Genomic DNA, 93,391 nt, shown 5'->3' with positions numbered 1-93,391 from the left:
TGCTACGGCACCCTGCAGGCGATGTGGAAGCACCGCGGCGCGCTGGTGCAGCGCGGTGCCGCCGGCAAGCTGGGCCGCCGCGGCCTGGTCTACCTGCTGCTCTTCCAGGTACTGCTGCCGCTGCTCGCACCCGTGATGGACATCTTCGCCGTGTACGGGCTCCTTTTCCTCGACCCGGTCCGGATCACCGGCCTGTGGCTGGCCTTCCTGCTGCTGCAACTCCTGATGGGTCTCTACGCGTTCCGCCTGGACGGGGAACCGCCCGGCCCGTTGTGGAGCCTGCCACTGCAGCAGTTCGTCTACCGGCAGTTGATGTACCTGGTGGTGATCCAGTCCGTCTTCACCGCCATCTCCGGCTCCCGGCTGCGCTGGCAGCGCATCGAGCGGTACGGCAGCCTCCACGCCCCGCCAAGCGCAGCGCCCCACCAACAGCCGGAACCGCACGACACCACGCAGCTGCACTGAGAGGACAGCTGTCCGAGCCCCGAGATCAGCGGGACCTGATCCAGGCCACTCGCCGGCAACTCGGTGGCCCCATCGTGCCGGCCTGGGACAATCTCAACACCCATCTGACCGTCGGAATGCCAAAGTTCATCGCCGAGCCACCTACGTCGCCTCACGGTCACCCGCTTTCCGCTGCCGCGAGATCCACCCGCGGAGCCGGGTTGACCCTCGACCTTGTGCAGGGCCCAGAGTGCCGGGTGTGGAGAACGACATGCGCAGCATTGGCGATATGGCCCGCGACAGCGGCCTGGGCGTGAGCGCCCTGCGGTTCTACGACCGTGCCGGTGTGCTGGTCCCGGCCTGGGTGGATCCGGTGAGCGGCTACCGCTGGTACGAACCCGAGCAGCTTCAAGAGGGCCGGTTGCTGGCCCGCTTGCGCCGGGCCGGGATGCCGCTGACGGACATCCGGCTGGTGCTGGCCAGCTGGTCCGGCGCGGACACCGATCTGGTCCGGAATCTGTTCAACGCGCACCTGCGCCGTCTCGAACAGGGGCTGTCCGATGCGCGCAGCGAGTTCTCCGCGCTCCGAGCACTACTCGATCACAGGGAGAACGTCATGACCTCGCTCCGCATCGCCACCGAACGGCTGTCCATCGCCGCGTCCGAGCTGGCGGCCGCGCTGGACACGGTCCGTTTCGCGGCGAGCACCGACCCGGAACTGCCGATGCTCGGCGGGGTCCTGTTCGACCTCGAGGGCGAGAGCCTCCACGTCGTGGCCACAGACCGGTACCGAATGGCTGTCGCGCACGCCGGTATCGCCGGGCACGAGGGGAGCCGAGTGCAGGTCATCGTGCCCACCCCGCTCGCCGACGCGATGCGAGCGCTGCTGGACAGCGAGGGACGCGTGTGGCTGTCTCTCGACGGTCACCGCGTGACACTGGAGGCCGGGGACAGGCAGGCGGCCGGTCAGTGCCTCGACCACGACTTCCCCGACTACCGTCGTCTCCTCCCCGGGACCGGCGGGCGCCGCACCCTCGTCGAGGTGCCGGCCTTCCGCAAGGCCCTGGAGACTGGTCCTGTCCGTTCCGGCGAGGCGGGTGCGCATGAGCTCAGCGTGCTCAGGGTGGACGACGACGGCACGGTGACCCTCTGCACGGACGGTGACGACGACCCGAACCGCGTCGCAGTCAACCGTGAGTTCCTGATGGACGCACTGGCCGCCGGGGCCCGGGACCGACTGATCCTGGAGCTGGGCGCCCCCACGGCGCCGATCGCGATCCGCCGGCCCGACGACGAGGGCACCTTCTCGATCCTGATGCCGGTCCGCCTGGAGGACTGACGGTGCGTTCGCCCTGATCCGGGCCGGCCCGCCCAGACCAACCGGACGGCCCGTCCGCCCCTGTCTCTGTGTGAGTGGAGCGTCTCTTGCGGAGAGGGCGGCAGCGCGACGTCCCCCCGGCCGTCCCCGCCCGAACCGAGGCAGGCGCAGGCGATCTCCATTGATCACTGCCGCACGGCCACGCCTGGCTGCTCGGCGACGAAGTCCACGGTGGGCCCGGCCCTTCGGCACCTGGAACGACGATGAGGACGCCCGGGAGGGGCCGGGCGCGCAGGACGCCGACTCCCGCCGCTGATCCCAGGGTCCGTGAGCCGGCCGGACTGGGAGCCACGTACAGGCGCCCGAGATGACCGTCCTCGCTCCGTGCCGTGGCGGCTGATGCGCGCAGGTAAGTCAAGCCTTACCTTCTCGGAATTCCGGCTGCATAGTGGGGACCCGTGTCGAGAGGAGGCCGGTTGTTGCCGCAGGTCGATGGTGGCGACGGGCGTCAGGTGGCGGTGGAACAGGCCCGGGTCCGTGCTGTGTACGAGTTGCTGGACGAGCGCCTCGAGCAGGCGCGTGCGCAGCTGGCGGCTGTGCTGAGGCTGCCGGTCGAGGGTTCGGGCGAGGCGTATGCGCGTGAGGTGGAAGCCGGGCGTCTGACGAGTTCGGTACGCCGGTTGGAGGGGGCTGAGCAGGGGCTGGTCTTCGGTCGCATCGACGGTGTGGACGGGACCGCGCTGTACGTCGGGCGCATCGGCCTGCGCCGGCAGGACGACGATGTTCCGTTGCTGGTGGACTGGCGGGCGCAGGCGGCGCGGCCGTTCTACGCGGCGACGCCGCTGCACCCGTTGGGGCTGCGGCGTCGCCGGCATCTGCGCTGTGAGGGCCGTGAGGTGTGTGCGGTCAGCGACGAGATCCTGGACGGCTCCGCCGTGACGGCCCAGGACGTGGTGGGGGACGGTCCGCTGGTGCGGGCGCTGGAGGCGGGGCGCACGGGGCGGATGGGTGCGGTGGTGGCCACCTTGCAGGCGGAGCAGGACGCGGTCGTCCGCAGCGAGGATCGGGGGGTGACGGTGGTGCAGGGTGGTCCCGGCACGGGCAAGACCGTGGTGGCGCTGCACAGGGCCGCGTACCTGCTGTACGCGGCCCCGCGGGTCGCCGAGCGCGGAGTGCTGGTCCTCGGACCGAACACGCGGCTCCTCGACCACATCTCTCAGGTCCTGCCCTCGCTCGGTGAGAGCGACGCGGTCCTGGCGACCTGCCAGGACCTCGCCGGGGTGCGGCAGGCACTCCAGGAACCATTCGAGACCGCGCGCCTCAAGGGCCGCCTCGTGATGGCGGACGCGCTGGCAGGGCTGGTGCGGTCCCGGCAGGCGCTGGGCGGGGACTTCACGGTACGCGTGGGCCAGGAGCAGGTCCGGCTGCCGGACGAGGAGATCGCACGGGCTCGGGACGCGGCCGCGGGGAGCGGCCTGCCGCACAACAGGGCGCGCGAGGTGTTCAAGCGACATCTGGTCGAGGCGACCACCAGGGCGCTGCAGGACGGGTTCACCACCACCCTGGCGCGCTTCGACGCCGAAGCGGCAGCGAGCACGGGGATCGATCTCGATCGGGCCGTCGAGGACGACTTGCGCACCCTCGGGCTCGACGACACGCCGACCGCCGATGCGGGCGGGGAATTCGACGCGGACGCCGTGCGTGCAGCCCTGCTGGACGATGCCCGCACCGAGCACGCCGTGCAGGCCCTGTGGCCCCATCTGAAGCCCGAGGCTCTCGTGCGGGAACTCCTGGCCGGCGCCGACGCCCTTGCGGCACACCTGCCGGACCTGGCCCGCGCGGACCGCTCCCGGCTGCTGCACGTCCCCGGCACCGGGTGGACGGATGCCGACGCGGCCCTGCTGGACGAGGCGGCGTACGTGCTGGACGGCCTACCCGAGCGCACATTCGGGCACGTCGTGGTCGACGAAGCCCAGGAACTCACCCCCATGCAATGGCGCATGGTCCTGCGCCGCTGCCCGTCCAGGTCGATGACCGTGGTGGGCGACTTCGCCCAGGCCGGCCCCGCGGTCACCGCCCGCGACTGGCAGCACACGCTGGCTCCGCATCTGGGCAAGCGGTTCATCCTGCACACCCTGACCGTCAACTACCGCACCACCAAAGAGATCCTGGCCCGGGCCAGCGGCCTGCTTGCACAGATCGCCCCTGACCAGACGCCGAGCCGCTCGATCCGCCACGGCGAGACCCCCCGCACCCTCACCGTCACCGCGCGCTCGCAGCTCGCCGCCGCACTCGCCGACGAGCTGCGGACCCAGGCCGACGCCTACCCGGGCGACCTGCGCGCCGTCCTGTGCCCGGACGCCACAACCGCCGAACTGACCGACACCCGGATCACCCGGTGGGCACGCCTGGTCCCCGCCTCCCAAGCCCGCGGCCTGGAGTTCGACTCCGTCATCGTCGCCCTCCCCGACGAGATAGCCGTTGCCCGGCCCAGCGGCGGGAGGGACCTGTACGTCGCCCTCACCCGCGCCACCAAGAGACTCTGCGTCATCACCACCGAGCCCGCCTGACGTCAGGCAGTAACCCCAGGGCCTACAGCAGCTCAGCCCGGATCCGCCGGGCCGCCCTCACCGTGAACGCACGCGGTCTCATACCTCTCGACATGGGTTGCATATCTCACTTTCCGACCCGCAGCGGCCGGTCCGCCGAGCACAAACGAGTGCGATCCGTATCGGATACAGGTTGTAGTCGGCGACTCGGTCGGACAACGACCTGCGCCAGAATTGCGGTACGTACCGGCCCCAGGAGGAGCCATGCCCGGCGTGCCCCGAAAGTATTCACCCGAAGGAACACCACTGGCACCTCTGTCGGACTGGCAGCACGTGCCGACCGCCGACTACACAGCGGACACGCCAGCGGTAGTACGGCGGTGGCGGCACCTGAGGGATGTCATGCCGTGGCCACGTCGGGCGCGCCGCCTGACGCACTGACAACCGAAGAGCCGGGGCCTTGAGCCGCATGGGGGACCATGTCGACGGGCGCCCTGTTACGGAACTGCCAGGCAGTCGGCCCAGAGGGCGGCCAGAGGTGCCGGGATCTTCGGTATGGCGGCACAGCCGCGCGGGTCGCGGGGGAGGCCGTCACTTGCGATGAGGACCCAGCTGCCGTTGCCGGAGCGGGAGAAGTACTTCATCGCCGCGCCGTCGTCCTGACTGGCCACCAGCTCGGGGTAGGTGGCGCCGGCGGTCGGTACGAACATTGCGGCCGCGTAAGTGGTGCCTTCGCAGTTGCCGTAGTAGAAGGTGCCGGTACGAGGCCGGATGTGCACGAGTTGAGGCCGGCGCTGATGGCCGTACGCGGCGGTCACTTCGGCCTTGACCGCGGGCGAAGCGGTGAGTGACCGGCAGCTGGCGGTGGGCGTCGGTGAGGCGGGCGACGAGGGGCCCTTGGTGGTCTGCGACGGTGCGCCGGCTGCGCGGGGAACCGCCGCACTGGTCGGGGAAGCCGTGGTGACGGACGGGGAGGCGGACCGGTCGGTGTGCGCCGAACCGGTGGACGAGCAGCCGGCGAGCAGGGCGATACCTGCGGTGGAGAGGGCCGCTATGGCGGTGGCGGTAGGACGGGTGGCTCTGTGATGTCTCAATGCGAACCTCACTTGTGTCTGCTGCGCGCGAGGGAGTGGGATCTGCGAGAGCGCTGTCCATGGCGGTGACGCTGGTGGTTTCCAGCAGGACGTCGGTCTCGGGGTCGATCGGCAAACGGTCACGGCTGGAGACGCCGTTGAAGACAAGTCCGGTTCCGGTGCAGTCGGCGCCGACCCTCAAGGTTGGCGCCTGCCTCCGTCGAGCGCAGGCGGACGAGCAGCGCATCCGCGGCGATCGCAAGAACATGACCGCGCTGCGTCCGATCGACGCCCGGCTGGTTCACCGGCGCGACGACGTCCGATAGTTCAGCTCATCCGAAGCTGGGCGCCTTTGTTCCCGGACCGAGACCGGGCTGGCGGCACGCCTTACTGCCTCCAATCGTTCAATGAACGCAGAACTCGTTGCCCTCGGGGTCGTGCATCACGGCGCAGAAGGAATTCGAGGCCTCCGAGTCCTCGATGCGCAACCGGGACGCGCCCTCGGTCTCCAGCCGGGCCACCTCGGCAAGCACTCGCTCCTTACGAGTGGCGAACGGGACGCCACGCCCTCCGCCCACGCCGAGATCAAGGTGGAGCCGGTTCTTGACGACCTTCGGCTCGGGCACCTGCTGGAACCAGATCCGCGGGCCGACGCCATTCGGATCGATGACGGAGTCACTGCAGTCACCTTCGCCCAACTCCTCGTCCGGCACGCCCTGGTCCAGCCAGTACGCGCGCCAGGTGGCGAACGGTGCAGGCGGCGGCTCGACTCGGTACCCCAGTGCAGCGGCCCAGAATGCCGCGAGCCGCTCGGGCTCAGCACAGTCCATGGTCAGCTGGAGTCTGGGATTAGCGATCACCGGCCAACTGTACTGCCATGTGCGTGCCGACACTTCGTCACCTCCGAACGCACGCCGTCCGTCAATCGAAACGGCCGATCCGGCTGAGCGAGGGAGATGCGCGGTGCCCACGGGAGTAGCCATCCGCGACGTGCGCGACCAACTCTTCGACGCGGCCGAGCGCGTCCTGCTCCGGGACGGACCGAGCGCGCTGACCAGCCGGGCGGTCACCGCGGACGCGGGCTGCGCCAAGGGTGTCCTCCACCGGCACTTCGCCGACTTCGACGCCTTCCTCGCCGAGCTCGTGCTGGACCGCATCGCCCGCATCGACGAGCAGGCCGCCGCGCTGCGCAAGACAGCCGGAACCGGCAACGTCGCCGACAACCTCACCCGGGCACTGATGGACCTGTTCGGGTCGGTTGCGGTTGCGATCGTCAGCCTCGTCACCTCCCGGGACGACCTGCGTGCCCGGCTGCGCGCGGCGAGGCCCACCGGCGTCCCGGTCCTGAGCGATGCCGCGACCGCGATCTCCTGCTATCTCACCGCCGAACGTGAACTCGGCCGCGTCACCACGGACGCCGACATCGACACAGTCGCTCCCACGTTGATCGGAGCTGTGCACATGCTGTTCGCCGACCGGCAAGGCACCCCACCGGACGCCGGGGCCGTCCGCAAGGTCGTGACCGCGGTCATCGCCGGCGTCGAGTAACGGCTCCGCCTACTGCTGATCCGGCCGGGATCACCCGGCAGGATGTGCATATGCCTGGTCAGAGGGCGTCGACGCCACTGACCTTCCAGCCGTCGGACGTGCGCGTGAGCGTCAATCGCACCCGGTTCAGGTCCAGCCGGGGCTCCGGGACCTGGGTGCTCTGGGTGACCTGGTCGACGAAGAGCAGGACGACGGCCTTGTCCGGTGTGGCCGACACGACGGACGCAGCAGGGGTGCCGCCGTCGGAGGGTGTGGCCACGGTCGCCTTCACCACGCCGTGGTACGTCGTCGCTGTCGGCGCGACCACCGTCTTCGTCGTCCTGCCGTACTGGTCGCGGAAGTGCCCGGTCAGCAGCGCGCGGGCCCGGGCGAAGTCCCGGTCCAGGTGCCGGTAGTCGTACGACAGCACGACCGGCGCCGCCTTCCGCGCGGCAGCGAGGGCCTCGCCCCGGGCCTGCTCCGCCTGCCGTCCCTGCCGGTACTGCCACCCGAGGACGGCCGCCATGACCAGGGCCGCCACGAGGACGAGGCCCAGCACCGTGGTGAGCACGTTCCGTCCGACCCTGCGCGAGGGCGTACTCTCCTCCGGCTCATCCTCGAAGGGCTCGGGCTCGGGCGGGTCCTCCCAGCCGTCCGCCGGGGGCTCGACGAGAAGGGTGCGCCCGGGGGTGACTTCCTCTTCCTGGCGGGCAGCGCGCTCGGCGAGCGTCGGCCGCCCGGCGCGCTTGGCCGCCGCGCGGGCGGCCGCGGTCATGGTGCGGCGGGCCGGTGAGCCGGTGCCGCGGGTGCGGGAGGTCGGGTTCGCCACGGTGTCTCTCCTCATCGATGGCCTCACGGCTGGGTCAGCCCACGAAAGCGACGTCGGAGGTCAGCCAGCGGCCGGCCACGCGCGCGAGGTCGAGCTGGAGCCGGTAGGTGCGCGCCTGGCCCTCGGGCGCCGCGGTGTTGGTCACCTTGCTGTCGGCCACTACCAGGACGCGGGCCGAGCGCGCGTCGGACCGCACGATGCCCGCTTCCAGAATCTGCCCCTCGGACACCGACTTGTTCTGCGCAACCAGCTTCGTCAGTTGTGCGGACTGTGCGGCGAACTCCTTCTTGAACTCGCCGGTGGCGCCCTTCAGCACATTGCCGCTGTCCCGGTCATAGTGCCGGTAGTCGAGCGAGATGAAGCTCAGCGCCGACTGGCGGGCGGCCGCCAGGATGTCCTGACGGCGCTGCTCCGCCGCGCGCTGGTCGGCCAGCTTCAGGCCCAGCCAGACAGACAGCACGGTCGTCAACACGGTCGCGGTGACGAGCCCCGCCGACAGCAGCCTCATGCGTCCGCCTCTCATGCCATCGGTCCCACGAGCAGCCATTGCCACGACTCCTTTCCGAACACGGTCTGTTCCCCGCCCGTCGAGCCGATCTCGAGGGGCGTTCCGTCCGGGCCGGTCACGGTGCCGGTCTCCGGGTCGTACGGGGCCACGAACGCGGCCTGGTCGGCGCTGTACCGACCGGTGGTCGGGCCGGGCGCGTTCTGCGCTCCACGCACCGAGGTCTTGCTGCCGCGCGGTGCCGTGCAGTGCGCGCCGGTGTTCGCCGGGCGCGAGCCGGTGTCGGCGGGGTCGCGCCGCTGGGTGCCGTAGCCCTGGGTGCACGCGGGCGGGTCGTCGGCGTTCACGGTCAGCCCGAAGTGGGTGGTGCCGTCGCCGGGGACGACCGTGTAGCTGCCCGCGACCGTGAGCGGGAGCGTGACCAGGGCCTGTTCGACGCCGGGCAGCCGGGCCACGGTGATCTGGCCGCCGCTGATGAGGTTGGCCAGCAGGACCGGTACGTGCGGCCGGGTGGACTTGAGCAGCGAGTCCAACTGCTGGTCGGCGGGCGCGGTGTCGCCGATCAGCCTGCGCAGATCGCCGTCGCTCGACTTCAGCTGCTCGGTGAGCGTGGCCAGGTCGCGGGAGAACGATTTGATGGCCGAGCCCTGGTCGGCCTGTGTCTTGAGCACCTTCCGCGAGTCCTCGATCAGCGAGACCGTCTGGGGGAGCGACTCGGATGCGGACTCCACCAGTGCGTTGCCGGAGTCCACCAGCCGGCTCAGGTTCGGTCCGGTGCCGGCGAACGCCTTGCCCAACTCGTCCACGGTGACCCGCAGATCGTCCTTGCCGACCGAGTTGACCAGCCGGTCGAGGCTGAGGACCAGGTCGGTGACCGGCAGCGGGGTCCGGGTGCGGCTGCGCGGGATCGGGCTGCCGTCCCTGAGGTACGGCCCGCCCGACCGCCGCGGCTGGAGGTCTACGTACTGCTCGCCCACCGCCGAACGGTCGGCGACCACCGCGAGCGTGTCGGCCGGGATCCTCGGGGCGCCGTCCTCGATCTTCAGCGCCACCGAGATCCCGGACCCTGTCAGCTGCAGATCGCCCACGCGGCCCACCGGCACCCCTCGGTAGGTGACCTCGGCGCCGGGGAAGACGCCTCCGGTCTCGGCGAAGTCGGCGCGCACCGTGTACCCGCGGTGCAGGACCTCGTCCACGAGGCCCGTGTACCGGGCGCCGACGTACGACACCCCGAGGGCGGTGACGGTCGCGAAGGCGAGCAGCTGGGCCCTGACCGTACGTGTGATCACGGAAGTATCCCCTTCAGCATCAGCTCGGCGAGGCCGAGATCGGTCCCGGGCGGGAGGCGACGCAAGCCGCTCCCGGTGCTGTAGGCCGTGGTGCACACAGGCGGGCACAGCAGGGTGCTGCCGCCGGAGGGCGTCGAGGGCACGGCGGGTGCGGAGGGCACGGGGGGCACGGACGGGGTGCCCGGCAGGGACGGGACGGACGGGAGAGGGGCGGGAGTGGGGAGGCCGGGAAGGCGCGGGGTCCCGGGGGCCGGGGACTTCCCGCCCTTGCCGGGCTTGCCGGTGACGTTGCCGTACAGGTCCGCCAGGTCGAGGTCGGCGGTGATCTTCAGGTTGACGTAGTCGCCCTTGACGGCGTCCGTCGCGTTGCGCGGGAACGGGTAAGTGGTGAGGATCTCCAGGGAGTTGGGCAGATCGTCGCCCGCCTTGTTCAGCTCCTGCAGGATGGGCTGGAGCTTCTTCAGGTCGGCGACGGTGTCGTCGTGGGAGGCGTTCACCACTCTGGTGCCGGTCTTGCCGAGTGTCGACAGTGCGGTGAGCATCTTCGTCAGGTCCCTGCGCTGGTCGGCGAGGGCCTTCAGGGCGGGCGGCATGGTGTCGACGGCCAGGGCGATCGTCTTCTTCTCCTTCTTCAGCCGCTGTGCGAGCCGGTCGACGCCCTGCAACGCGCGCACGATCTCCGCCCGCTGGTCGTCGAGGCCGCCGAGGAACGTGTCGAGCTGCTTCAGCAGGGACCTGACCCTGTCCTCACGGCCGCTGAGGGCCTTGTTCAGCTCGACGGTGATCGTCTTCAGCTGGGCCACCCCGCCGCCGTTGAGCAGCGCGGACAGGGCCGACAGCACCTCCTCGACCTCCGGGTTGCGGCCGCTGCGGGACAGCGGGATGAGGTCGCCGTCGTGGAGCCGTCCGACGGGCGCGGTGCCGGCCGGCGCGGACAGGGCGACGTACTTCTCGCCGAGCATGCTCGTCTGCCTCAGGTCGGCGACCGCGTTGCCCGGCAGCTTCACCGAGTCGGCCAGGCGTAGCCGTACCCGCGCGTGCCAGCCGTCCAGTTCCACCTTCTCGACCGTGCCCACGGTGACGTCGTTGACCTTGACCGCCGACTGCGGCACCAGGTCCAGGACGTCCCGGAACTCGACGGTGACGTGGTAGGCGTGGCCGTCCGAGGCGGCACCGCCGGGGAGCGGGACGTCGTACCAGCCGTTGAACTCGCAGCCGGTCAGCAGCAGCGAGCCGGTCACCGTCCAGGCGGCCACCCGACCCAGGCGTTTCACACTCATGCCGGTGCCCCCAGGATTCCGCCGAGGGTCTTGTCGACCGTGCCCGTCGGCACCGGGGCCGATGGCACCTTGGGCAGGGAGTCGAAGAGCTTCTTCAGCCCGGCGCAGCTGTCGTGGTCGTCGCCGGTCGTCTTCAGGATCGAGCAGAGCAGTGATGACGGATCCTGAGGGGCTTGCGCGTTGTTGCGGGTGTCGAGGGTTCCGGCGGCGGGGTTGTAGGCGTTCTGCAGGTTCGACAGGCCCGTAGGGGCGACTGTCAACAGCTCCTCCAATGCGGCCCGTTGGGTGACAAGGACCTTGGTGACCTTGGCCAGGCCCTGCACGTCCGAGGCCAGCGCCTTCTTGTTGCCCTTCACGAAGCCGGACACGTCGCCGAGTGCGGCGGCCAGGTACTTCAGCGCGGCCGCGAGATCCTTGCGCTCCCCGGCGAGCTGCCCGGCCACATCGGCGAGGTCGGTGTTGAACGACCGCACGCTGGTGTCGTCCGCGGCCAGCGCGGCGGTGAACACCTGAAGGTTGCGCACCGTCCCGAACAGGTCGCCGCGTCCGTCGGACAGCGTGGTGACCGCCTGGGACAGGTCCTCCACCGTCTGGTTGAGGTTCTCGCCCTGCCCCTGGAGGTTGTCCGCGCTCACCCCGAGCAGCCGGGACAGCGAGCCCTTCTTGTTGGCACCGTTCGGGCCGAGCGCCTCGGCGGTGGTGTGCAGGCTGTCGAAGATCCGGTCCAGCTCTACGGGGACGGCCGTACGGGACTCGGGGATGACGTCTCCGTCCCGCATTACCGCGCCCTTGCGGTACACCGGCAGCAACTGCACGTAACGGTCGCTGACCACCGAGGAGTTGACGATGGCGGCCTGTGCGTCGGCGGGGATCTCGCGGCCCCGGTCGTATTCCAGCTCCACCCGTACCCGGTCGCCCTCCGGCGTGATCTTCCTGACCTCGCCGATGCGGACGCCGAGCACGCGGACGTCGGAGCCGGGGTAGATGCCGACGGTGCGCGGGAAGTACGCCGTGACACGGACCGGGCGTGGGCCCGGCCAGAGGACCACGGCGAGGCCGACGACGATCGCGAGCGCGGTGAACAGGGCCAGGAGTCTGCGGGTCATCGGGTGCCTCCCGTCCGCGGAGTGACCGGGGCGGCGACCAGGTTCTGGATGTAGGAGTCGAACCAGCGGCCGTTTCCGAGGGTGTTGGTGAAGAGCCGTACGTAGGGGGCGAGCAGCCGGACACTGCGGTCGAGGCTCGCCTGGTTGCGTTCGAGCATCGTCACGAAGGTGTTGAGGTTGTTCAGCGCGGGCCCGATCTCCTTGCTGTTGTCGTCGACCAGGCCGGACAGCTCGATGCCCAGCAGCGCGGAACTCTTGAGCAGCGTGTGGATCGCCGCGCGCCTCATGTCGATCTCCTTGAACAGCGCGTCACCGTCCTTCACCAGCGCGGAGAAGTCCCTCGTGTGTCCGGCCAGCACCTCGGTGACTCCGTTCGCATGGTCGAGGAGCCCGCGCAGCGCCTGGTCACGGGAGGCGACGGTCCGGGAGATCCGTGCCAGCCCCTTGACCGACGCCCGTACCTCCGCGGGGGAGTCCTGGAAGGTGACGGAGATCGTGTCCAGTGCCTTCGCGAGCCGGTCCGTGTCGACCGCCTCGGTGGTGGTCGTCAGGTCGCTGAAGGCCTGGACCACGTCGTACGCCGACACGGTCCGTTGGAGCGGGATCTCGCTGCCCGGCTTCAGCTGGCCGGGGCCCTTCGGGTACAGGGCCAGGTACTTCGCGCCGAGGATCGTCTTGACACGGATCGCCGCACCCGTGCCGGTACCGAACGCCGGATCGCCCTTCACTTTGAAGGTCACCTTGACATGGTCGCCGTCCAGGTCGACGCCCTCGACCTTGCCGACCTTGACCCCGGCGATCCGTACCTCGTCACCCGGCTTGAGCCCGCCGGCCTCGGAGAAGGCCGCGCTGTAGGTGTTGCCGCCGCCGATCAGCGGCAGGCTGTCGGCGTTGAAGGCGGCAAACGTGAGCAGCGCGAGGACGGTGAGGCCGACGGCGCCTACGACGACCGGATTGCTCCCCCGCCGCCCGAAAGGCGTGGGAGGTGCCCCCACGCGGAAGGGCTTCGGGCGTGGGCGCTTGAGCCGGATCCTGGGCAGGCTGGGCGGCAGGACGCGTACTTTCACGAGGGGTTGGGGGCGGGGTTTGCGCTTCGGCAGCAGCCTGGGGAGTTTCGGCAGCTTGGGCGGCAGGACGCGTACTTTCACGAGGGGTTGGGGGCGGGGTTTGCGCTTCGGCAGCAGCCTGGGGAGTTTCGGCAGCTTGGGCGGCAGGACCCGTACCTTCACCAGCGGCTCGGGGCGGCGGACATCGCGCCGCCACATGCGCATGCTCATCCGCCACACCTCGCCCGCGCCACGTGCAGCTCCGGGGTGATCACCTGCTTGGTCTTCGGCAGCACGATCCGGCCGTCGAAGTCGCAGAGGTAGAAGTTGAACCACGAGCCGTACGAGGCGGTCCCCGTCAGCTTCTCGAGCTTGTCCGGCAGCCGCTTCAGGACGTCCTCCACGGTGTTCTCGTTCTTGTTCAGCGTTCCGGTGACCTCGCCGAGCCCGGCGATGTCGTCCTTCAGCGGTGGACGCGCGTCCTTCAGCAGCCCCGAGGTGACGTCCGTGAGGTCGCCGATGCTCACCAGCGACTCCCCGATGGGTTTGCGGTCGGCGGACAGCCCCGAGACCACCCGGCGCAGTTGCGTGAGCAGCTCGGAGAAGCGGGAGCCGCGCTTGTCGAGCGTCTCCAGGACGGTGTTGAGGTTGTCGATGACCGATCCGATCAGCTTGTCGCGGTCGGCGAGGGTGCTGGTGAGCGAGGCCGTGTGCGCGAGCAGGCTGTTCACCGTGCCGCCCTCGCCCTGGAGGGTCTGGACGATCTCGGTGGCGAGCTGGTTGACATCGCTCGGGCTGAGCGCGGCGAACAGCGGCTTGAAGCCGTTCAGCAGGGCGTTGAGGTCCAGCGCCGGCTGGGTCCGGGACAGCGGGATGGTGCCGCCCGGCCGCAGCCGGGCGGTGACGTCGCCTGTGCCCTCGGTGAGCGCGATGTACCGCTGCCCGACCAGGTTGCGGTAGCGGACGACCGCGTGGGTCCCGGCGAGCAGCGGTCGGTGCGCGCTGACGGTGAACGTGACCTCCGCCAGGGTCCGGTCCTTGATCCGGATGCCCTCGACCTCTCCCACCCGCACTCCGGCCACCCGGATGTCGTCGCCGGTCTCCAGCCCGGTGACATCGGTGAACACGGCGTGGTAGGTGTCCTTGGGTGTGAAGGAGACGTTGACGATGGTGGCGGCGAGCAGCGCCGTCGCCGCGATGGTGACCAGCGCGAAGAGACTGAACTTGATCAGCGGGGCCGCGGTCCCCCGGGTTCCTGACCTGCTCATGCGGCACTCACCGCCGTTCCGCGTGCGAGCGGCCCGAACAGCAGGGTTGCCACGGGCGGCACCTGGTCCGCGGGGACGCCCATGACGGGGGCCACGAGCGAGCCGACGGCCCGCTGCTCGGCACGGGTGGCGGACACGTCGGCACCTCCGGGGAGCGCGCCGCCGGAACCTCCGGCCGACGTACCGTCGTCGAGATGGGGTTTCGGGCCGGGCACCTGCGGATGCGGCAGGCCGCGGCAGTTCGGGCCGGACCGCTCGCCGTACACCGGCTCCTCACCGGGCCGGTACGCCCCCTGCGGCCGGACGACCTCAAGGGTGATCCGCATCTCGCCGCCCCGGAACGTGTCCTCCGACGCCTTCTCCTGCCGGACCAGGCCCTGGAACAGGCACGGGTACTCGGGGGAGTAGCGGGCGAACAGCTCCAGCGTGGGGCGGGAGACCCGGCCCAGGGTGATCAGCCGGTCGCCGTTCTCGGACAGGAAGTCGTTCGCCGTGCCCGCCACGGAGGCGGTCGCGCGCAGAGCCGAGGCCAACTGGACCCTCTTCTCGACGATCGTTCGGCTGGTGGTGACCGTGTTGCGCAGGATCCGCATCAGGTCGGGCGCGGCGTCGCCGTACACCTCGGCGACGTCCGCGAACCGCTTGATGTCCTCCTTGAGGGAGGGCATGTGCGGGTTGAGACGGCGCAGATAGCCCTCGACCCGGGAGAGGTTGTCGCCGATCCGGTCGCCGCGGCCCTCCAGCGCCGTGGCGAACGCCGAGAGTGTGGCGTCGAGTTCACCCGGCCGGACCGTGCGCAGCAGCGGCAACAGGTCGTTCATCAGCTGCTGTACCTCGATGCCGACCTTCGTGCGGTCCTGGGTGATGACGTCTCCGGCGCGGATGGGCCGAGCCGACGAGTGCGCAGAACGCGGGGGTGCGACCAGGTCGACGTACTTCTCGCCGAACAGCGTCTTGGGCAGCAGCCGCGCGTGCACGTCCGAGGGGATGTACGACACGTACTGCGGCTTGAGCGCGATGTCGAGGGTCGCCTTCGTGCCGTCGGCGTGCACCTCGCGCACCTCGCCGACCAGCAGCCCGCGCAGCTTGACGTCGGCACGTGGATCGAGCTGGTTGCCGAGAGTACCGGCCTCCAGGGTGATGGGCACGACGGAGGTGAACGCCTGCTGGTAGACGGCCACCGCGAGCGACAGCAGCAGCGCGAGCACGGCGAGGAACGCGATGCCGTACAGCCTGAGTCTCATTCTGTGCATGCGCACCGCCCTCACCCCGCGATCCGTACCGTCGTGTTGGCGCCCCAGATCGCGAGGCTCAGGAAGAAGTCCAGGACGTTGATGGCGACGATCGAGGTCCGCACCGCCCGGCCCACCGCGACGCCGACACCGGCCGGGCCGCCGCTCGCGTGGTAGCCGTAGTAGCAGTGCACGAGGATGATGAGCAGGGCGAAGACGATCACCTTGCCGAAGGACCAGAACACGTCTACGGGCGGCAGGTACTGGTGGAAGTAGTGGTCGTACGTGCCGGTCGACTGCCCGTAGTAGCCGGTGGTGATGGTGCGGGCGGCCAGGTACGAGGACAGCAGCCCGATCACGTACAGCGGAATCACCGCGACGAAGCCGGCGATCATCCGCGTCGTCACCAGGAACGGCAGCGACGGGACGCCCATCACCTCCAGCGCGTCGGTCTCCTCGCTGATCCGCATCGCACCGAGCTGTGCGGTGAACCCGGCGCCGACCGTCGCGGACAGGGCGAGTCCGGCCACCAGCGGGGCGATCTCCCGGGTGTTGAAGTACGCCGACAGGAACGCCACGAAGTTGGAGGTGCCGAGCTGGTTGAGAGCCGCGTAGCCCTGGAGGCCGACCTCGGTGCCAGTGAAGAAGGACAGGAACGCGATCACGCCGACCGTGCCACCGACGACGGCGAGCGCGCCGCGCCCGAAGCTCACCTCGGCGAGCAGCCTCAGGATCTCCTTCTTGTAGCGGCGCAGGGTGCGGCCTGTCCACGCCAAGGAGCGTCCGTAGAAGGACAGTTGGGCGCCCAGCTCTTCGAGTGAGCGCAGGGGGCGATCGAGGAGTTCTTGCGGTCTCATCGGCTAACCCCTCTGTGGGACGACCTGGAAGTACAGGGCGGTCATCACGAAGTTGGTCACGAACAGCAACATGAAGGTGATCACCACGGACTGGTTGACCGCGTCGCCCACGCCCTTCGGACCGCCCTGCGCCGTCAGCCCCTTGTACGAGGCGACGATCGCCGCGATGGCCCCGAACACCAGCGCCTTGATCTCCGCCGCCCACAGGTCGGACAGCTGGGCCAGGGTGGTGAAGGACGCCAGGTAGGCGCCGGGCGTGCCGTGTTGGAGGACGACGTTGAAGAAATAGCCGCCCGCGACACCGACGACCGAGACGAGGCCGTTGAGCAGCACGGCCACGACCATGGACGCCAGCACGCGCGGTACGACGAGCCGGTGGATCGGGTCGATGCCGAGTACCTGCATGGCGTCGATCTCGTCCCGGATCTTGCGTGCCCCGAGGTCCGCACAGATCGCCGTGCCGCCCGCGCCCGCGATCAGCAGGGCGGTGACGATCGGCGAGGCCTCGCGCAGCACCGCGAGCACGGACGCGGCACCGGAGAAGGACTGCGCGCCCAACTGCCGGGTCAGGCTGCCGATCTGCAGCGCGATGACCGCCCCGAAGGGGATCGAGACCAGTGCCGTCGGCAGAATGGTGACGCTCGCGACGAACCACGCCTGCTGGATGAACTCCCGTGCCTGGAAGGGACGTCGGGGCAGGTTCCGGACGACGTCCAGCGCCATCGCGAAGAGGTTGCCCGAGTGTCGGAGCGCACCTGTGGGGGAGAGCCTCATACGGTGCTCACCCCCGTCCCGTGCAGCTCTGCCTCGCTTCTGGCGATCGCCTCCCAGCGGGGCGGGCGGGTGATGCCGGGGCCGGGCAGCAGGCGGGGAGTCAGGTGCCGGACTCGTGGACCCTCGTCGATCTGGGCCAGCTCCTGCTCGACCTGGGCCGCGTCCTTCTCCTCCGCCATGCCGATCGGCCCCTGCATCCGGCCGTTCAGGAACTGTCGTACGACGGGCTCGTCACTGGTCAGCAGCTCCTCGCGGGGCCCGAACATCACCAGCTCGCGCCGGAACAGCAGCCCGATGTTGTCCGGGACCTGGCGGGCCGAGGCGATGTCGTGGGTGACGATCAGGAAGGTGGCGTCGATCTGTGCGTTGAGGTCGACGATGAGCTGGTTGAGGTAGGCCACGCGGACCGGGTCCAGGCCCGAGTCCGGCTCGTCGAACAGGATGATCTCCGGGTCGAGGACCAGGGCGCGGGCGAGCCCGGCACGCTTGCGCATACCGCCGGAGATCTCGCCGGGCAGCTTCCCCTCGGCGCCGATCAGCCCGACCATGTCCATCTTCTCCAGCACGATGCGCCGGATCTCGCTCTCGGACTTGCGGGTGTGTTCGCGCAGCGGGAAGGCGATGTTGTCGTACAGGTTCATCGAGCCGAACAGTGCGCCGTCCTGGAACAGCACGCCGAAGAGCTTCCGTACCTCGTACAGGTCGCGCTCACGGAGCTTGGTGATGTCCCGGCCCTGGATCGTGATCGAGCCGCACTCCGGCTTCAGCAGCCCCACGAGCGTCTTGAGGAACACCGACTTGCCCGTCCCCGAGGGGCCGAGCATCACCGAGACCTCCCCGGCGGGCAGCGTCAGCGAGACGTCCTGCCAGATGACCTGGTGGCCGAAGGACTTGGTCAGCCCTTCCACACAGATCTCGACACCCATCCGGTTCCACCCTTCGCCCGTGGAGCAGCTCCGACATCTGCTCTACGGGGAGGCGCGGTGCGTCCGTCGCGGCGACCGGGAATTTCTTTCGGACGCGTTTGCGGGGTGCTACGGCAGCTTCGGCGACGGCGTGCCCGAAGGCGTCCTCGGGGCAGGGACAGGGGAGGAGAACGGAGCGGCCGGTACCGCCGAGGCCGGGGGGAGCGACGGGACCGACGAGGCGGCCGACCTCGTCGGCAGGTCCGGCACCTTCGGCACGACGGGCACCTGCGGGACCTGCGGGACCTGCGGGACCTGCGGGACCCGCGGCGCCGAGAGCGGGAGCGGGGACGAGGAGACGTCCGGCAGGGACGGCACGGGCACCGGCAGCGGCAGGGACATACCCCCGGTCGGCGCGGGCGTCCGGCTCCGGGCCCCGGGCGCCGGGCGCGAGGAGGGGCGCGTCGTGGGGGTGCGCCCCCGGCCCGTGGCGTCGCTGCGCCGGACCTGCGCGTCGCCGGAGACGACCGGCCGCGGCGCCGGACCGTTCCCGTTTCCGCCCGCATCGACCGCGTACGGCAGTACGAACACCGCCACCGCCAGGGTCGCCGCCGTCGAGGTCACCGCGACCAGCTGGGCCTTGCCACCCCCGCGCAGCCGCCCGCGCCCGACCAGGAACAGCACCAGCCCGAGCGTCCCGGCCAGCGAGGCGCGCAGTGTCCGCCGGGCGCGGGCGAGCAGCGACTCGACGGTCCGGTAACTGAGGCCCATCCGTACCGCGACCTGGCTCACGTCCAGGTCCTCGGACTTCAGCCGGAGCGCCTCCGCCTGCCGGGCGGGCAGCTCACCGCTGCGCACGGCGAGCCACTTCGCCTCGGCCCGGTCGCACACCGCCTCCTCGACGGGTACCGGGCCCGGGGCGACGAGTGTGGGACGGCTGCCCACCTCGGCCTCGCGGTTGACCTGCCGGTACCGGTCGACGCACAGGCGCATCGTCACCGTCGTCAGCCAGGCACCGAGCCGATCGTCGTCGAGGTCCGGGCGTTCCGCGGCCCGCAGCATCGCCTCGTGCACGGCATCCTCGGCGTCCTCCTGGCTCATGGAGCGTCGCCGGGCCACCTTGAGCAGTTGCTCGCGATGGCTCCACATGCGCTGCCAACGCTCCTCGGCGGCCGCTGTGTCCGCAGGCATGTCCGTCGCCATGAGGGCCCCTTCGCGCTCACCCGCCGGTCCTGTGCTTCCGGCGGGGGGCGACATTACCGCCGGGTAGTCGTGATTGTGGAGGGGGCGACGCCCATCGTGTTCCAGCCGTTGCCGATGGTCAGCGGCCCCGCGTCGGGCGGAAGGCCGCCGCCGGGCAGCGTGAGAGCCGGCTCGGGGACGGGGACCAGCGGCGTCCCGGACGCCTGCGGGAGGCCGGCCGTGCGGGACGGGGCCGGGGGAGGGTGAGGCCGGCGGCGTCGACAGAGCGCGCGAGGGACCAGGGCCCGGCTTGCGGTCGTCCGAGGGTGATCACGAGGCCGTCGCGCCGTGGTCGCTGATCATGGCTGAGGGCGGTTGACCTGGGAAGATGCTGCCGGCGGCACGCGCATCGGCGTCCAGCGGGACCCACCGCTTCCAGCAGTGGCTGCCGAGCGAACAGGTATGGCCATGACGTGTTGAATATAACTATTCGGTCGCATGGTCTGTCGCATGCCAGCATTCCGCACCTAGCCTGTGGCGACTCTTAACGCAACGCTAACCGTGAGGCCGCAACATGGCATCTGTCGACCAGCTCGCCCCACCAAGCACGGGCCAGCACCAGAGCTCCCTCCGACGGAACGTCGGACTGATCGGACTGCTCTGGGCGTCCGCCGGCTCGATCATCGGATCCGGCTGGCTGTACGGCGCGAAGAACGCTGTCGTCGCAGCCGGCCCGGCTGCTCTGATTTCCTGGGGCATCGGCGCGGTCGCGATCGTGCTGCTGGCGTTCGTTCACGCCGAGCTCGGTGGAATGTTCCCCGTCGCGGGCGGTACCGCCCGTTACCCGCACTACGCCTTCGGCGGCCTGGCGGGCATGTCCTTCGGCTGGTTCGCCTGGCTGCAGGCGGCGACCGTGGCTCCGATCGAGGTCGAGGCCATGATCGGCTACGCAGGTCACTGGCACTTCGCCCAGGGCTTCCTCAACGCCAACGGCACCCTGACGACGAGCGGCTTCATCGTCGCGGTGCTCCTCATGGGCGTCTTCGTCTCCGTGAACTTCCTCGGTGTGACGGTGCTGGCCCGCACCAACAGCGCTGCCACCTGGCTGAAGATCTTCGTGCCGCTGCTCGCCATCTTCGCGCTCGCTGTGACCAGCTTCCACAGCAGCAACTTCACCTCGCACGGCTTCGCGCCGTTCGGCGCCAAGGGCGTGCTCGCCGCGATCAGCACCAGCGGCATCGTCTTCGCCCTCCTCGGCTTCGAGCAGGCGATCCAGCTCGCGGGCGAGAGCCGCAACCCCAAGCGCGACATCCCTCGCGCGGTGCTCGGCTCGGTGGCCATCGGCACGCTGATCTACGTCCTGCTGCAGGTCGTCTTCATCGGCGCGCTGCCCGGAAGCAGCTTCGCCAAGGGCTGGGACAAGCTCGACTTCGTCGGCATCAGCGGCCCCTTCGCGGGCCTGGCCACCCTTGTGGGTCTGGGCTGGCTGACCTGGGTGCTGTACATCGACGCCATCGTGTCCCCGGGCGGCACCGGCCTGATCTACACCACCTCCACCTCCCGCATCTCCTACGGTCTGAGCAAGAACGGCTACGCGCCGCGTGCCTTCGAGCGCACGGACAAGCGCGGGGTCCCGGTGTACGGCCTGATCATGTCCTTCGTCACCGGCGTGGTCTGCTTCCTGCCGTTCCCGAGCTGGCAGCAGCTGGTCGGCTTCATCACCTCCGCCAGCGTGCTGATGTACGCGGGCGCCCCGCTGGCCTTCGGCGCGCTGCGCCGTCGCCTGCCGAACCGTGAGCGCAGCTACCGGCTGCCGTTCGGTGGTGTGCTCTCCCCGCTGGCGTTCATCGTCGCGAGCCTGATCATCTACTGGAGCGGCTGGCAGACCCTGGAGAAGCTGGGCGAAGCGATCGTCCTGGGCTACATCCTGCTCGGCGGCTACGCCCTCTACGCGTCCAAGAAGGGCCTGCCGAACGCTCCGCAGATCAGCTGGAAGTCCGCCCAGTGGCTGCCGGTCTACCTGCTCGGTCTCGGTGTGATCTCCTGGCAGGGCGGCTTCGGCAACGGCCAGGGCAACCTGCCGTTGTGGACGGACATCGCCGTCGTGGCCGTGTTCGCCCTGGCGATCTATCACTGGGCGATCCGGGTGGCCCTGCCGACCGACGCGATCGAGCAGAACATCGAGGACGTCGAGGTCGTCGACGCGGGCGGTCACTGACCTTCCGCAGCCCCTGATGCCGGGGAGGTCCCGAAGCGGCCGCTTCCGTACCTAGGTGCGGAAGCGAGCCGACTCGGTGGGCCCGGCGTGTTACCGGCACCCTTGCGTTCAGCCCCGGCGTTCACGCCGGGGCTGAACGCGTCTCAGGACTGCTGACCTTGATCACCGGTCTCGGGCCGTGCCCGACATCCGCGCAGGGTCTTCACCAAGATCATCCCGCGAGTCGGTCACGTGACAGGCGCCCCAGGTCACCTGGTCGGGGGACCCTTCCGCACGCCCCGCGGCGGCTTCTTCCCGGAGCACTCCTGCGGAACCAGGCGGAAGCCGTCCGGTTCGCTGCGCACGAGGCCGGCCCCGTTCTCGGGAGTGAACCCCGCGGTCGCCAGCCGGTCCGGACAGGGGGTGTCGAGGTCGTTCCAGGCGGGGTCGGTGCGCGTCTTGCCGTTGCCGATGCCGGTGTCGACCAGAATGCGCATGCCGCCGATCTCCACGGCGAAGCTGTGCACCGCCAGGATCAGCTCTCCGGCGGGGGAGGCGTAGTCGGGCACCAGCCATGGGGTGCGCGAGACGAGCTTCGGTGTGGCGTCGGGGAGCAGCCACGGTCCCGTCTCCGACGGCAGGAGTACCTCGTCGATCCGACGGATGCGGGCATCGCCGACAGTCCAGTGGCGGGCGTGGGAGGAAGGTGCGGATGGGGCGCCATGAGCTCAGACCTCGCCACGCAGCACGGGACGCAGGGCGTCGAGCACGGCCGGGTCGTCGATGGTGGAGGGGAGTTCCGGATCTTTGCCGTCGGCGATCTCCCGCATGGTGCGCCGCAGGATCTTTCCCGAGCGGGTCTTGGGCAGCGCGGCGACGACGTCGACACGGCGCAGCGCCGCCACCGGTCCGACGGTCTCACGTACCAGCGCCACGAGGTCGGCCGAGACGTCCTCGGCGCTGCGTACGGTGCCGGCCTTGAGGACGACGAAGCCGCGCGGGACCTGGCCCTTGAGCGCGTCGGCGACCCCTACGACGGTGCACTCCGCGACGTCCGGGTGTCCGCTGAGGACTTCCTCCAGAGCGCCGGTGGACAGGCGGTGCCCCGCGACGTTGATCACGTCGTCGGTGCGGCCCATGATGAACACGTAGCCGTCCGCGTCCCTGTGCCCTCCGTCCCCCGACAGGTAGTAGCCCTCGTACGCGGAGAGATAGGAGCGCACATACCCCTCGTCATTGCCCCACAAGGTGGCCAGAGTGCCCGGCGGCAGGGGGAGACGGATCGCCACGGCCCCGTCGGTGCCGGGGGGCACCTCGCAGCCCTTCGCGTCGAGGACACGGACGTCGAAGCCGGGCATCGGCACGGTGGCGGAGCCCGGTTTGACCGGCTGCGGGTCAAGGCCGACGGGGTTGGCCACGATCGGCCAGCCCGTCTCCGTCTGCCACCAGTTGTCGATCACGGGGACGCCGAGCAGGTCACTCGCCCAGTGCTGCGTCCCGGGGTCCAGACGCTCGCCGGCCAGGAAGAGGTGGCGCAGCGAACTGGTGTCGTGCGCGCGCAGCAGGATCCCCTGCGGGTCCTCCCGCTTGACGGCACGGATGGCGGTCGGCGCCGTGAACAGCGTGTTCACCCGGTGCTGGGCGACGACCCGCCACAGCGCGCCGGCATCCGGGGTGCCGACCGGCTTGCCCTCGTAGAGCACCGTGGTGCAGCCGGTCAGCAGCGGGGCGTAGACGATGTATGAGTGGCCGACCACCCAACCGACGTCGGACGCGGCCCAGAACACATCGCCGGGACCCGCGCCGAAGATGTTCTCCATCGACCAGCGCAGCGCGACGGCGTGGCCGCCGTTGTCCCGCACCACGCCCTTGGGCCGGCCGGTGGTGCCGGAGGTGTAGAGGATGTAGAGCGGGTCCCGGGCATCGACCGTGACGCAGTCCGCGGGGCGGGCGCCGCTCATGGCCTCGTCCCAGTCGAGATCGCGTTCGGTCAGGTCGGCGACAAGCCGGTGGCGCTGTCGGATGATGCAGCGGTCCGGCCGGTGGCGTGCCTGGGCGAGGGCGGCGTCGAGCAGCGGCTGGTAGGGGACCAGCCGGGACGGCTCGATGCCGCACGAGGCGGAGACGATCACCTTCGGACGTGCGTCGTCGATGCGGGTCGCGAGCTCGTGCGCGGCGAACCCGCCGAAGACGACCGAGTGCACGGCCCCGATGCGGGCGCAGGCCAGCATGGCGATGACCGCCTCCGGGATCATCGGGAGGTAGATCGCGACACGGTCGCCCTTGACCACTCCGAGCTCGCTCAGCACACCCGCGAAGCGCGCGACCTGATCCCGCAGCTCCCGGTAGGTGGTGGTGGTGACGGTGTCCGTGACGGGGCTGTCGTACACCAGTGCGATGCGGTCGCCGTGACCGCGCTCGATGTGACGGTCGAGGGCGTTGTGGCAGGTGTTGAGCCGTCCGCCGGGGAACCAGCTGTACAGCGGCGCGCGGGAGGAGTCGAGCGCTCGGCCGGGCGGGGTCGCCCAGTCGAGGCTGCGGGCGGCCTCGAGCCAGAAGCCCTCCGGATCCTCCAGGCTGCGGCGGTGGACGGCACCGTAGTCGCCCACTGCGCGGGTGTTCGACATGGGAGATTCCTCTCTTCTACTTCCTTCGTCCGCAGGTCGTGGTGTTCCACCGCGACCTGCGGACGACGCCGTCAGCTCACGGAAGGTTCCCGGTCGGCCGCGGCATCGGCGGGTCGTCCCGGCAGGTCGAGCAGCCATTCGGCGATGCGTTCGGCCCCTGCGTCCAGCATGGTCCGTCCCCTGCGCGGCGTCGCTGCGCGGGCGTCCCCCGCGACGCCCGAAGCGGTGATCTCGTGAAAGGGACGCGGGAGATGGAACGGCTGGTCCGCGGACTGCGGCCTGATGTCCGGGCCTGTTGCGTCGGCGAGGCGGGAGGAGTCGACCAGCTCCGGGGCGATCGCCATCATCATCGAGGTCTCGCCCTCGCAGGCGTGCATGAGGTGGTCCTGCCGCTCCATGATGTCGGCGAATCGGTGGTGCGCGGCCAGGAAGTAGCTGGTGACGGCGATGGGGGTGCCGAGCTCACGCGAGAGCTCGTCGGTGATGACGTTGAGCGCCGTGACGTTCCCGCCGTGGCCGTTGACGATCAGGATCGTACGGAAGCCGGACGCCAGGACGGAGGAGCACACGTCCCGTAGGACCGCCTGGTAGGTGGAGAGCGTGAGGCTGAAGGTGCCGCCGAACGCCCTGTGATGGCCGGCCGGTCCGCACCACAGGGACGGGGCGACGACGACCGGCCGGTGCATGGCCGTCAGGATGGCGGCTGCCTGCCGGCACACCTCGGTGCTGAGGAAATCGTCGACGCCGGTGGGCAGGTGCGGGCCGTGGCGGCACGTCAGTTCCTAGGATTCGTCCAGGAGTTCGTCATCTGGCCGCAGGTAATGGCGATCGGACCGGATGTGATGAAGCTGCCCCCGGCCGATCTAGTCGTCGAGGAGGCCATCGCCATGTTCCTCAGTCGCTACGCCACATCGGGCGCACACGATTCCGCGGCTGCCTGAGGCCCGGTGCGGCTCGCCCGCCGCCCCTCGCGCCCCCAGGCACGCGGACGTGCAAGCGCACCCCTCCTCGATAGGCTGTATCAAACAGTCCAAGTATCGTCGGCGTGGAGGCCGGGCCCGGCCCGTGGCCATGCCGACACCGGACGGCGGCACAGCCGCCCCGCCGAGGTCCGCCCGGCGCGCCCGGGGCACGGACCGCCCCACACGCCGGCGGGCCCTCCGCGTGTCCCCCCGATTCTCCTTGCGGGAGTGAGCTGAGATGGCTCGTCCGAGGAAGTCTCCTCGTCGCCGTCTGCCGGGGCGATACCGGCGTGCTCTGATGAACGCGCTGCTCCACGAGGGTCCCGTCGCCATCAGTGCGTACGACACCCGCCAGCGCTTCGTCCTCCAGAAAGAGGCAGGCGCCTACTCCTTGGGGTAGATGTCGCCGCTTTGCATGGCGCTGTCTTGTTCGGACTGGGATTGCAGCCTGCGGGACTTCTCCTGGAGACGCTGCCGCTCTTTCGGGTCGGAGGTGCGCTCCGCAGCCTCCGCGAGTTCCTGGGCCTTGTCGCGCATGTGCTGGAGCCGTTCGCGTGTCTCTTCGGAAGTCATGATCGGTCCTCGCTTCGTGAGGGGGTACTCCATGGTCAAGCGAATCAAGCTTCGGCGGTTCCGGCACCTCGTCCGCCGGCCTCCTGGATGTATGCCAGAACACGGTCAAGCGCCGCCCAGCCCGCGGGTCCCCATGTCGGCTTGCCGCCGGGCAGGCCCCGCTCCCCGGCCCGGCCCATGAGGATGAGGAAAAGGCTCTTCGCGGCGGCCAACCCTCGTGCGCGCCGGATCATCGCTTCGTCCGCGCGTGCGTACGCCTCGAAGAACCGTGCAGCCGCGCCCTTGGGAAGGAGCACCCAGGCAGCCGCGAGATCGACCGCCGGATCGCCGGCGCACATGTCACCGAAGTCGATCACGCCCGAGAGTGCGCCGTCCGCGACGACGACATTCGCCGGATGAAGATCGCCGTGCAGCCATACCGGCGGGTCCTCCCAATCGGGAGCCGCAACGGCCTCTTCCCAGACGTCCCGGACCTTCCGCAGGTCAGCGGCAACGTCTCCGGAGGCGACTTCCTCGAGTGCCCTTTCGAAACCGTCCGTGAGCGTTTCAAGGGGAACGCCACGATCCGTACTGACCGGTGCCTTCACATGGAGCGTCTTGAGGAAGCCCGCCAAAGTGTCGGCCGCACGGTCGTGGCTGATCGGGGCGCGGTCGGCCGGATCGCCGGGAACCCATGCCGCGATGGTCCATGGCCGCGGGAAACGTGCGGACGGTTCACCGATCCGCATGGGGGTCGGGACCGGTAGCGGAAGGCGCGGTGCCAGGGCGGGCAGCCACCGGTGCTCTTTGCGCAGGAGGGACGGCGCACGCTCCGTGCGCGGCATGCGTACGGCCAACTCGTCTCCGAGACGCCACAGTTGGTTGTCCCAACCGCCGGCCACCTCACGCACGTCCAGGCCTGCAAGGTCCGGATGCTGCTCACGCACCAGTGAGCGCACCAAGTTCTCATCGATCTCGAAGCTGTCCATGATCTTACTCAACCACGGTGACGTGGCGCGGTTGACCCGTAGCGCTCCGTCGGCAGTGAAGGCGGTGGAGCAGGACGAGGCTGCTGTCGGACGTGGCGCGCTCGGCAATGGGCCTGGACGGATGTCCGGTCGTGCCGGCCCCTGGAGACGGGGGCAGTCGGACGGCCTGGGCTCGCACAGCGGTGTATGAAAGGTATATGAAGGAATCTTCCGGGCGTCCCGGGAGCCCGGTGCGTCCTCCGCCCGTCGGACGCTCGCGAAAAGGTCGCGCTTCCCTGCTGGACCCCCGCAGTGCGGCTGGGCAGGTGTTCCTTCTCCAGGTCCTGATCGTGGTGCTGCTGGTCGCGGCCGCGGTAGCGGCCACGGTCATCCAGGCGGCGCGTGACGCGCTCCAGCAAGGGCGTCGGGAGTCGGTCGTCGCCGCCCAATCGTTCGCGAATGCCCCTGGAGTGGCGAAGGCGCTGCAGAGCAAGGACCCCACGGCGGTGCTCCAGCCGCGAGCCGAGGCGGCGCGGAAGAGCGCGGGCGTGGATTTCGTCATCGCCATGAACACAAAGGGAATCCGTTATACGTACCCCTACCCGAGCGAGATCGGGAAGAAGTTCGTCGGCAACATCGAACCGGCGCTGAAGGGCCATATCGTCGTCGAGCAGGCCGGCGGGCCGCCTCTGCCCGCGGGCAGGGGGACGGACGTGCAGGCGGTCGTCCCGGTGACCGAAGTGCACGGAAAGGTCGTCGGCCTCGTCTCCGCGGGCATCACGGTCACGAACGTGACGAAACTGTGGATTCCGCAACTGCCGATCATCCTGGGCAGCGGCGTGGCCGCACTGGCGCTGGCCGTTACCGGGACGACGCTGGTGTCCCGACGGCTGCGTCGGCAGACGCACGGCCTGCCCCCGGCGGAGCTGGCCCGGCTGTACGAGCACCACGACGCGGTCCTGCACTCGGTACGGGAAGGAGTGCTGATCACCGGCGCCGACGGACGGCTGCTGCTGGTCAACGACGAGGCGACGCGGCTGCTCGGACTGCCGGCGGACGCGCAGGGGCGCCCGGTCCGGGAGCTGGGACTACCGGAGCAGATCACGCGCCTGCTGTCGTCACCGAAGGCGGTCACCGATGAGGTGCATCGTGCCGGGGACCGGTTGCTGGCGGTGAACAAGCGGCCCACGTACCCGGACGCAGACCTGGAAGGCAGCGTGGTGACCCTGCGTGACACCACGGAGCTGGCGGCGGTCTCGGGGCGGGCCGAGGTCGCGCGGGAGCGGCTGAAGCTGCTGTACGAGGCCGGGGTGGGGATCGGAACGACGCTGGAGGTGGGCCGTACGGCCCAGGAGCTGGCCGATGTGGCGGCGCCGCAGTTCGCCGACCTGGTGACGGTGGACCTGCTCGACGCGGTATTGCGGGGGTGGGAGCCGACGGCGGAGGGCTGGCGGCATCTGCGCCGGGTGGCGATCGGCGGCGAACAGCAAGCGATGCCCGTGTATCCGCCGGACGAAATGATCACGTTCTCGGCCGGGACTCCGCAGATGCGGACGCTGCGGGAGGGACGCGGCATTCTGGAGCCGGACCTGTCGCTGGCACACGGCTGGCGGGAACAGGATCCGGAGCGTGCCCGGAAGGCCCTGGAGTGCGGGTTGCACTCGCTGGTGACCGTGCCCCTCCAAGCGCGGAACGTACCGCTTGGCGTGGCGAACTTCTACCGGACGGTGGATTCCCCGGTGTTCGAGCCGGAGGATCTCGACTTCGCGGAGGAACTGGCCGCGCGGGCGGCGGTGGCCATCGACAACGCCCGAAGGTTCACCCGAGAACACGCGATGGCGGTGACACTGCAGCGCAGTCTGCTGCCACGCGGGCAGCCGGAGCAGGAGGCACTGGAGGTGGCCTGGCGGTATCTGCCCGCGGAGGCGGGGGTGGGCGGGGACTGGTTCGACGTCATCCCGCTTCCGGGCGCCCGGGTGGCACTGGTGATGGGTGACGTCGTCGGCCACGGGCTGCACGCCGCGGCGACGATGGGTCGGCTGCGCACCGCGGTGCACACCTTCTCCACGCTGGACCTGCCTGTTGACGAGGTGCTCGGGAACCTGGACGACCTGGTCGTCCGCATGGACGACGAGGAGAGCACGGGGGATGCCGCGATGGGCCACGAGGGCGAGGGGGTGACCGGAGCGACCTGCCTGTACGCGGTCTACGACCCAGTGGCGGGGTCCTTCACCATCGCGCGTGCCGGACACCCGGAACCGGCGGTGGTGTGCCCGGACGGGAAGGTCGTCTGCCCGGGCGTACCGGCCTCGGCGCCGCTCGGCCTGGAAGGCCACCCCTTCGAGACCGCCGAGCTGTCCCTGCCGGAAGGTTCACAACTGGTGCTGTACACCGACGGCCTGGTGGAGGACCGCACCGGGGACATCGACGTCGGGCTGGAGAGGCTGCGACGGGCGTTGGCCGGGTCCGGGAGTTGCACTCCTGAGGAGACGTGTCAGACCGTGATCGACGCTCTGAAGCCGTCGCACTCATCGGACGACGTCGCGCTGCTGGTGGCGCGTACCCGAATGTTCCCGCCTTCGCACGTGGCCGAGTGGGACGTGCCGCCGGACCCGGCGCGGGTTCCCTCGGTGCGGGCGCGCTGCAGGGAGACGTTGCTGGAGTGGGGGCTGGAGGAGATGGCATTCACCACGGAACTGATCGTCAGCGAGCTGGTCACCAACGCGATCCGGTACGGCTCACCGCCGGTCAACGTGCGGCTGCTGCGCGGACGCTGTCTGATCTGCGAAGTGTCGGACGGCAGCGGCACCTCGCCGCGCCTGCGGCGGGCCGCGACCATGGACGAAGGCGGACGGGGGCTGTTCCTGGTGGCACAGTTCGCCCAGCGGTGGGGAACGCGGTACACGACCCGCGGCAAGGTGATCTGGGCGGAACAGCCTCTCCACGACGGCGTGTCCGCGGCCCGGAGCCACACACCGGTCGACTTCCTCCTGGAACACTTCGAGGATCCCAGCCTATGAGATCGCACTGCATCGCCCCCTGGTGCCCGCCCTCGACGGCGTCTTCACCACGGTCCCCGTCGCCGGCCCCACTCAGCCCTTGCAGTCGTACAGGGAAAAGCTGCCGTCGAAGGTCCGGCCGTAGGCCTTGGGGCGGACGTGGGTGCAGTGGGCCTTGATCCAGGTGGTGGCGGGAGTGGTGGGGCGCTGGGAGGTGAGCAGGGCGTAGCGCAGTTGGTGGGTGGAGACGAGGGTGCTGAGCTGCTGCGCGCTGGGGAAGGGAGTGCTGCCGGTGAATCCGCCCATGACGAGCATGGGTTCGGACTCCGCCCGCAGGAGCGGTTCGGCGGTGTAGGCGGCCTGCGTGGCGAGCAGGTACTTCTCACCGTGGCGGTGCGAGGTGAGGTAGCTCAGCAGGGCGGTGTCGCGGGAGCTGGGCCGGCCGAGCCCGACCCTGGTGAGCGAGCTGCGGTGATGGGCGGCGTCGTCGTACCTGGTGCCGACCGGACCGGCCATCGGCGAGGTGGAGGCGCCCGCGTAGCGGGAGTCCAGGCAGGAGAGGGACCAGCCGGCCGGCATGACCAGGGTGGCCGCGATCCCGGCGGCGAGCGCGCCGTGGACCATCCGCTCGGAGGTGCGCGGCCCGCGCGTCCACAGGCCAAGCGCGCCGCATGCCGCGAGCATCAGGGCGACCGGCAGCAGCCAGGAGACGAACCGCGTCGGCCAGTCGAGCACCAGCGCCCACACCGCCGTCAGCATGATCGCCGCCGGCAGTGCCGCCCGCCGGGTGCCGCCCGCCTCGTACTCGTCCCGGAAGAGCGCGAGCCCCCCGCCGGTCAGCGCCGCGAGCGCCGGGGCGATGACGGCGGTGTAGTAGGCGTGGTTGCCGTTTGAGGCGCTGAACACCACGGCGTGCACGGCCAGCCAGCCGCCCCACAGTACGAAGCCCGTGCGCAGCAGGTCGGTTCGCGGCTGTCCGGCGCGCCAGACGATGCCCAGGACCGTGGCGAGCACGGCGAGCGGCAGGAACCAGGCGATCTGCGGGCCGACCGTGTGGTTGATCAGCATCGTCCAGCCGGTGTTGCCGGTGGTGCGGCTGGCCGCGGTTGCCGCGACGGAGCCGAACGCGGTGGAATCGCTGCTGAAGCGGCTCAGGCCGTTGTAGCCGAAGACCAGGCTGAACGGATTGTTGTTGGCCGTTCCGTCGAGGAACGGGCGGTCGGTGGCCGGAGTCTCCCAGGCGAGCAGTATCCAGAAGCAGGAGACCGCCAGCGCGACCGCGCCGGCCAGCAGGACGCGCAGGGCCCGGTTCAGCCGGGTGCCGGGTGCGGCGCACTGGTAGACCACGGCGAAGACCGGCAGCACCAGCCACGCCTGCAGCATCTTTGCCTGAAAGGCGAGCCCGACCCAGACCGCGCAGGTGATCAATGGCAGCAGTCGCCCGGTCCGCACCGCCTTCTGCAGCGCTCCGGCGGCGGCCACGAGGAGCAGGGTGAGCGCGGTGTCCGGGATGGTGGCCCGGTTGAGGACCACGGTGACGGGAGTGAGGGTGAGCACCAGCGCGGCGATCAGCGCGGCGAACGGCCCGGCCCAGGCCCGTACGATCCGGTGCAGCAGCCATACGGCGAGCACGCCCTCGACGACCTGCGGAAGCGCGGCCGCCCAGGTGTGCGGGCCGAAGAGCCAGACGGAGACGGCGTCGGGCCAGAAGGCTCCGGGGAGCTTGTCGATGGATATCGAACCGCTGGCGTCGAGCCCGCCGAAGAGGAAGGCGCGCCAGCCGGTGGCCATCGACCGTACCGCCGCCCCGTAGAAGGGGTGGAGCGCGGCGTGCGAGATGCCCCAGGAGTACAGCGCCATGGCGACCACCAGCACCGCGGCGAGCGCCGGGCGCTCCCAGCGTGGAACGGCTTCCGGCCTTCCGGAGCGACGGTCCGCCCGGGTGCGTCGGTGCGCGCCGACGGGCTGAGCGGCGGGGATGGTGGCCATGACAGTGGTCCTCGGATCAGCGGGGCGGTGGAACGGCGGGTTCACAGGCGGCGGGCTGCCCGGAAGCCGCGGGCGTAGAAGTCGGTGCCGTCCAGCAGCGAACGGCCAGACAGGTCGCCCATGGTGGGGCCGTTCGCGGCGGAGCGGCTGGAGTAGAAGCGGTGTCGGCCTTGGTCGTCGAGACCCATGTACATGCCGCAGTGGTCGATCAGCTTCGGCTGGTCCTTGATGATGGCGAAGAAGACCAGATCACCGGGCTGCAGCACGCCCAGGTCGGTGGGCTGCTCGCCGGTGTCGGGGATCACCAGCCGGCCGGGGCCGTAAGCGGCGATGGCGAAGGCGCGGCGCGGCAGGCCGGTGCCCTTGGCGTTGGTGTTGTCCAGGGCGATGCCCATGCGGTAGCCCCACACCAGACGCTGGAACCCGGAGCAGTCGACGTCGCCGTAACGGGCCTTCTCCGGCTGCACGAGCGTGCCGTCCGGGAAGGTCCAGGGGATGCCCAGGTAATCGTAGAAGTCGGACTGCTCGTCGTGGTAGGCGAAGTCCAGGGGGTTGCCGACGCCCTGGTTGCGCGGGCCGAAGTGAGCGGTGCCCGCGTAGCGCACGCCGGAGCTGTTGTGCTTGCCGGGCGCCCCCGCGCTGCTGTACTGGAACGCCACCGCGAAGACGTCCGGGCTGGTGTCGCCGAGCGCCTTGGTGAACCAGCCCTTGAACCAGGCGGACTTCTCCATGCCCGGCTGCCACTCGTGCGGCAGCACCCGCACCCAGGCGTTCGTGGTCAGCGTGGCATCGGTGGTGCGCGGCTCCTCGAAGCGGCGGGAGGGCCCGGTGAGTACGGCGGTACGAGCGCCATCGGTGAAGGTGGCGATCGTGTCGCCGCCGGAGTCACGGACCACGGTGCGGTCGGGCGCGGACAGCCGCTCGAAGGTGTGGCCCCCTCCGCGCCGGGCGCTGGAGTCGGAGCCCGCACCGCCGCCGCCGACGTCGCTGCCTCCGCCGTTGCCGTTGCCGTGCCCACGCTGCTGCCAGGCGTACCCGCCGGCCGTGCCGGCGGCCGCCACGCCCGCGATCGTCCCGAGCACGGCGCGGCGAGTCGGGCGGCTCCGCCTGTCCGCGTGTTGAGAGTGCATGGCCGATCCTCCTGGAGGTGCGGGTGAATGGGTGGTGGTCAGGTCAGCCGGTGGGCAGGACGCCGAGCAGCAGACCGGCGACCAGCACCACGTACGTGGCCAGCGTCACCGCCGTGGTCGAGATGAGCGTGGGTCCCAGCGGTTGGCGAACCATCTGGTAGGAGACCAGGCCGGGAACGATGAAGCCAAGCGTCTGTGACGTGTACTGCAGCGGGAACGCGTGGTTGAGGGCGAGCATCACGGTGGTCTGCATCAGCACCGCGCACAGCACCACGGCGGCGAACAGCCGCTTTCCGTAGAGGATCACGGTGCGCTGCAGCAGCTTCGTCATGAAGAACGAGAGCGCCGCGACACCCACCATCAGCCCGGCCATCTGCACGTCGGTGATGAGGGTGAGGGCGATCCAGCCGGGTGTGATCATCCCGCCTGGCGAGAGGTTGGTGGTGAGATAGCAGACGAGCGAGAAGATCAGCCCGAGGGCGATCCCGAGCGCGGCGGTCTGTGCGGTGAGGTCGGCGGGGATCACTTACGGTTCCTCGTGGACTGGTACGGATCGTCGGAATAGTGCTGGCCGTCCTCGGCCCTTTCGTTCTCGGACCGGCCGTGGCGGTCGGCGAACCAGCCGGCGAGTTCGCGTTGTGCCGGGATGTGCACGCCGTACGCCGGTGTCTCCAGCGGCGCCACCCAGCTGAACGGCTCCGGCTCGGGCGGACGGGCCACCGCCATGTGCCGGACCACCGCGATCTGCATGGTCTCCTGGTCCAGGCCGTCGCCCTGGGGAACGTCGGCGGGCTCCTCCTCGGACTCGTCCAGCGGCAGCTCGGCGAGGCATTCCAGGAACAACTCGCCCTGGCCGTGGATGTTGCCGATCGCCACCAGCGAGGAGGCTGGGCCGAGTTCCGCGAGGAGCGCCGCGGTCAGCTCCTCGGGGTCCCGCCGGTCACCGCCGAGATCCACCACCCGCCCGGTGAAGTCGGCCGGGATGGCGTCGCGGGCGCTCTTGGTCGGGTGGCCGATCAGGAAGACCACCTCGGCGCGCAGGTCGGGGACGATCGCGCCCATCTGGCCGTTGCGCTCCACACGGTCCGGGCGGCAGTTGATGACCACGTTGAGCGGCCGCCTGATCGCGCCCAGATCCTCCAGCTGCTGGACGTTCATCAGCGTCGACTCGGGGTCGTTGGCCGCGAAGACGTTGGCGAACCGCAGCCGCTTGCCCTCCGGGGCGACGTAGCGCTCCACGGAGAGCACGCCCGGGTCCGGCGGCGCGTCCCACATGCCCTGCAGCGCGGTCTGCCGTTCCACGCCGAGCAGCTCGGCGACGGCGAGCGCGATCGCCACGTTCTCCTTGAAGGTGAACCAGCTGAAGCCGCGCAGTTCGGCGTCGGTCACCGTCTCCGGATCGACCGCGATCAGGCGGCAGTTCCGCTTGTCGGCCTCCTCCTGGAGGATGTGCAGCCGGTCCTTCTCCGCCGTCACGCACACCCCGCCGACCGGCATCGAGCGGGAGAGAGAGCGGGCGACGTCGTCCAGGGTGGGCCCCATCTCCTCCAGATGGTCCTCGCGGACGTTGCACAGCACGCCGATGGTGGAGCGGATCAGCTTCTCCTGGTTGATCTCCTGAAGAGCGGGCATCACCGCCATGCACTCGATCACCAGCGCGTGCGGCCGGTAGGTCGCCGCACGGCGCACGATGCCGATCTGCTCGACGATGTTGGACAGCCCGAACTTGCGGTAAACCGGTTCCTCGGTGGCGTCCGGGTGGATGAACCGGGCCGCGGTGCCGGTGGTCTTGGCCACGGTGACCAGGCCGCCGCCGCGCAGCGCGCCCGCGCACAGCCGGGTGATCGAGCTCTTGCCGCGGATGCCGTTGACCAGCACCCGCGTGGGTATCTGCTCCAGCGAGGCGAAATGCCGCTTCTGCTCCACGATCCCGGCGATCCACAGCGCGGCGCCGCAGATCAGGACTACGACATAGAGGAATAGCACGTCGATTTCGTCCTTCTACCGCTGGAGTGTGTTGTCGTGCCGGTACTGGGGGGAGCCGGCGACGGCGCCGGATCTGGCCGCCCGGCCGCGTTCCGCCAGGGCCTGCCGGATGAGCTCCAGGCCGCGGGTGACCGAGCCGACCTCGTCGTGGTGGACCGGGTGCAACACGGTGCGGCGGTCACCGCCGGCGAGACGCTCGACGAGCACGGCGACCGCGCGCAGGGGCCGGATCACCACGATGTGCAGCCAGCCCAGGCAGGCCGCGCCGAGCGTGATGCCCAGAATGCCGGCGAGCATGGTGCGCTGCTCTGCCTGCACGGCGGGGAGCTTGAGCGCCGCCGCGGGCTCCGCGGTCACCACGTGCCAGCCGAGCTGGGCCGTCGGGCCGCTCTGTGCCAGCGGTGCGGCTGCGTCGACCGAGGGACCGGAGGACGAGGGGTGCACCGCCGAGGTCGCGGTGCCCGCGGTGCCCGGGGCGCCCTGGCCGGCGCGGGCGAGGCGGGTCAGGCCGGAGTCGGGCAGCGCCTGGAAGGCGCGGTAGCCCACGCTCGACGCCAGCACCTTGTAGTTGTTGTCCGTCACCCAGACGCTGCCCAGGTTCGGCCTGGCCAGGTTGGAGTTGAGTGTGTTCACGTCTATCTCGCCGAAGAGGACCACCCCGGCCGCCGGAGTCTTGCCCTTGATGTTCCGGATCTGGGCGTAGGCAGCGATCGCCGGGATACGGCCCGAGGTGTTGACGGTGGTGATCCCGCCGCCGTCGGGCACGTGGATGAGGGTGCGCAGCGGTGTGTCGCCCACGCGCAGCGTGATGCCGCCGGAGCGGTCGATGAGATACAGCGAGCGGTACTGCGCATGGTCGTCGAGCGTGTGCTGCAGCACCTCGGTCTGGGCGGACCGGCTCTTGCCCTGCAGGCTCGCGGCCACATCGCTCATGTCGGTGTACGACTGGTCGAGGGACTGCCGGATCCGGTTCGCCGCGATCTCGGTGCGCGTCTGCTGGACGGCGAGGACCGGAGCCGGAACCGCCGTCGTGGTGTTCGCCCGGTTCAGCGTGAAGATCATCGGTACCGACCAGCACGCCAACAGCACCACGCCGGCCACGGCCAGTGACCGGTAGCCGGGTCCGCGCCGGGCCGGGAGCTCCTCCGGGCCGCTCTCGCCGAGCAGTTGCCGGCGCAGCGACTCCAGTGCCCGCCCGATCCGGGCCAGTTCTCCGAAGCCGTGTACGGGGACCGTGCGGGACAGCTCCTCCATCGCGACCGGCCCGCCTTCGGTGGCACCCCGGGCCAGGCGACCGGCGGACAGGTACAGCCGCAGCAGTGGCCGCTGCACGGCGAAGTGCAGCGCCAGCCCGAGCAACAGCGCGAGCCCGGCCAGTGCGCCCGCGGCCTTCAGCGCGAAGCCCAGGTAGTCGGCGGCGGCGGTCGTGGCGGGCACCGCGTGGGAGGTCAGGACCGTCAGACCGAGGTCGTCGGTGTCGCCCGGACCGGTCGCCGAGGCGACCTGGGCCCAGCCGGTCACCGTGCGCAGGCCGCCCGTTGTGGCGCCCAGCAGGCTTCCCGAGGCGTCGGTGTCGTGTCCCGACCCGCTCGCCGCACGGGCCGCCGCCGCGGGCAGACCGCTGTCGGCCACGGTCCCCGTCGCCGTGCCGTGGGGCGTGCTGACGACGGCCTCGCCGCTCGCGTCCAGCACCTCGGTGGTGCGCCCGTCGCCGTACGCGGTGAGGGCGGGGAGCGGCTCGGAGAGCACCAGCAGCCACTGCCGCTCGGAGCGGCTCGGGGCCTGGTTCTGGTCCTGGTTGGCGTCCGCCTTCTGCGCGGGCAGGGTGACTTTGGCGAAGTACAGCAGTTCCCGCGTACCGTTGGAGGTCACCAGCCGGGGCAGGATCGGGCCGTGCCCGGAGGTAAGCCTGGCGGTGTTCACCCCGGTCAGCGGGACCGGCTCTCCGCCGGCCGCCAGCGGTTTGCCGGAGTGCGGGTCGAGCAGGGCGCTGCCGCGGACCGCCTTCCTCGCGGAGGTCAGCGCTTTGAGGACGGTCGCGGGGGCCGATGAGGGGGTGGCCGGGTAGGCGTCGGCGGCACGGCGTACCGTGCTCGCCTCGACGTCGATCGCGGTGCGCACCGACAGTGCGGTGTCCGAGGCGATGCGCTGGTCCCCGTTGAGCACGGCCTGTGGGACCCGCTCGGCATGGACGTTGCCGAGGCCGATCACGGTCAGGGCGGCGACCACCAGCAGCAGCACGATGAGTGAGGCGATCGGCGGGCGGACCCCGCCGAGCAGCGGCATATCGGCGCGGCGGCGGATGCGGTGTCGGCGCGGCGCCCGGTTGGCGGTGGGCAGGGCAGGGGATCCTCTCTGAAGCGGCGCCGAGCGCAAGAGCGTTCGATCAGACGAACATTCTAGCGGCGTGTGATTGCATAACCGTCACAACCGTGTCCCTGTGTCGTCATGTTGTGAGTGCGACCGGGAGCACAGCCGTGGGGCGGGCCCGGTGTCCCGGACCCGCCCCACGGATGCCCGGTCAGCGGACGAAGGAGATCTCCGGGTAACTCTTGTTCGGCCCGTCGAGCAGGCCGCTGTGCTGCTTGCGCAGCGTCTGGTCGAAGAAGGCGGCGACGTAGTCGCGCTCGACCTTGACCGCGCGGTCGGGATCGATCGTGCCGTACTGCTGCTGCAGTTGGGCCTGGGAGAGCCCGAGCAACTGCGCCTCCTGCGACACCATCCACTCGTTGTCGCTGAACGACAGGTGCGCCGCGCCATGGAGCTGGACGTCGACCCGGTAGCCCTTCAGGTGCGGCCACAGCGTCCGCCACGAACCGTCATTGTTGCGGTTGTGGCTGCCGGAGCTGAAGAGCATGAACGGGCGGTCGAGGTCCTTGCTCGGTGCCGTCCCGAAGAACTGGCCATCCAGGTCCGCACCGGCGGCGATCCGGTGGTCGAGCTGCATCGCGGTGTCGACCGCCGCGCCGCCCAGCGACCAGCCGAACATCCCGATGCGGGACATGTCCACGGCCTTCGTCAGCCCGGCGGGCAGTGTGGCCTTGCCGGCGTCCGGGTTGCCGCCCTTGCTGAGTGTGCTCAGCGAGTCGATGACGAACTTGATGTCGGCCGCGCGCACCTTGAGCGTGTCGGAGGAGTGGGCGCCCGACGGCATCGTGTTGACCTCGAGCCGGTTCCCGGGGAACTGCACCTCGTTGGCGTCGTGCGTGTGGTCGACGGTGACGACGAGGTAGCCGCGACTGGCGAGATCCTGGGCGAGCCCGGTGCCCATGGCGCGGTCGGAGTGCAGGCCGGTCGAGTACAGGAGGACGGGCAGCTTGCCGAGCGTGCTGTCCACCGGGGCGAGGACATGGCCTGCGGTCTGGGGCAGGGTCACCAGCTGAGGCGACAGTCCGCGCGTGGCGAGGAAGTGGGCGCCGGATATCGACGGCATCCACGGCGCCTGGTAGTGCCCGGACGTGGAGGTGGCCGGATACCACAGCGAGACCATCACCTCGCGCGGCTTGTTGCCGGGCACGTACGGGTCCGTGCGGGACTTGTCGACGAGGTGCAGGCCGACCATGCCCACGGAGTAGCGCCCGCTCGGCGCCGGCATGGTGAGCTGAAGACCGCCCGTCCTCACTCCGTTGGACGCGAGGACCGAAGGGTGGACGGCTTTGTACTGGCCGGTCGCCTCGTCGTTCTCGGGTGCCCACGGCGCGTCCTTGTCGGGCGATTCCCCGGTGGCCGTCGGCTTGTTGGTCGCCTTCCCGGCGGCCATGGCCGGCGTCATGCCCGCACCCAGGGCGACGGCCAGCGCACCCGCCGTACCGATCGCTCGGGCGATCACTCTGCGATGGTGGCGCGGGCGGCGGTGTTTCATGGAACTCCCTAGCTTCAGCGATCGAAGAACAGGCGATCGACTGTCGCACACCGTACCGCCGTCGCGGCCGATGGATCCGCCCCGCCTCCTCCATGGCACACCCGCGGCCGGGGAGGCCGGTCGCCCCCGGCCGGCGGTGGCGCCGGCCGGCGGTGTTGCGAACGCGACTTCACGGACGCCTCGGCGAACAGGGCGGGACGGTGGACAGAACGCACGGCATCCACAGGATCCCGCTGGTCGGCATATGCGGAGAAAATGTGATGAAACTCGTAACCCGTGCTTCAGTGCGGCGGCGGCCATGGAGGCAACCCCCAAGACCTGTGGTTGCGCTCGCGTATGTGGAAGGGAACCGGTTCCCGTGCGCACGAGGCGACTCTCCGGCGTGCCCCCCTCGCCGGCCTGTTGCCGAACTCTTTGCCTGACGGGGCGCGGTCGCGCCGGACGGGGGTGCTCATGGTTCTTCTCGTCGGTCCTGCCGCCGCTCGTGAAGGCTTGGCTCATCGGCCAATGGCCTCCCACGAGGGGAGAAGCCTCGGCAGAACCGCAGGTGCCGTATGTGACGAGATACGGCACCCGCGGTGCGATGACCGAGTCCGACAAGGGCCTCAACCCGCTCTGGCGTGAAGGTCGTTGCCGTGCGGGGACGCACGAAGGCGCGTCCTCCTCTCGCAGTCCTCTCGGCGGCATGGAGGCGGACCGGAACGCACCGTGGATCACCGCCACCGCCTGCGTGCGACGGTGCTGCCGATCGACCATCACGGCCGAGTCGGTCCGCCGCCATCCTCTTCGTCGGCCCGGCCTCCGGGAGGCACCGATGGGTCACCGGTATCCGGTGCGAACCTTGCTGCCAGCTCGGCCAGCCGCTTGCAGGTCTCCTCGATTTTCCGCTGGGTCTCGTTCCGTTCGGTGATGGCTGCCGAGAGCAGCAGCGCGGTCATTGCGGCGGCGCCGTTGAATGCCTGCAGCGCGATCATGTTGGTGAGCAGGGTGTGACCGGCGAACGGGCCTGTCCTGCGGGTGGCGGCGAGGATCGCGCAGATGGATACGGCCAGCGCGCAGGGTGCGGCTGCGGCGAGCTGGAAGCGGAAGGCAGCCCAGGTAAGCAGCGGAAAGGCAAGGAAGGTCAGCGGCGCGGAGGCATTTTCGAGCAAGCCGACGCCGATGGTGGCCGCGACAAGAAGCGTTGCCTCTTCCCACCGGGAGGGCGGCGCGTGCTTCGGCCAGTGTGCCGAGCGGAGGACGAGCAACACGGGGGCGACCACCAGAACGCCCATCGTGTCGCCGGTCCACCAGACCCACCACGTGGGCCAGAACCCGCTGGGGGGCAGCGCGTGAGCGAGACTCAGGGCGCCGCTGCCCACGGTCGCGCTGACGAGCATGCCGGTGAGCCCGCCGAGGAAGACCAGTGCGAGTGCGTCTCGGAAGCGGTTGATCCGGGTGCGGAACCCGGCGCGGTGAAGGAGCGCGTAGGAGCACAGGGGCGCGAGTGTGTTACCTGCCGTGATCGCGAGTACGGTGGGGATCGATGGCCCGAGGGAGACGTTTGCCAGGAAGGCGCCGAGCGCGATCCCGGGCCAGATCCGGAGGCCGATCAGGAGCAGGCCGGCCAGGGCGATGCCGGTCGGTGGCCACATTGGAGTGACTTGGCCGCGCACGAGCTGCTGGAGCAGCCCCAGCCTGCCCGAGGCGTAGTACAGCGCGGCGACGGCGCCGATCTGCAGGGCCGTCATGCCACCGCGCCGGAGCCCGTCTCGGAAAGCGGCTGTCATCGGGCGGTCTTCTGGTCGGTCTTGCCCGGTCGTTCCTCGTCCGCCGGCTCCGCCGGATCCACCACACCGCCGCTCATCAGTGTGACCTTTCGAAATGTGCTGTGTCGGATTGCTTCGGGTGACCGCTCGGGGGCAGTGTCGCGCCCTGACGGTTCTTCCTCGGCCGGGTCGCCGTGGGCTGCCTGACTCTTCACCGCGGGGTGCGCAGCGCGAGGATGGCCATGTCGTCGTGCCCGTCGCTGGGGTGGTGGTCGGCGAGGGCCTGCACGAAGTCCTGCAGGGGCAAGGCGGCGTGTGTGGTGGCGAGTTCGGCCAGTTGGCTCAGGCTTTCATCGATGGGGTGGCCGGGGTGTTCGATGAGGCCGTCGGTGAAGAAGACGACGGTGGCATCCCGGGGCAGGGGGTGGGTGTGGTCGGGGCGGTTCTGCTCGCTGTTGACGTTCAGCGGCAGTCCGGGCTCGGCGGACAGGTATTCCGCACGGCGGTCGGGGGTGATCAGCAGAGGCGGGACGTGACCCGCGGTGCTCCAGTGCAGCCTCCAGGCGTGGCCGACGGGTTCGATGCGCGCCAGGGTGGTGGTGGTGACGGGGCTGTCGGTGATGGCCTGCAAGGTGCGGTCGAGCTGGGCGAGGACCGCGCTGGGCGGAGTGCGCAGAGTGAACAGCAAAGCGCGCAGCATGTTGCGAGTGGACGCCATGGCGGCGGCGGCGTGGAGGTCGTGACCGACCACGTCGCCGATGACGACGGCCACCGCGCCGTCGGGCAGCAGGATGGCGTCGTACCAGTCGCCGCCCAGATGGTGGGGTGCGGCGGCGGGCTGGTAGATGGCCGCGGCGTCGAAGGGCCGCATGTCGGGCAGCGTCGGCAGCAAGCGCCGCTGGAACTGTTCGGATCCGGCACGAACCTGTTCGAGAAGCCGTACGTTTTCGATCGCGATGCCGGCGGCACTGGCCAGGGCGACAACGATGTTCTCGTCGTGGACGTCGAACGGTTGTCCATCGTGCCGCTCGGAGAGGTAGAGGTTGCCGTAGGTTCTGTCGCGGACGCTGACGGCGACGCCGAGCAGGGTGCGCAGGCGTGGATGGCCGGGCGGGAATCCGACGGAGGCCGGGTGGGCGGGGATGTCGTCGACCCGTAGGGGCTCGGGGTGGCGGATCAGGTGTCCGAGCACGCCCAGACCGCGTGGAAACGGCACCTGGGCCAGGGCCTCACGTTCCTGCTCGGACAGACCGACGGCGATGAACTGCTCCAGATGCTCGCCGGACTTGTCGAGGACTCCCAGTGCTCCGAAGCGGGCACCGGCCAGTTCCATGGCGGTGGTCACGATGCGGTGGAGCACCGAGGGCAATTCCAGCTCCCTGGTGATGGCCACCACCGCGTCCAACAGGCTCTGAATCCGGTCCTTGGCGGCGGCCAGGGCGCGCAGCTGCTCATCGATCCGGCCCAACTCGGTGTCCAGACGCGCGAGCAGGTCGGGGTGGCGCGGCTGCTTCTCCCCCTTGCCCTCCTTGCCGGCCGCCATCACGATCGCCTGGTGGACAGGTACTCGTTCTCGGGGGCCTTCAGCCGGGAGGTGGCCTCGATCTTCACGAACCGCTCAGGGAACGCGGGCAGCCGAAGGGCGCGCATCCGCTCATTCAGCCACTCACGCGATCTGTGCACCCACAGTCTCCTGACACGACCGTGATCAACTTGCACAGGGTGACGCGACCGAGCAGCTCGGCCAGCCCATTACGCCGAAAGCGGCATGTCGCAGACCGTTGTACAAACGCAGCTCACGTTGCCGGAGGAGGGGCTCCCGCTCCTCCCGCTCAACTGGCTCTGGCCCAGGCTCACCATGGGACCCGGCTGTGCAGCGTACTCGAGGGTGCGCCGGCCGTGGGGCGGTTCGCTTGCGCGAAGGTGAGGGCGGCTGATGGAGAGACGGGCGGTGAAGCGGGGCCAGATGACGAGGACGATGGGATAGATCGCGTAGCCGATTCGGGTGGCTGGAGAGAGCAGGATCGCCAGGGTCAGGCCCAGGGCCAGTCGGTCGGCGGCGGCTGTCGTGGTGCGTGGAGGACGCACCAGCAGCGATATCGCCGTGCCCACGGCGCTCAGTGCGATGAGCACCATGGTGACGGTCTTGCCGTCGGGAACCAGTGAAATGATCAGGTGCCCGAGCAGGGGACTTTGGGCGGATGACGCGGTCGGGCCCAGGCCGAGCGGGTAGAGGACGACGTTCTGGTAGGACGCGCTGCCGTCCACCAGGGCTGCGGGCAGGATGGCGAGTGCGGCGATGGTGGTAGCGGTCAGGGCGCACTTGACGGCGGCGCGCTTCCCGGCGACAGCCGCGAACACGGCGATGACCACGGGGATGGCGGGCCAGGCGGTCCACTTGAGGGCGGCGGCCACCCCAACGGCCAGGCCGGCGCGTATGGCGCTGCCTTGGTCCGTGTAGGCCAGGGCCAGGCAGATCAGTGCGATGACGGGCGGGTCCACGCCGCCGATGCTGAGAGGCAGTGCGACGACGGGGCAGGCGGTCAGCCACAGGGCGCCCGTCCGCGCGGTGATGCGGTGTGCGGTGCCGTCGGCCGGGTGGGCGTCGATGGTCCGGTTCTTGGTCAGGGCGCGTACGGCGCCGGCCAAGGCGCCGAGGAAGCCGGCGAGGAACCACAGGCGGGCGCTGCTGAAGGGGGATTCACCGAACAGCAGGTGCGGTGTCCCGAAGAGCGCCATGCCAGGAAGGTAGGGGTTGAAGTCCCGCACCGCGTGGGGCGCGCTGTTGTACGGGGTTCCGGAGGAGAAGAGCAGGCCGGCTGCCCGTTCCACGACGCCGACCTCCATCTGCGCCCTGCCGATGGCTGTCAGATACAACAGGGGCAGCGCGGCTGCGCCGGTGACGGCGATGACGGCGGCGGTTCGGGGCCACGGTGTCGGCGACCTCGCGGCTGACAGCGTGGCGCAGGCGTATCCCGCTGCGGCGAACAGGCCCCACGCGTGCTGTGAAGTGTTGGCGGCGGACAGCAGTCCTACCGTGAGTGCCGATATCGCGCACACCACCAGAATCGGCCAGTCCCACCGCTGGCCAAGGCGGGAGGACTTGCCTGCCGGGCGTGTCTGCTGGGCTTGTTTTCGGGCAGCTTGGGACATCGGACATCAATCCTTGAAGAGGGCATGGCGAAGTGTTGAGGGGGCCGTGGGGCCGGGTGTTGGTGTGCGGCGGGGCGTGCCGGGCTGGGCATGGGGGCCGGGCCGGTGACAGCGATGTGCGATTCGCGGTCGGCCGCGGTGGGGACCGCAGGCCGCTCGTACGGTTCCTGTGGCGATCGCTCGAGGTCGTCATCGCCTCAGGCGGTGGAGGACCGGTCTCCGTGTTCGGCGTGGGCAAAGGCGGCTACGCGTCGGGGCGCCGAGTGTTCTGTGGGCCTTGGGGGCGTCGCCGCCGGTGTTCTTCGGGGTCGGGACGTCGTCCACGCCGTGCCTGCCGACCGCGAGGCCTCGGATGCGGTGCGAGGTCCGGAGTCAGATGCGGGCCTTGTCGCGATGCCGGGTTTCGCCGGTGAGGCGCTGCAGCATGCGGAACGCGGCGAAGGTCAGCAGGGCTCCGATGGCGAGGGTGAGGGCGGTCGCGGTGAACTGAAGGGGCCAGTAGTGCGCAAGGGGGTGGTAGTCGCGGTAGAAGCTGACGATGTGGAGTCTTTCGTACGTGGTGTGGCACGAGGTGGAGAAACTGCTGCCGCAGTAGGGGATCGGCAGCCGGGCGCCGGTGGAAGTGAGGACACCCTCGTCCACGCCCATTCCGCCGCCTGCCGGGATGCCTGGCGTCAGACTGCTGACGCGGGTCACGCTGGGCCACAGGTGGGGCAGTGCCAGATGGATGACGCCGAACACGCCGGCCGTGGCAAGGACGGAGGTGATCAAGGCGGGCAGGGAGCGCCGCCAGGCGAGGCCGGCCACGGCGCCCGCGGTGAGGCCCGTGAGTGCCAGGGCAACGGTGAAGGGGCCGCCCGCATAGAAGGTCGGGAAGTCGTACCAGGTCTTGGCGGTGTCGACGCGACCGTGGGCTGCCCACCAGGCGAGGTGGTGCAGCGCGACCAGCAGGCTGGTGCCCACGGTGATGAAGGCGGCCGGGACGGCGAGCCTGACGGTGAGCCAGCGAGCCGGGGACACCGACTGGGCCCAGGTCAGCCGCGCGGTCCCCATCTCCAGTTCCCTACTGGTCAGCGTGGCGCCGGCCCAGGCGGCGACGAGGAAGGGGGCGGCGAGGACCGCGGTCGTGGCGTACTGGTAAACGTCCTTGTAGAGGAGGATCGCGGGCTGGTCGTAGGCGCAGGTCGGTGCCATGCCGCACGCGTCGTACTGGCGCCATGCCTCCGCGGAGGCGTCGGTGAGCGGGCCCCACAGCCACAGCAGCGCGGCCGCCACGACGGTCACAAGCCCTGCCCAGGCACACAGTGCCGGTCGGTGCAGGCGCAGCAACCAGCGGGTCTGGCGGGGTGCGGAGGTCTGGCTCCGGGTGGCCAAGGCGGCGGCGGGGGCGGTCATGCGGTCGTCTCCTGGGACACGGCGGGTGCGGATATGGGGCAGAGGGTCAGGGCGGGGGCTGCCGGGCTGCGCAGATGGGCGAGGACCAGCGCTTCGAGGGTCGGTTCTCTTGTCTGCCACGTGTCGGGCAGGGGACCGGCGGGGCGGATGAGGGCGGTCAGCTGGCGACCGGTGGTGCGGCATTCCACGACGGTGTTCGGGCCCAGATCGCTGACGGCGCCGGTGACCAGAGTGTGGGCCGCCAGCAGGTCGTCGATGTCGCCGGCCAGGCGGACGCGGCCGTCGCCGATCAGCAGCAGGTGGTCGCAGGAGTCCTCCAGCTCGGCGATTACATGGGAAGACATGACGATCGTGGTGCCGTGCTGGGCGGCTGTGGCCATGAGGGTGCCCATCAGTTCGTGGCGGGCCAGCGGGTCGAGGGCGGCCATCGGCTCGTCCAGCAGCAGCAGTTCCGGCCGTTTGGCCAGGGCCAGCGCGAGCGCCACGCGGGTGCGCTGGCCGCCGGTGAGCGAGCGGATGCGGATCGTGAGGTCCAGGTTGCCGTCGGCCACGACCTGCTGCGCGGTGGCCGAGTCCCATCGGCCGGGGTTGAGGTCGGCGCCCATGCGGAGTGTCTCGGTGACGGTGAGCTGCGGATACAGAGGTTTGTCCTGGGCCACGAAGCCGATACGAGCCCGGGAATGGGCCGGCTCTTCGCCGAGGACCGAGAGTGAGCCGTCGTCGGGTGCGATCTGCCCCGCCGCCAGGGCGAGCAGCGTCGACTTGCCCGCGCCGTTGGGGCCCACGAGCGCGCAGATGCGTCCGGCGGGCAGCCGGAACGTGCACTCCCGCAGTGCCCAACCTCCGCGCCGCGAGAACGACTTACCCAGCCCGTTCGCCTCGATGGCGGTCCTCGTCATTGCTGTTCCTTTCCCGTGGGCTCGAAGTGCTCGTCCAGCACGAGAGCGAAAAGTGCTGCCACGTCGTCGCGCTCCAGGCCGGCCGCCCGGGCGCGTGCCGCCCACTCGGAGAGTTCGCCTCTGAGCGGAGACTCGCCCGGTGCGGCGCCGAGGGACCTGCGTACGAAGGTGCCGAGCCCTCGCCGGGCCTCGACCAGTCCCTCCCGCTCCAGTTCCCGGTACGCCTTGAGCACCGTGTTCGGGTTGACTGCCGTGGCCTCCACGACCTCCCGGGCAGCGGGAAGCTTGTCCCCCGGCTCCAGCAGGCCCAGGCGTAGGGCCTGCTTGGTCTGCTGGACGATCTGTACGTAGGTGGCCACCCCGCTGCGCCGGTCGATCCGGTATTCGATCATCCCGGCAAACACCCTTTCACTAATTGAGTAGTGAATAGTGGATCGGAGCGGGTGCGGCTGTCAACCTGACGGCACCCCTGCGGGCCCGCAGGGGTGCCGTCAGGTTGAGTCTCCGGCTGTGGGTCCGGGGCGTGTCCGGGGCGGCGACGGCAGCGAATTCGGCTACTGGAACCGGCCGGTGAGCACCGTCGTGACGGCTTCCTCGGGTGTCGCGGCATGGACAGGGCCGGCGACCGGGCTCCCCGCCTGGTCGGCTACCTGCCATCCGGCGAGGCAGACGACGGGAATGTCTCCACGCCGCCCGGCGAGCGCGATCTCGCTGAGGGTGCCCCAGGAACCACCGACGGAGATCACCGCGTCGGCGCTGGCGACGAGCACCGCGTTTCGTGCCTCTCCCATGCCGGTGAAGACCACGGCGGACAACGCATCGGGGACGGTCGTCCGGTCCGTGTCCGAGCGGATTCCGATCACCAGCCCGTCTCTCGAGTGGGCGCCCGCCGCGACAGCAACCATGACGCCTTCTCCTCCGCCGCACAGGACGATGGCACCGTGCTCTGCGAGGAGCACGCCCACCCGGTGGGCATGCACCCGTTCCTCCTCGGTGCACCGCCCCGGCCCGCAGACCGCGACCTGGAAGCGCACACGACCTCCCGCAACCGTCCCGTGTGATCGGTTCATTCGATCGTCGGCACCCGCGAAGCCTCCTCGAATCCAGCAGCGTCCAACCGCTGACACCCCGGGGGTGCCTGGCCCGTAACCCGACAAGCACATGCCCCAGGTCGGTGGCCTGGGGTTTCGATCAAGAGCGGGTGACGAGAATCGAACTGTGTGGCGCAAAGCGCGCTGCCGTTGACACCTTGTGGCAGCGGCGGCCGCCGGAGAGCGTCGTCGAGTGCTGGACAGTACCGTCCGTCTATTTGGCCTTACCCTGCGCTTCCACCAGTTCCTTGAACTGCTGGAGATCGCTCCGTACTCCGCGCTCGATCGCGGTCACCTGCGCGAATCCGTGCGGACCGCCGAAGGCCTCCTTGATCGTGCCCGGGTCGTACTCGAATCGGGCCTGGAGCCGGGTGTGCTCCCGGTCGATGGGCAGCAGCGAGAACGTCCCCGCCAGATCGGGACCGCTCGTGGTCTGCCACGCCATCACGTTTTCCTTCTTCCGGTCGACGATCTCGACCTCGACCTCCTGCGCCCGGCCATCCGCGTCGATATCCAGGTGCGCGCGACGCTCTCCCTCCGGCCGGGCGTCCCGCACGCCGTTCACGAACCGCGGATAGATCTCCGCGCGATGGAGGCAGTCCCAAGCCGTTTCGAGGGAAACACCGAGGTCAATGTGCTCTTCGAGAGTGCTCATCAGACACCTCACACCTTCACTCACGGCTCACCCGCTACATCTTCAGGTTCCTCCACCTGGCATCCGGAAGCGAACCGAGCGCGGAGCGGCGCCGCACCGCAGTCCCAGGACAGCAGCCCACGGGCGCTGGGAGGTGGCGCCTTCAATGGACGCGAAAATCGAACACATGATTGAATTTCGCCATGCGATCGTTTCCCGCCGATCTCGCCCAGGCGCAGCAGGAGTGGAGTGCCACCTACCAGCGGCTCGCCGACCAGCCCGGCCGCATCGAGCTGCGCCGACGCCTGTATCGGCTGTCTGTTCAGGTGTTCTTCCACCCCTACTGGCAGCAGCGGCGGCCGAGCCCCGCGGCGTGGCAGGAGCTGCGCAGCCTGGGACTTTCGGACTGGGACTCGACGTGAGCGGCCTCATCGCCCGACCGACGTGCGGCTTCACCGCGACACCTGCCACCGACCAGACACTGAGAGTCGTTCAATGACGCGTTCAAATGCGGGACCGTGCGCCGGGGATGATCCTGAAGGCGTGGGCCGCCCCATTCGCGTGATCGTCCACCCGCCGTCACTCACGGGTGGACGTCGCGTGCGCGTGGACGGCGAAATCCTCGGCCTGGCTCACAACATCGGCGACCTGGTCGAGTTCCTCCGCCGGGCCGGTCTGGAGCTCGACGCCGCCGAGGTCGCGGGCGCGCCGTGGATCGACTGGCGCGGAGTGGGACCGGATCGCTGGGGCCCAGAGGCAAGCAGCTGACACGCAATTACTCGTCGGCCCACAGCTGTGCCGTATGGCTGGTCTGCTTGATCACGCGGTTCTCTTCCATGGGAGCCTGCCAGACCTGGATCAGCATGGCCTCGGTCGGGTCGCTGTCATCGCGCGGGTCGCCGGCATCACGGTTACGGGCCGACACCCTCACCCGGTAACTGCCGGGGGCGGGCATCACCAGCTGCTGTGAGGGGTCCTCTCCGTCCCCGGTCGTGCCGAAGTCCAGTACCAGGGACTGCCAGTCGACGGACACTTCGGCGATGTCCTGCCAGGTCTCCAGATCGACGGCACCCAGTGGGGGATGTCCGCCCCACAGCTGGGCGGTGATGTGGACGGTGGCGATCTCCTGACCGCAGACGATGCGTACCGCGTCCCCGGACGGATCGGCGGCGATCAGTCCGCCTGCCCACTGTTCGGGCTGGTAGTCGGTGGAGAGGTCGGCGCCCAGCAGGTCGACGGTGCTGGCGTCGATGTGGACGTGGCTGGACGTCTGGCGTACGAGGCCGGTCATGCAGATGCTCCTCTCGTCACGCGGGTGCGCGCCCGGCCATCCATGATGGGAGGCCGGGCGCGCCGGTGCCACGGATCGGGCGTGGTTCAGGATTCGACGCCGCAGCCGACAGGGCCGCGCAGCGAGTCGAGCTTCCGCGGGGTCAGCGTCCCCGGGACGTTGATCACCTCGACGTAGAACGGGTCGTTCTCCAGGACGCGCTGCCCGTTCAGCGATGCCTTGCGGTAGCTGCCTTCACGGCTGTTGTCGCGGCCGTCAAGGAACTCGCAGGAGTAGTCCGAGTTGCGGCTGGCGCCCTCGTGGGACTGGGCGAAAGGGTACTCGTCGCAGGCCAGTCCCGGCCTGGGCGGGCGGGGCACGTCACGGCCGCACGCGGTCTCCCGATTGTCCGCTATCAGCGACTGGTCGAAGGTCCGGTGCAGTGGATACCTGCTGCCCTTGACGCCCCACGGGTGGGCCAGGTTCCTCTGCGCCCACAGCACGTGCCAGCCCACGCTGTCCACGCGCCAGTCGGTGACGTCGATCTGCCACAGGGCGGGGACGTCGGGATAGACGCAGCCGCCGGTGACGACGGGGGTGATGCGCGCGGTGCTGTCGCACCGCGGGCGGAAGGTGTCGCCCAGGTAGGCGCTGCCGTCGTCGAAGCCCGGCGCTGAGAAGTCCCCGTAAGGGACGATGCTGTCGCTGACCAGATCGCGGCCCGGCGATGACAGTGTGGAGTCGAACGTCTGGGTGACGTACGGGATCAAGATGCGGGTGAGTGCCGCCGATGCGGTGGCGTGCCCGGTCTGGTACTTGACCGTGGCGGACACCTCGGCGGCGGACGGGGTGGTCGGATCGGTGAGCTTCAGCTCGACCCGCTGCTTCCACTGGTAGCGGTTGCGGGCGTCCAGCTGTGCGGTCGCCTTGCTGTGCAGGACGGCGGACCCCGCGGGCTCACCGTCGACCAGGAACTCCACCGGTATGCGGCGGTTGGAGCACGACGACGTCCGGTCGTGGACTGATATGCCCTCGGCGCAGTCGACGGCCTTGGCCCCCGGTGCCGCCGGTTCGACGGTCTTCAGTTTCTCAGGTTCGCCGAGCACGATCCGCGCACCGGACCGCTTGCCCATGAAGGGCTGGTGGCTGTTGGCGTGTGCCTGGCCGACAAAGCTGACGGGGATCAGCAGAGCCGCGCTGAACGCGGCCAGCAGAGCCCGCCCCCGTAATGATCTGTTGCGCATAGCAGTGTTGCTTCCTCTCCACAGTCGGGTTGGACGCGAACTCCGCAAGCCGATCAGGGGCCCCACATACAGGTCAACCGCCGACTGACCAATTAGCCCGAAAATATGCATAGTTCACACGCGTCCCACAGATACGGAAACCGGGCCTACGCCCTTGTCGGCGTGCAGCTTCACCAGCCGTCGCGCCGGGGCTCGCCGCAGACACGTGCCGTGCCCCGCGGCCCGAACCCGGCCTTCGAATCCCTCTCGGCCGTGCTCGCTGTCGCCCTGCCCCCGAGACCCGAGCCCGGGTAGCCGCTGTGGCCGGCACGATCCGCACCGACGGCGCGACGGTGGCCGCGAAGCTGCTGCTCGACAAGGTCGGTTGAGAAAGGCGCCTGCCCTGGAGGCCCGCCACCGGAGGGTGGTGGACCTCGGTCTGCCCCTGAGTTGTCTGCTCAACCTCGAACATATTCCAGGGCCGCACTCCTGCGTCAGGCCGACTGACATGCTGCAGGGGCAGGTTGGAAGTCCTACCGGCCACCGGTCTGGTGCATGCGAACATCATTGGTCAGCTGGTTGTCCTGACCGGTGCACCCCTGCGTCCGTGAGTGGCTCCCGCCGGGCGATGCGTCGGCGTCGTCGGGATCCGGCGCGACGGTCTTCGTGCGTGCCGGACCGAACGGGGTGCACAGCCACACCGTGCGGGCGGCGAGGGAGCCCAGCGCCAGGGAGACCAGGTGGCCGACGTCGGCGAGTTCCTGGTCGTACAGCAGGGCGGCCGTCAGCGCCGTGGCGAGCAGAGGCAGGCCGTAGCGATGCAGCCGACCGGCGGCGAGGGCGAGCAGGCAGGCGGCGGTCGTCACCAGGCCGTAGCTGATGCCCACGTCACGGGTCCGGGTGGGCACGCCCGGCAGATGGAGGACGTGCATCAGCCACAGGGCGCCCTCGGTGAGCAGGGTCGCGGTGAGGTGGCCGAAGACGAACACCCCGCACGCGCGCAGCGTGCCCCAGCGCCATTCGGCGCATCCCAGGACCCCGGCCACTGCGGCGATGCCGACCAGGGCCGGGACACCGTCGACCACCAGACCGCTGGTGAACAGGGTCCACCACTTGCCGACATCCAGGTGATGGACGTTGCTGCTGTTGTGGCGCATGAAACGGGCCCGCTCCGCTACCGGTTGTCCCTTCAGCCACCATGCGGTGAGCAGCAGACCCGTAACGTACACGGCGGTGCCCGGCAGCCGCCGCCTCAACGTCCCCACAGCCCTCATTTTCATCCGTTCCGTGCATATACGAGCCGTTCTCGTCGCCCGCGCTCGGGCGCTCACGGGCGAGGTGCCCGGCCTTCCCGGGAAGAGACCACCTGCCGCCTTGCCCGGTTCCGATGGCGGCCAACATGAGAGGAGTTCTCACGAAGCGATGCTGTACTGCCCCCGTAGTGATGAGTGGTTCGACCTACACGGGAGGGATTTCGCCTGGTGGAACGCTGGATGGAGGGGCCCCCGCGGATGTCGGGCGGTAGTGGCGTCGGTCGCGCGATGATCAGTCGGCGTCGGGCGTTGGCCGCGATGGCGGCGGCCGCGCCCGCGGTCCTTGCAGGCTGCGGCGGCAAGCACGCGCGCAAAGCCGCATCCGACCCCGCCGACGCGCCGGTTTCCGGGATCCCGGTCGGGGACAACACGACCATCATGGTCATCCGGCACGGGGAGAAGCCCGGCAAACACGAATCCGGCATCGACGAGAACGGCCGTCCGGACGCCAAGTCCCTCACCCGACGCGGCTGGGGACGGGCCAGGGCACTGCCGGCGCTGTTCGCCCCGCCCAAGGGCCAGGCCCTGAAACCCGGCATCGTGCGCCCGCGTACCATCTACGCCGCCGCCGACCAGGGGCCGATCGCCGGCGCCCACCGGATGCGGGAGACCGTCACACCGCTCGCCCGGCACATGGGCATCACACTGGACACCACCTATGCCGAGTCTCAGGAAGCTGCACTGGCCAAGGCCGCACTTTCCGCTCCCCAACCGGTCCTCATCTGCTGGGAGCACTCGCGAATCCCGGCCATCGTCGACGCCCTTGGCGCAGCGCACAGCGGCGTGCCCGCGGCGTGGCCGAACCGCTTCGACCTTGTGTGGGTTTTCACCCACACCCATGGCTTCTGGGTCTTCCGCCAGGTCGGCCAGCACCTGCTCCCCGGCGATTCCTGAGTCTCCCACGCCGTATCCGTCGCCCGTCCGTCCGGAGCAGGGGCCGAGGTCGCAGTAGCCGGGCCGGGGTCAAGGACTGGTCATGGATTGGGGGCGCCCCGGGGCAGAGGGGTACTCTTTGAGTGGTTTGAACAGACACCTCGTTCGGTGAGGCGTCTTCACGGACACAGGCCACTGATCCCACCCGTCGAGAGACGCTCCGGATCAGGACAGGTCTCCCCGGCCTAAGGGGTGACCCCAAGTGGCTTCCTCCCAGGGGGATCACGCCGTGGAGTGCCAAAGCTCTGACGAGTTGGGGTGCGCCGGGACCCTCCGGTCCTGGCTGCCCCTTGCCGTACGGCTGCGACGCTTCGTTGCGCGGCCGGGACCGGGAGGAGGCGAGATGGACAGTAGTCCGGGCCATAGTCGGCCCTACTTCGTGTTGTCCGTGCCGTCCTTCCGCGGCCCGGGACAGCCCGCTTCTCTCTGACGTCCGTCATCGGCCTTGGGTCGGCCGTCGTACCGGCGTGGGTTCGGTGTGTCTGCCGCCATCGGCTCGGGGAGGAGTGCGCTGCCGTGGGCCGCCCGGTGCCCCGTCGTTGCGGGGCAAAAAGGGGGTGTTTCTCTTGGCTGCCCACACTCTGTTCATGTCCACGTCGGCCCGTCTGCGCGAGCGCCGGGTTCATCTGGAGCGCCGTGCCACCGCGTCCAAGGCGGTCCGCACCTCGCTGGTCTCGCTGGCCGGTCTGGTCGGCGGACCGGTCACCAACCAGTCCGGCGAGGAGGTCGGCCGCGTCGTCGACGTGGTCGCCCGCCTGTACGGCGCTGAGCAGTACCCGCCGGTCACCGGTCTGATCCTCCGTATCGGCCGACGGCGGACGTTCCTGGCCGCCGACGCCATCGGCAAAGTGCACGCAGGGCATGTGCGGCTGCGCACGGCCCGCCTTGACCTGCGTGACTTCGCCCGCCGTCCCGGCGAGGTCCTGCTGGCCAAGGACGTCCTCGACCACCAGCTCGTCGATGTCGACGGCATCCAGGTCACCCGCGCCGCGGACCTGTACCTGGCCCCGCTGGTCGACCAGATCGTGCTGGTCGGTGTGGACGTCTCCCTGCCCACGCTCATCCGCCGGCTCGGTCCGCGCCGCTGGCAGGCCCGTCCGACACCGGAGCGGGTGCTGGACTGGCAGGCGATCGCCCCGTTCGCCGAGCAGGCCACCGAGGGGCCGCCCCAGGTGCGGCTGCGTGCCTCCCGGACCGTGCTGCACCAGCTGCGGCCGGCCGATCTGGCCGACATCCTCGAAGACCTCGGCCGCGCCGAGCGGCAGCAGTTGCTGGGCTGGCTGGAGCCGGAGCAGGCCGCCGACGCGCTGGAGGAGATGGAACCGGCGGAGCTGGAGAACCTGCTGCGTGAGGCACAGCCGGAGCACGCCGCCCGGCTGGTGGACGAGATGGAGCCGGATGAGGCCGCCGACGCACTGCGCGACCTCACAAGTGAGGAGCGCGAGGCGCTGCTGACCCGTATGCCGGCGGACGAGGCCGGAGAGCTGCGCCGGCTGCTCACCCATCGGGAGGGCACCGCGGGCGGCGCCATGACCACGCTTCTGGTCACCGCCCGCCGGGACGAGACCGTCGCCAAGGTACGGGCCCGGCTGGCCGAGCAGGCCGAGCACCGCACCGAGATCGACGCCGTCGCCGTCGTCGACGACACCGGACGGCTGCTGTGCGACCTCGCGCTCTTCGACCTGACCGTGGCCGAGGACACGACCGAAGTGGCCGACCTGGTGGCCTGGGGGGCCCAGTTCGGGCCGCCCGCCACCATCCGCCCGGACACACCGTTGGGTGACGCCGCCGACCAACTGGTCGCCGCCCGCGCCTCGTCCCTCCTCGTGGTCGACGACAGCGACCGCCCGCTGGGCCGGATCCTGGCCGACGACCTGCTCGACGCCCTGCTGCCCGAACGCGGGCGCCTGCACTTCAGGAGGTTCCTCCAGTGACCCGCGACCTCGACACGGCAGAGGTGGCCTCGGCAGCCGACGTTACGGCGCCCCGCCGCACGGGCTGGCGGCGCGTCACCATGGTCGCCGCGATCGCAGGCCCGGGGCTGGTCGCCGCGAACGCAGGCAACGACGCCGCCGGCATCGCCACCTACGCATCGGCGGGATCCCAGTTCACCTACGGCACGCTGTTCTTCATGGTGCTGGTCACCATCGCCCTGGTCATGGTCCAGGAGATGGCCGTCCGCCTGGGCGCCCACACCGGCAAGGGCCTGGGCGCCCTGATCCGCGAGCAGTTCAGCCTCCGCCTGACCGCACTGGCCGTCTTCTGTCTGCTGCTGGCCAACACCGGCCTGGTCGTCTCCGAGTTCGCGGGCATCGGCGCCGCCTTCGAGCTGTTGGGCGTACCCAAGTGGGCGGTCATCCCGCCCGCCGCGATCCTGCTGTGGGCGCTGGTGCTGTTCGGCTCCTATCACTGGGCCGAACGCATTTTCCTGATCATGTCGCTGGCGTTCTTCGCCTACCCGATCGCGATGATCCTCGGTCACCCCGACTGGGGCGCCGTCGGCCACCACCTCATCGTCCCCCACATGGAGCCCAGCAAGGACTTCATCCTGCTCGCGGTCGCCCTGATCGGCACCACCGTCAGCCCCTACATGCAGTTCTACGCTGCCGCGGGCGTCGTGGACCGGGGCGCCAAACCCACTGACTACCCGCTGATTCGCGCCGACGCCGTTCTCGGCGCCGTCTTCGCCTGTGTCATCAGCCTGACCATCATCATCGCCACCGCCTCCGCCATCGGCGGCACCGGCCCGCTCGACTCCGCCGCCCAGGCCGCCCAGGCACTCAAACCGGTCGCCGGACAGAACGCCGAACTCCTCTTCGCGTTCGGCCTGATCGGGGCCTCGGCCCTGGCCGGCGCCGTCGTCCCCCTGTCGGCCAGCTACGCCATCGGAGAGGCCGCCGGGGTGGAACGCTCCGTCTCCCGCAGCTTCCGCGACGCCCCGCTCTTCCTAGGCCTGTTCACCGCCCAGATCGTCCTGGGTGCCACGGTCGCGATGACCCCCATCGACGTCATCCAGCTGCTGATCGGCACCCAGGTCCTCCAGGGCCTGATCAGCCCCATCGTCCTCGTCTACCTCCTGGTCCTGACCAACCGCCGCTCACTGCTCGGCGATGCCGCCAACAGCCCGCGCTACCGCATCGCCGCCACCACCGTCGTCGTCGGCGTCGCCGCCATGTCCACCATCCTGCTCGCACAGACCATCCTCAGCTGGCTCGGCCTCGCCTGACCCCGCCCGCCCCCTACCCATCACCTGTCGGAGCCGCTGCTCCAGGCGCGCCGGCGGGGACCAAGCGATGAAGGGATCCCCTGAAGGACAAATGTCCACCTTTCCCCATACTGTGACCTTTGCTACAGGGCGCTGGTGAACGGGGATGGAGTCGAGGACATGACGTTCACGGAGCCGGACGGCGGAGCATCCGCCTCTCCCGGCCAACCGGGCGGGCGGTACGGGGGGCGATCCCTGGTCCCGCTGCTCGCTGTGTGCGCCGGGTACTTCATGGTGATCCTGGATGTGACGGTCATCAGCGTCGCCGTGCCGGTGATCGGCCGGGAGATGTCGGCTTCCGTCACTGGCATCCAGTGGATCACCGACGGATACACCCTGGTCTTCGCCGGTTTCCTGCTGATGGGCGGCGCACTGGGTGACCGGCTGGGAAATCGCCGGATCTTCTGCACGGGTGTGGTCGTGTTCACGGTGTCCTCCGCCGCCTGCGCTCTCGCGCCGAATACTCCTTTCCTGACTGCGGCCCGTCTGGTGGAGGGACTGGGGGCGGCGCTGATCGTGCCCGGTTCGCTGGCATTGCTCAGGCAGGCGTATCCCGTTCCGGCCGCTCGTTCGAGGGCCTTCGGTCTGTGGGGAGCCATGGCGGGTGTCGCGGCCTCAGCCGGGCCGCTGCTGGGCGGGCTGCTGGTCTCCACCGTGGGCTGGCGATGGGTGTTCCTGATCAATTTGCCGGTTGGTATCGCCTGCCTGGTGCTGACGCTGCGCCATGTCGAGTCTTCCCCTCGGCTGGTCTCCCGTGCCGTCGACTGGCCCGCGCAATGCGCGGTTGTGACCGCGGTGGCCTTGCTCACGGCCGCGCTCAACGAGGCCGGACGTCGCGGGTGGACCGCCCCGGCGGTCCTCACCGGGGTGGGTCTGTCCGTGCTCGCTGCCGCGGCGTTCGTGGTCCGCGAACGGCTGGCGGGCTCTCCAGCCGTGCCGCTGAGCCTGTTGCGCTCGCGTGCTCTGGTCGGCGGCGCCGTCATCGGCCTGTTGTTCAACTTCGGCTTCTACGCGATGGTGTTCACCGCCAGCCTGTACTTCCAGCATCAGCGTGGCTTCAGCGCGCTCGATACCGGGGCGGCGCTGCTGCCCGCGGTGGCGATGACCGTGTTCGCCTCCGTCCTGTCCGCTCGGCTGAGCCGCCGTACCGGAGATCGGCCCTTGGTGACCGCCGGCATGCTCCTGGCTGCTGTGGGTCTGGCCGGCTGGACCGCGGCCGGAGCCGACCCTGCCTACCCGCTGCTCGTCGCCCCCATGATGGCCGCGGGATTCGGCACCTCTTTCGCGCTCACCGGCACGACCTCCACGGTGATGGGTGCCGCGCCCCCGGCGTACTCCGGGACCGCTTCCGCTCTCTTCAACACCACCCGTCAGCTGGGCAGTGCGACCGGCGTGGCCCTCGGCGGCACCCTGCTCGCCGCCACCACCTACGGTCAGGGACTCCGCGTCAGTATGGCGATCGGCGCACTCGCCTACCTGACCGCCGCATGCCTCGCGTTGTGGTGCGTACCTCCCAAATCCGAACACAACGCTCCTGGTCAGGAGACCGGCACAGACCACTGACCGTGCCGAGCCCCTACTACGCCAGGCAGGGTCTCCTCGGCACGTCCGACGGTGTGACCGGACGCGTGCTCACTGCGCGCCGGGAGCACAGCCTTTCTGAGGATCCGCGTAGCCGTGAACAGAGCCCTGGGATCGGACAGGAGCGGGCGGCACTGGACACCCCTCGTTCCTGTGCGCCCTGGAAAGTGGACACCGTCCACCCGGAGCCTGGGGCCACGGAAGAAGTCATGGCGTCGGGAGCACGGCCCTGGCGGTCGGCAGACAACGAGAAAGACGAAAAAGTGGAGATGACGCGAGCTGGGCAGTCGCCTGAGCGGCTGGGATTTCTCACCGACGCGGTGTTGGCCATCGCCATGACGCTGCTGGTCATCGAGATTCCGCGACCTGAGGGTGAGGAGTTCGATGCCACCCCCCACACCTCAGGGGCCCAGGCCGCTTCGCACTTGTGGCATTTCCTCGTCCACGAAGCCGGAGCCTTCTACTCCTACGTGCTGGCCTTCTTCGTGTTGTGGATCGTCTGGCGCCAGCACCACACAGTGCTCGACCGACTCAGCCACGTCCCCGGCACCATGATGACGCTTCACTTTCCCTTCCTGCTCCTGGCGGGCTTTCTGCCGTTCGCCACCGCGATCATGGGACAGCACCCCGGCAACCCGCTGGCCGGCTCGCTCTTCGGCTTGGTCGTGTTCCTCCTCATGCTCTGCCGATCGGGTATCCAGACCGAGGCGGCGCGCATGGACAGGCTGTCCGATGACACCCACAGGTCGGTTCGACATCTGGAGAGTGCTGTCAGCTGGGTCGTCACGGGCTATTGGGGACTGACATTGCTGATTGCCTGGTGGACGCCATGGGTGCAGGTCTTGTGGTTCCTCTCCGGCGCCGTCGGCCATGCGTTCGCCCGGCTTGCCCGGTGCCGCGTCACCCTCCATGAGGTCTCTGCAGCGGCGCCCGATGTGCGGGAGCGGGATTCGACTTCGTGATGTCAAACCTGGGCGGTCTCGGCCCAGTTGGGCGTGCGGCCCGTGAATGCGACGAACCGGTCCAGAGGCGAAGCGTCGGAAGGGACTTCGTCGCGGCCAAGCGGGCGGCTGCGTATGTCTTGCCTCTGGATGGGGCGTAGGGAATGCTTTCCCGGCCGCGCTCCGCAGGTTCAAGAATTGGCATATACCTGACAGCATCGGAGTCTCAGACATGTCCTTATTGCCACGACGCAGCCGACCCGGCACCCATGCGCTCCGGCGCTCCGCGGGCAAGATCTCCGTGCTCGGCGCGCTCGTCACGACCCTGAGTCTGTTCACCGCCTCCGTCCCGGCGTCGGCCTACGACCTGCCCTGGTGGCCGGGACCGTCGACGCCGGCGTTCAACAGTCTCACCAGCGCAAGCAACCCGGACTGGATGAGCCGGTTCCCCGACTCGACAGGTCTGGGACGACTGTCGATCCCCGGCACGCACGACACCATGGCCGTCCACGGTGGTGGTCTCGCCCCCTGGTACTACCAGACCCAGGAAAACCACGGAGACAGCGCGGACACACTGACCGCGCAGTTGAACGCGGGCATCCGCGCCATCGACATCCGTGTCCGCATCGTCAACAACAACACCGCGTTCGCGATCCACCACACGAACGTCTACCAGAACGCCAACCTCGACGACGTCCTCACCAAGGCCCGATCCTTCCTCACCGCCCACCCCGGCGAGACCGTGCTCATGAGCCTCCACGGCGAGTGCGACGGCGACACCACCGAGGGCGGGACCGGCGGACTGCAGATCGGCAAGTGTGTCGACGACCCGTCCAACGCCACGGGCCCCGACCGCATCCGCATCTTCGACAGCTACTTGGCCCGCTACCCCGGCCTCTTCTACGCGCCCACGGTCACCGGCACCGACACGGCCGACACACCCACGCTCGGCCAGGCACGCGGCCACATCGTCCTCACCGGCTTCAGCGGCCCCAGAGGCCAGGTGTACGCGGGATTCGGGCTCACGCAGTGGCTGCCCACGCCGTTCATCCCGTGGACCGAATGCAACCTGGACACCAGGTGGTCGCTGATCACGGCCAGTCTCCAGCAGGTCGCCGCCGACACGACCAACACCATCGGAGGCACCGGGCTCTCCGCCAGCTGTCCTCCCTTCGGCGCGACCTACACCCAGGTGGCCAACGGTTACGGCGGCAAACAGGGCATGAACCAGCGACTGCTCGACTACCTGCGCACGACTGCGGGGCACACCGGCGTCATCAGCATGGACTGGCCGGGCGGCCGGCTCATCGACGCCATCGTCGCCCACAACACGACCGGCTCGGCGCCGGCCTCGTAACACGCCGTTCGGCATCCACCTCGGCACCGAGCTGGATGCCGTGGGCGAATTCGGCAAGGCGTTTCCCGGCAGGGAACTGAAGGACCGACCCGAAACCGGATCACCGACGGCCGTCGATGCACCACACCAGCGCACCCCCGTGTGGGACTCAGTGCTTTCACGGATGCCCTCGCCGATCAGACGGGCCAGGGTGGAGGAGGTCACGACCCAAGTAACGACCGACAGCTGTGGAAGTCGCTGGGTGAGGCCGTGCGCGGCGGACCTGTCATCTCTCTGACCGGCGTTCCCCTGCCCGTGAGGGCATGGGGGCAGCAGGTGTGCCCAGCGTCCGGCGTCGCGAGCACCATGAGCGCGCTGATTCCGCTGTCGGGGGACAGGTCGCGACCGCAATTGCAACTGTCAACCGCATGCAACGCTGGAAGGCATCTATGCGTTCCCGATCACTCCTTCGTTCCCGGCCCGTCCTGCCCGTCGGCCGGGCGCTGTGCGCGGTGCTGTTGTCCACCGTGGCAGCGCTGGGCACCGGACTCGCGGCATCGGTCCCGAGCACCGCCGCCACGGCCGGCGATGTGGTCAGCAGCCACTGGATCGGCCTCGGCTACAACCAGAACCCTCAGCCGCCGGACGGCACGACCTGGAACACCGCGGACTGGAATCTGATGGTGTCCCGAACCGACTACATGAAGCCGGGCCTGGTCCGGGTCATGTTCAACCTGCCCTGGTTCTGGAGCGGCACCGACGCGGGCGGCAGCTACGACTTCACCAGCGACGCCTATCTGAGCGCCGAGAAGGTCATCAAGCACTATGCCGACGAGGGTGTCCCGGTTGTCAGCGGGCTCTTCGGCATCGACGACCTGACCTACACCGCCGCGAACACGGCCACCGTCCAGGCGACGCTGGTCAAGCACCTGCAGGCCGACGGCGCCGCGCCCTCGTACTGGGTAGGCGTCAACGAGCCCAACGTCGCCACCGGCCCGAAGTCGTACTCGTACGCGGACTGGGTCACCGCGACGACCAACCTCACGTCGGCGTTCGCCACCGCCAGGGTGGACACCGGCCGGACGGTCATCTCCGGCGCCGACACCGCCGAGGCCGGCATCAGCTCCTACGGCGGCGACCTCGGGCACCAGACCGCACCCGGATGCAGCTCCGGATGCGACTCCGGCCTGGTCTGGAAGCTTGCCGCACTCAACACGTTCACCGCGCAGATCTACGCGGACAGCGCCACCGACAGCGCGGTCACCTTCCAGACGTCGTCGGACGGCACGACCTGGAAGAAGCTGGCCGTCACGCCGCCGACGCCGGTCGCCCTGGTCACGGGCAAGAACGGAGGCGGCATGTGGAGCTACGCCTACACCGCCTCCGGCATCACCGGCGCCAAGTACCTGCGCCTGTCGGTGGCCTCCTCGACCCTTGAGCACACGGTCGGATCGATGCACCTCGCCAACTCCGGCACCTCTGTCGACGACTCGCTCGACGATCTGACGCAGACACAGACCGCCCTGGACACCGGCACCTGGAGCGGCAACGGCTCCTGGTGGCTGCGCTCCGCGCAGAGCGGCCTGCTGGGGGCGGGCGAGGCGCACTTCTACAGTCAGGAGTTGTACGGCGCAGCCCCGGAGTACGTCGAGCCCGTGCTGAGCCAGGCGGTGTCCCAGCTCCGGGCGGCGGCACCGGGCCGTCCGGTGCTGCTGGGGGAGACGGGCATGAAGGCCGCCCAGTACTCGGACGGCAGCAAGGACTACCGCTTCGCGCTCGACACGACCCAGCCGCTGGGGATGGCGGATCTGGCCGTTCAGGAGGCCCGCAGCGGCGTCGACGGCGCCGCAGCCTGGTGTCTCGACGGCTACGCCTCGACCACCTTCTGCGGGATGTGGGGGAGGGGCACCGACGACCCCGGCACGGTGTCGGCCCACTCGACGGCGCTGCGTCCGTGGTTCTACACCTGGAGCCTGCTGACCCGGTACCTGCCCACCGGGTCCACCATCCACGCGCCGGCCGAGCCGACGGGCGTACGCGTGCTGGCCGCTCAACTGCCCAGCGGGGGCTGGACGTTCGCGCTGGTCAATCGCACGTCGGCCGCGCAGACGGTGACGCTGAGCGAGCCGACCGGGTCGATCACCCTCAACAAGTACCTCTACAAGGACGGTTCCACCCCGAGCACCGACGCCAACGGCTTCCCCGCCAAGGTCGGCGCGCTGACGGCGAACTTCGCCGGCGGACACGCTCTGACGGTGGGCGCCGACTCGGTCCTGGTGTTCACCACGGAGTCGTGAGCATGCGAACGACGCCCAGGGGGTGATCTTCTGGGGGTGTCGGCAACGGCTGACGCGGTTCGCTCGTTGCCGACGCCCGGTTCCTTGCACACGTACGTGTGATCAGGGGCGTGCGCTTGGAACCACGGATGCCCGGGCGAGTACGCGCCCTGTCACATCTGCGGGGCCGGTCCCGTGCGTGCCATGAAGCCGGCCAGGGCGGAGCGTGAGGGCAGCGCAGTCTTGCGGTAGATGGTGGAAAGGTGAGTCTCCACCGTACGGCGACTGAGGTGGAGCCGGGACGCGATGTCCTGGTTGCTCAGCCCGTCGGCCACCAGTCCGGCGATCTCCAGCTCACGTGCCGTCAACGCTGCCAGCTCCTCCGGAAGCGCCGGCTCTTCTTCACCGGTACCGAGCCGGACCAGTTCGGAAAGGTCGGTCAGGAGGCGTGCGCCGCCTTCCACGGCGATCCGGCGGGCACACTGCCACAGGGCGGTCGCACGCCCGTGCTCTCTCATCCGCCCCGCCAGTGCGGCGGTCCGCAGCAGAGCGTACGCCTCCCATAAACGCAGACCGAGGCGGGCGTATTCCTCGACCGCCGCGTCGAGGAGCCGTATCGCCTCGGCCGGATCTCCTCTGTGTTCGGCCAGTGTGGCCCTGCCGCACAGGGCAGCGGCACGCTGGCCCCCGAGACCGAGGAGCTCCGCTTCCCGCGTGGCCCGATCGGCCCAGCGGACTGCCTGTTCGAGGTCGCCGGTCGCGACGGAGATACTGACGAGTGCGTCCAACTGCCCCGGGCGGATCGAGGGTTGCAGCAGAGTCAGTTCCTGGCCGCCGCCGGCGGTCAGGATGGCCTCGCGGGCCCGGTGAGGGTCCCCGCCGATCCGTGCCGCATGGCCGAGCATGCACCAGGCCAGGGCGGCCCACCACCCCCGTTTCGTACCCACCAGCGCCACGGCCTCTTCCCCGGTCGCCAGTGCGTCCTTGCCGTTCAGCGGCCCCGAAAGGAGAAGTACGAGCGTCTTGATGGCGAGGGTGAAGGCGATGAGGTCGCTGCTGCCCGTGGCACGGGCGATGGATTCCGCCTCGTCCACCGCTTCCAGCGCGGACGGGAGCCGACAGGTGTGGAGGTGTATGAGCGCCCGGTTGGTCAGCAGATGGGGCAGGACGAGGACCTGTCCACTGCGACGGGCGATGTCCAGCCCACGGGTGAGGTGCCGTTCGGCTTCGGTGTAACGCTCGAGCAAGGTCTCCGCCCATGCCAGCCAGACCAGCGCCTCAGGGACATCGGTGACCACGGGGTCGGGCAGGGCGTCGGTGAGGGCGGCTGACTCGTCAGCGAACCGGGCAGCCGTCCTGGTCCGCCCCTCGTAGGCGTCCCCCAGTGCGGCCAGGGCCAGAGCCGCGGCTTCCCCGGGCGGATCGTCGTGGCGGCGTGCGTCGGCCACGGCCTCCACCACGTCCGCGCGTACCTCGGAATAGGCGCCGGTCAACAGTTTCGACATGCCCAGTGCGAGCCGCAGCGAGACGGCCCGTTCCGGCGGTGGACCCGGTGAGCGGGACAACTCCCGGCGCAACAGGGCCGCGGCCTCCGGCGAGTGCCCGAGATAGCGTTCCATCACCGCGCACTGGGCGATGGCTTCCGCGCGCAGGTCGGCATCGCCGTCGTCCGAGGCGACGATCAGCTTGTGCAACAGGTCGCGGCTCTCCCGAAGGCTTCCGCCGACACCGAGGGCCCGGGCCCGGGCCAGGACCAGCTCTCCGCGTCGGCGGGAGAACTCCACCGTGTCCGGCATGTGTCTGAGAACCGAGTCCAGGAGATGTGCCGTCGTGGCCGGCGCGGTGGACGCGAGGCGTGCGGAGGCCTCGACGAGCAGCGCCGCCGCATGCGGATCCCACTCCGTGAGGGACCGCTCGACATGGTGAGCCCGTTCAGTGACGGCCGCTCCGTCCCGGGCCAGTTCCGCTGCGGCCCTGCGATGGAGTTCGGCGCGCCGGCCCGGTGGAGTGCCCCCGTACACCAGGGCCCGCAAGAGCGGATGGCGCAGTACCCATCCGCCGTCGGATCCCGGGCGCAGAACGTCGCGCTGGGCAAGGGCCTCGGTCAGCTCGTCGAGTTCCTGGGCCCCGGTGGCGGTCACGGCGGCCAGCAGGCCAGGTGTAGCCCGATCGCCGAGCACCGCTGCGGCTTCGAGGACGTGGCGCTGCGGCTCGGTCAGGGTGGTCAACTCGTCGAGCAGCAGCGAGGCGAGTCCGTCGGGCACTCCGTCGGGCACTCCGCTGGGAAGTACGAGGCCGGTGCGTCCGGTGGCGGCAGCCCGGCTCCCGTTCTCGTAGGCATGCACCAGGGAGATCAGGTATAGCGGGTTGCCCTCGCTGACGGCGTAGAGCCGCTCGGCGTGCTCGGCGGGGACGCCGTGGGCCAGCGCTCCGATGCACTCCTTCTCCGGTAACGGTTCCAGGGCCACCCGATGAACGACGCCACTGTCCGCGCCGCGGGTCAGGGCGGCGGCCAGGGACGTCAGTGTCTGACGGCCGCGGCGCGCCACGATCAGCAGAACCGGCCCGGCCACTGGGTGGCGGATCAAGTGGTCCACGAGTTCCTGGGAGGCGGGGTCCGCCCAGTGCAGATCGTCGATGGCCAGGATCAGACCGTGCTCACCGAGACGCGCGAGAAGGCCCGCGATCGCCCGGTGCACCCCGAAGCGCACGGCACCGCTACCGGCCGTGTCCCCCCGGGAGCCCCGGACGCCGCCGTGCAGCACCACGGCGGCGTCGGTCAGAGCCGGCTCGTCCGCTGCCAGCTCCCTGGCGACTTCCGTGAAGGCGTCGGTGAACACCTGGAACGGGGTGTGCTGTTCGTACTCCGTGGCCCGGCCCCGGAGCACGGTGAACCCTGCCGCCCGCGCCCGCCCGCACACCTCTCCCATCAGCCTGCTCTTGCCGATGCCCGGTTCGCCGCTGATGTCGATGACCGAAGCCTGACCGGCCTCGCCCGCCCGCGCCAGAACGGCCTCGATCCGCGAGAGTTCCGATGCTCTGGCCACCAGCCGCGTCCGCGTCCCAGGTACGTCCGCCACCAGCGCCTTCTCTCTGCCGACCCGGATTCCGTGCGCAGGTCAAGCATAAGAGCGTCCGTCAGTAGGTCATGGACGTGACAACGAAGCGGCACGACGGGCTCGAACCGTGGCAGCACGGCAGATGATGACGACCGACGGAGTCATCGAAGGTGGACCAGGACCCGGCCGGTGTTGGTCGCGTCGGTCTCCACGCGGACGTAGAGCTTCTTGATGTGCTTCTGCGCCAGCAGGGCCAGCACCCGCTTCTTCAGCTGGCCCGTCCCCTTGCCGGGGATGATCTGCACGACATCGACCCCGGTGGCGGCGGCCTTGAACAGGATCTGGCGCACCGCGACGTCGATGTCGCGGTTGTTGCGGAAGATCGGGTGCAGATCCAACGTGAGCAGGGCAATCGCCTCCGATGCGCTCGGGCACCGGCCGACGCCGGGTCCCCGTGGGCCGTGCGGTAACAGCGTACGTCGTCCAACGGCACCGTGGCGCGTGTGCTGCCGTCGCGCCGAGCGCCGCAGTCGGCCGCACGGGCCGACTGCGGCGCTCAGGCACAGCGGCTGAGACCGATTCCCGATGATGCTTGTCAACCGATGGGCCGTACGGCTTCGTGCATGCCGTCTCAGCCCGTGCAGTTGGTGACGGGCGCGGGGCTGAGGGAGCAGTTGGTGGGGGTGTTTCCGGTGAAGGTGGTGGCGCCGTCGACGGTGGTGATCGGCACGGTGGTGGAGACGCCTCCGGGTGCGTTCGGGGCGGAGTTGTTGTTCACGCTGGAGGTGGCGAAGGAGAACGTGCCGTCCAGGTTGAAGATGCCCGCGGCGGCGGAGCCTGTGCCCCTCACCTTGTTGGCGTCGATGTGGGAGCCGTTCACCGAGACGGTCACACCGTCGGCGTTGCTGTCGGTGTAGAGGCCGCCGCCTTGGGCGTTCTGGCCGTAGGCGATGTTGCCGACGACGAGGGTGCCGTTCCCCAGCGTCAGCGTGGCCGCTGAAAGGAGTCCTTCCGCCGCGATGCCCGCGCCCTGGCCGGAGGTGCCGATGAGCCGGTTTCCGGTGACCCGGGTGTTGTTCAGGGTGAGGGAGCTGCCCAGGCTGAAGATCCCGCCGCCCCGGTTGCTGAGGCCGTCGGGCGTGGTCCACCCGGTGACGGTGTTGTGGCTGATCGTGGAGTCCGCGATCGTCACGCTCCCGCCGGCCAGCGGATTGAACAGGATTCCGCCCCCGCCGAGGGTGCTGTTGGTGACACGGTTGCCCGCGATCACGGTGCCGGTGGCGGACAGTGAACTGGAGCCGTTGTAGTAGATCCCGCCGGCCTCCAGTTGTGCGGTGTTGTGGCTGATGACGCTGTGCGTGATGCTCGCCGGCGAGCTGACGCTGCTGAATTCCAGGCCCCCGCCGACGCCGTTGGTCTGGTTCCCGGAGACGGTCACCGAGTTCAGGGTGACCGCAGCCGCCCCGAAGGCAAGGATGCCGCCACCCCCGTTGGGAGCCTGGTTGTCCTCGATGGTGCTTCCGGTGAGGGAGAGCGTCGTATGGGGGCCTGCGGTGATGCCACCGCCGGAGCTCGCCGTGTTCCCCTGGAAGATCACGCCGGTGGCGGTCAGCGACGCGCCAGTGGTGTTGAGCAACACGCCGCCGCCTGGGCCGGCGCCCGCGTTGCCGTTCTTGACGGAGAGGGTGTCCATGGTCAGAGAGGTGGCGCCGACCCGGAAGATACGGAAGTCGGTGGTGGCCGCGGGGTCGCGGCGGATGGTGGCGTGGTGGCCCTGGATCACCAGAGGCTTGGTGATCGTCGGCAGGCTGCCGTCGGCGTCGGTCAGGGTGTAGACGCAGTGCGACGTCAGCGACAGGGTGTCGCCCGTGCCCGCGTTCGCGTTGGTGATCGCCGTGATCAGCGCCGCCGTCGAACACGAGACGGGCGTCACCGCGTGCGCCGGAGTGGACATGACCCCCGCGAGCAGCATCCCTCCGGCTACCGCCATCCCGGTACGCATTCTCGGCCGGCCCATGACTCTCCTCCGCTGACTCGTCCCCGTTCCATCCCGTCCGCCGGTGCGGAACGGCAGGGCCAAGGCTAATCAAGGCAAAAAGGAATCAAAGCTGACATACCGTTATGGATTATCATGTCATGCGATCAGCCCATACTCGTTGACGTAGACCGTGAAGGCGCCTGCGCGGACAACCGCCACTGGGTGATCACGGAGACGTGGGGCCGAGTCGGACGGTCCAGGGGTGGAGCCGGAGACGCATCGATGCTGCCGGCCTCGCTTGACTGCCGCGACCCACCGGACACCCCTGTCGGGACGAGACGCTCTGATCGAAGCGGCACGGCTTGTCGGTCCTGGCGATCAGCCGGCCGGCGGCTGGATGTAGTTTTCCAGACGAGCCACCGCGAACCCTTGCTCTTGTATGCGTTTGAGTAGATTGGTAAACATCTGCGTCATCGTGGCGCCCTTGAGCTCTGAGGGCCCTCGGAAGTGGGCGAGGATGATGTCGCCGGGACGAAGCTTCTTGTCCGGGTCTTGGTATTGCATATTGCGGATCTGCATGGACTCCCGCCACCAGACGATCGCCCGGGGCCCGCACTCACCCACCGCGATCTTGGTGTTGCTGTTGTAGGCACCGTAGGGCGGCCGGAACAGCAGCGGCGCGGTGCCGTATTCCTTGGTGAGTATCTTCTGGTCGCCGCACACTTCTTCCTTCTGGCGGCCCAGCGGGATGGTGTTCATGGCGGGGTGGTGCAGGGTGTGATTCTCTATGGGGTTGCCCAGCGCCTGCAGTTGCTTGAAGTAGGCGTAGTCCGACTTGACGGCGTCGTTCATCAGGAACATCGTTATCGGTATCTTCAGGTCCCGCATCATCGCGACGAATTTCGGGTCTTTTTCCTGACCGTCGTCGACGGTTATGAAGACGACCTTCTGCGATGTCGGTATATGGGTGAAGACCGGAACCGTTCCGGTGGCGGAGAGCTTCACCGGCTTGTCGGCAGGGGGCTTCGGGGGCTCAGGCAGCGGCGTCAGGCCCCACTTGTGCCAGGCGGTGACACTGGGCCCGGGGTTCGGACTGCTGCCGGTGGGGGCAGGGTGAGAGGGAGCGGTGGCCGGACTGGTTCCGCTGCCACCACTCGCGCCGCAACCGCCGACCGCGAAGGCCACCGCGATCGTGCCGGCCAGTGCCCCGTGAAACTTGCCTTGCCTGATGTGCGGCCTCACCGCGCCCGCTCCCTCGCTGCCGTGCTGTCCTTGCCTCGTCGGGAACGGTAGTCGTCGTTCGGAAAGGGGCGTTGAGCTGAGGGTAAGGAAATGGCCATGCATTCGAGCTTGTTCCTCGACCTCCGCCTGGCCCTGACAGGGGTGGCCCGACGGACCCGAGCGTCAGCTCATGCCTGCAGCCGTCCGTGTGCGGTGGCCGGCGGTCTGAGCACGGATACTCGGCACCCAGGGGTTCGTTGGCCGCCACGGCCCGCGAACCTGCTGCGCCGGTTGCCGATACACGCCTTGAGGCAGAACTCCTGCTCCGCCGTGTGGTTGAGCCACTCCAGCGGGTGCGATCCGGGTCGCCGGCAATGGTGAGTGCCCGTGGCCGGAGAGGAAAATGGCGAGCATTGAGACAAGCCATCCCCTTGCGTGAGGCGGCATATCGTGACCTGTTCCAGAGGCAGTTACGGTCCGATTCATGGAGTGGAGTCTTCAGACGGCGGAAATGCTCGCGGCTGCATTGCATGTCGGTGAAGTGGCCTCGGCGCAACTGACCGAAGAGGCGATCGCCCGTATTGAGCGGGACGACAAGGCGATCAACGCGAACTGTGTGCCGGACTTCGACCGTGCGCGAGACGCCGCGCGCGGTGCCGACCGGGCGCGCGCCCGCGGTGAGCGAGGGTCTTCCGTTCGTCTGTGCCGCTTCCCTGCCGCGCTGTCGGCTGGAACCGGGAGCGGCGCGAGGGCGGGACCGAAATGGTGAAGCACTGGTGGAAACCCTGTGGAAGTGGTGTCGGTGGGGGCGCCTATGCTGCACGGGCCGATCACGCGGAACGTGGGGGAGGACGCGGCATGTTCGACAAGCTGTTCGGCAGGAGTGCGGAGAGACCGGCGGCGGATCCGTACGCCCTGCCCGTCCCGCGCAGGCCGAAGAACGGGGTGTACCGGCTGCGCGCGCTCGGAGACACGCGGGTGCTCGCGCTGGTGGAGGCGGCGGCCGCGGGTGACTGGGAGGCGGTCACGGTGGCGCTGGCCCCCTTCGATCTCGGCCGCGACCACCAAGTCCTCGGTGAGCTGTCCGATCTCGACGGTGTGCAGGACTGGATAGGCCGGGCCGTCGAGGAGGACAAGGAGCACCGGGCGACGGCCCTGCTGATATCCGGGGCGCGCCACATCAGCTGGGGGTGGGAGGCGCGCACCAGCGCGCGTGCCTCGAACGTCACGCGCGAGCAGTGGCGGGTCTTCGGCGAGCGGCTCCGCATCGCCGAGGAGCAGCTGCTCGAGGCCGCCGAGTTGCGGCCGGAATGGGTCACGCCGTGGCGCCGCCTCCTCACCTCGGGCCGCGGCATGTCGCTGGGCCCCGCCGTCAACGAGGCCCGGCTCGACGCCGCCCTGCGCCGCGACCCGCTGGACCTGGAGACCCACATCGAGTGGGTGTCGCAGTTGCAGCCTCGCTGGGGCGGCGAGCCGGGTGAGGCCCTGGCGTTCGCCCGGAAGGCGTTCGCCGGTGCGCCGGAGGGCCATCGCCTCGGGTGTGTGATCGCCATGGCGCACATCGAGGACTGGGTCGAGTCCGACCATGAGAACTGCCTCAGAAGCCCCGAGATCCAGGACGAACTGGTGGAAGCGGCCGAGCACAGCATCCTCCACCCCGCCCATGTGCGTCGCCCGGGCTGGCAGCAGGACTTCAACATTTTCGCCATGGCCTTGTCCCTGGCCCATGTGAGCACCGCGACGCCGCGCGTCTTCCGCGAGCTGCAAGGCGCCTACACCCCGTGGCCCTGGCGGTTCATGGCGCAGCCGGAAGAGAAGTACGCCCGCGCCCGGCGCAACGCCTGAACCCGCCACCTCATCCGCCGCTCGTCGCTCACCTCACCCCGGACTGCCCGATGACTCTGCCCGACACCACTTCGAGCCCCGCCGACGCCGACCGCACCTTCCAGGTGGATCTGCGCGGCCTCGTCGATCTCCTCTCCCATCATCTCTACTCCAGCCCACGCGTCTACCTGCGCGAACTCCTTCAGAACGCGGTGGACGCGCTGACCGCGCGCCAGGGCCTCGAACCCGGCGCCCCCGCCGACGCGTTCCGTATCCGTCTGTACGCCGACGGCTCGGTGGTACGCGTGGAGGACGACGGTGTCGGTCTCACCGAGGCCGACGTGCACACCTTCCTCGCCACGATCGGCCGCAGCAGCAAGCGCGCCATGGGGGTCACCCCGGACGAGCCCATTCGAGGCTGGGGGAATCCCGGCGATCAACGTGCCGACTTCATCGGCCAGTTCGGTATCGGCCTGCTCTCCTGCTTCCTGGTCGCGGACGAGATCCATGTCCTGAGCCGCTCCGCCCGCACCCCCGACGCCCCCGCCGTGGAGTGGCGGGGACGCGGCGACGGCAGCTACTCCGTCCGTACCTTGCCCGTCTCCGCCCGCCCGCGGCCCGGAACCACCGTCACGCTGACTCCGCGCGCCGACGCGGGCGAGTGGACCCGGCCGGCACAGGTGCAGGCGCTGGCCCGGCACTTCGGCTCCCTGCTGCGCCATCCCGTGACCTTCGCCGACGGCACGGGCGGCCCGGGTGCATCCGTCAACCCCGAGCCCGCACCCTGGGCGCGTACGTACCCGACGCCGGGAGCACGCTCCCGCGCGCTGGCCGCGTACGGCGAGGAGGTCTTCGGATTCACGCCGCTGGACACCATCGAGCTGGACCTGCCCGCCGTGGGCCTGAAGGGCATCGCGTGCGTGCTCCCCGAGGCGGTGCCGGCCGGGCGCCGCCATGGCCACCGTGTGCACGTCAAGGGCATGCTGCTGCCCGAGCAGGCCCAGGAGATCCTGCCCGAGTGGGCGTTCTTCGTCCGCTGCGTCGTCGACGCCGAGAGCCTGCGCCCTACGGCGTCCCGCGAGTCCCTGTACGAGGACGACACCCTCGCCGCGGTCCGTGACGCCCTCGCTGAGCGGTTGCGCGCGTGGATGGCCCGGACCGCCGCCGGCGACCCGGACCTCCTCGGCCGCTTCCTCCAGGCCCACCACCTGGCCGTGAAGTCGCTGGCCGTGCACGACGACGAGATCCTGCGGATGCTGCTGCCGTGGCTGCCGTTCGAGACCACCGACGGACACGCCACGCTGGACGAGTTCGCGCGCACCCACCGCACCGTGCTCGTGACATCCAGCGTGGAGGAGTTCCGGCAGGTCGCGGCGATCGCCTCGGCCGCCGGGCTCGGCGTCGTCAACGGCGGCTACACCTACGACCGTGAACTGGTCCACCGGCTGCCGGAGATCAGGCCGGAGGCCAGCGTCGCCGACCTCGACCCGGCGACGCTCACCGCCCACCTCGACCCCGTCGACCGGGAGACGGAACTGGCCGCAGCGGCCTACCTCGCCCTGGCCCGGGACGCCCTCGCCGTCTTCGACTGCGACGTCGCGCTGCGCACCTTCAAGCCCGCCTCGGCCCCCGCCCTCCTCCTCGACAGCCGCGAGGCCCGGCACGAGCGCACCCGTTCCCAGCTCGCCCGCGAGCAGCAGGGCGGCCTGTGGGGCGACATCCTCGGCCATCTGCGTCAGGAGGCTCCGCAGGCTCAGCTGATCCTCAACCAGCTCAATCCGCTGGTCCGTGCGGCCGTCACCATCGATGAACCCGAACTGGCCCGCACCAGCGCCGAAGCCCTCTACGGGCAGGCCGCGATGCTGTCCCGGCGCCCCCTCAGGCCCGCCGAATCGAGCCTCATCAACCGCTCCTTCCTCGACCTTCTCGCCCACGCCCTCCGCAAGGACAGCTGACGATGACGACCGCACCCCAGACCATCGACGAGCTGTACCAAGGGCTCCAGGAGAACGACCGGCGCCCCTACGGCCGTACCCGCACCGTCACCGCCGAGGAACTGGTCGAGGCCGCCGAACAGTTCGCGGAGCCCCGCCCGCTCGTCCACGCGCTCCTGGAACTCCAGGAGGCGTACACCTACGGCTCCGAGCCCCGGAAGTCGCCCGTCGTCTTCGCCCGTCTGCTCACCCTGTTCGACGAGCAGCCCGACGTCTTCGACGAGCGCCTGCGCCACACGCTGTTCTGGCGGTTCAAGTGGGTGGCGAACGCCCTGCGTGCGCTGCCCGAGGTGCCGTTGGCCGGCCTGCGCCAGTGGTCGGCGGAGATGCACGACCGGTACGAGAAGGCCGGCCTCGGCCTCCAGCCCTACTACGGACAGGCGTACCAACTCGCCGCCCACGTCGGCGAGGACACCACCCTCGCCTACGAGCTGTGGGCGGCACGTACCCGCACCAGCCTCACCGACTGCGAGGCCTGTGAGACCTGCGAGCGCGCTCGGTATCACCTGGCGACGGGCGACGACGAGCGGGCGCTGCGCGCCTGGGAGCCCGTCCTGAACGGGAAGGAGTCCTGCCGGGAAGAGCCGGCCCGCTCCACCTCGTACGCGCCGCTTCCGCTGCTGCGCACCGGCCGCACCGATCGGGCCCGCGCACTGCACCTCACCGGCTACCGCGCCTGCCGCCGAAACCCCTCGATGTCCGGCGAGGTCGGCCGGCACCTGGAGTTCTGCGCGCTGACCGGCAACGAGGCACGCGGCCTGGAACTGCTCGCGGAGAACCGGAGCCTGTTCGACGACGTCGACTCGCCGCTGGACCTGCTCAGCTACCTGACCGGCGTGGAGGTCCTCCTCCAGCGCGTCGAACTCCTCGGCCACGGCGAACTGCCCGCCGCCGGATACGCGGGCCGCACCTGGACGGTGGCCGGCCTGCGCGCCGAGGTGGGTGGCCGCGCCGACGACCTCGCCGCCCGCTTCGACGCCCGCAACGGAACCACGGCCCACACCGACCGGCGCAGGGCCCGCCTCGACCGTGCCCCCCTCCTGGACGCCCTGGAGCTGACCCTGCGCACCCGCGGCCTCGACGACGTGGCCCCCGCCGCCCCGGCTGCCGCGCCCGCCGTCCGCACGGCCGCCGCCGTCCCCGATTCGCTGCGCGAACTCATCGCCCAGGCACGGGCGTTGGAGACGCAGGGGCACCCGGACGCGGCGGCCTGCTGGGCACGGCTGCGCACGCTCGTCGCCGCCCCCGACTACGCCCACCCCGACGACCCCGCCCTGGGACCGCTCGTACAGCTGCGGGCGGACCTGCTGGCCGACGAGGCGGGCCGGGCGGCCGAGAAGGACCAGGTCGACGAAGCCGCCGCCCTGTACGAGGAGGCCGCGAGCCTGTACGACGAGGCCGGAGCGCCGGGTCACGCGGTGCTCGCCCGCGCCTGCGCCCTGCTCCCCGCAGGGGGGATCCCCGATGAGGGTGCCGACGGAGCCGAGGTGAAGGCCGCCGCGCTGACCGCCGCCCACGATGCCCTCGTCCGGCTGCACGAGGAGACGCCCGGCCTCCCCCCGTACCAGGAGGCCCGTCTGCTGCGGCTGAAGGCGACCGCGCTCGGCCTGCGTCTGCAGACGTCGAGGAACGAGGAGCACGTCGCGCCGGTCTTCGCCGAGGTGGACGTGCTGCTCGACTTCGCCACCCGGCACGACATAGCCGGTCAGGTGTCGGGAGCCCTCCTGCTGCGGACCAGTACATACGCTCTCTCCGGCGATCTGCCCGCAGCGGTCACGGAGATCGACGCCCTCCTCGACCGGCTGAAGGCGCACGGCCCTGCCTGGCACCTGCCCCGCACGCTCGGACTGCGCGGCCGGATCCAGCTCGGCCTGCGGGACGCGGGAGCCGCGCACGCGGACCTGACCGAGAGCCTGCGACTGGCCGCCGACTGGCCGTCCGGCACCGTCGACACCGTCCGCCTCCACGGTGATCTGGCAGAGGCCGGCATGCACCTGGGCCGCCCCGACGAGGCACTGCGGCACCTCACGCGCTCCGCGGAGCTGGAACTGCGCCACGGCAACCGGACGGACGCTTTCTGCACCTACAGCAACGCGGCCCAGCTCAGCCTCGACCTGGGCCGAGTCGAGGACTGCATCGCCCTGATCGACTCCCTCCTGGCCGAACCGGACGTCACCGCCGGCGAACTGGACGACCGGCTCGTCGCCCAGCTCCGCCTGACCCGCGCCCGCGCGCTGCACAAGGGGGAGGACCTCAAGGCCGCCACGGCGGAGTTCGCCGCCCTCGCGGCCGAGTCGGCGCACTGGGACGACGACCCCGGGAGCCATGCCATGATCGCCTCGGAGGCTGCCGTACTCCTCGCCGAGTCCGGCGAGTTCGGCCGGGCTCGTGAGGCCGCGAACCAGGCACTCGCCGCCCACGTGCAGGCCCCGCGCTACGAGCAGCTCAGCAGCTGCCTGCGCGAACTCGCCCGGCTCCAGGCCCAGCGGCAGGGTTCCGACGGCCTGGCCGACGCCCTCGCCCTCCTCGCCGACGCGGGAAGGATCGCCGAGGAGGCCCGCGCCGCGGGGTACGAGGCGAGCGGTCGCTCCCTGGACAGCGCCCTCGCCTACGAACATGGACGGGTCAACGCCTACGCCGGTGAGTACGAGACCGCCCTGGCCGCCCTGGACAAGTCCCTCACCCTGCTCGGCGAACCGGGACCCGACGCGGACCACGTCGGCGAGTGGGCCGAATGCGTCCGTCTCGCGGGTGCTGTGGAGGGCATCTACCTGGAGCGCCCCGCCCCGGCCATCACCCGCCTCGACGCCGCGGTATCCAACCTCACCGCCCTGGGCCACACCGAGGAGACCGAGCCGCTGACCTCCCTGGCGGCCCGGCTGCGCGACGAAGGGTGATGCGGCGGGGGCGGGTGCCGGGGCGACAGACCGGCCCGGCGTCGGCGAAGCCACCGTCCTGGGCCGCGTGGTTCGGGACGGACGGTCTGCGGGGCTGTCCGGGTGGCCATGACGGGTCATGTGGTGTGTCAGAGGGTTGATGCGACGGGTGGAGCGTTTAGCTACCCACCGCCCAACTCGACGTCAGCCCAGGTCCGGACCAGGCGCTGCCCCGTCATGAGGAGTCCCCGTGAGAGTGAGTCTCGCCCCGCCGTCCATCGCCGCCGTGCTGCTCCTGGCCGGTATCGCCACTCCTGCCGCGGCCGCCGACCACGACGGTGACCACGGCACGCCGGTGGCCTGCGACACGGCCGCGCTGATCAGCGCGATCGAGACCGCCAACGCCAATGGCGGCGGCACCCTGAGCCTGGCCCGGAACTGCGACTATCAGCTCACCAGCGCCTACAACAGCACCGACAACGGACTCCCGGCGATCACCAAGAAGATCACCATCAAGGGCAACGGCGCCACCATCGAACGCACCGGTGGCGGGGACTTCCGGATCTTCGAAGTGGACGCCCCCGACGGCGACCTCACCACGTACGACCTCACGATCAAGGGCGGCAGTCTGGCCACCTCCGGGCTGTTCGGCGCCGGCATCTACGTACAGCGTGGCGCCAGACTGACCCTGGTCGACTCCACCGTCACCGGGAACACCAACACGACGGACTACGGAGGAGGGATCGCCAACTTCGGCAGTGCCACCCTCACCCACACCAGCGTCACCGCCAACACCGCCAGCACCTACTACGGCGGAGGCATCCTCAACACCGGCGAACTCTCCATCAAGGACTCCAGGCTGAGCGGCAACCAGTCGCCCGAGGGCGGGGCACTGTATGCGGACGGCGGGACCACGAAGATCGACCACTCCACCTTCGACAGCAACAGCACCACCTACTACGGCGGTGCCGTGATGGACGACCTAGGAAGGATCGAGATCGACGACTCCGCCATCACGAACAACACGGCCGGCTATTACGGTGGTGGCTTGTACGTCGAGTACTACGCCTCCATGACCCTGCGCAACACCCGTGTTGAGGGCAACAGCGCTGGTTATTACGGGGGTGGTACCTACAACGACGGGACGCTGGAGGGCTACAAGGCCAAGGTGAAGGGCAACACCGCCGATTATGGTGGAGGCGTCTACGCCTACGGCAGTGCCACGTTCCAGGACAGTCAGATCTCGGGGAACACGGCAGTCTCCTACGGCGGCGGGGTGTACAACACGTCGAACCTCAAGCTGACCCGCACCACGGTCAGCGAGAACACCGTGACGGACACCCTGGGACAGGGCGCCGGAATCTACAACCAATACGCGCTTGTCCTCGACGACGTCCGCGTCACTGGCAATCAGGCCACCGGCTCCTCTTCGCAGGGCGGCGGAATCTACAACTTCACCTACCCGGGCTACACCTACTACGGCAACATCCAGCTCAACAAGACCAAGATCACCGAAAACAGCGCCGCCACCGTCGGCGGTGTCTCTACCGGCGACCAGTTCAATGTCTTCCGCGACTCCACCATCACCAACAACACCCCCAGCAACTGCACCGGCAGCCCCATCTCCCCCGTCTACCACTGCACCAACTGAGCGGCGCCGTCGCCCCGGCCACGTCCGGGTGAGGACCCCTGGCCGCGGAGGGCGGCCATGTTCTCCGGGTCGTGGCCGGTGCGGATCTTGGAGGCGCCCTCGCGCCCCTGCACGGTGGGGTGCACAGGGCCCGCGTGCCGCGGGCATCGGATGCGCTGTGGCGCAGCCGGTGCGCGGCGTGGCCCGGGCGTAGGCTGGGATCGTGACCGGTTCCGAGCGTGTGATCCTGTCCACCCGGGGTGATTTCACCTGGGTCGTCCTGAATCATCCCGAGCGCAGGAATGCCCTGAGCTGGGACATGCTTCAACAGCTGCAGAAATCGCTGACCGACGTGGCCGACTCTCCCGCGCGGGGGATCGTGCTGGCGGCGCAGGGGCCGGTGTTCAGTTCCGGGCACGACTTCGCGGACGTGCTGGCCCTGGATCTTCACGGCACGCGCGAGCTGCTGGGGCTGTGCACCGACGTGATGCGGCTGGTCGAGTCCGTTCCCCAGGTGGTGGTGGCCCGGGTGCAGGGGCTGGCCACGGCCGCCGGATGCCAGCTGGTGGCATCCTGCGACCTGGCCGTGGCCGCGGAGTCCGCCGGGTTCGCGCTGCCCGGCGGCAAGGGGGGCTGGTTCTGCCATACCCCCGCCGTGCCGGTGGCACGGTCCATCGGGCGCAAGCGGCTGATGGAGATGGCCTTGACCGGCGACGTGATCGACGCCCGCACCGCACTGGAGTGGGGGCTGGTCAACCGCGTGGTACCGGACGGCGAGCTGGACGAGGCGGTCGAAGAACTCCTCGCCCGGGCCACCCGTGGCAGCGCAGCCAGCAAGGCACTGGGCAAACGCACCCTGTATGCGCAACTGGACCGCCCGGAGGCAGACGCCTACGCCATCGCCCGCGAGGTCATGGCCGACTCCTCACAGACTCCGCAAGCCCGCGAGGGGATCGCGTCCTTCCTGGGCAAGCGCCCGCCCGTGTGGCCCGAGTAGCGCGGGGCGAAGGCGTGGTGCAGGCCGTGGACGTCGCCCACGGCACGGCCCCCTCGGTCGCACGGCGGTGTGACAGTCGAGCCGGCAGCACGCCGTCATCGCCGCCTGTCGGCGTTGTGCACGGTGCGGCTCCCGTGTCATCCCAAGCGGGCCTGGAGATGACGCACAAGGATGGTGGCCGAGGCCGGGGCGGCTTTGACGAAACCGAGAAACGGGCCGAAATCCTGGGAGGCCGCAAAGCCGGTGAGGTAGAGACCGGGAACGGATGTCTGGAAGTTCTCGTCAAGCAGAGGGAATCCCTCGCGGGTTGCGATCCGGTCGAGGAGGCCGGCGAGGTAGGGGACACGTGCCAGGTCAGGTGCGAATCCGGTGGCGAACACGACCTGATCGGCCGTCAGGGATTCGGCACCGGACAACGTCACCCGCACCGCGTCGTCCCCCTCGCCGCCGCGCGCATGGACGATTTCCGCATCGGGCCAGACGTGGACCACCTCGGGGTTCAGCCGGGCAGGCAGCCATGGCTCCAGCGTCCCCCGCCCGGCCTGCCAGCACTGCGTGACAATTGCGTTTCGCTCCGTAGCCGTCATCCGGCGCCACCACCCGGCTACCCGCAAGGTGCCCTCGACGCAGTCGTCGAAGAATTTCCAGCTCACTGCCTCGAAGCGGGGAACGGGGTGGCGGTGGACGATATCGACGCGGTCGGCACCGTGTTCGGCCAGCAATGCCGCCCACTCGTACGCGCTCTGCCGGCCGCCCACGATCAGGACACGCCGGCCCGCCAAGGCATCGAATCGGACCAGGCCGGCGCTGTGAGTTGCGCGCGCTTCCGGCACACCGGCCGCCCAGCCGGGCACCTGCCGGAAATATCCCACGCCTGGAGCGGCGACCACGGCCTGGGCGTGGATGTGTCCCCCGCCGGTGAGTTCTGCATCGAACCCGCCGTCGCGCCGCGTGATGTCCAGTACGTGTTCGAGCCGGACGGTCACCTGTTTGACACGGCGAAACCACTCCGCGTAATCACGGAACAGGGCGAGGGGGATCGGGACGACCTCGTCGCGGGTGAGGCCTCGTTCACGCAGGTAAGCCTCGAAGGTGTGCACGCCGGCTGCGTCCAGGTGCCAGTCCGTCCCCGAACGCAGCAGCATCCCCTCAGGCATGTGTTCATACCAAAAGCCCATCGGCCGTCCGACCACCTGCGTATCCATGCCGCGCTCGCGTGCGAGGGCGGCCGCCGACAGTCCGTACGGCCCGGCACCGACAAAGAGCACATTGGTGGAGAGGGCGTCGTCCATATCGGGCTCCTTTCCGGCCTGCGGAAGGCGGAGCCTGGGTGAACCAGGACACCACGGTGCCGTCAGACCCAAGGCGAGGCCGTACCCTGCCGAGCCCGTGGGTCGGGCCCAGCCGGATTCGTTCCCTGTCGACATTCCACCGCACGCATCCCATACGAGCATCACGAAGCGGCACTTTTCGCGCTTTCGCCCTGGACAGGTCGGCGTCGGTGAGCCTTGCCTCGGGCGGACAGGCCTTGACCTGCAGGGGAAGCCCGAAGCGTCGTGGGCCGGGCGGATGCTGCGCTCGTATGGAGCGCAGACGAAGTGCTTTCACCATGGTGAAACGGAGGAATCACACTTCGGGCCACCCGGCCGTCACGGCTGTTTTGCCCCGGATGTCGCGAAATCCTCAGGAGTGGATGGCCCTGTCCCAGCTGGCGGATACCGCGTACTTCTCCAGCGTGGTGATGTCGCGGTACTTCGGGGAGGCGACGTTGGGCTGCCTGAGCGCGGCCTGGATGCCGGCCTGTGCGGAGGGCGGGGTGGCGAGCCGCCAGTCGGGCTGCGTGGAGTTGGGAACGATCTCGTCGAACCACACCAGGGCGTCGATACCGTCGGCCTGTGCGGTCTTGAACGCCGCGCCGAGCCACTTGCCCTTGTCGGCGGTCTTCAGGCCGGTTGCGGTTTCGGCGAGGATCGCCGGACGCCCGCCGTCGAACGTGCGCAGGGCGTTGAGGATTGTCTTGTACCGGTACTGGTCGCCCGGGCACCAGGTGGGTGAGGTGCACCAGTCGTAGGCGTCGATGCCCACGTAGTTGACGTAGTCGCTGCCCGGCCAGGCCGTCTTCAGCGGCGTGATGGAACCGGAGTAACCCACGGTCCATACGAAGAGCGCGTTCTTGCCGGCGTACTGGCGGAAGATGCGGAAGACCCTGCGCCAGGCGCCGTACAGTGCCTGCGGGGTGTTGCCCTCGCGGCCCAGGCTGTAGGTCTCCCAGTTGGTGTTGAATTCAGCGAAGGGCCGGAAGTAGAAGGGGTGGCCGTAGGCGGCGAGGGACTTTGCCATCGAGATGAGCTGGGCGTCCTTCTGCCCGTTCTTGATCTGCGTGAGGTTCCCCTCGGGAGACCAGGCGATCATCGGTACCGCACCGGCCTGGCGTGCCGCGGTCATCGTGGAGACCGGAGCGGTGGAGGCGGCCTGCGACACGAACCACGAATCGATGGCGGGTGCGAGGCCGGCGTATTTGCCGGTAGCGGTGTCCTGGGCGATGGACCCGGCCTCAATGCCCCACATGACCGGGTTGGTCACCTTGGCCCGAGGGCTCGAGGGTGCGGCGCCGGCCGCGGGGGCCAGAGTGGTGCCGACCGTCACCATTGCGCCAAGTGTGGCGCCGACTACGGCCTTTCTTCGTTTCATGCTTTCCTGAATCCTCGTGGTTCCTGATGCTGGTGGCGTCGCAGGCTCCGTTGAGCTCTGCGCGCGCAGCATGATGGGGCGGCACAACGTCGCTGGATGGGTGTGTGCCGCGGGATCGCCGGTAGTCCGGTCAGACGGCTGAGACAGCCTGCCTCGACCCGTCGCAAGGCCACCCCCCTGGCAGCGACATAGTGAGAATCTCGCAAGAAGATCGCGATCCGTTCCGGACGGTATCACGTGTACCTGGCAATGATCGCGTGACGAAGATCGCACATCTTCTGCGCGCACGCGCTCGTTTCGGGGTTCGACACAATTCGGCCGCCTGGAAAGCCGAACGGCGCCGGGCGCGCAACAAAGCGGAACATGCCACACCGGTAGCCGATCGCAGCGGCCATCAGCCAGAACGGAAATCCGCGGGGGCGGACGCTCCCTCGCACCCGCGCTTGTGTGCCCCGCGCACCGCCGTTGCCCCTGTGGATCCCCTGTGTGGCAGACAAGATGCTGTTGGCGATCTGACACTTGCTTTCATACCGTTCGGCAGAGAGCCCGGGTCATCGGGGTTTTCCTTCGTGGATACCCCCGGCTTGAGCCGGGGGAGGAAACGAAGCTCCTGCGGAGCAGGGCAGGAAACGGGATTTCGCCCTTAGGGCGAAAGACCGCGTACGTGACGGGTAGCCTGTGCGCTGTGCGTTGCGAGAACCAAGCGCGTACAACGTGTTGCGCGAGAACCAAGCCAGCACAATCACCACCTGACTTTGCTGTACAAACCGGGCAGGTTCCGTCCCGGGTGGCGTTGAGGGAGTAAGACCTTTCAGGTCGTTGACCTGCAGGGATTCCTGAGCCAGGAATCCCCCTGCTTCAGCTGGGGGAGGGTTCAAGAACGCCTGCGCCAACCGCCGCCTCGAGCAGATCGGATTCCACAACCTCCGCGGACCGATCCGGGGCGGCTGGCGTGTCCCCAATTTGACTCCTCCCCCTCGTAAGCGAGGGGGATTCCTAGCTCACTTTGCCTGCCCCGTAGCAGGGGGCAGGGCTTACAAGATCAGCACTAGCCGGGTTGAGACCAGCCCGGACGAGCATCACGTAGGCGGAGTTCTTGTCCCGTGGGGACACCGTTCCGCATGCGGTGCACGTATACGTTCTCTCGGAAAGAGGCAGGCGGTGCTTGGTTCTCGCTCCGCAGTGTGCGCAGTCCATGGTGGTGTGCGCGGGGTTGACCAGGTGCAGGATGCGCCCGTGTTTGCGGGCCATCTCGATCAGGGCTTGCTTGGTGGCGCCGATCGCGGCATCAGCCGCCTTGCGGGCCATCGTCGATTTCGCGAGGAACTTCGGCCGGAAGTCCTCAACTGCCAGGGCGTCATGGTCGCGGACGACACGCTTGGCCCACTTGCGGCCGGTGTCCTGACGCTGGGCGGCCACCTTCCGGTGGAGCTTCGCGGTCTGCCGCTTCGCCTCGCGGTAGCCCTTCGACCCGGGCTGCCCGCGCTCCGGCCTGCGCCTCGCCATCATCCGCTGGTACCCGGCCAGCTTCTGCGCGGCCATCTTCCCGTGCTGCGGGTGCGGCAGGTCGTGGGCGTCGGACGTGGTGGTCGCGGTCTCCCGCACCCCCCAGTCGATGCCTATCACGCGGCCGGTCGCGGGCAACGGCTCGGCCTGGACGGCAACGACGAACGAGGCATACCAGTGGCCAAGGCTGTCCCGGTACACGCGCACCGACGACGGATCGGACGGAAGCTCACGCGACCACACCACCGTCAGCACGATCCCGCCCGCCAGACGCAGGCGGCCGACCTTCAGCCGGAACCCGCGCCTGGTGTATTCGAGGGTCGGCAGCGCTTCGCGTTTCTTCTTGTACTTCGGCATCCCGGCCCGCTGCCGCATCGGCAGCTTCGCCTTGATGTCCTTCAGCGCCTTCGCCCGGGACTTGCCGAAGTCCCGGACGATCTGCTGCTGCGGAACACACGCGCCCTCCCGCAGCCACGGCGTGTGAGCACGGGCCTGGGTCAGCATCGCCGCAAGCTGCACCGGCCCACACGTCAGCTTCCCACCCCTCGCCCTGTTGAGCTGGTGCACGGCCTTGGACTTGGCGACGCACTCGTTCCACACCCACCGGCACCGGTCCCACTCGGCTTCGATTGACCGCTGCGCCGTGGACGACAGGCGCAGACGGTAGGTGTACCGCGCGTGCCCGGACCCTTCCGTGATCGCTTCTGCCGTCATGCATCCGAAGCTACCCGGGACGACTGACAGTTGAGCCCCCATTGCTCTTTACGATGTCCCTCACCAGCAGTTTTGGTGTACGCCGATCCGCCCTGACGGCGAATCGGCTTTCCCTGCCCCGCTCACGCGGGAGCTTCGTTTCCTCCCCACCTGAAGGTGAGGGTATCCACGAAGGAAGACCTGATGAAGGACCCGGCCTACTACTCCAGCCGTAGATCGTGATCTTGCTGGTGGGGAGTGGGGCGTCAGTCAGGGACGGCCGCTATTCCAGCCACGTCCCGTCGCGCATGATGACTCTGCCGCGTAGTTCCGGTTCGCCGCGCCAAGCGCGGACACTCTTCGGCACCACGCGCACATACAGAAAGGAACCTTCCTCCGCTCGCGGGTCCCACCCGAACTTGGCGGCGAACGCCTCGGCCGCGTCTCCGGGCACGTCCTGGTCCAGGAAGCATTCCGCCTCACCCTGGAGAAGCACCACATCGAAGGTGTCCGGCAGCGCCAGGCGCACGCGCGGCTCCTCGCGGACGTTCCGCGCAGTCGCGGAAGTGGCACTGGTGCACATCCACACTGCTCGCCCATCCCACATGAACCACAGCGGCACCTGGTGCGGCCCGTGATCGGGATGTGCTGTCGACACCCATACATCCCGCTCGGTGACGAGCCGTTCCAGAGTGTCGCGCCTACGCTCCGCCGCCTGGCGGCGAACAATCCCCGTGGTCTGCATAAGTGCCGACCATAGCCAGCAGGCTCAAAGCGCGCATGAGGCGAGGGACCTACGCCCGGCGACCGATGAACCCCTCAGCCTCTGACTCGGGACAGCCAGTACAGGTCGGCTGGCAGACGGGTACGGCCACCGCTGATCATCGTGTGTTGTGTGGACAAACGAAGAGACGGTGGCCGCGGGTCACAGCGTAGACCCTGCCCGCTGGCGCGAGGTGTTCGAGGTCCTGATGGGCCGGATAGCGGGCCGGTTTGCGCGGGTTGAGCCCCGGCGCCGGGTGCGGGACCTGGTACTGGGGCTGCTGTCGGACCTGCCGCGCAAGAACTGCTGGTCGATCGCCGAATGGGCCGGGGAGGCGAGTCCGGACGGCATGCAGCACCTGCTCGGCCGGGCCAGGTGGGACGCCGACGCCGTGCGTGATGACGTGTGTGAGTACGTTCTGGAGCATCTGCACGATGAGGACGCGGTGCTGGTGGTCGACGAGACCGGGGATGTGAAGAAGGGCGCGCACACCGTCGGTGTCCAGCGCCAGTACACCGGCACCGCCGGCAGAATCGAAAACGCACAGGTCGCCGTCTATCTCGTCTACGCGGGCCGCCGCGGGCACGCGGCGGTGGACCGTGAACTGTACGTTCCGCGCTCGTGGACGTGCGACCCGGACCGCTGCCGCGCAGCCGGGCTCGGCGACGACACCGTCTTCGCGACCAAGCCGGAGCTGGCCGCCCGCATGATCGGCCGGTTCCTCGACGCCGGGCACCGTGTGGGCTGGGTCGCCGGCGACGAGGTCTACGGCGGCAACCCGAAGCTGCGGTCCGTGCTGGAAGAGCGCAAGGTCGGCTACGTGCTCGCCGTCGCCTGCTCGGCCGAAGTCACCACCGGTGCAGGGAAGTTCCGCGCGGACGCCCCGGCCGCGAAGGTGCCCAGGCGGGCCTGGCAGAAGCTGTCGGCAGGGGCCGGAGCCAAGGGGCACCGCTTCTACGACTGGGCCGTCATCGACCTGGCCGACGAACGGCCCGGCAGTTACCGGCTGCTGATCCGCCGCAACCGCACCACCGGTGAACTGGCCTACTACCGCTGCTTCTCACCCGCCCAGGTGCCCCTGGCCACCCTCGTCCGCGTCGCCGGATCAAGGTGGCGAGTGGAGGAAACCTTTCAGGCCGGAAAGGGCCTGGCCGGGCTGGACGAGCACCAAGTCCGCCGCTTCACCTCGTGGTCCCGCTGGGTCACTCTCGCCATGCTCGCCCACGCTTTCCTCGCCGTCGTCCGCGCCGACGAACACGCCCGCCATCCCGCCCCCCCACGGGCTGATCCCGTTCACCTGCAACGAGATCCAGCGCCTGTTCACGACGCTTGTCGTCCGGCCCGTGCACGACGTGGCCCACAGGCTTCGCTGGTCCGCCTGGCGACGCCGCCACCAGGCCCGAGCCCAGGCCAGCCATTACCGCCGACAAGCCGAGAATCCGCCATGAAGATCACGATCTACGGCTGGAGTACTACCCGGAGGCCGCCAAGAAATGCACCTCCAAGTGGCCCCTCCCCCCACCCGAGCTGGACCCAAAGTCGAATCCGCACTACATGGACGACTATCGCGAGGAGATCGCCTGCCTGCAGCGGAACGATTTCACCCGAGGACATCAGCGAATCGTTCCGTCGACCACCTTCAAGCCGCCATGATCAGGTCATGCGAATACGCAGGGAAGTACGGTGGCTTCTGTGGGGGCTGTGGTCGGTGTGCTTCGTGATCGCAGTGTGGATGGTCGTGGCGGCCGTGGGGGTGGTGTACGTCCTGCTCACTCGCTGCTGGACCTGAGCGCACGGCTGTTATTAAGGAGCCGGACTGGAGCCGGTCTCGCTGTGGCGGGTGCGACCGCGGCGTCGGAGCGCACACAGAAACTCCCGTGCGCTGGTTCGCGCATCTCTGCGATCATCCCCGAATGGCGCACAGTCTCGAATCGCTGGTCATCCGGCACACCCACCGCGTTTCTTCCCCCAAGGGCTCCGCCGGGCAAGGAGCCACCGCGGCACGGCAGTTCGACGCGGCGCTGACATCCGTGGGTTTCAAGCTCTCGGCGGAACTGCTGGGGCGGCTGTCGGGACTGTCCGAGGCCGTGGTCGTGCACACGGCCGAGCGGACGCTGCGCACCGTGAGCGAGATCGTGGGCGACCATGCCCGGCACAACTCGTACTTCATCGACTTTCCGGCGAACGTACCGGACACCGAAGAATTCTGGATGCGGTGTGTGACAAAGGCGCTCGGCGATGAGCAGTCGCGCGAGAACGTCCTGACGCAGCTGGCAAACGGAGTTCTGGACTTGCTCAGCCTCCCTGCGTACGGCCGCTACCAGCACACCTACGAGGAGATGCTCGCGGCGCAGGACGAGCTGATCGCCTCGGCGGGCGACCGGGTGACCGTGCTGCACCTCGGGCGGGACCTGGACGACGAGCTCACGGACCTGTACCTGGCCTTGGCAGGCAGCACGACGCCACTCAGCGAGGACGACCTGCGCGACCTCGAGACCCTCGCCGAGCGGTGCGCTCTCGGCCCCCAGCCGGAGTCCATCCCGGTCCGCGAGAACCGGGCGGTCGTCAACAAGGCCCGTCTCGCTGCCGGCGCGGACCTCCTGCTGGACACCGTCACTGACGTGCTGCGGCTTGCCTGCGCGCTGTCGGGCGGTGACGTGACGCTGCAGGAGCCGACCCGGTTTCGGGCTCTCTCGCGGCCGGCCCGCCGTGCGCTGCTCGCGGGCCTGGACACCGTGGTCGCGGCGAACCCCGCCAAGCTGGCCGACGTACACGCACACCGCGAGCCTTTCAAGCGACTCGGAGAGCGCCTTCACCCGCACGAGTACCCGCGCTGGCCGCACGCCGCCGATGTGTTCGCCGTGGCGAGGGGCGAGAAGGAGGCGAGGTCCTTCGACAGTCGTGTCGAGAAGCTGCTCGACGAGTTCGACGTCCTCGGTGCGGTGCGGCTGCTGGAGTCCGCTCCCGGCAAGCTGTTCCGTGCCCTGGACCTCCTGCTGCGCATCGCCGACGACCAGGAAGAGCGGGACGCGGTGGTGGCCGCCGCGGTGCGGGTCGCCCCCGAGGTCTCCGGCCGGGTCGTGCTTTCCGTCCGCGAGCACTTCCAGAACCGGGAGCGGGAGGCCGGCGAACCCCGGGTCTTCGTCAACCGGCGGGGCCGCGGCTGGGTCACCACCGACGTCCGGCCTCCTGTCCCCGCCGCCGACCGCGATCGTCTGATCGCCGCCCTCGACGCCGAGGTGCGCCGCAGGCTCCCGGTGCCCGGCCGACTGCTGCTCGACCCCGACGTCCTCGACGTAGCGCTCCCGCTCAGCGGCAGGGCGACCGCGGCCGGGTTCGGCGTACTGCCTCGAGGTTCGCTCTCGGCTGTCGACGGCGAACAGCTGCGCTTCTTCGTGTACTGGAAGCAGACCGAGAAACGGACCGACTACGACCTCTCGGCGCTGCTCCTCCACGTCGACTACAGCACCGACTCCTGGCTCTCCTACACATCCCTCACGGCTGTCGGGGGCGTGCACTCGGGCGATGTCACCGAGGCGCCCGACGGGGCCTCGGAGTTCATCAGCCTGTCCCTGGACCGGGTGCGCAGCGCATTCATCGTTCCCCAGGTCAACATCTACGCCGGCGAGAGCTTCGAGGAGGTCGAGGAGTCGTTCTTCGGTTTCATGCTGCGAGACGGTGAGCAAAAGGGCCGACCGTTCGAACCGCGCACGGTGCGGATGAAGTCCGAGCTTCGCGGCGTGGGCAGAGTGGCGCTGCCGCTGGTGTTCCGGCGCGAGGACGACGGCCGGTGGCGCGCGAAGTGGCTGCACCTGTATCTGAAGGGCGTCTCGTCGGCCAACCGGGTCGAGGAGAACCAGGTGTCGGTTTCCAAGGTGGTGCGTGCCATCGTGGAGCGCGAGTACCTGACGGTGCGGTACCTGATCGACCTGATGTCCGGCGACGCCACAGCCGTGGATCTGTGGGACGGCGAGCCGCTCCCCGACGAGCCCGTGACGTACATCGGTCTGGAACGTCCCGAGGGACTGCACCCGGACTCCCCGGTCATCACCCTCGAAAATCTGCGCGACTTGATTCCTGGCTGAGTGCTAGGGTCGGCCATGGCGAGGCCATGAAGGGGCTTCCTTCTCAATTCCTGTCCCGAAACAAGTTCCTTCGCTTTCCTCGCCGTCGGCTTCGACTGGGAGGCGCCCGCGCGGCGCCTCCCAGTTTTCGTGTGCGCGGTGACCGAGCGACTCGTGCCCGCCGTTCCGGTGAGCCGCGGCGCTCGGGTGACCGTGCGGCCGGGGCGGCCGGGGCAGTTCAGAGGCCGCCGGTGTTGAGCAGGCGGTTGGGAGTGTCGGAGCGGATGCCGTGCAGGACACCGCGGGTGGCCGTGTGGTCGAGCCAGACGTGGACCTGGTCGGCCGTGGCGTGGGGGTGTGCCGACAGGTACAGCGCGATCACGCCGGTCGCATGCGGTGCGGCCCAGGACGTCGCGCCGTCGTTCTCCGTAGTAGTACCGCCGCCGGCGAGGGCGGCGGTCACCTTCTGGCCGGGGGCGTACAGGTCCACGCACCGTCCGTAGCCCGATCCGTACGAGCCGCCGTCGCTCCAGGCGCGGTCGTTCGAGGTGGAGGCCGCCACGACGATGGTGCCGGGGACGCCGGCGGGGGAGTGCCTGCAGGCGTCGTCATGGAAGTTGCCTGCCGACACCACCGTCGGGATCCCCGCGTCGACCATGTTCTTCACGGCGGACTCCAGGGCCGCCGACCGGTGGTCGAGGTTGAGAGACATGTTCACCACCGCAGGCTTCTGCGCGTGCGCGGTGACCCACTTGACCGACTTCACCAAGGCCGCCTCGGCCGCTGCCGGGGAGCCGCCGCCCTCGCTCTCGCACAGGATTCCCTGGACGCGTACGAGCTGCGCCTTGGGCGCCACCCCGTACCTCGCCCCGCCGATGATGCCAGCGACGAACGTGCCGTGGCCGATCCCCGCCTCGCTGAAGCAGTCACCGGAGTCTTTCGAGCCCACGAAGTCGGCGCCGAGGTGGGCGCGTCCGCCGAACTCCTTGTGGGCGATGTCCATCCCGGTGTCGATCACATAGACATGAACGCCCTGGCCCGTGGCGGTGGTGGTGAGCTTCCCGTTCAGCGGCCGGGACCGCTGGTCCAGAATGTCCAGGTTCCACGGCACGTGCCGGGTGATGGGCGACGCCGTGGTCCGCGCGATCCCGGACAACTTCTCCACGGCGCCGGGAGACGTCGACACCGAGCCGGACGACACCCCGTCCCCGGAGGACGCCACGGACTCCTTCTTTCCGTGCGCGGGGAGCGTCCCGCCGTTGCCCCCTGCGGCCGCGCCGGTTTCCCCGCCACAGGCCGAGGCCCCGAGTACCGTCGTCATGGCCACCACCATGAGAGCGACCTTCGTTACGTTCCGCGTCACAACGTCCCCCATATCCCCGCTTCGTGCAGAGTCAGCGCACAAGACGACCACAGGGGGCGGGCGGTTGCGGTGGGGGTGTCCCTCGTGGGGAGTCCGCCCCGCCTCGTCCATGTCGGGATTTCGTAGGCGGCGGCCGATCGCACCATCGCCCGCACCGGCCCGCTGCCGGGCCCTGCAACCCAGGACGAGGTTCCGCAGGGTGCCGTGCCGTGCTCATCGTCGACGGCTCCACGCCGACGATGGCGGTTCCTGGCCATATGGCGACCATCCGCCGTGCCGCGGCCATGTCCGTCGTTCCACGACCGTTGGGATCCTTCGCTCTCAAGCAGCAGCACTGGCCTGCTGACCAGCCGACAGATACGCGGCACGCCGGAGCCTCCACTGCCTGCACAAACAGGCCAGTCGGACACGGTCACCAACACCAGGAGTCCAAAATTGGGCAGTTCGAAGCGACGGGAGCCAAGACGGTGGAGCACATTGCTCCAGGGAGCCGCTCTGATCGCCGTACCCCTGACGATGCTCGGTATCGAAGTCCCGGCCCAAGCAGCCACGTCGGCACATCCCGCAGCCCGGACGAGCGTCACGGCCGGCACGGTCGCCCCCTCCCCGAAGCCGGCGGAGCGGGTGTGTGCCGCCCCGAAGCCGGGTGACTACAGTTGTTTCGCGCTGCGCCGCACGGATACGGGGAACCATGCCCGTCTGGCCGCCGACGCCATGCCACCCGGCTATGGACCGACGGACCTGCAGAGCGCCTACAACCTGCCGACGACCGGCGGTGACGGCCGTACGATCGCCGTCGTCGACGCCATGGACGACCCCAACGCGGAGGCGGACCTCGCGGCCTACCGCGCGAAGTACGGGCTGCCGCCCTGCACGACCGCCGACGGCTGCTTCACCAAGGTGTCCCAACGCGGCGACACCGACTATCCCGCGCCCGACCAGGGCTGGGCAGGCGAGATCTCGCTCGACCTCGACATGGTGTCCGCCGCCGCCCCCGACGCGAAGATCCTCCTGGTCGAGGCGGACAACCCGAACGGCGATGACCTCGGGGCGGCCGTCGACGAGGCAGTGAAGCTGGGCGCCAAATATGTCTCCAACTCCTACGGCACGCAGTACGACGAGGAGGACAGCGGCGAAGACCCGTCGGAGACCACCACGGCCGACGTGCACTACGACCATCCCGGTGTCGCGATCGTCGCGTCCGCCGGTGACAGTGGCTATGGCGTCTCATACCCGGCCGCCTCGCAGTACGTGACCTCCGTGGGCGGCACGTCCCTGGTCAAGGACTCCGGCAACACCCGTGGGTGGTCGGAGTCGGCCTGGGGCGGCACCGGATCGGGTTGCTCCGAGTTCGAGCCCAAGCCGGCCTTCCAGCACGACACCGGCTGCGCGAACCGCACCGTGGCGGACGTCTCGGCCGTGGCCGACCCGGCCACCGGCGTCGCGGTCTACCAGACCTACGGTGGCACGGGCTGGTCGGTCTACGGCGGCACCAGCGCCAGCGCGCCCATCATCACGTCCGCCTACGCGGTGGCCGGCAGTCCCGCTCCGGGGACGTACCCCAACTCCTACCCGTACCAGCACCCGGCCGCGCTCAACGACGTGGCCGCGGGGAACAACGGCGACTGCCCAACGCAGTACCTGTGCAACGCCGGCACCGGATACGACGGGCCGACCGGCCTCGGCACCCCGAACGGCGTCGCCGCGTTCACCAGCGGCCCGCACGGGGTGGTCTCCGGCACGGTCACCAGCAGCGCGGGCGGTCCCGTCGCCGGGGCCTCCGTCTCGGCCGACGGGATCAGCGCGACCACCGACTCGAGCGGCGCGTACTCGCTCGACGTGCCGACCGGCACGTACACCCTCACCGCGTCCGGATACGGGTTCGCCGACTCGACCGTCCAAGGGGTGACGGTCACCGACGGCGGCAAGGTGAGTGAGAACTTCATGCTCGCCCCCGTGCCCAGGCACACCGTGAGCGGCACCGTCACCGACGGCACCGGTCACCACTGGCCGCTGTACGCGAAGATCACCGCCAGTGGTGTGCCGGGCGGTCCGGCGTTCACCGACCCCGTCACCGGCAGGTTCAGCCTCGACCTCCCGCAGGGCCACGACTACACCCTGAGCGTCAGCGCCGCGTACCCCGGCTACCAGCAGGTGAACAGGACGGTCACCGTGGCGGGCTCGGACCAGACGATCCCGATCGACCTCCCCGTCGACCGGGTCGCTGAGACCGCGCCGGGTTACGCGGTCCACCGCGTCGGGACCACGCAGACGTTCGACTCGACCAACGGCGCCCCGGCCGGGTGGAGTGTGGTCAACGCCTCCGGAACCAACGGCGGCTGGACCTTCGACGACCCTGGCCATCGCGGCAACCTGACCGGCGGCAAGGGCGGCTTCGCCATCGTCGACAGCTACCTCGCGGGCTCCTCGGCCTCCCAGGACTCGCAACTCATCAGCCCGGTCTACGACCTGAGCAAGGATGCCACCCCGTACGTCACCTTCGACACCGATCAGCTCACCCGTCAGCCCGGTACCGACGAAGACATGATCGACGCGACAACCGACGGCGGTACGACCTGGACGAACGTCTGGAAGGGCAACCTCGGCTTCGCGGGCATGCACCACTTCGAGGTCCCGCTCGCGCAGTACGGTGGCAAGTCCGACGTCCAGCTGCGCTTCCGCTACCAGGCCCACAGCGACTTCTGGTGGGAGCTGGACGACATCTTCGTCGGCAACCGCAGCTACGACCCCGTCCCCGGAGGCCTGGTGGCCGGCACCGTCGCCGACGCCAACACCGGCGCCCCCGTCAACGGTGCCAGGGTGACCAGCAAGGACGCCCCGGCCGAGTCGGCGCTCACCTCCGCCACACCGGCTGATCCGAACCTTCCGGACGGCTTCTACTGGATGTTCTCCTCGGCCATCGGCAAGCACCGGTTCTCGGCGGCCAAGCCGTACTTCGCCACCGGCACACAGCAGATCGACGTCGCCGCCAACGGCGTGACCCGGCACAACTTCAAGCTGAAGGCAGGCAGACTCACCGTCAAGCAGGCGTCCATCGACATCGCGGTCGCCACGGGCGGCAAGAAGTCCGCGAAGCTGGTCGTCCGCAACGACGGCAGCGCCCCGGCCACGTTGAAGCTCGCCGAGCATCCCGCGCTGCTGCCGCAACTGTCGCGGGGCGGCGCACCGCTCGACCGGGTCGCGGGAACCTTCTCTCCGCTGCCGATGAAGGTCCTGGCGGCGCGCCGTGCCGCGGGCGCGAAGAGCACCAAGGCCACGGGCGTCGGCACCGGCACGCGGACCGCTGTGGCCGGGACGGCCTGGCAGGCCTCGGCCGATCTGCCCACCGCGCTCTCCAGTAATGTGGCCGACTTCTACGACGGCCGGCTCTACACCGGATTCGGCTGGAATGGCCACGGCGACGTCAGCTCGCTCTACTCCTACAGCCCCGCCACCGGTGCCTGGTTCCAGCTGGCCTCCGCCACCGATCCCCGGGAGGAGCCCGCCCACGGCTTCATCGGCGGCAAGCTCTACGTGGCCGGTGGCTGGGGCGGCCCGAACGGCACCGACCGCAAGCTGGAGATCTACGACCCGCGCACCGACCGGTGGTCCGTCGGTGCCGACATGCCGACCGCGTACGCGGCCTCCGGCAGCGCGGTGCTGGGCGACAAGCTGTACACGGTCGGTGGCTGCTACGCCCTGTCCTGCGCCGGTGTCACCGACGTCCAGGTGTACGACCCGCACACCGACAGCTGGTCCAAGGCCGCCCCGTACCCCGAGCCGGTCACCTGGACCTCCTGCGGTGCCATCGCGGGCAAGCTCTACTGCGCCGGCGGCATCTCGGGCGACAACGGCGACCACCCCGTCAAGCACGCCTACGCCTACGACCCGGGAACCAACAGCTGGTCGTCGATCGCCGACCTGCCGAACACCACCTGGGGCGCCGCCTACAGCGCCGCCAACGGGCAACTGCTCGTCTCCGGTGGCGTGGTGAGCGGCGCTTTCCGCCCGACGCTGACCAACCAGACATACGCCTACAGCCCCGCCGCCAACGCATGGACCGCGCTGCCCAACGCCAACCTCACCGTGTACCGCGGCGCGGGGGCGGTCGGGTTCTACGTGGCCGGCGGCCTGTCGAGCAACCAGATACTCGCTCCGTCGATCAGCAACGTGTCCCTCCTGCCCGGCTACAACCGCAACTCGTCCGCGACCGACGTCGACTGGCTCTCCGAGGCTCCCGGGTCGGTGACCATCGCACCTGGCCGGAGCACCACGGTGACGGTCACCGTGAATGCCGGAGCGCCGGGGATCGTCACCTTCGGCGACTGCACCGCGGCCCTGTCGCTCAGCGCCGACACCCCGTACCCGATCCCGTCCATTCCGGTCACCATGCACGTCGGGCCGGCCGGGGACTGGGGCAGGATCGCGGGCACCGTGCTCGGCTCGGACGGTCATGGACACCACGTCCCGCTGGCCGGGGCGACAGTCAAGATCCGCTCCAGTGCCGGCGGCTACACCCTTGCTACGACCCAGGAGGGCACATACGGCCTCTGGCTTCCCGCCGGCGGCCACCCGGTGACCGTCGTCGTCGCCAAGAGCGGCTTCGAGTCCACCACCAGGACCGTGAGGATCGCGGATGACATGACGACCATGCGCGACTTCACACTCGAACCGGTTTCCTGAGCCCGGCCCGCCCAGGTGAAGTGAACCGGCGCGAGACGGCCGGGCTCCCCTCCGGAGCCCGGCCGTCCGCCATTCCCGACTGAGGCGCCGCAAGCGGTCTTAGGCATACGGCGCATGCGGCCGTCCGGTGCGATCACCTGGGTCAGGCGGTCGTCGGCGTTCGAGGCGACGGGAACCGCGCGGTGCCGGTGCAACGTCTGCCCCGCAGGTCCATCAGGGGGAAATCCGGCGTATCGCCTCTGATGGGCGAGGAATCGTCGAGGTTCGCGGCATATCTGTCTGATGAGGTGTAAGCCGAACCGGCACCTTCGAAGAGCGCGGTCCGCGGTCCGGTCCCCGACCAGTTGCATGAAAGGATTCCCATGCCTCTCGCACGCGATGGCAGGCCGCTGCTCAGGCGCGTTGTCGCCGTCGCCGTGGCGGCCCTGATGGCCACCGCCGCGTTCCCTGGCGCACGGCAGACCGCTGTGGCCTACGGCGGCAAACCTGAAGGCGCCATGCTCGCCTGGGGAGACAACAGTTTCGGTCAGCTGGG

At 69.6% G+C, this 93,391-nt stretch carries 71 protein-coding genes, 4 pseudogenes and 1 riboswitch; of the genes and pseudogenes, 28 read left to right on the top strand and 47 right to left on the bottom strand.

The window, feature by feature from the left end; translation table 11 throughout:
• The 3 genes and pseudogenes from ABZ845_RS12360 to ABZ845_RS12350 all read left to right on the top strand — a co-directional run.
• A pseudogene (locus tag ABZ845_RS12360) lies at nt 1-465 on the top strand (bi-functional transferase/deacetylase); the annotation flags it as partial.
• A 250-nt stretch (nt 466-715) separates the two neighbouring features.
• On the top strand, nt 716-1,783 hold the full coding sequence (locus ABZ845_RS12355; protein ID WP_360976927.1) for a MerR family transcriptional regulator: 1,068 nt from the start codon (nt 716-718) through the stop codon (nt 1,781-1,783).
• A gap of 458 nt (nt 1,784-2,241) precedes the next feature.
• Nucleotides 2,242-4,332, top strand: coding sequence for an ATP-dependent DNA helicase (locus ABZ845_RS12350; protein ID WP_360976924.1), 2,091 nt, complete (start codon nt 2,242-2,244; stop codon nt 4,330-4,332).
• A gap of 476 nt (nt 4,333-4,808) precedes the next feature.
• On the opposite strand, the gene ABZ845_RS12345 is transcribed toward ABZ845_RS12350, so the two are convergent.
• Nucleotides 4,809-5,405: a hypothetical protein gene (locus tag ABZ845_RS12345; protein WP_360976921.1), complete on the bottom strand. Its 597-nt coding sequence runs from the start codon at nt 5,403-5,405 to the stop codon at nt 4,809-4,811.
• Nucleotides 5,406-5,464: 59 nt separating this feature from the next.
• Here ABZ845_RS12345 and ABZ845_RS12340 point away from each other — a divergent pair, with 59 nt between their 5' ends.
• On the top strand, nt 5,465-5,710 hold the full coding sequence (locus ABZ845_RS12340; RefSeq protein ID WP_360976918.1) for a hypothetical protein: 246 nt from the start codon (nt 5,465-5,467) through the stop codon (nt 5,708-5,710).
• A gap of 78 nt (nt 5,711-5,788) precedes the next feature.
• On the opposite strand, the gene ABZ845_RS12335 is transcribed toward ABZ845_RS12340, so the two are convergent.
• A complete protein-coding gene (locus tag ABZ845_RS12335) occupies nt 5,789-6,214 on the bottom strand; it encodes a VOC family protein (RefSeq protein ID WP_360976954.1) in 426 nt (141 codons plus the stop codon).
• A gap of 133 nt (nt 6,215-6,347) precedes the next feature.
• Here ABZ845_RS12335 and ABZ845_RS12330 point away from each other — a divergent pair, with 133 nt between their 5' ends.
• Nucleotides 6,348-6,932, top strand: a complete 585-nt coding sequence (locus ABZ845_RS12330) for a TetR/AcrR family transcriptional regulator (RefSeq protein ID WP_360976915.1) — start codon at nt 6,348-6,350, stop codon at nt 6,930-6,932.
• Between the two features lie 58 nt (nt 6,933-6,990).
• Here the strand turns inward: ABZ845_RS12330 and ABZ845_RS12325 are convergent, their stop codons facing one another.
• The 12 genes from ABZ845_RS12325 to ABZ845_RS12270 form a co-directional block, all read right to left on the bottom strand.
• On the bottom strand, nt 6,991-7,740 hold the full coding sequence (locus ABZ845_RS12325) for a hypothetical protein (protein WP_360976912.1): 750 nt from the start codon (nt 7,738-7,740) through the stop codon (nt 6,991-6,993).
• Between the two features lie 34 nt (nt 7,741-7,774).
• The gene (locus tag ABZ845_RS12320; protein ID WP_360976909.1) at nt 7,775-8,248 is read right to left on the bottom strand and encodes a hypothetical protein; all 474 of its coding nucleotides are present in this window, start codon (nt 8,246-8,248) and stop codon (nt 7,775-7,777) included.
• A gap of 11 nt (nt 8,249-8,259) precedes the next feature.
• Nucleotides 8,260-9,534 (bottom strand): MlaD family protein, encoded by a 1,275-nt coding sequence (locus ABZ845_RS12315; protein WP_360976906.1) that lies wholly within the window; start codon nt 9,532-9,534, stop codon nt 8,260-8,262.
• The gene (locus tag ABZ845_RS12310; RefSeq protein ID WP_360976903.1) at nt 9,531-10,814 is read right to left on the bottom strand and encodes an MCE family protein; all 1,284 of its coding nucleotides are present in this window, start codon (nt 10,812-10,814) and stop codon (nt 9,531-9,533) included. The genes ABZ845_RS12315 and ABZ845_RS12310 overlap by 4 nt, the downstream gene beginning before the upstream one ends.
• A complete protein-coding gene (locus ABZ845_RS12305; RefSeq protein ID WP_360976900.1) occupies nt 10,811-11,920 on the bottom strand; it encodes an MCE family protein in 1,110 nt (369 codons plus the stop codon). Before ABZ845_RS12305 ends, ABZ845_RS12310 begins: the two co-directional genes overlap by 4 nt.
• Nucleotides 11,917-12,915, bottom strand: coding sequence for an MCE family protein (locus ABZ845_RS12300; protein ID WP_360976951.1), 999 nt, complete (start codon nt 12,913-12,915; stop codon nt 11,917-11,919). The genes ABZ845_RS12305 and ABZ845_RS12300 overlap by 4 nt, the downstream gene beginning before the upstream one ends.
• Before the next feature lie 278 nt (nt 12,916-13,193).
• A complete protein-coding gene (locus ABZ845_RS12295; RefSeq protein WP_360976897.1) occupies nt 13,194-14,234 on the bottom strand; it encodes an MCE family protein in 1,041 nt (346 codons plus the stop codon).
• A complete protein-coding gene (locus tag ABZ845_RS12290; RefSeq protein ID WP_360976895.1) occupies nt 14,231-15,487 on the bottom strand; it encodes an MCE family protein in 1,257 nt (418 codons plus the stop codon). Before ABZ845_RS12290 ends, ABZ845_RS12295 begins: the two co-directional genes overlap by 4 nt.
• A gap of 11 nt (nt 15,488-15,498) precedes the next feature.
• Complete coding sequence (locus ABZ845_RS12285; protein ID WP_360976892.1) at nt 15,499-16,323, bottom strand: ABC transporter permease; 825 nt, start codon at nt 16,321-16,323, stop codon at nt 15,499-15,501.
• A gap of 3 nt (nt 16,324-16,326) precedes the next feature.
• Nucleotides 16,327-17,097, bottom strand: coding sequence for an ABC transporter permease (locus ABZ845_RS12280; RefSeq protein ID WP_360976889.1), 771 nt, complete (start codon nt 17,095-17,097; stop codon nt 16,327-16,329).
• Entirely contained in the window at nt 17,094-18,023 is a 930-nt protein-coding gene (locus ABZ845_RS12275; protein WP_360976886.1) for an ABC transporter ATP-binding protein, read from the bottom strand. Before ABZ845_RS12275 ends, ABZ845_RS12280 begins: the two co-directional genes overlap by 4 nt.
• Nucleotides 18,024-18,131: 108 nt before the next feature.
• Nucleotides 18,132-19,205, bottom strand: a complete 1,074-nt coding sequence (locus ABZ845_RS12270) for a sigma-70 family RNA polymerase sigma factor (RefSeq protein ID WP_360976883.1) — start codon at nt 19,203-19,205, stop codon at nt 18,132-18,134.
• 553 nt (nt 19,206-19,758) lie between these two features.
• Here ABZ845_RS12270 and ABZ845_RS12265 point away from each other — a divergent pair.
• Nucleotides 19,759-21,402, top strand: a complete 1,644-nt coding sequence (locus tag ABZ845_RS12265; RefSeq protein WP_360976880.1) for an APC family permease — start codon at nt 19,759-19,761, stop codon at nt 21,400-21,402.
• Between the two features lie 248 nt (nt 21,403-21,650).
• Here ABZ845_RS12265 and ABZ845_RS12260 read toward each other — a convergent pair whose 3' ends face one another.
• From ABZ845_RS12260 to ABZ845_RS12250, 3 genes are all read right to left on the bottom strand, one after another.
• Nucleotides 21,651-21,950, bottom strand: coding sequence for a hypothetical protein (locus tag ABZ845_RS12260; RefSeq protein WP_360976877.1), 300 nt, complete (start codon nt 21,948-21,950; stop codon nt 21,651-21,653).
• Nucleotides 21,951-22,109: 159 nt separating this feature from the next.
• Nucleotides 22,110-24,008: a propionyl-CoA synthetase gene (locus ABZ845_RS12255; protein WP_360976874.1), complete on the bottom strand. Its 1,899-nt coding sequence runs from the start codon at nt 24,006-24,008 to the stop codon at nt 22,110-22,112.
• A gap of 71 nt (nt 24,009-24,079) precedes the next feature.
• Entirely contained in the window at nt 24,080-24,727 is a 648-nt protein-coding gene (locus ABZ845_RS12250; RefSeq protein ID WP_360976872.1) for a creatininase family protein, read from the bottom strand.
• Between ABZ845_RS12250 and ABZ845_RS12245 the strand changes: the two genes are divergently transcribed.
• A complete protein-coding gene (locus ABZ845_RS12245; RefSeq protein WP_360976869.1) occupies nt 24,689-24,949 on the top strand; it encodes a TetR/AcrR family transcriptional regulator C-terminal domain-containing protein in 261 nt (86 codons plus the stop codon). The genes ABZ845_RS12250 and ABZ845_RS12245 overlap by 39 nt on opposite strands.
• A gap of 405 nt (nt 24,950-25,354) precedes the next feature.
• On the opposite strand, the gene ABZ845_RS12240 is transcribed toward ABZ845_RS12245, so the two are convergent.
• Both ABZ845_RS12240 and ABZ845_RS12235 read right to left on the bottom strand, forming a co-directional pair.
• The gene (locus ABZ845_RS12240; RefSeq protein WP_360976866.1) at nt 25,355-25,543 is read right to left on the bottom strand and encodes a DUF6381 family protein; all 189 of its coding nucleotides are present in this window, start codon (nt 25,541-25,543) and stop codon (nt 25,355-25,357) included.
• Between the two features lie 44 nt (nt 25,544-25,587).
• Nucleotides 25,588-26,511, bottom strand: a complete 924-nt coding sequence (locus ABZ845_RS12235) for an aminoglycoside phosphotransferase family protein (protein ID WP_360976863.1) — start codon at nt 26,509-26,511, stop codon at nt 25,588-25,590.
• 305 nt (nt 26,512-26,816) lie between these two features.
• On the opposite strand from ABZ845_RS12235, the gene ABZ845_RS12230 reads away from it, so the two are divergent.
• A complete protein-coding gene (locus tag ABZ845_RS12230) occupies nt 26,817-29,510 on the top strand; it encodes a SpoIIE family protein phosphatase (RefSeq protein WP_360976860.1) in 2,694 nt (897 codons plus the stop codon).
• A gap of 72 nt (nt 29,511-29,582) precedes the next feature.
• Here the strand turns inward: ABZ845_RS12230 and ABZ845_RS12225 are convergent, their stop codons facing one another.
• The 15 genes from ABZ845_RS12225 to ABZ845_RS12155 form a co-directional block, all read right to left on the bottom strand.
• Nucleotides 29,583-31,478 carry a glycosyltransferase family 39 protein gene (locus ABZ845_RS12225; protein ID WP_360976857.1) on the bottom strand — a complete coding sequence of 632 codons (1,896 nt, stop codon included), beginning with the start codon at nt 31,476-31,478 and terminating at the stop codon, nt 29,583-29,585.
• Nucleotides 31,479-31,519: 41 nt separating this feature from the next.
• Entirely contained in the window at nt 31,520-32,608 is a 1,089-nt protein-coding gene (locus ABZ845_RS12220) for an NlpC/P60 family protein (RefSeq protein WP_360976854.1), read from the bottom strand.
• 43 nt (nt 32,609-32,651) lie between these two features.
• On the bottom strand, nt 32,652-33,134 hold the full coding sequence (locus tag ABZ845_RS12215; RefSeq protein WP_360976851.1) for a poly-gamma-glutamate biosynthesis protein PgsC/CapC: 483 nt from the start codon (nt 33,132-33,134) through the stop codon (nt 32,652-32,654).
• A complete protein-coding gene (gene pgsB, locus ABZ845_RS12210; RefSeq protein WP_360976848.1) occupies nt 33,131-34,594 on the bottom strand; it encodes a poly-gamma-glutamate synthase PgsB in 1,464 nt (487 codons plus the stop codon). Before pgsB ends, ABZ845_RS12215 begins: the two co-directional genes overlap by 4 nt.
• Before the next feature lie 15 nt (nt 34,595-34,609).
• Nucleotides 34,610-36,970, bottom strand: coding sequence for a HAMP domain-containing protein (locus ABZ845_RS12205; protein ID WP_360976845.1), 2,361 nt, complete (start codon nt 36,968-36,970; stop codon nt 34,610-34,612).
• 145 nt (nt 36,971-37,115) lie between these two features.
• A complete protein-coding gene (locus tag ABZ845_RS12200; RefSeq protein ID WP_360976842.1) occupies nt 37,116-38,423 on the bottom strand; it encodes a hydrolase in 1,308 nt (435 codons plus the stop codon).
• 788 nt (nt 38,424-39,211) lie between these two features.
• The gene (locus tag ABZ845_RS12195; RefSeq protein ID WP_360976839.1) at nt 39,212-40,186 is read right to left on the bottom strand and encodes an MASE1 domain-containing protein; all 975 of its coding nucleotides are present in this window, start codon (nt 40,184-40,186) and stop codon (nt 39,212-39,214) included.
• A 229-nt stretch (nt 40,187-40,415) separates the two neighbouring features.
• On the bottom strand, nt 40,416-41,747 hold the full coding sequence (locus tag ABZ845_RS12190) for a GAF domain-containing SpoIIE family protein phosphatase (RefSeq protein WP_360976836.1): 1,332 nt from the start codon (nt 41,745-41,747) through the stop codon (nt 40,416-40,418).
• Nucleotides 41,747-41,887, bottom strand: coding sequence for a hypothetical protein (locus ABZ845_RS12185; RefSeq protein WP_360976833.1), 141 nt, complete (start codon nt 41,885-41,887; stop codon nt 41,747-41,749). The genes ABZ845_RS12190 and ABZ845_RS12185 overlap by 1 nt, the downstream gene beginning before the upstream one ends.
• Before the next feature lie 69 nt (nt 41,888-41,956).
• Entirely contained in the window at nt 41,957-43,357 is a 1,401-nt protein-coding gene (locus ABZ845_RS12180) for a glycosyltransferase 87 family protein (RefSeq protein WP_360976830.1), read from the bottom strand.
• A gap of 372 nt (nt 43,358-43,729) precedes the next feature.
• Entirely contained in the window at nt 43,730-44,752 is a 1,023-nt protein-coding gene (locus tag ABZ845_RS12175) for an ABC transporter permease (RefSeq protein ID WP_360976826.1), read from the bottom strand.
• A complete protein-coding gene (locus tag ABZ845_RS12170; protein ID WP_360976823.1) occupies nt 44,749-45,651 on the bottom strand; it encodes an ABC transporter ATP-binding protein in 903 nt (300 codons plus the stop codon). Before ABZ845_RS12170 ends, ABZ845_RS12175 begins: the two co-directional genes overlap by 4 nt.
• A complete protein-coding gene (locus ABZ845_RS12165) occupies nt 45,648-46,043 on the bottom strand; it encodes a GntR family transcriptional regulator (RefSeq protein WP_360976820.1) in 396 nt (131 codons plus the stop codon). Before ABZ845_RS12165 ends, ABZ845_RS12170 begins: the two co-directional genes overlap by 4 nt.
• Nucleotides 46,044-46,205: 162 nt before the next feature.
• Nucleotides 46,206-46,685 carry a dethiobiotin synthetase gene (locus tag ABZ845_RS12160; protein WP_360976817.1) on the bottom strand — a complete coding sequence of 160 codons (480 nt, stop codon included), beginning with the start codon at nt 46,683-46,685 and terminating at the stop codon, nt 46,206-46,208.
• Between the two features lie 271 nt (nt 46,686-46,956).
• The gene (locus ABZ845_RS12155; RefSeq protein WP_360976814.1) at nt 46,957-47,397 is read right to left on the bottom strand and encodes an SRPBCC family protein; all 441 of its coding nucleotides are present in this window, start codon (nt 47,395-47,397) and stop codon (nt 46,957-46,959) included.
• A gap of 182 nt (nt 47,398-47,579) precedes the next feature.
• On the opposite strand from ABZ845_RS12155, the gene ABZ845_RS12150 reads away from it, so the two are divergent.
• Both ABZ845_RS12150 and ABZ845_RS12145 read left to right on the top strand, forming a co-directional pair.
• Nucleotides 47,580-47,798: a hypothetical protein gene (locus ABZ845_RS12150; protein WP_360976811.1), complete on the top strand. Its 219-nt coding sequence runs from the start codon at nt 47,580-47,582 to the stop codon at nt 47,796-47,798.
• Nucleotides 47,799-47,919: 121 nt separating this feature from the next.
• Nucleotides 47,920-48,144 carry a hypothetical protein gene (locus tag ABZ845_RS12145; protein ID WP_360976808.1) on the top strand — a complete coding sequence of 75 codons (225 nt, stop codon included), beginning with the start codon at nt 47,920-47,922 and terminating at the stop codon, nt 48,142-48,144.
• 7 nt (nt 48,145-48,151) lie between these two features.
• Here ABZ845_RS12145 and ABZ845_RS12140 read toward each other — a convergent pair whose 3' ends face one another.
• Together ABZ845_RS12140 and ABZ845_RS12135 are read right to left on the bottom strand one after the other, a co-directional pair.
• Nucleotides 48,152-48,667 carry a hypothetical protein gene (locus ABZ845_RS12140; RefSeq protein ID WP_360976805.1) on the bottom strand — a complete coding sequence of 172 codons (516 nt, stop codon included), beginning with the start codon at nt 48,665-48,667 and terminating at the stop codon, nt 48,152-48,154.
• 86 nt (nt 48,668-48,753) lie between these two features.
• Nucleotides 48,754-49,890 (bottom strand): hypothetical protein, encoded by a 1,137-nt coding sequence (locus ABZ845_RS12135; RefSeq protein ID WP_360976802.1) that lies wholly within the window; start codon nt 49,888-49,890, stop codon nt 48,754-48,756.
• A 219-nt stretch (nt 49,891-50,109) separates the two neighbouring features.
• Here ABZ845_RS12135 and ABZ845_RS12130 point away from each other — a divergent pair.
• Nucleotides 50,110-50,258, top strand: a pseudogene (locus ABZ845_RS12130) (glycosyltransferase); the annotation flags it as partial.
• Between the two features lie 144 nt (nt 50,259-50,402).
• Here the strand turns inward: ABZ845_RS12130 and ABZ845_RS12125 are convergent.
• Complete coding sequence (locus ABZ845_RS12125) at nt 50,403-51,134, bottom strand: rhomboid-like protein (protein ID WP_360976799.1); 732 nt, start codon at nt 51,132-51,134, stop codon at nt 50,403-50,405.
• Between the two features lie 216 nt (nt 51,135-51,350).
• On the opposite strand from ABZ845_RS12125, the gene ABZ845_RS12120 reads away from it, so the two are divergent.
• The 7 genes from ABZ845_RS12120 to ABZ845_RS12090 all read left to right on the top strand — a co-directional run bounded on the left by ABZ845_RS12120 (nt 51,351) and on the right by ABZ845_RS12090 (nt 61,535).
• Complete coding sequence (locus ABZ845_RS12120; RefSeq protein WP_360976796.1) at nt 51,351-52,076, top strand: hypothetical protein; 726 nt, start codon at nt 51,351-51,353, stop codon at nt 52,074-52,076.
• Nucleotides 52,077-52,208: 132 nt separating this feature from the next.
• A riboswitch (M-box (ykoK) riboswitch) is annotated at nt 52,209-52,380 on the top strand.
• Nucleotides 52,381-52,702: 322 nt separating this feature from the next.
• On the top strand, nt 52,703-54,049 hold the full coding sequence (locus tag ABZ845_RS12115; RefSeq protein ID WP_360976793.1) for a CBS domain-containing protein: 1,347 nt from the start codon (nt 52,703-52,705) through the stop codon (nt 54,047-54,049).
• The gene (locus ABZ845_RS12110) at nt 54,046-55,341 is read left to right on the top strand and encodes a divalent metal cation transporter (protein ID WP_360976790.1); all 1,296 of its coding nucleotides are present in this window, start codon (nt 54,046-54,048) and stop codon (nt 55,339-55,341) included. Before ABZ845_RS12115 ends, ABZ845_RS12110 begins: the two co-directional genes overlap by 4 nt.
• A 159-nt stretch (nt 55,342-55,500) precedes the next feature.
• Nucleotides 55,501-56,943 (top strand): MFS transporter, encoded by a 1,443-nt coding sequence (locus ABZ845_RS12105; RefSeq protein ID WP_360976787.1) that lies wholly within the window; start codon nt 55,501-55,503, stop codon nt 56,941-56,943.
• Between the two features lie 227 nt (nt 56,944-57,170).
• Complete coding sequence (locus ABZ845_RS12100; protein ID WP_360976784.1) at nt 57,171-57,923, top strand: TMEM175 family protein; 753 nt, start codon at nt 57,171-57,173, stop codon at nt 57,921-57,923.
• A gap of 211 nt (nt 57,924-58,134) precedes the next feature.
• Nucleotides 58,135-59,259, top strand: coding sequence for a phosphatidylinositol-specific phospholipase C domain-containing protein (locus tag ABZ845_RS12095; RefSeq protein ID WP_360976781.1), 1,125 nt, complete (start codon nt 58,135-58,137; stop codon nt 59,257-59,259).
• Nucleotides 59,260-59,687: 428 nt separating this feature from the next.
• Nucleotides 59,688-61,535 carry a hypothetical protein gene (locus tag ABZ845_RS12090; protein ID WP_360976778.1) on the top strand — a complete coding sequence of 616 codons (1,848 nt, stop codon included), beginning with the start codon at nt 59,688-59,690 and terminating at the stop codon, nt 61,533-61,535.
• Nucleotides 61,536-61,687: 152 nt separating this feature from the next.
• Here the strand turns inward: ABZ845_RS12090 and ABZ845_RS12085 are convergent, their stop codons facing one another.
• From ABZ845_RS12085 to ABZ845_RS12070, 4 genes are all read right to left on the bottom strand, one after another.
• Nucleotides 61,688-64,594, bottom strand: a complete 2,907-nt coding sequence (locus ABZ845_RS12085) for an AAA family ATPase (RefSeq protein ID WP_360976775.1) — start codon at nt 64,592-64,594, stop codon at nt 61,688-61,690.
• Nucleotides 64,595-64,734: 140 nt separating this feature from the next.
• On the bottom strand, nt 64,735-64,980 hold the full coding sequence (locus ABZ845_RS12080) for a Smr/MutS family protein (RefSeq protein WP_360976948.1): 246 nt from the start codon (nt 64,978-64,980) through the stop codon (nt 64,735-64,737).
• 224 nt (nt 64,981-65,204) lie between these two features.
• Nucleotides 65,205-66,590, bottom strand: coding sequence for a right-handed parallel beta-helix repeat-containing protein (locus tag ABZ845_RS12075; protein ID WP_360976772.1), 1,386 nt, complete (start codon nt 66,588-66,590; stop codon nt 65,205-65,207).
• Nucleotides 66,591-66,929: 339 nt separating this feature from the next.
• Nucleotides 66,930-67,793 carry a polysaccharide deacetylase family protein gene (locus tag ABZ845_RS12070; RefSeq protein WP_360976769.1) on the bottom strand — a complete coding sequence of 288 codons (864 nt, stop codon included), beginning with the start codon at nt 67,791-67,793 and terminating at the stop codon, nt 66,930-66,932.
• Nucleotides 67,794-68,256: 463 nt separating this feature from the next.
• On the opposite strand from ABZ845_RS12070, the pseudogene ABZ845_RS12065 reads away from it, so the two are divergent.
• The 5 genes and pseudogenes from ABZ845_RS12065 to ABZ845_RS12045 form a co-directional block, all read left to right on the top strand.
• Nucleotides 68,257-68,454 (top strand): annotated as a pseudogene (locus tag ABZ845_RS12065) (amidase); the annotation flags it as partial.
• A 176-nt stretch (nt 68,455-68,630) separates the two neighbouring features.
• Entirely contained in the window at nt 68,631-69,617 is a 987-nt protein-coding gene (locus ABZ845_RS12060; protein ID WP_360976767.1) for a hypothetical protein, read from the top strand.
• Nucleotides 69,618-69,667: 50 nt separating this feature from the next.
• Nucleotides 69,668-71,551 (top strand): HSP90 family protein, encoded by a 1,884-nt coding sequence (locus ABZ845_RS12055; RefSeq protein ID WP_360976764.1) that lies wholly within the window; start codon nt 69,668-69,670, stop codon nt 71,549-71,551.
• A 2-nt stretch (nt 71,552-71,553) separates the two neighbouring features.
• A complete protein-coding gene (locus ABZ845_RS12050; protein ID WP_360976761.1) occupies nt 71,554-74,487 on the top strand; it encodes a hypothetical protein in 2,934 nt (977 codons plus the stop codon).
• Nucleotides 74,488-74,716: 229 nt separating this feature from the next.
• On the top strand, nt 74,717-76,117 hold the full coding sequence (locus tag ABZ845_RS12045) for a hypothetical protein (protein WP_360976757.1): 1,401 nt from the start codon (nt 74,717-74,719) through the stop codon (nt 76,115-76,117).
• Here the strand turns inward: ABZ845_RS12045 and ABZ845_RS12040 are convergent.
• Nucleotides 76,099-76,242, bottom strand: a complete 144-nt coding sequence (locus tag ABZ845_RS12040) for a hypothetical protein (RefSeq protein ID WP_360976755.1) — start codon at nt 76,240-76,242, stop codon at nt 76,099-76,101. The two genes, ABZ845_RS12045 and ABZ845_RS12040, sit on opposite strands and share 19 nt — an antisense overlap.
• A 77-nt stretch (nt 76,243-76,319) precedes the next feature.
• Here ABZ845_RS12040 and ABZ845_RS12035 point away from each other — a divergent pair, with 77 nt between their 5' ends.
• Nucleotides 76,320-77,093, top strand: a complete 774-nt coding sequence (locus tag ABZ845_RS12035) for an enoyl-CoA hydratase-related protein (RefSeq protein WP_360976752.1) — start codon at nt 76,320-76,322, stop codon at nt 77,091-77,093.
• A gap of 137 nt (nt 77,094-77,230) precedes the next feature.
• On the opposite strand, the gene ABZ845_RS12030 is transcribed toward ABZ845_RS12035, so the two are convergent.
• From ABZ845_RS12030 to ABZ845_RS12015, 4 genes are all read right to left on the bottom strand, one after another.
• Entirely contained in the window at nt 77,231-78,385 is a 1,155-nt protein-coding gene (locus ABZ845_RS12030) for an FAD-dependent oxidoreductase (RefSeq protein ID WP_360976749.1), read from the bottom strand.
• 391 nt (nt 78,386-78,776) lie between these two features.
• Nucleotides 78,777-79,742, bottom strand: a complete 966-nt coding sequence (locus tag ABZ845_RS12025; RefSeq protein ID WP_360976746.1) for a glycosyl hydrolase — start codon at nt 79,740-79,742, stop codon at nt 78,777-78,779.
• 1,038 nt (nt 79,743-80,780) lie between these two features.
• Nucleotides 80,781-82,004 (bottom strand): transposase, encoded by a 1,224-nt coding sequence (locus ABZ845_RS12020; RefSeq protein ID WP_360976743.1) that lies wholly within the window; start codon nt 82,002-82,004, stop codon nt 80,781-80,783.
• A 262-nt stretch (nt 82,005-82,266) separates the two neighbouring features.
• A complete protein-coding gene (locus ABZ845_RS12015; RefSeq protein ID WP_360976740.1) occupies nt 82,267-82,728 on the bottom strand; it encodes a pyridoxamine 5'-phosphate oxidase family protein in 462 nt (153 codons plus the stop codon).
• 226 nt (nt 82,729-82,954) lie between these two features.
• On the opposite strand from ABZ845_RS12015, the pseudogene ABZ845_RS12010 reads away from it, so the two are divergent.
• From ABZ845_RS12010 to ABZ845_RS12000, 3 genes and pseudogenes are all read left to right on the top strand, one after another.
• Nucleotides 82,955-84,194 (top strand): annotated as a pseudogene (locus tag ABZ845_RS12010) (IS701 family transposase).
• A 212-nt stretch (nt 84,195-84,406) separates the two neighbouring features.
• Entirely contained in the window at nt 84,407-84,535 is a 129-nt protein-coding gene (locus ABZ845_RS12005; RefSeq protein WP_360976737.1) for a hypothetical protein, read from the top strand.
• A gap of 124 nt (nt 84,536-84,659) precedes the next feature.
• The gene (locus tag ABZ845_RS12000; protein WP_360976734.1) at nt 84,660-86,831 is read left to right on the top strand and encodes a hypothetical protein; all 2,172 of its coding nucleotides are present in this window, start codon (nt 84,660-84,662) and stop codon (nt 86,829-86,831) included.
• Between the two features lie 217 nt (nt 86,832-87,048).
• Here the strand turns inward: ABZ845_RS12000 and ABZ845_RS11995 are convergent, their stop codons facing one another.
• Complete coding sequence (locus ABZ845_RS11995; protein ID WP_360976731.1) at nt 87,049-88,131, bottom strand: S8 family peptidase; 1,083 nt, start codon at nt 88,129-88,131, stop codon at nt 87,049-87,051.
• A 519-nt stretch (nt 88,132-88,650) separates the two neighbouring features.
• On the opposite strand from ABZ845_RS11995, the gene ABZ845_RS11990 reads away from it, so the two are divergent.
• A complete protein-coding gene (locus tag ABZ845_RS11990) occupies nt 88,651-92,856 on the top strand; it encodes a carboxypeptidase regulatory-like domain-containing protein (RefSeq protein ID WP_360976728.1) in 4,206 nt (1,401 codons plus the stop codon).
• Nucleotides 92,857-93,391: the final 535 nt, after the last annotated feature.

It is taken from the genome of Streptomyces sp. NPDC047022, from assembly GCF_040644155.1.
GTDB lineage: Bacteria > Actinomycetota > Actinomycetes > Streptomycetales > Streptomycetaceae > Streptomyces.
The sequence above is the reverse complement of the archived record's forward strand: the minus strand, read 5'-3'. Positions and strand labels throughout refer to the sequence as shown.

Bases quoted from the DNA above. Each gene is read 5' to 3' on its own strand.
- ABZ845_RS12355 (WP_360976927.1), top strand. From the start codon at position 716: ATGCGCAGCATTGGCGATATGGCCCGCGACAGCGGCCTGGGCGTGAGC.
- ABZ845_RS12340 (WP_360976918.1), top strand. From the start codon at position 5,465: ATGGCGGTGACGCTGGTGGTTTCCAGCAGGACGTCGGTCTCGGGGTCG.
- ABZ845_RS12335 (WP_360976954.1), bottom strand. From the start codon at position 6,214: ATGGACTGTGCTGAGCCCGAGCGGCTCGCGGCATTCTGGGCCGCTGCA.
- ABZ845_RS12320 (WP_360976909.1), bottom strand. From the start codon at position 8,248: ATGAGGCTGCTGTCGGCGGGGCTCGTCACCGCGACCGTGTTGACGACC.
- ABZ845_RS12310 (WP_360976903.1), bottom strand. From the start codon at position 10,814: ATGAGTGTGAAACGCCTGGGTCGGGTGGCCGCCTGGACGGTGACCGGC.
- ABZ845_RS12305 (WP_360976900.1), bottom strand. From the start codon at position 11,920: ATGACCCGCAGACTCCTGGCCCTGTTCACCGCGCTCGCGATCGTCGTC.
- ABZ845_RS12295 (WP_360976897.1), bottom strand. From the start codon at position 14,234: ATGAGCAGGTCAGGAACCCGGGGGACCGCGGCCCCGCTGATCAAGTTC.
- ABZ845_RS12290 (WP_360976895.1), bottom strand. From the start codon at position 15,487: ATGCACAGAATGAGACTCAGGCTGTACGGCATCGCGTTCCTCGCCGTG.
- ABZ845_RS12285 (WP_360976892.1), bottom strand. From the start codon at position 16,323: ATGAGACCGCAAGAACTCCTCGATCGCCCCCTGCGCTCACTCGAAGAG.
- ABZ845_RS12280 (WP_360976889.1), bottom strand. From the start codon at position 17,097: ATGAGGCTCTCCCCCACAGGTGCGCTCCGACACTCGGGCAACCTCTTC.
- ABZ845_RS12275 (WP_360976886.1), bottom strand. From the start codon at position 18,023: ATGGGTGTCGAGATCTGTGTGGAAGGGCTGACCAAGTCCTTCGGCCAC.
- ABZ845_RS12270 (WP_360976883.1), bottom strand. From the start codon at position 19,205: ATGGCGACGGACATGCCTGCGGACACAGCGGCCGCCGAGGAGCGTTGG.
- ABZ845_RS12265 (WP_360976880.1), top strand. From the start codon at position 19,759: ATGGCATCTGTCGACCAGCTCGCCCCACCAAGCACGGGCCAGCACCAG.
- ABZ845_RS12255 (WP_360976874.1), bottom strand. From the start codon at position 24,008: ATGTCGAACACCCGCGCAGTGGGCGACTACGGTGCCGTCCACCGCCGC.
- ABZ845_RS12240 (WP_360976866.1), bottom strand. From the start codon at position 25,543: ATGACTTCCGAAGAGACACGCGAACGGCTCCAGCACATGCGCGACAAG.
- ABZ845_RS12235 (WP_360976863.1), bottom strand. From the start codon at position 26,511: ATGGACAGCTTCGAGATCGATGAGAACTTGGTGCGCTCACTGGTGCGT.
- ABZ845_RS12225 (WP_360976857.1), bottom strand. From the start codon at position 31,478: ATGGCCACCATCCCCGCCGCTCAGCCCGTCGGCGCGCACCGACGCACC.
- ABZ845_RS12220 (WP_360976854.1), bottom strand. From the start codon at position 32,608: ATGCACTCTCAACACGCGGACAGGCGGAGCCGCCCGACTCGCCGCGCC.
- ABZ845_RS12195 (WP_360976839.1), bottom strand. From the start codon at position 40,186: ATGACGGCCCTGCAGATCGGCGCCGTCGCCGCGCTGTACTACGCCTCG.
- ABZ845_RS12190 (WP_360976836.1), bottom strand. From the start codon at position 41,747: ATGGCGGCCGGCAAGGAGGGCAAGGGGGAGAAGCAGCCGCGCCACCCC.
- ABZ845_RS12180 (WP_360976830.1), bottom strand. From the start codon at position 43,357: ATGTCCCAAGCTGCCCGAAAACAAGCCCAGCAGACACGCCCGGCAGGC.
- ABZ845_RS12175 (WP_360976826.1), bottom strand. From the start codon at position 44,752: ATGACCGCCCCCGCCGCCGCCTTGGCCACCCGGAGCCAGACCTCCGCA.
- ABZ845_RS12170 (WP_360976823.1), bottom strand. From the start codon at position 45,651: ATGACGAGGACCGCCATCGAGGCGAACGGGCTGGGTAAGTCGTTCTCG.
- ABZ845_RS12165 (WP_360976820.1), bottom strand. From the start codon at position 46,043: ATGATCGAATACCGGATCGACCGGCGCAGCGGGGTGGCCACCTACGTA.
- ABZ845_RS12155 (WP_360976814.1), bottom strand. From the start codon at position 47,397: ATGAGCACTCTCGAAGAGCACATTGACCTCGGTGTTTCCCTCGAAACG.
- ABZ845_RS12150 (WP_360976811.1), top strand. From the start codon at position 47,580: ATGCGATCGTTTCCCGCCGATCTCGCCCAGGCGCAGCAGGAGTGGAGT.
- ABZ845_RS12140 (WP_360976805.1), bottom strand. From the start codon at position 48,667: ATGACCGGCCTCGTACGCCAGACGTCCAGCCACGTCCACATCGACGCC.
- ABZ845_RS12135 (WP_360976802.1), bottom strand. From the start codon at position 49,890: ATGCGCAACAGATCATTACGGGGGCGGGCTCTGCTGGCCGCGTTCAGC.
- ABZ845_RS12115 (WP_360976793.1), top strand. From the start codon at position 52,703: ATGTCCACGTCGGCCCGTCTGCGCGAGCGCCGGGTTCATCTGGAGCGC.
- ABZ845_RS12105 (WP_360976787.1), top strand. From the start codon at position 55,501: ATGACGTTCACGGAGCCGGACGGCGGAGCATCCGCCTCTCCCGGCCAA.
- ABZ845_RS12100 (WP_360976784.1), top strand. From the start codon at position 57,171: ATGGCGTCGGGAGCACGGCCCTGGCGGTCGGCAGACAACGAGAAAGAC.
- ABZ845_RS12095 (WP_360976781.1), top strand. From the start codon at position 58,135: ATGTCCTTATTGCCACGACGCAGCCGACCCGGCACCCATGCGCTCCGG.
- ABZ845_RS12090 (WP_360976778.1), top strand. From the start codon at position 59,688: ATGCGTTCCCGATCACTCCTTCGTTCCCGGCCCGTCCTGCCCGTCGGC.
- ABZ845_RS12075 (WP_360976772.1), bottom strand. From the start codon at position 66,590: ATGGGCCGGCCGAGAATGCGTACCGGGATGGCGGTAGCCGGAGGGATG.
- ABZ845_RS12060 (WP_360976767.1), top strand. From the start codon at position 68,631: ATGTTCGACAAGCTGTTCGGCAGGAGTGCGGAGAGACCGGCGGCGGAT.
- ABZ845_RS12055 (WP_360976764.1), top strand. From the start codon at position 69,668: ATGACTCTGCCCGACACCACTTCGAGCCCCGCCGACGCCGACCGCACC.
- ABZ845_RS12050 (WP_360976761.1), top strand. From the start codon at position 71,554: ATGACGACCGCACCCCAGACCATCGACGAGCTGTACCAAGGGCTCCAG.
- ABZ845_RS12030 (WP_360976749.1), bottom strand. From the start codon at position 78,385: ATGGACGACGCCCTCTCCACCAATGTGCTCTTTGTCGGTGCCGGGCCG.
- ABZ845_RS12025 (WP_360976746.1), bottom strand. From the start codon at position 79,742: ATGGTGACGGTCGGCACCACTCTGGCCCCCGCGGCCGGCGCCGCACCC.
- ABZ845_RS12020 (WP_360976743.1), bottom strand. From the start codon at position 82,004: ATGACGGCAGAAGCGATCACGGAAGGGTCCGGGCACGCGCGGTACACC.
- ABZ845_RS12015 (WP_360976740.1), bottom strand. From the start codon at position 82,728: ATGCAGACCACGGGGATTGTTCGCCGCCAGGCGGCGGAGCGTAGGCGC.
- ABZ845_RS12005 (WP_360976737.1), top strand. From the start codon at position 84,407: ATGCGAATACGCAGGGAAGTACGGTGGCTTCTGTGGGGGCTGTGGTCG.
- ABZ845_RS12000 (WP_360976734.1), top strand. From the start codon at position 84,660: ATGGCGCACAGTCTCGAATCGCTGGTCATCCGGCACACCCACCGCGTT.
- ABZ845_RS11995 (WP_360976731.1), bottom strand. From the start codon at position 88,131: ATGACGACGGTACTCGGGGCCTCGGCCTGTGGCGGGGAAACCGGCGCG.